This window comes from Paenibacillus sp. VT-400, assembly GCF_001029205.1.
GTDB lineage: Bacteria > Bacillota > Bacilli > Paenibacillales > Paenibacillaceae > Paenibacillus > Paenibacillus amylolyticus.
In genome coordinates this window covers 1-115,343 of sequence record NZ_LELF01000065.1, presented here as the reverse complement: position 1 = coordinate 115,343, position 115,343 = coordinate 1, and the positions used below count along the sequence as shown (strand labels likewise).

The window sequence follows — 115,343 nt, the reverse complement described above, 5'->3', positions numbered from 1 at the left end:
TTTCTATCGGAGACGTTCCGTGGAGCCATTCAGGCTGTGCCTAAAGGACAGACAGAAGCTGCATATGCAACGGGAATGACCCCGGCTCAAGCGATGAGACGCATTATCTTCCCGCAGGCTGTGCGCATTGCGATTCCGCCGATGGGGAACACCTTCATTGGCATGTTGAAGGAAACATCACTTGTGGCGGCGATTGGTGTTACCGAGTTGTTGCGTTCAGCACAACTGCTGGTATCACAATATGCATTGAACATGCCATTTTATCTGGCGATTGGTGTGATCTACTGGATCATGAGTATCGGCTTCTCGGCCATTCTGGAACAAGTGGAGCGCCGGTTGGCCCGGGCTTACTGATGGGAGGAGAGAACCGATGATTACAACAACTGGACTTACCAAACGTTTTCAGAAAAATGAAGTACTTACGAACATCGATCTTCATGTCGATGCCAAAGATATTGTTGTATTGCTCGGCCCAAGTGGTTCAGGCAAAAGTACCTTGCTGCGCTGCCTGAATGGACTCGAAGAGTTGTCCGGAGGACAGATTGAAGTGAACGGCATTGTGGTTAACAGCGCAGATCCGCTGCGAGTCCAGCGTGCGCGGGTACTGGAGATTCGTCGCCAGACCGGCATGGTGTTCCAGCAATTCAATCTGTATCCGCACAAGACAGTGCTGGGTAATGTGATGGAAGGTCTTGTTACGGTGAAAAAAATCAAACGTGACGAAGCGGCTGAACGCGGCCGGATTCTTCTGGATCGAGTCGGCTTGTCGGACAAGCAGGATGCGTATCCATCCCGATTGTCCGGTGGACAACAGCAGCGGGTCGCCATTGCGCGTGCACTCGCGATGGAGCCGGAAGTGATGCTGTTTGATGAGCCGACTTCAGCTCTTGACCCTGAATTGGTCGGAGAGGTACTTTCCGTCATGAAGGAGCTTGCAGAGGAAGGTATGACGATGCTGGTTGTGACGCATGAATTGAAGTTTGCCCGTAATGTGGCGAACAAAATCGTCTTTATGGCGGACGGGTCAATTGTGGAAGAAGCAAGTCCACAGGCGTTCTTTGAACAGCCGAAGCAGGAACGCACCCGCCGTTTCTTGCAACAGATTACTGAATTTTGATGAAGATAACAGCGATCGGAAGATTATTCTGTCATCTGAGTGGCAAGTGCAAACCTTTTCGCTTGAACTTAAACTATTGTAAGAAAGAAGGATAACATCATGAATGTAACAACCGTATGGAAAGGCAAACGTGCGTTTACTTCCGAAGGACCCTCTGGCTACGCGGTTGGCATGGATGCCACTGCTGCTTATGGTGGTGACAGCAAGGGTGCGACCCCGATGGAATTGTTACTGGCGGGTCTCGGCGGCTGTATGGGAATCGATATTACGATGATTCTGGACGCTTTCCTGGACAAAATTGAGTCGATTGAGATTGAAGCGCAAGGCACACGCAGTGAAGAGATGCCCAAAGGCTTCACATCCATTGATCTGATCTTCAAAGTCGATGGCGATATCCCGGATTATCGCATCTGGAAAGCCATCCAGATGGCTGAGGAAAAATATTGTGCAGTTTCCGCTTCGCTGAGCGCCGATATTCATCCTAAACTGATCCTCAATGGGGTAAGTACACCTCGTCCTTAATAACATATGAGTAAATCTCTGATACTGAGAAGGCACTTCCAATCGTGGGAGTGCCTTTTTTGGCTTTTCCAACACTTCAACAGGGATTTCGCCCATCTAGGAGTCACTAAACTTCCGTCAGTAGAAAATAATTCGGTAAGCCCGGTCGCCATGTTAATGGCGGCCTCTTCTACTAGAGGTAGGTTGGCTTACAGCCTGGCAATATAGTACCCATTGCAATGACAATCCGAATTCTGACGGTTATGTGGTATGATTAATTCTGAGGACAGAACATCCTGATCCTGTTGTTTATATGTAAGCGCTTATACAGATGACGGAAGGTGCAGACATGTTTAAAAGGCTGATACGAACCACTAATAATCTCAAATTAAAGCATAAATTGCTCATTTCCTATGTACTGGTTGTCATGATTCCGGTCCTGATTGTTGGTCTTGCTGTGACCAGTTATTTTCGCCAGCAAGCCCTGGACAATGCGATAGGACAGACGATCATCAATGTAGACAAGATCAAGAGCCAGACGGCAACCATGCTGCGTGTACCAACCGATATATCCAATCTATTAATGTTTAATGCGGATCTCAAGGAGATCGTGAATAAGCGGTACAAGAGCGTTGTGGAGCTAACCTCAGCGTATCTTGCATACAAAGACTTTCAGGAGTACAGGCGTTTGTACCGTGAGATAGCCGGTATTCGTTTTTACTCAACTAACCCAACATTGATCAACAACCTCGAATTCATCCCGGTAGACAAGCAGACGGAAGAGAGCTACTGGTATCAACAGGCACTGAAAACAACCAGCATCGGGTGGTTCTACATTCCGGACAAGGAAGATAATCCTGTACACAAGCTCAGCCTGGTGCGCAAAGTACCTTTTGCCGAGTATCGGACCGAGGGCGTATTGATGATTGTGATCAATCAGGATGAGCTGAATGGATTGTTGCGTCAGGAACAGTTCGAGACGATGATTACGGACGAGCAGGGTTATGTGGTTGCAGCCAAGAATACCGAGCTGGTGGGTAAAACGCTGGATGAGCTTGATTTTGGCGTTGATCTGCAGAATCAGGCGAAAGGCACCATAGAGGGTGATTTCCGGGGGGAACCATCTAATATTGTTATTGATGAGCTGGGCCCTGGATCAAGTATGAATAGCCTGAAGGTGATTTCGGTTTTTGCCACCAAAAATATCGTCAAAGACGCCAACACCGTCAGCTTGATCGGCATGATTTTTATTATACTTGTGCTGGTCATTGCCCTACTTTTCGTATATATCATCTCGTTCCTCACTTCGAACCGATTGCTCCGGCTGAGTAAACACCTCAACAAGCTTGCACTAGGAGACCTGAACGTGACGTCAAGGATTGATGGAAACGATGAAATTGGACAACTGTCACGACAGTTCAACTATATGGTGAAAAGTATCAATGAACTCATGACGCAGGTGGTAGAAGCGACCGAACAGAACAATCAATTGGAAATCGCCCAAAAAGAGATTAAACTGAAAATGATGGCGAGCCAGATCAATCCCCATTTCTTGTTTAATGCACTGGAGTCCATTCGGATGAAAGCGCATATTAAGGGAGAAGCAGAGATTGCTAACATCGTCAGGCTGTTAGGCAAGCTGATGCGCAAGAGTCTGGAGATTGGCAGTGGAAAAACAACCTTCCGGGCTGAACTTGAAATGGTACGTTCCTATTTGGAAATTCAGAAATTTCGTTACGGCGACCGCCTTGCATTCCAGATCCATATCGATCCCGAGGTGGAGAAGATGTACATTCCGCCTTTGATTATTCAACCTTTGGTTGAGAATGCGATTGTCCATGGTCTGGAGAACAAAGAGGGTACAGTCCGTGTTCATATAAGTATTCGTTTAGTAGAGAACATTGTGCAGATCCGTGTGGATGACAATGGTGCAGGCATAACGCCAGAACGACTGGCTGAGGTGATGCAGTTTATCTGTGGACCGGAGGAACAGGAGAAGAGTCGGATCGGCATGCGTAATGTACATCAACGCTTAACATTGACGTACGGGGAGCCATATGGATTACAGATTAAGAGTGTATATGGGGAAGGAACCGAGGTTTCTTTCACTTTGCCAGCAGGAGGGGACCAACATGTATAAAGTGTTTTTGGTGGATGACGAACCGAGCATACGTGAGGGACTGACAACCATTATCGAATGGGAAAAATACGGATTCCAGGTCATTGCTACAGCTGCCAGCGGGCGTGAGGCCATCTCCCGGTTTGAGGAATTGGAGCCTGATCTGACGATTATTGATATTCGCATGCCCGGTATGACCGGGCTGGATGTGATTGAAGAAGTGCGCCGGAATCATCCGGATTCGCACTTTTTGATATTGAGTGGTTATGCGGATTTTGATTATGCCAAGAAAGCCATCAGTTTTGGTGTGGATGGTTATCTGCTCAAACCGGTGGATGAAGAAGAGATCATTGGTGAACTTGAGCGGATTGCTACGATCCTGACCCGTGAACGGGAGACAATGGCACGTCAAGCTGGTGAGGATACCGTCTATCGGGAGCATCAGATTGAGGCTTTGCTCTTTGACAGTCTGGAGGGTGCGGGCAGCATGGAAGAAGATAGCCTGGGACTGCACTGGCCTCACTATCAGATTGTACTGTTTGAGATGCATGCGGCCCCCGACCTGCAACGGGGAAGTGTTATGAAACGCAAACTGATTGAAGCATTTGACCAGAAAGAACGAGGCATTGTATTCTCGTTCCATTCAGGTCTGGGACTGTTAAGTAAGGAAACAATCACATCCGAGTCATCTGCAAGAAATCTGTATGATGAGCTGGAAGGACTTCTTGGAGAATGGGAGGTTCACATGTATGGTGCTGCGGGAGAACCTGTACATTCCACTTCTGAAATTGCGCGGTCATACACGCAGGCGAATCGTTTACTCGGGGAACGCTTTTTGTTCACGGAGCAACGCATCATTCTGTGGACTGAAGGTAGCGAAGGCGAAAGCGTTGTTAAACCAGAAGTTGAAGCTGTGGACGGAGCACATGAGCCAGTTGAGGATGAACTCGCGGACAAGCTGTATTATGCGTTAGACATCCGCAGTAGTGAGTCCGTTATGCGGGTGCTGGGTGAGATGGAAGAGCGCCTGGTTCCATATCACCGAACAGAGCAAGCGATCAAGACGGCGTTCTCACAGGTATTTTCCCTGGCGTTCAACAAGCTTGCAGCGACGAATCAACATATGCACTCCATTATGCAGGAACATTCGGTTCTGATTAATGAAGTCTATCATCAATTTACGATGTCTGATCTCAAAGTCATGGCATCAGAACACTTGAATCGACTTATTCAACGTATGGGTGGGGGAAGCAAGGATACTGTATTGAAACAGATGATTGAATTTATCCAGCGTAACCCTGGCGAAAATCTCAAGCTCGAAGTACTGGCAGAAGTGTTTAACTATAACAGCAGTTACTTGGGTAAGTTGTTTAAAAATCATACTGGAGAGTATTTCAATGCATTTCTGGACAAGGTTCGTATGGAAAAGGCCAAGGAATTGCTGGATGAAGGACTGAAGGTCCATCAGGTCGCGGCGAGAGTGGGATATGCAAATGTGGACTACTTCCACGGTAAGTTCAAGAAATATGTAGGGGAATCCCCATCCGCTTACAAACAGGCCAGAACCCATTCATCAATTAAAGGAACGGCTACAGATATAAACGAGGAATAAGTACGGAGTGCTGGGCTTTGCCCCTGCCTATTGTGTAAAACGTTTTCGATATTCCTGAGAAATTTCCAGATTCATCATATTGTCCATGCACTTCCCATGATAAGCAATGGTCACCGAATGCTTCACATTTTAGACTGGATTTACAAGAATCCAGATGAAGGGATGGCTATACGATATGAATTTGTCTGATATAGGCGCTGTACGTCATACATTGAACTTAAATGGAACATGGCAGTTTTGTTTGGATCTGGAGTCCGATACACTCATTGAACAAGAGATATTACCGCCTTCACAGTGTGAAAATACATCATGGGAGACCATTCAGATTCCCGGTTCATGGGAAGAGCAAGGATACGGAGATGAGCCTGCATACGAAAGGCTCGATACCTGGACCAAGGTACGCGAATATGAAGGCTCAGCCTGGTATGCTCAGGATGTTCATGTTCCATCAGATGATTCTGGCTGCCAGTATGTATTCAGGTTGGAAGGGGTCCGCTGGACAACGCATCTCTGGATCAATGGACAATATGCAGGGCAGCAGGATAGTCTGGTGAATCTACAGAAGTGGGATGTTACCTCTCTGGTGAAGCAGGGGGAAGTGAATCGGATAGAGATTCGCGTGGATAATACGATGAAACTTCCGCTGGCGGGTAGCCATATTCATTCATTGCATACGGCCACAGCCTGGGGTGGAATCACGGGTGGTGTTTATCTGGACAGTCTGCCCCCATGCCGATTACAGACGTTACGTATTCAACCAGATGCTGAGAACGGAACCATTCTGGTTGATTGTACTGTAAGCGCTCCCGCAAATGATTCCGCTAGATCGATGCAATTACATGTGGATATCCAGCATCCGGACGGCACATGGCTTGATCGATATAGTTGTCATGTGGATATGAATGTTCCAGCGCATGTGGATATAAGCTCAGCAGAGTTAATTGAAAGTAACGCTTTAATAGAACAGTGGCGATTGGTACTTGGAACAGAGAAGTCTATCGCAAGATGGTCGGATGAATCCCCTGAATTATACAAGGCGGTGATCCGTCTCTATGACGGTGAACAGGAACTGGATCGGCTGGAGCAATCATTTGGTGTACGGTCCTTTGCAACAAACGGGAAGCAGCTTGAACTGAATGGGATACCAGTATACCTGCGTGGGTACGTCGATTGCTGTATCTTCCCACTGACGGGTTATCCCGTCTGGGACAAGGAGCATTATCTTCAGCAATTTCGAATCGCCAGATCGTATGGCTTCAATCATGTCCGACTGCATGGGTGGAGCGCGCCGGAGCCTTTCTGGGATGCTGCTGATGAAGCGGGCATGCTAGTGCAGGCAGAACTTCCCCATTGGTCTCGTTTCTTTGAGCAATCAGATCAGTCTGCGCCAGCTGAAGTATTGTCCTATCTGACACAAGAACTGGACGGGTTGCTTCAGTCGCTGCATAGACATCCTTCATTCGTCATGTTCTCCATGGGGAATGAACTTATTGGTCCGAATGGCCACCCAGAACTCAATGCATTGGTCTCAAGGGCAAGGGATATGGACCCGACCCGGTTATATACGGACAATACAGGTTTTGGACAGCTTCCGGCGCAAGGGCGGGAAGGTGATTATTATATTCAGTCGTTGAACTGGCATCCCCCGTTGGAATCTGCATATTCTGCTGTGCCGGATACCACGCTGGACTATCGTGCGGTTACCCGGCTTGCGGAGCATCCTGTTATAGGACACGAACATGCACAGTACACCATGTATGTGCGGCCCCAAGAGCGAGCCAAATATACTGGCGTATTGCGTCCTAGCTGGTTACGACCGATCGAAGAATCGTTAACAAACAAAGGCATGATCGAGGACCTGGAGCATTTTCAACAGGTCAGTGGTACCCATCTGGTACGTTCCTTAAAAGAAGCCATGGAGCGAATTCGGCGTACACCGGACGCTGCGGGTGTACAACTTCTGGACATTCGTGATTTTCCAGGGCAGGGACATGCTACGACGGGCATTCTGGATGTATTTTGGGATGACAAAGGCATTACAACACCAGAAGAATTCATGCGTTTCAACGCAGATGTGGTGCTGTTGTTAAGCTGTAAGGAGCGTACATTTTACGCCGGAGAACCCATTCATGTCGATGTACGCATCTCTCACTACGGTAAGGAGCCGCTTGAGGACGCCGTTATTCAGTGGAGGTTAATAAGAGATGATGTGATACTTACTGAAGGGGAATGGAAGACCGGAGATATCCAATGTGGGTCTGTCATGTCACTGGGAAGCATCGTCGCTACCGCTCCTCATGAAGGGGCAGCAGCTTTTCGGATCGAGGCGGAGCTGATATCAGGCGATTCGGAAAGAACTGTAGCGAATGTATGGCATGGCTGGTCGTTTCCTTTTTACGAGTCTCATCCGGATTCGAATCGGTTCTGGAATACCGTGGCAGAGTTGAAGCCATTATTGGGTGAAGCGCATGATGATTGCGTAGATCGCATCGATGGATTCCAGTTGTTGAAAAATCGGGAGATTGACTTGGTTATCGTTCAGTCGTTAACACCCAATGTCGTTGATTATGTGGTCAACGGGGGAAGTGTTTGGCTACAGCCAACCGCAGAAGGGTTATATGATTCAGTGGAGACCAAGTATCTGCCTGTATTCTGGAATTACCTGATGTTTGCTACACAGCCTGGTGCAACGATGGGCATGTATTTGAGAAAACAGCTAGCACTACTAGGCTCTTTCCCGCATGATGGGGCTTCGGACTGGCATTGGTATCACTTGGTGAACGGTACACCAGCGATATGTATGGATACGTTGCCCGGGGTGGAGCCGCTGATCGAAGTGGTGGACCATTTCCATCGGGCCAAACGACTCGCTTATGCCTTTGAGGCAAAAGTAGGGAAGGGCAAAATTTTGATATCCTCACTTCCCTTTGCCAATCTGGCTGTAATGAAGCGTCCGGAAGCCGCCTACTTATTTCAGGAGATACTTGCCTATCTGAATGGAGATCAATTCCGTCCAGCAACCTCCATATCCGTAGCGCAATTACTCGGCATCGTTAAACTGCAAACCATTCAATTTACATTGTAATCAGAGGGACCCGAAAGGGTCCTTTTTGTATGCCATGTAATTGAAGTAAACGATTACTATAAAACGTTTTCGATATTTACCACTTTGAATAGTTCTTTACCTTAATATTACTTTTATATCATTTAAAAGTATAATTTATCACTGATTTTAACGAATTAATGTCTGATTATATATGTCTATATCTAATTTTTATATGATTTTCTCTAAAATCCAGATGGTATTTTGAAAACGCTCTATCGAGTATAATTATTTTATAAAACAGAGGAGGGGGAACGGAGATGGAAACGCTAACAAAAAAATCCGCTTCCGCGAACAGAAGCAGTGACCCCAAACCGCCTTTAAAGAATCGGCGGAACGGAATTTGGGACAGAATGAAACAGCAGAAATATCTCTATCTCATGTCATTGCCATTCGTAGCTTGGGTTTTCGTATTTAACTATCTGCCACTATGGGGATGGACGATGGCTTTCCAAAATTATAAACCTGCCAGATCATTTGGTGATCAAGAGTGGGTTGGTTTTAAACACTTTGTAGAGCTGTTCAGTGATGATCGTTTCTATCTGGTACTTCGTAATACGCTTGCAATGAGCTTGATGGGACTAGTTGTCGGTTTTATCGTACCAATTTTCTTCGCTATTCTCCTGAATGAAATGAGAGGCATGTTCTTCAAACGTGCCGTGCAAACGGTATCATATCTGCCTCACTTTGTATCCTGGGTTGTTGTAGCCGGGATCATTACGAAGATGCTCTCCACCGATGGAGGGATTATCAATGATCTATTGGTAGGACTGAACATTATCGATCAGCCAATCCAATTCATGGCCAAGGGAAACTTGTTCTGGTACATTGTAACCGCTTCAGATATGTGGAAGGAAACCGGTTGGAATGCCATCATCTATCTGGCGGCGATTACAGGTATCGACAATGAGCTGTATGAAGCTTCCCGTGTAGATGGAGCCAACCGCTGGAGACAGATGTGGCATATTACGCTGCCTGGCATACGGACCACGATTTCTGTACTTTTCATCATGTCGATTGGACATCTTATCAGTATCGGTTTCGAGAAGCAGTTCTTGCTTGGCAACAGTCTGGTCACAGACTACTCGGAAGTACTTGATCTATACGCGCTCAATTATGGTTTGAATATGGGACGATTCTCATATGGTACAGCCATAGGTATATTCAACTCCGTTGTCAGTATCATCCTTCTGTTTACTGCGAACGGCTTGTTCAAAAAATTCACAAAAGAAAGCATCATGTAGGGAGGGGACGACATTATGGCGAACAAAGCATTCAATGCTACTCGGGGCGATAAACTGTTCGATATATTCAACATCCTCGCGATGACCATGGTGCTGGTTGTAACACTTTATCCATTCCTTAACGTACTAGCCATCTCACTCAATAACTCGACAGATACAGTACGTGGTGGAATTTACTTGTGGCCTCGCGAATTCACATTACAGAACTACAAAACGATTTTCCAATATGATGGATTGTTACAAGGTTTGCAGATTTCCATTCTGCGTACACTTGTAGGTACCGTGCTCGGATTGATCAGTTCATCCATGATCGCCTTTACACTGAGCAGACCTGATTTTGGACTTAGAAAATTTGTTTCCACAACACTCGCGCTCACGATGTATTTCTCCGGTGGTCTGATTCCGGTGTACATTCTGATGCGTGACTTGAACCTGATCGGTACATTCTGGGTATATGTGTTGCCTGGCATGATCAGTGCATTTAACGTGTTTATCATCCGTTCATTCATTGATGGCCTGCCATACTCATTGCAGGAATCCGCGAAGCTGGACGGAGCGAATGACTTTACAATCTATTACAGAATCATCTTGCCACTGTGTAAACCAGTGCTTGCTACCATCGCATTGTTCCTGGCTGTAGGTCAATGGAATGCGTGGTTTGATACGTACCTGTATAATGGTTCAAAGGCACATTTGACCACGCTCCAATATGAGCTGATGAAAGTATTGCAAAGTACACAGCAGGGCTCAGGTGCTGGACGAAATGCCAATGATATGGCGCAGCAAATGACACAGATTTCACCGGAATCGATCAAAATGGCGATTACGATCGTTGTAACGGTTCCAATCCTCATTGTATATCCATTCCTTCAGAAGTACTTTGTTGGTGGTATGACACTGGGCGCAGTAAAAGGTTAAACAATTGGGTACAGGCTGCCACATAGAGCGGCCGTACATCTACAAATGAAGCATCAGGATACCCGAAGCGCAGCCATTTGGTCTGCGCTTCACCGTATAGGGCTGCGGTGTGGTATTCATGAAGCTATAGACAGGGACAAAAAAGTCCCGGATAAGACAGACATATGAAACAGGGAGGATTACCATTATGGCAAGTTCCAAAATGAAGATTGCACTGGCACCAGTGCTTGCAATGTCTTTACTCGCAGGTTGCGGTGGAGGAAGCGGCAGTGATACGTCGTTCAAGGATACAAGCGCAGAGACAACTCCACTTACTTTTGATTTCTTCAGCGTTGACCCCAGTCCGAACTGGAATGGCATGAAGGATGAAGTAGGTAAAGTCCTTACGGAAAAAACAGGGATAACCCTTAACGGTGAATTTGCCGTTAGTGGTGGTCAAGATAAAATATCCTTAATGGCGGCGAGCGGAGACTATCCGGATATTGTCTCCCCCAAAGGAGAACTCAGCAAACTGGTGGATGCCGGAGCAATGCTCGATCTGACAGATCTGATCGACCAATATGCTCCCAATCTGAAGAAGCTGTATGGTAATTACATGGACCGGTTGAAATACAGTAATGAAGATCAGGCTATTTATGTGCTGCCAACGTATTATGCGGTAGACCAGAAGTACTTTGATGCAGGTGGTGGATTTGGGATTCAGCACCGTGTACTGAAAGAACTCGGATACCCGGAAGTGCGTACACTTGAGGATTACGAGAATGTATTGAAGGCGTACAAAGAGAAACACCCAACGATTGATGGTCAGCCAACGATCCCGTTAACACTGGACGCGGATGATTGGAGAATCATGATTACTGTAACGAACCCTGCCTTCCAGGCAACAGGAGCTCCGGATGATGGTGAATACTACATCGATCCAGAGACGTATGAAGCAACTCTGCATTACAAACGTCCAGAGGAAAAAGAGTACTTCCGCTGGTTGAACCATATGTACAACACTGGATTGCTGGATCAGGACAGCTTTATTCAGAAAACAGACCAATACAAATCCAAAATTGCAAGTGGACGTGTTCTGAGTGTCATTGACCAGGATTGGGGTTACTCCGATGCAGAAAATGCACTGAAATCTGCGGGCAAGGATGAAGCAACGTATTCACACTTCCCGGTAACCCTGTCCGAGGATATCAAGGATCATGCCTACCAAGACCCTGGTTTTGTATCCGGTTGGGGTGTAGGGATTACAACATCGAATCCTGACCCGGTTCGTACGATCAAATTCTTCGATTACCTGGCTTCTGAAGAAGGGCAAGTGCTGATGAACTGGGGAATTGAGGGCAAACAGTATGAAGTGAAGGACGGCAAACGTGTCATTCCTGCCGACATTTTGGATCAGAAAACCAATAATGCAGCCGTATTCCAGAAAGAAACGGGTATCGGTCTGTACACCAATATGTCTGGTCACTATGGAGACGGTGTGAAGGATTCAACGGACAACTACTACACTACGAATTTCCCTGAACAGATCGTGGCAGCATATTCCGATGCAGAGAAAGAAACACTCAAAGCTTACGGTGCTACGACGTGGAAAGATCTGTTCCCGAGTGAAGATGAGTTCCCAATCAAACCATGGGGAGCAGCATACAATCTGCCAACACCAGGTGACTCCAACTACAACGTCATCTTCAAGAAAACACAGGATATCATCCGGAAGCGTATCCCGGAAGCCATTCTGAGTACTCCTGAACAGTTCGATGCGATCTATGACGGCATGATTGCAGAAGTGAACCAAGCAGGCGCAGAGGATATGGAGAAACAATACACAGAACTCGTTCAAAACCGTGTTCAATTGTGGAGCGGTGAAGAAGCTAAATAAACGATTAGCAATTCAGATCTAAAACAAAAAAGAACCCAGATATTCTGGGTTCTTTTTTTATCTAAAACGTTTTCTAAAAAACGTTTTCAATTTTATAAATTCACTATTGACAAGGGATATAGGAGCGATTATTATTCAAGTATGAAAGCACTTACATTTGCTTGTACAACAGGTGGCATACACCTGAATCTCAAAGTAAACATTTGCAGAATGAAGAGGAAATAAGGCAAGAAGAACATTTTTTATTTTCAAGAAAACGCTTCTAATGTTATAAAAACAAGAAAATTACATTTTTTTCATCTGGTTACGGTATTTGCAGGTCAGCCTGTTATACAAATATACAGCTTCATTAATATCCATAAGGGGGATTACACATGAAGGGCAAAACACCAAAAACATTCGCAATGCTTCTGTTAGCCAGTGCTCTTGCAATTACAGCAGGATGCAGCGGCAGTGGAGGAGGAACTAACGCTTCAGAGAAACCGGTTGATTCCGGAGATACAACCAGTCCAGTGACCTTTACATTCTTTGGTGCAGACGCGAGTCCGAACTGGAATAACATGAAGGATGCTGTCGGTCAAGAAATTACTAAGGCAACGGGAGTTACAATTGAAGCTGAGTATGATGTGAATAATGGTGGTGACCAAAAGATTCCTTTGATGGCTGCCAGTGGTGATTACCCTGATATTATCTATCCTAAAGGCAACTTGTCTAAGCTTGTGGATGCAGGCGCGATGCTGGACCTGACCGATCTAATTGAGGAGCATGCTCCCAACTTGAAAAAAATCTATGGTGATCAGATGAACCGTCTGAAATACAGTTTGGAAGATCAAGCCATTTACACGATCCCGACGAATATGGGTGTAGATAACGTTGAGTTTGACGCTAGGGGCGGATTCGAAATTCAACAAAGAGTATTGAAAGAGCTTGGCTACCCTGAAGTAAAAACGCTTGAGGACTACGAGAACGTATTGAGAACGTATTATGAAAAACATCCAACGATTGATGGTCAACCGACGATTCCGTTAACATTGAATGCAGATGACTGGAAAATTATGATTACGGTAACGAACCCTGCATTCCAAGCTACGGGTGGACCGGATGACGGTGAGTATTATATCAACCCTGAGACGTATGAAGCCGTTCTACACTACAAACGTCCTGAAGAAAAAGAATATTTCCGTTGGTTGAACAAAATGTACAATGAGGGTCTGCTTGATAAAGATACATTTGTTCAAAAGGATGACCAATACAAATCCAAAATTGCCAGTGGCCGTGTACTTGGTCTAATTGACCAAGAGTGGAACTATGGTGAGGCGGAGAATGCTTTGAAATCATCTAACGGTGGAGACAAAACATATGCCCACTTCTCCGTATCCCTGAACAAGGATATTGTGGATCATACGTTCCAACCGACAGGATTTGACGGTTATGGTATCGGAATCACAACTTCGGCCAAAGATCCGGTACGTATTATCAAATTCATGGATTGGCTTGCTTCCGATGAAGGTCAGGTCCTGAGAAACTGGGGCGTTGAAGGCCAACATTACCAAGTCGAGAATGGGAAACGCATCATTCCGGCTGACGTACAAGATCGCAAAACCAATGATAACTCTGCTTTTACCAAAGAATCAGGCGTAGGCATGTATAACATATTTAGCGCCAGATACGGTGATGGTGTGAAAGATGCCACGGATAACTACTATACAACGAACTTCCCTGAACAGATTCAAGCTGGTTACACTGCCGCTGAGAAGGAAACGTTGAAAGCCTATGGTATTACAACATGGAAAGATTTCTATCCTTCCGACGATGATCTGAAGCTGAAAGATTGGGGTGCAGCATACAACATGCCTGTACCATCTGACACGGATTACAACGTAACGTTCCAGAAAACACAGGATATCGTACGTAAACGTATTCCAGAGGCGATCCTTGCCAAACCTGAGAACTTCGACAGCGTATATGATAGTCTTCTGGCTGAACTCGATAAAGCGGGTGCAGTGGAGATGGAGAAACAATACACGGTTTGGATCAAAGAACGTGTAGCTCTCTGGACTGGAAAAGATGTGAAATAAGCTTGAAAACCAAGCATTAAAGTTAAGGATTTTCATAGCAAAAAAAGCCCTTGAGAAAGGGCTTTTTTTATTGTTGACGTGAGGTGATGGATAGCCTATAATCTATCATGTAAGCACTTTCAGTAAGCGGTTTATTCCATTTACGAAAACGTTTTACGTCCGTTAGAAGAAGAATCTTTCTTTTGGCAGAATCGAAACGTCAGCTTCAGTAAACACGTCGGAATGAACGATATCGAAAGCGTATTCAAAAAAAGTGGTATCCTCAGGCATAAAGCCTGTTATACAGATAAAACCTTCATAAATAATAGGGGGAACTAGACAATGAGAGGCAAAATGAAAGGCAATACACCCAAGACGTTTGCAATGTTGATGCTCGCAAGTGCAATGTTGGTTACAGCAGGTTGCGGGAATTCGGGAACCAAAGAGACTTCGGAATCCAGCGGAACCGAACCGATCACAGTTACATTCTTCGGGGCGGATGCTAGTCCAACCTGGAACAAGATGCAAGATGCTGTTGGTAAAAAGATTACGGAGCAAACTGGCGTTACTCTTGAAGCAGAGTATGATGTAAACGATGGTGGTAACCAGAAGATTGCACTAATGGCTGCCAGTGGTGACTTTCCTGATATGATTTACCCTAAAGGTAACTTATCTAAGCTTGTGGATGCAGGCGCGATGCTGGATCTCACGGATCTGATTGAGGAGCATGCTCCCAATCTGAAAAAAATCTACGGAGAACAGATGAATCGTTTGAAATACAGTTTGGAAGATCAAGCGATCTATACCATTCCAACCAATATGGGTGTTGATAATGTTACGTTTGACGCTACAGGTGGATTTGAAATTCAGCAAAGAGTATTGAAAGAGCTCGGATACCCTGAAGTGAAGACACTTGAGGATTACGAGAATGTACTCAGAGCCTATTATGAAAAACATCCAACCATTGATGGTCAACCAACCATTCCATTAACATTGAATGCAGATGATTGGAAAATCATGATCACGGTAACGAACCCGGCTTTCCAGGCAACAGGTGCACCGGATGATGGTGAATATTACATTGACCCTGAAACGTATGAAGCAAAATTGCACTACAAACGTCCAGAGGAAAGAGAATATTTCCGCTGGTTGAATAAAATGTACAATGAAGGCCTACTGGACAAAGATGCCTTTGTTCAAAAGGATGACCAATACAAGTCCAAAATTGCCAGTGGTCGTGTCCTCGGTCTGATTGACCAAGAGTGGAACTATCAAGAAGCGGAGAACGCGCTTAAATCATCTGGTAAGGATGATGCCACATACGCTCACTTCTCTGTATCACTTAACGATGAGATTGTGGATCACACGTTCCAACCAGCCGGATTTGACGGTTATGGCATCGGGATTACAACTTCGGCCAAAGATCCAGTGCGTATCATCAAATTCATGGATTGGCTTGCTTCCGATGAAGGACAAGTTCTGAGAAACTGGGGTATCGAAGGTGAACATTACAACGTAGAAGATGGTAAACGCGTGATTCCAGATGACGTACAGGACCGCAAAACGAATGACAACTCCAATTTCAGCAAGGAAACAGGAATTGGGATGTATAACGTATTTAGTGCAAGATACGGTGATGGTGTAAAAGATTCTACGGATAACTACTACACAACAAACTTCCCTGAGCAGATTGTAGCTGGTTACACGGCTGCAGAGAAAGAAACGCTGAAAGCTTATGGTATCACGACTTGGAAAGAGTTCTATCCGGCTGAAGAAGATCTGCCAGTTAAGGATTGGGGCGCAGCGTATAACATGTCCGTACCTTCTGGTACAGAGTATGAGGTAACGTTCCAGAAAACGCAGGATATCATCCGTAAACGGATTCCGGAAGCTGTTCTGACTACACCAGCCAACTTTGATGCAACCTATGATGCTTTACTGGCTGATTTGGACAAAGCGGGTGCAGTTGAAATGGAGAAACAATTTACGGTTTGGGTTAAGGAACGTGTCTCTCTGTGGACAGGAAAAGACGTAAAATAATATGGATTGTCTGTGATCCATGGTTACACAAGGAAAGGGCCCTATATGGGGCCTTTTTTTTGTGGAATGATGTGATGATTTGCATTGACGCAAATTTTGAAATCACATATAATTTTATTATTGTAAGCACTTACCGAAAACGTTTTATGACATAAGGAGTATACAGCTGATTCAGGAACAGGAGCTAATCATGTCCCAACACAATAAACAAACTAAAATCAATCGTCTATGGTATCAACAACCGGCAAAACGCTGGGAAGAAGCATTGCCCATCGGAAACGGCCGTCTTGGAGGCATGGTGTACGGTGGCGCAGCAGATGAACGAATTCAGCTCAATGAAGATACATTATGGTCAGGGTTTCCACGGGATACGATTCAATACAGCAGTCAGCGGTATTTGAAACAGACGCGAGAGTTGATCATGTCTGGGCAGTATGGTGAAGCTGAGGATTTGTTGAACCGTGAAATGCTTGGTCGTGATGTAGAGGCCTACCAGCCGATGGGTCATTTTCTATTGCACCATGAGGGTTTGAATGATCTTTCATATGATGCATTTGAACGGGAGCTTGATCTGGAATCGGGTATTGCAACCACAACCTACTCATTGGAAGGAACTCAATACGTACGTGAAGTGTATTCCAGTGCTTCGGATGATCTAATGGTATGCACATTAACTGCTGATCAGAAGGGCGCTGTGAGTGTAAGTGTTACGTTAGACAGTCTCCATCCTTATCGCGTTGAGACTTCGGGAGATGCTCTAACCATGTTCAGTCGGACCCCAAGTCATGTGGAGTCCAATTACTTCGGAGATCACCCGGAATCCGTTCTCTATGAAGAGGATCGGGGGACGGCTTATGCTGTCCGTGTAGCATTTACGGCATCTGGTGATCAGGTGAAGGTCTCCAATCCGGAAGGCAAGTTACATATTCAGGGTGCTGACCAGGTTGTGTTTTATCTGGCAGCGGCTACCTCCTTTGAGAGTTACGATGTGTTACCTGTGAAGGATCATCTTGTATTGGAAGAGGAATGCAAGGAGATGATCTCCAAAGCGACCACACATGGCGCGGAAGCGCTTCGTGACCGACATATTCAGGATCATAGCGCGTTGTTTAACAGAGTCTCTATTGATTTAGGGGTATCGGCTAACGCCGAATTACCTACAGATGAGCGGCTGCAGGCTTATCAGGCAGGGCAACAAGACTCTGGACTGGAGGCACTTTATTTTCAATATGGAAGATATCTGTTAATGGCTAGTTCGCGTCCGGGCAGCCAGCCTGCCAATCTGCAGGGAATCTGGAATCATCAGGTAGAGCCTCCATGGCACAGTGACTACACGATCAACATCAACACAGAGATGAATTACTGGCCAGCGGAAGTCTGTAATCTCAGTGAATGCCATGAGCCGCTGTTTGATATGCTGACCGATCTCAGTGATACAGGACGAAGAACGGCGCGGATTCTGTATGGAGCCCGTGGATGGACTGCCCATCATAACGTGGATATCTGGAGAACCTCTACACCGACAGGTGGAGATGCAAGCTGGGCTTTCTGGCCGATGGGTGGCGTGTGGCTGACCTCGCATCTATGGGAGCATTACCAATTTACCGGGGATCAGCGTTTTCTTGAGGAACGTGCGTATCCCATCATGAAAGAGGCGGCGCTGTTCTGTCTCGATTGGCTGGTGGAAGGGCCTGATGGTTATCTGGTTACGATTCCATCCACTTCACCAGAGAACAAGTTTCTCACAGATGCTGGGGAGGCACGCAGTATATCCATGGCTTCAACGATGGATATGACGTTAATTCGTGAACTGTTCAGCCGCTGTATTGAGGCCTCGAAGCAACTAAATATAGATGAGTCGTTGGCAAGCGAGTGGAGTGAGGCTCTGGAGAAACTCTATCCATTCCGAATTGGAAGCGAAGGACAATTACTGGAGTGGTTTAAGGATTTTGCCGAATCCGAGCCAGGGCATCGTCACGTCTCCCATCTGTATGGACTGTATCCGGGAGAGCAGATCAATCGAGTGTACACACCGGAATTGGTAGAAGCAGCACGGGTATCGCTTGAACGTCGTATCTCACAAGGTGGCGGGCATACAGGATGGAGCTGTGCATGGTTGATCAATCTGTATGCACGACTGCTGGATAGCAGCCAGGCACATCAGTTTGTGCACACGTTGCTGGCCCGATCCACACATCCGAATCTGTTTGATGACCATCCACCATTCCAGATCGATGGTAATTTTGGTGGCACGGCCGGAATCGCGGAGATGTTATTGCAGAGCCACTTGAACGAGTTACATTTACTGCCGGCACTGCCTGAACTCTGGACTCAAGGTCGAGTTGAAGGGCTTCGTGCAAGAGGTGGCTATACGGTAGCAATAACGTGGGCGGACAACAAGCTTGCGTCAGCGGTCATCAAGGCAGACCGAAGTGACTCGCTGACCATTCGCAGTGCTTATCCGCTGCGAGTAGAAGGAAATGAACAAGCCAAGGCAGAGCTTACGCCTCAGGGCGATTATGTAATTATTTTAACCATGACCGCAGGACAGACGATCCGCGTGTCATCATGAGACGGAGGAGTAAACCATGACGATTTTTAAATTTCCGCAAGATTTCCGCTGGGGTACAGCAACAGCTTCTTATCAAATAGAAGGAGCTGCACAGGAAGGTGGACGCGGGGTATCCATCTGGGATACGTTTGCGCGCACACCTGGCAAGGTATATAACGGAGACAATGGGGATGTCGCATGTGACAGTTACCACCGTTACGAGGAAGACATCGAACTGATGAAGAAACTCGGGATTAATACATACCGGTTCTCCATTGCCTGGCCGCGTATTATTCCTGACGGAGATGGTGAGATCAATCGGGAAGGTCTGGACTTCTACCACCGCTTCGTGGATGCATTGATCGAAGCTGGAATTGAACCGTTCCTCACACTTTATCACTGGGATCTTCCGCAAACGCTGGAGGATGACGGAGGCTGGGGCAACCGCAGAACTGTGGATGCTTTTGTGAAATATGCCGAAGTGATCTTCAAAGAATTCTCTGGCAAAATCAACTTTTGGCTGACATTCAATGAACCATGGTGTATCGCGTTCCTGTCAAACCTTCTCGGGATTCATGCGCCAGGAAACAAAGACCTGCAAACTTCTATTAATGTGGCCCATGGATTACTGGTTGCTCATGGTAAAGCCGTTCAATCTTTCCGTCGTTTGGGAACAACCGGTCAGATTGGTATTGCTCCGAACGTGTGCTGGGCTGAGCCGTACAGCAAATCTGCCGAGGACCAAGCTGCGTGTGACCGATCAATTGCGCTTAATACCGATTGGTTCCTTGATCCAATCTACAAAGGTTCATATCCGCAGTTTATGGTAGATTGGTTTGCAGAAGCGGGGGCTACTGTGCCAATTCAGGAAGGCGATATGGAGATTATCTCGCAACCGATCGATCTGCTCGGCATTAACTATTACACGATGGGGATCAATCGCTTCAATCCGGAGGCAGGTGCTCTGCAATCGGAAGAAGTTGATATGGGCCTCACCAAAACCGATATTGGCTGGCCTGTGGAATCACGTGGTTTGTATGAATTTATGCATTACTTGCAAAAGTACGGCAATGTGGATGTATATATCACAGAGAATGGTGCCTGCATCAATGATGACCTGGAGAACGGAAAAATTAACGATGATCGCCGGATTTCATATTATGAGCAGCATTTGGCTCAAATTCACCGCATCATTAATGACGGTATTAACCTGAAAGGGTACATGGCATGGTCACTGATGGATAATTTCGAGTGGGCAGAAGGCTACCGTATGCGTTTTGGTCTTGTTCATATGGACTATCGTTCACTCGTGAGAACACCGAAGGAGAGTTATTACTGGTATCAGAACGTCATCAAGAATAATTGGTTGGAGACACGGAACGAACATAATCCCCAATAGTTTGGATGGCAGGTTTAAAGGGTAAAGCAGCTCCTCATTATATATGGTCCACTTATTAAAGCTGAGAACGGCGGTAACATTGGAGTATTCCAATGTGCCGTCTTTTTTTTGTATTTTTACCGTTGGAAATGAGTAGTTCATAAAGGTTTCATAAGGTCAAGTGCGGTTCCTGTTATGAAGAGACGTTTTTTGGGTTATAAGAAGTAAGAAAGAAATGAATAATGTTTTGTCAACGGATAATTTTGAAATAAAGTGTCCAAATTGCGAAGAAAATTTGAACATTTGTTGACTAAAAATCATACTGATGTGGTATATTGGTATAAGGAAAGCACTTACAAAAAGGGAAAAGGAAGTGTTTACTATGGCATCGAAGACAGCAATGGTCAGCCAATTGGAGCGCAAAGACAAAAATATGCGGCGCGCCGTCTTGACGATGACAGTTCTGGCATGGGTCGCACTCATTACGGGAGTGATCATGTGTCTGATCAATCTGAACGAATTTAATGATCGTAATCTTGGCTTGATGGTTGGTATTGGATTCCTTGTAGGTAGTGTGTTTATTTACGTTATTGCCAAAGCGATTGGCCTTGTTCATACACGCCGGGAAGACGAAGGCGCTGATTGATTATAATCCTGCGTTAATTCGTTCATAATAAGACTGGATGAGTTCCCGGAATCCAGTCAATAAAGCCCTTTGCGGATTCGTTGACACTGTTCAACGGGACTGCAAAGGGTTTTATTTTGTGACTTGATGTGTAAAGATTACGAAGTACAAATATCAAGCATGCAAGCGATTTGTGAGAAAAAATTCACACATTTAAGGTGTAAAATCGACAAATTTGTTAACAAGAACAAAAAAGTTGTTCATTTCTGATATCTTTAGTAGGAAGAGAGTAGTATACTGATTTTTCAGTATGAGCGAATTTAAGGAGAGGGGATCAAAATGAACAAGAAACCTAGGTCGCTAATCCGGATTATCATTCCGGTTGTCCTGACGTTGGTTACAATTGCATTGATTGTCTGGCCAATGCTGGCAGGCGGACAGTACGTTGTTCTGGATCCGAAGGGGCCAATTGGCGCTTCGCAGAGAGATTTGATTGTCATCTCGACAATTTTGTGTGCTGTCATTATTGTGCCAGTACTCATTTTGGCTGCCGTAATCGTATGGCGTTACCGTGAGAAACCGGACAACAAAGCAGCATATGAACCTAACTGGGCTCATAGCACCAAAGCGGAGGTTGTATGGTGGACCATTCCAATTATTATTATTGGAATACTTGCAATTGTAACGATTCGTTACACGTATGTTTTGGAACCTTCGAAGCCGTTGGCTCACGAGAAAGCACCAATTACCATCCAAGTGTCTTCACTGGACTGGAAATGGCTGTTTATGTATCCAGAACAAGGAATTGCAACGGTTAATACGTTGAATATTCCGGCAGACCGGCCCGTGAAATTTGAACTCACTGCGGATTCACCGATGAACTCATTCTGGATTCCGCAACTTGGAGGACAGATTTATACGATGTCGGGTATGGCGATGACCTTGTATCTGCAGGCAGATCATGAAGGCAAGTACTGGGGTTCAGGCGCTAACTTCACAGGTGAGCATTTTGGAGAAATGCGTTTTGATGTGAATGCTACATCGGACGAAGATTTTGACAATTGGGTAGCTGAAGTGAAACAGAGTTCTCAGGCGTTGACTACAGAAGGTTACAAAGCACTGGCTGAGCCAGGCACAAGCAACGTTGCTTATTATTCTGCCTTCCCAGAAGGATTGTTCCAAAATATTGTGACCAAGTATGTAGTAGATGGTCAAAGTGCTCACAGTAAGCATGGAACTTCAAAAGAAGCTTCTGGAGCCATTCAAAATGCATCTGATACGTCCAATCAAGACGAGGACAAGAGTGCTAACTAAAGATTCGAAAGGAGGCCCCCAATGTTAGAGGGACTTAAAGAGTTTGCATCGGAGTTTTTCGTAACCGGTGATCCGCTCATTTATGGTGCGATGGTAGCTATCGGAATTACCATGATTACTATTGTAGCGGTGCTAACTTATTTCAAAAAATGGGGCTGGCTCTGGCGTAACTGGTTAACGACTGTCGATCACAAAAAGATCGGTATCATGTATATCATTGCTTCCATTATCATGTTGTTCCGTGGTGGTGTGGATGCGCTAATGATGCGCCTTCAGCTAGCTATGCCTAACAATGAATTTCTGAATCCTGAGCATTATAATCAGGTCTTTACAACTCACGGTACGATCATGATCTTGTTCATGGCGATGCCATTTATGTTTGGTCTATTTAACGTTATCGTGCCATTACAGATCGGAGCAAGGGACGTTGCGTTCCCGTTCCTGAATGCACTGAGCTTCTGGTTATTCTTCCTGGGAGCAATGCTGTTTAACCTGTCATTCGTTATCGGTGGTTCACCGGATGCAGGATGGCTGAGTTATCCGCCTCTATCGGAGCTGTCACACAGTCCGGGGGTAGGACAGAACTTCTATATATGGGGTATACAGATATCGGGTATCGGTTCCTTGGCTACCGGTATCAACTTCCTGGTTACCATCATTAAAATGCGTGCGCCAGGCATGAGATGGATGAAAATGCCGATGTTCACATGGTCGGTATTCTCCACTTGTATCATTATCTTGTTTGCTTTCCCGATCTTGACCGTGACACTTGCATTGTTATTCCTCGACAGGTTTGCCGGGGCGCATTTCTTCACACTTGATCTGGGCGGTAACCCAATGATGTATATCAACTTGATCTGGATGTGGGGTCACCCTGAGGTATACATTGTCGTCTTGCCGGCATTCGGTGTTTTCTCCGAGATTGTAAGTACCTTCTCTCGGAAAAAACTGTTTGGCTACAAATCGATGGTATTCGCGATGTTGATCATCAGCTTCCTGTCCTTCTTCACATGGGCGCATCACTTCTTCACGATGGGTTCCGGAGCAGACGTGAATGCATTCTTCGCCGTAACTACGATGTTGATTGCTATTCCAACAGGGGTTAAGATATTCAACTGGCTGTTTACCATGTATCGAGGAAGGATTCGCATGGCGACTCCGATGATGTGGACACTTGCCTTTATCCCGTGCTTTATTGTCGGGGGTATGACAGGCGTTCTGTTATCCGTTGCTCCTGCTGACTTCCAGTTCCACAACAGTTACTTCCTGATTGCCCACTTCCACCAAGTATTGATCGGTGGCGTTGTCTTCGGATACTTCGCAGGTCTGTACTACTGGTGGCCTAAAATGTTCGGTTTCCAACTCGAAGAGAAACTGGGCAAATGGGCATTCTGGACTTGGAATATTGGTTTCTATGTCTGCTTCATGCCGCAGTACGCTGTCGGTCTAATGGGTATGACACGTCGTCTGAGCACATACGGCTGGGATACTGGCTGGTGGGAACTGAACTTCGTATCCACAATCGGGGCATTCCTGATGGGTGTCGGATTCCTGTTCCAAGTTGCACAAATCGCAGACGGTATTCGCAAATACAAATCACTCAAAGCTTCCGCCGATCCATGGGATGGCCGTACGCTGGAGTGGTCAATTCCTTCACCAGCTCCTGAATACAACTTCGCCGTTACACCGCGCGGAGATGATATTGATGAGTGGTGGGAAGAGAAAGAACGTCGTGCCAAAGGCATCTATCCGCCAGAGCAACCGCTTGAGCCGATTCATATGCCGAAGAACTCTGGAATTCCGTTCATCATGTCTGTCTTCTGGTTCATCGCCGGTTTCGGCTTTGTCTTCGGATGGTTGTGGATGGCAATTCTCGGACTCGCTGGCGTAGGGATCTGTATGATCGCCCGTTCATTCTCATATGATACGGATTATTACATTCCGGTTGACGAAATTAAACGTACCGAAGCGTCGTTAAGGGGGTCGGTATAGATGGCTCAAGCAGCCGCTAAGCACGGTGAGAATCATGCACATGGTCACGACCATGGACATCATGATCCACAGGAAATGAAAATTCTCGGTTTCTGGTTCTTCCTGATTTCCGACGTTATCCTGTTCTCCGTATTGTTCGCAACCTTCATTGTGTTGCGTGACAATACGGCGGGCGGACCGATTTTGTCTGAATTGATCAAAATGCCTGGTGTTATTGCCGAAACATTTATCTTGCTCACAAGTTCATTCACGAGCGGACTAGCCGTACTGGCGATGAATCAAGGCAAAGTAAAACAATTAATCAGTTGGCTGGCAGTAACAGCCGTTCTGGGTGCAAGCTTTATCGCACTGGAAGTATATGAGTTTATTGAGTTGATTCACGAAGGGTTCAGCTTTACAACGAGTGCTGCTTCTGGCGCATTCTTCACCCTTGTGGGAACTCACGGACTTCACGTATCGCTCGGTCTGATCTGGATGATTGGACTTATGTTACAACTGAAAAAACGTGGTATTACCGATGTTACTCGCGGTAAAATTAACGTCATCAGCTTGTACTGGCACTTCTTGGACGTCGTATGGATTTTCCTCCTGTCGATCGTCTATCTCATGGGGGTGATGTAGATGTCAGAGCACAACTCACATGATTCCCACGGTCATGAGCAACATGGTTCACTGAAGTCTTATGTCATCGGCTTCATTCTGTCCGTCGTTCTGACAATCATTCCACTTGTGGTGGTTCTCAATGATATGATGGAAAGAACAGGAACACTCATTGTTGTTCTTGGCACGGCAGCACTCCAGTTTGTGGTTCAACTCTTCTTCTTCATGCATATTCGTGAAACAGAGAAACCACGCTGGAATGTGATGGCTCTTATCTTCGGTTTGCTGATTATGATGACCATCGTAATTGGTTCGATCTGGATTATGCTTAACAATGCTGTTGCACATTAATTGATATGATGAAAGAGCTTCACGACCTTGGAATTCAAGGTTGTGGGGCTCTTTTTTTTTCTAAGCAGAAGTTATCGCATATTTTAATGAAAAAAAAGTTGTATTATATCATAATAAGTCGTTGATGAAATAATTTACCAGTGATACTATTGTTATACACTCTGGAAATATATTCAATATTTTAGTTAGAGCAATTTTAGCAAAATTATTTTAGGAGATGCACCAATGAAAGCAAGGGTAATCCGTTATTATCGTTTTGGCGAACCAAGTGAAGTGTTATGTATGGAAGAAAAAGATGTGATACCCCCTGGCCCCGGTGAATTAGCAGTGAGGATGTATGCTCGGCCTATTAATCCCTCCGATATTATTCCTGTTCGAGGAGCTTATCCGCATCGTACCCGATTACCAGCTGTTCCCGGTTTTGAGGGTGTAGGGGTGGTAGAAGCAGTAGGAACGGGAGTTTCCAATCAAATGTTGGGGCGCCGTGTCTTGCCGCTAAAAGGTGAGAACACTTGGCAGGACGTGGTGAAGACCTTGGAGGAACATACGATTATTGTGCCAAATGATATCGATGATCAATCAGCCAGTCAGCTCTATATTAATCCGGTTACGGCTTGGTTGATCTGTACAGAGGTGCTTAAGCTTACGTACGGTGATACCCTGATTGTGAATGCAGGGGGATCTGCAATCGGGCGAATCTTTGCACAGATCTCAAAAATCTATGGATTTAAATTGATTGCGCTTACGAGAGATGATCGTCATACTGCTGAATTGTATCGTCTTGGAGCAGTTTCTGTTATCAATACGACGAAAGAGTTGCTACAGGCTAGAATTGCGGAATTAACAGAGGGATACGGTGCTGATGCAGCCGTGGATTGTATTGGAGGGACAGACGGGGAACAGTTGGTGAGTCGCCTTAAACCAAATGGGACGGTCATCAGTGTAGGACTGCTTTCGGGGATCACACCGTTATGGCATGAAGTAACCCGGGGAACACAAGTTCATGTGAAACTTTTCTGGTTAAAACATTGGGTGGAACGCTGTACGCAAGAACGCTGGGAACAGGTATTTCATGAGGTGATGGAGCTGGTCAGAGCAGGGAGGCTTGTCATGACAAACATTGGGGCGACGTATGAACTAACGAATGTACAAAAGGCTATTGCAGCGGCTGAATCGGGTATCGAGGGGAAGGTTCTCTTAATACAGTAGTACATAAAACTTGGAAAAAAGTCCAATCTCATTATCATATAAATTACTTTTTCGAAAATAAAGGTACACAAAAGATACATAATGAACTAAAATGAACTTATATGAACATTATCAAACTCAATCCCAACTAATTTAAATGACGAAAGGAATGGATTAATAATGGAAAATCGTTATGCTGCACATCCCAATGAAGTGAGAACGTATGATACATCTCGCCTGCGTGAGGAATTTTTGATGGAGCAACTGTTTGCAACTGATGAATTGGTAACGGTGTATTCTCATGTGGATCGTTATATTGTGGGAACGGCTGTACCTGAGAGCAAGGACATTACCCTTGAAGTAAACCTGAAAGATATCGGAACGAACTTTTTCCTGGAGCGTCGTGAAATCGGTATCATTAATGTCGGTGGTCACGGAACAGTGACAGCGGACGGACAAGGTTATGAGATTGGAGCGAAGGAATGTCTCTACATCGGTAGAGGTGTGAAGGAAGTTGTGTTCACGAGCAGTGACAAGGCTCAACCTGCCCAATTCTATTTTGTATCCACACCGGCTCATCACACCTATCCAACAGTAAAAGCAACGCAAGAACAAGCTCAGCCGAATCATCTGGGCAGCATCGAAACTTCCAATGAGCGTACGATCTATCGTTACATTCACCAAGGAGAAGGTGGAATTCAGAGTTGTCAGTTGGTGATGGGCATTACCGAACTCAACAAGGGTAACATGTGGAACACGATGCCTGCACATACCCATAACCGCCGTTCCGAAGTATACTTGTACTGGAACTTGCCTGCAGACGGTGTTGTATTCCATATGATGGGTGAGCCAAACGAAACACGCCATCTGGTTGTACGCGACCGTCAGGCGATCATTTCCCCAAGCTGGTCCATTCACAGTGGTGTGGGTACAAGCAATTACACCTTCTGTTGGGCGATGGCTGGTGAGAACCAGACGTTCGAAGATATGGACGGCGTAGCGATGAAAGACCTGAAATAATAAATTACAGATGTCTGAGTTAAATTGACAGGGTAGACACTAGAACGAAGGGTACAGAAAGGACCAGAAGAAGCGAAGCGTGCGCCTTTATCACCAGATTTCTCCCTTTAAATAAGGGATCAAAGGAAATATGGGGATAAGAGTGATCGGAAGGTTTTCTGTACCCGAAGTGTAAGTGCGAAACTACCATTTAACTCAGGTGGTATAGGAAGTTGATTATGATGAATCCATTGAAAAGACATGAAAAAATTATGGAGGCTCTGCTGGAACGCCAGGAAGTAACCGTCAGTGTTCTGAGTGAGTTGTTGCAGGTGACGGGTAAGACTGTGCGAGAGGATCTCGACAAGTTGGAGAGTATGGGACTGCTCGTACGTGTCCATGGTGGTGCTATGCTGGCTCAGAATGACCAGTATGGCATCTTGAATAGCCGCGGAGTTACCGAGAAGCATCATTCGGAGAAGACGGAGATTGCTGAACGTGCCCTTGCTTACATTCGACCTGGAGATATCGTTGCTCTCGATGGTGGCAGCACCACGCTAGAGATGGCCAAACGTCTCGATAATCAACCGCTGACGGTGGTGACCAATGACCTGTTCATTATTGCGGAGTTGACCAAAAAGGAGCAAGTGCGACTGGTTGTGCCTGGCGGGGCTCGTGTACGGAATATGCTGGTTGGGGATGATACGGCTGCGTTTATATCCAGTCTTAACATTCATAAAGCCTTTATATCCACCACAGCCCTTCATCCGGAATTTGGATTATCCATATACACGGGAGATCTGGTTCCTTTGAAAAAAGCAATGATATCTGCCTCGCAGCAAGTATACGGCGTTGTGGATCATTATAAATTCGGACAATTTGCACTGCGAACTTTCGCCCAGTGTTCGGAACTGGACTACATTATCAGCGATAGTCGTTTGGATGAAGAGACGGCTGCCTTATACGAGCAGAGTGGTGTCACAGTGGATTATCAAAGTTAACCTCATTCATTATTCATGGGATTAAAGAACGGACGGATCTAAGGATTGCATATCAAAACCATGCGGAGGAATCATTCATGAACCCATTTGATTTAAGCGGACAAGTTGCACTGGTGACAGGTACCTCGGGAGGACTTGGACAAGGGATGGCCATTGGTTTGGCAGAAGCAGGTGCTGATGTGGTGCTGGTCTCTTATTCCAAGCCTACGGCAACGGCAAGTGCCATTGAAGCACTCGGACGCAAAGCTTATGTGATTGAAGCGGATTTAAGTCGTGAAGATGAGTTGTCGGCTGTGTTCGAACAGGCGCTTGCGTTCCAGGGCAGAATTGACATTCTCGTCAACAATGCCGGAATCATTCGTCGCACACCTGCGGCTGATCATGCAGGGCAGGACTGGCATGATGTAATTGGTCTGAACCTGAACACTGTATTTTTCCTAAGCCAATTGGCAGGCAGACATATGATTGAACGCGGAAGTGGCAAAATCATTAATATTGCATCCATGTTGTCCTATCAAGGTGGGATCAATGTGCCAGGATATACAGCCAGTAAACATGGCGTTGCCGGTTTAACCAAAGCACTCGCCAATGAATGGGCAGGTAAAGGAATCCAGATTAACGGTATTGCACCTGGTTATATGGAAACCGATAATACTACCCAGATCCGTGCGGACGAGAATCGTTACCGGGATATTACAGCCCGTATTCCTGCGGGGCGTTGGGGAACACCTGAAGATCTGAAAGGCCCGGTTGTCTTTCTGGCATCTGCCGCTTCGGATTATCTGAATGGTCATGTGCTGAATGTCGATGGCGGCTGGATGGCACGTTAATCACTTGATAATCGGATTAGCATAAGGAGGCAGTGAGATGAAACTTGGTATTCTGGCACATACATTTGGCAAACAGCCTACAGCACAGCTTGCGCAGACGATTGCGGATAACGGATTTAATTCCGTACAGCTGGCGCTGGCCAAAGCATTATCCGATGTGGACTCATCGAATGGCAAGCTCAGCCCTGGGCTGGCGAATGAGATTGGAGATCAATTTGCACAGCGCGGGGTGAAGATTGCGGTACTGGGCTGTTATATTAATCCGATTGACCCTGATCCGGTAACAAGACGTGCGGACATTGATCGATTCAAGGAGCATCTGCGTTATGCCCGGGATTTTGGTTGCAGCATGGTAGCAACGGAGACCGGGGGCTTGGACACCTATCGGGGTACGCATCCGGATGGATATGAAGAGAAGGCGTGGAGTGTGCTGAAAGAAACGGTTGAGGAGTTGGCTGAGGAAGCGGAGAAATGGGGCGTGCATGCGGCGATTGAGCCTGTGTCCACACATACTCTTCATACCCATGAACATATGACACGTTTGTTTGAAGAGATTCCTTCATCGAATCTGGGGATGCTGTTCGATCCGTGTAATCTGATCAAGCAACCACATGCAGCAGATCAAGGGGCTTTCTTGCGCGAGGTGATGGAATCGCTGTATCAGCGCATGATTGTGATCCATGCCAAAGATGTAGCCTTTGATGCACAGGGAGAGAAGTTTAATCCGGTACCTGGGGCAGGAATACTGGATTACCCGTTATTTTTTGAATTGTTAAAAACGTATAAGCCACATATCGATATTTCACTTGAAGGCGTAACTGCGGAGGAAGCTGTACCTGCGGCCAAACATTTGCGTGAAGTATGGAGTGCAGTTCGGGTCTAACCAAACCCAGGATGAGGTATTGCATACCGAAGCCAAAGTAGCTGAAAAACCTTTGCGAGTGCAAAGGTTTTTTTGGTACAGAAATCGATAATGTACATATTTAATTTTTCTTATCGGAACAATCGGAAATAAGTCTTTTCAAATGCGACATCTTGTGAGAGAATATGGAAAACATACGCCACCATGCGAAGACATCAGGAACTTAAAGAACGTATATATCGAGGGAGGATTCAGATTTATGTCAAACGAACGTGAGCTTTCATTTGAAACATTGGCAATTCATGCAGGCCAGGAGATTGATCCAACCACCAACGCACGAGCTGTTCCCTTGTATCAGACAACATCCTATGGATTCAAGGACACCGAGCATGCAGCTAACTTGTTTGGTTTGAAAGAGTTTGGCAACATCTATACCCGCCTGATGAATCCAACAACCGACGTGTTTGAGCAACGGATTGCGGCGTTGGAAGGCGGAGCTGGAGCGCTGGCTACAGCTTCTGGTCAGGCAGCCATTACGTTTTCACTTCTGAATATTGCTGGTGCAGGCGATGAGATCGTGTCTTCGGCGAGTTTGTATGGAGGTACATACAATCTGTTCTCGACGACTTTGCCAAAATTGGGTATAGACGTGAAATTTGTGGATTCCAGTGATCCTGAGAATTTCCGGGCAGCGATTACGGAGAAAACGAAAGCATTGTATGCCGAAACGATCGGTAATCCAAAGGGGAATGTACTGGATATTGAAGCGGTGGCAGCCATCGCTCATGAACATGGAATTCCTTTGATCGTGGATAATACATTCCCAAGTCCGTACCTGCTTCGTCCAATCGAACATGGCGCAGATATTGTCGTTCACTCTGCAACGAAATTTATTGGGGGTCATGGTACATCCATTGGTGGCGTTATCGTGGATAGCGGAAAATTTGACTGGAAAGCAAGTGGCAAGTTCCCTGGGTTGACGGAGCCGGACTCCAGTTATAATGGTGTTGTATATACGGAAGCGGTTGGACCGATTGCTTATATTATCAAAGCTCGTGTACAACTTCTGCGTGACTTGGGTGCAACGATATCTCCATTCAACTCATGGTTGCTGCTGCAAGGACTGGAGACATTACATCTGCGCGTAGAGCGTCATAGTAGCAATGCCCTTGCGGTTGCGGAATTCCTTGAGAAACATGAGGATGTGTCTTGGGTAAGTTATGCAGGTCTGCCGAGCCATGGTTCTTATGAGCTTGCACAGAAGTATCTGCCAAGAGGGCAAGGCGCGATTCTGACCTTTGGAATTAAAGGTGGTGCGGACGCCGGTCGCAAGTTGATTGAGAGTGTCAAACTGTTCTCTCACCTTGCGAACGTTGGCGATTCCAAGTCACTGATTATTCACCCGGCAAGTACAACTCACGCACAGTTGACTGAAGATGAACAGACCGCAGCAGGGGTTAATCCGGAATTGATTCGTCTGTCTGTGGGTACGGAGAACATTCAAGACATTATCTATGATCTGGAGCAAGCCATCAAAGCAAGTCAGGGAGCAAGTGTAGGCGCATAAATAGCATTTGGTGAATGTGTGAACAATCACTTAAGTGGTATGCCATAAACAGGTCATATTGAATATTAAAATGATGGTTAAAGCCGTTGTCCTCCGGGACAGCGGCTTTTATCTTTTTGAACACGCATGTATGACTATCCATCGAAAAAAGCCCATTTACAAATGTGGATCACAGGCATATACTGATTAAAAGTTGTATTGAGTAAACACAATTGCATAAGTGCAAAAATGATTATCATTCTCATTCGAGATTATTTCAAAATCATTCACAAAACCATGCTGCTGCGGGATTCCCGCAGCAGCATGTGTCATTTTTAGGGCATTAACAATGGCTCTCATTCTCAATACAACTTCATTTTTGGGAGCGGAATTTAGCAGACTCGTCATCCGCAAACCTACCATTCGAAAGGAACGTGATTCATATGCAAGCGATACATCAACCACTACACAGACAGAAACAAGCGGGACAGCGCTTATCCCAAACACCAGGCCCAAACCGGGGACGTAAGCCAGATTTTCGAGCCATGTTGCAGAATAAAGAGATGCAATCTGCATTGGGCAGCGGGCTGTTGATGCTGATTGCCTGGGGAACTGCACCGTATTTCGGGACTTTGTCCATCATGCTCTACATTGTGGCGTATGCCGTAGGCGGTTGGACCAAAGCGAAGGAAGGCATCGAGACACTGGTCAAGGAACGTGATCTGGATGTAAACCTGCTGATGATTGCAGCATCCCTCGGGGCAGCAGCCATTGGTTACTGGAATGAAGGTGCGATGCTGATCTTTATTTTTGCACTCAGTGGTGCGTTGGAAAGTTATGCGACAGAGCGCAGTCATAAGGATATCTCATCTTTACTGGCGCTCAAGCCAGAGACTGCACTGCGTATTGAGGATGGACAGATGAACCTCGTGGCTATTGATGATCTGGAGCCGGGTGATCTGCTGTTGGTCAAACCGGGAGAACTCATCCCAGCAGATGGTGTCGTGTACCGGGGGAGTTCTTTTATCAATCAGTCGTCCATCACCGGAGAATCCCTGCCTGTGGACAAAGTTGCGGGGGATGAAGTCTATGCAGGTACGGTAAATGGGGAGGGCGCATTATACGTAGAGGTCACAAAATCGGCTGAAGGGTCACTGTTTGGCAAGATCATTAAAATGGTGGAAGAAGCGCAGGCGGAAGTACCGGATTCTCAGCGTTTCATGGAGCGGTTTGAAGGAATTTACGCACGTATTGTTGTGGGGGTGACCTTACTTGTCATTGCAGGAACTCCGCTGCTGCTTGGCTGGACATGGAATGAGGCATTTTACAAAGCGATGGTATTTCTGGTGGTTGCTTCGCCTTGTGCATTGGTGTCTTCCATCATGCCTGTTATGCTGTCCGCGATGTCCAGCAGCGCCCGCCGTGGCATTCTCTTTAAGGGTGGTGCCCATATGGAGAATATGGCTCGCACGCGGGTCGTGGCTTTTGACAAAACAGGTACATTGACCATGGGCACCCCGCAAGTCACCGATATTATTACGGCTGAACATGTAGATCGTACCCAGCTGTTAGCTGCGGTAGCGGCAATTGAGAACCTCTCGATGCATCCTTTAGCTCGTGCCATCGTAGATCAGGCGAACAAGGAGAACATTACACTTCAGGATGCGGAGCACGTACATGCTCTAACAGGCTGGGGTATCGAAGGAACGGTGAACGATGTGATCTGGAGCATTGGCAAAACAAATGTACTGGGATCAATGCAGTCAGAGGAGATGAAAGACAGCAACGTTGATGATCCAGATGAACATGGTGCTAACCATGTGAAGGGTTCTTCTGAGTGGGGTGATGTATGCTCCCGTCTTGAGGGGGAGGGGAAAACCGTATCCGCTGTTATGGCTGATGGTGAATTGGTCGGGCTGATCGCGATGCGGGACACGGTACGGCCACAGGCAGCAGCTGCAGTGAAAAAGCTTGAAGCGATGGGTGTAAAAGTTGCGATGTTAACAGGTGATTGAGCCAGATCAGCTTCTGTAATTGCGCGTGAAACTGGAGTAAGCATGGTCTATGCAGACTTGCTGCCTGGAGATAAGGTGAAGCAGGTCCAAGCACTCCGCAAACAGTATGGTCCTGTGCTGATGGTAGGGGATGGTGTAAATGATGCACCGGCACTTGCAGCAGCTACTGTGGGTATGGGGATGGGATTGTCCGGCAGCGGAACTGCACTGGAGGTGGCTGATGCGGTACTCATGAACGATAACATTGAAGAGATTGCTTGGGTGATTGGGCAGGCCCGGCGAGCTCAGCGTACGGTGAAACAGAATATGTGTTTTGCCATCACCGTTATTCTGGCCTTAATTGCGGGTAACTTCCTCCAAGACGTCGCATTGCCTCTGGGTGTGGTAGGTCATGAAGGCAGTACAATTCTGGTTATTCTGAATGGGCTCAGGCTGCTACGGTAATCAGATTTGGAGAGGAAAATGGCTAATTGGTTTCGCTGGTAGTATGCGGCTGATTGAACGGCTCACGTTTGAACCTTGGGTCAGAGGGTAATGATTCGAAGAGAAGATTCGATAATAAGGGAGCTGTGAAATATGGGACGTTATGTACAAGTGGAACCAAATGTAAAAGTATATGTTGAAGATATTGGCGAAGGAACCCCGGTTGTCTTTTTGCACGGCTGGCCTGTTAATTATAAAATGTTTGAATACCAATTGAACGTACTGCCGAACCATGGCATTCGTGCAATCGCGATAGATTTTAGAGGATATGGCTTATCGGATAAGCCTTCCACAGGATATGATTATGATCGCATGGCAGATGATGTTCGTGCCGTTATTGATGATCTGGAGCTGAAAGACGCGGTACTCGCAGGGTTCTCTATGGGTGGAGCGATTGCAGTACATTACATGGCTCGCCATAAGGGACATGGCGTCTCCAAGCTGGCCTTGTTATCTGCGGCAGCACCTGTGTTCACACAGCGTGAAGGTTATCCGTATGGATTGACTCCAGAGCAGCTGAACGAGCAGATCATTGAGCCAATCTTTGCAGATCGTCCGAAGTTGCTGGAGACGTTTGGCGGCATGTTCTTCGCGAAGAAACACAGCCAGCCATTCATGGATTGGTTCCACGCGCTTGGCATGGAGGCTTCATCTTATGGTACCATTCGCAGTGCAATTGCGTTGCGGGATGAGGACTTGCGAGGTGACCTGAGTTCGATTCAGGTGCCAACAGCCATTTTGCACGGGAAAAAGGATGAGATCTGTCCGTTTGAGTTCGCCGAGCAGATGCACAAGGGCATCGCTTCGTCTCAACTGATTGCTTTTGAAGAGAGTGGTCATGGTGCATTCTATGATGAATTGGAAAAATTCAATTCGGAACTGATTCGTTTCATCCAATCCTGATCAGGAGAGGGCATAATACCTCTGACAGACGATCCCAGTAATTTCATGGAATCTTCATTTGTGGCTAAACAAAGAACCCGGTCGACAGTCTTGGACTGTTCGCTCGGGTTCTTTAGTCTTCAATTAAAACAGTTCGGTCAGACCAATCATCGTGATGAGTCCGAGCAAAAAGGACATCGTCGCCACACGTGCATTGCCATCGCCGTGACTCTCGGGAATAAGTTCCTTATAAACAATGAACATCATCGCACCGGCTGCAAAGGCCAGACCATAAGGCACAAGACCAGCTACGAGACTGCTCAAGGTGTAACCAATCATAGCTGTAATAATCTCTACCGCTCCGGTCAGGGTGGCAATACCCAGCGCTTTGAAGCGGCCAATGTTCTGGTTCACAAGAAAGAGGGCCACCAGGAATCCTTCCGGTGCATTCTGCAATCCGATGGAAAAGGCAATGAGATTGCCCAGGTTCTCATCCGAGCTTGCATAGCTAACGCCAACGGATAACCCTTCTGGCAGATTATGCATGGTGATGGCTGCAATAATCATGAAAGCTTTGGTTTCAATTTTAAAAGGCATTTTCTCGGGATTCTCCAGATCGACGTGTGGAATCTTCATCTCCAGCACCAGTAGAACCAGGCTACCAAGCATAATACCAAATGCAAGTACAAAGAGATTTGATTGGCCAAGCGCTTCGGGAATGAGATTATAGACCGAGGCCGAGGTCATAATACCTGCGGCGTATGCCAGCAAGATATCACGCAGACGGTGTGATATTTTGCGCATAAATAGAATCGGTACGGCCCCTAGGCCGGTAGACATGGCTGATATAAAACTGCCAATGAGTGCATCGTTCATGCTTCCATTTTCCCTCCTGATGAAGACTTCTTCATAATCGCTGCCGAGCATTGACACCGTACATAAAAGAGATCATAATGAACAACAGATTAGAATGATTATAAATTAGAATTCCGTTTCTGCATAGGGCCATTGTCATTTCACAGGCAGGTCTTGTGGACATGATGTGGGCTTTTCGTTCTAGTGTATGCAAAAGCCTAAGCTTTTGATGCCGGAGGGTCTAACCTTTTTGCAGAACCCGGGGGAGGAACTATACATGTATAAATCAATTATTATTGGAACAGGCCCTGCAGGGCTGACAGCAGCAATCTATCTGGCACGTGCCAACTTGAACCCACTCGTTATTGAAGGACCACAACCTGGTGGCCAACTGACAACAACGACTGAAGTGGAGAACTTCCCAGGTTTCCCTGATGGTATTATGGGTCCTGAACTGATGGATAACATGCGTAAACAAGCTGAGCGCTTCGGTGCTGAATTCCGCACAGGCTGGGTGAACAACATCGACATGAGCGAGCGTCCATTCAAGATTCAAGTTGAAGGTATGGGTGAACTCGTATCGGAAACATTGATCCTGTCCACAGGTGCAACTGCTAAATACCTGGGTATCCCTGGCGAAGAAACGAATGTAGGCCGCGGTGTCAGCACATGTGCAACATGTGATGGATTCTTCTTCCGTAACAAAGAAATCATCGTTATCGGCGGTGGCGACTCTGCTCTTGAGGAAGCAAGCTTCCTGTCCCGTTTCGGTTCCAAAGTAACGTTGGTACACCGTCGTGAAGAACTGCGTGGCTCCAAAATCATGCAGGATCGTGCACGGAGCAACGAAAAAGTAGAAATGGCTTTGAACCGTACACCACTCGAAGTACTTGCTGGCGACAACGGCGTAACCGGACTGAAAGTGTTAAACAACGAAACAGGTGAAGAAGAAGTGATTCCGGCAAGTGGCGTATTCGTAGCTATCGGTCACACACCAAACACTGGTTTCCTTGGCGGACAGATCACTACGGACGAACATGGATATATCCTGACTACACCAGGTACATCCGAGACAAACATCCCAGGCGTATTTGCATGTGGTGACGTTCAGGATACACGTTACAAACAAGCGATTACAGCTGCAGGCAGCGGATGTATGGCTGCCATGGACACAGAGAAATACATTGAGAGCTTGGAGCACAGCGCAGTTGTTCTGTAATAGAATGAGCTGATTCCAACCAAACTATAGATTAATATAAAACCATATGAGGTGAATTAAACATGGAAAACGTAATTGTATATACATCAACGAACTGCCCGAACTGCAAATCCGTAAAAACGTTCCTGGCTGACAAAGGTATCTCTTATGAAGAGCGCAACATCGAAACTAGCGATGAATTTGCACAACAAGTATGGGACATGGGTGTACGTGCCGTGCCATTGACTGTCATTGGTGAACACCGCATTCTGGGTATGAACAAAACCCAATTTGCCAAAGCATTGGACGCTTAAATCAGGCTGATTATCTGAATCATCATGTGTTGAAAGAAATTTTCGATTCATATGTAATTCCGGTTTTCGCGAGCCGTTAGGATATAGAAAGAACCGTACCCGGAAGGGTACGGTTTTTTGTGCAAACGCAGAATATGATCTAGAAAAAAATACTCATGAAAGTCTGAAATACAACATACACCAGCAATCCTGACAGCATGTACATGAAACCAGCCTTCTTTTTGCTCTGGAACAATCGGAGTATGCCAAGGCTGAACAGGGGCGCAAGCACAATCAGGAACAGGAGGACGGTGACAAACATTTGCGCCGAGATATCTGAAGTATCCACGTAGGTCACGCTTTTTTTCACTCCGTTTCGTTATCGGAATTAACACAGCTTGATTCACACAGCCATGACAAAAATCACATAACCCCATTATACATCTGGATTTCTTTAACAAAAAGGGAGGAAATGGGGCGAAATGATGTCAATTTTCATCTGTTATTAGACAGACACCCTAATTTTACCTAAAAACTGGGATATCGCAGAGTAAGCGGCACCAACACGGGTGGAACGGCTGCCCAGAGCTGCCCATTCAATCTGCAAACTGCGGCGGTGATAAGGTAATGTACGTTCCTCGACAACTTGTTGTAACGCTGTTTCAATCCATGGACCTGCTTCAGAGAGCGGACCGCCAATGATAATACGTTCCGGGTTGAAACTGTTAACGATATTGGTAATGCCAATCCCCAGTTTTCGCCCAATCGTGTTGTATAATTCTTGAACAGCCTGGTGGCCTTGCTCCGCATAATGAATAAGTTCGCGTGTGGTATGAGCAGGTAATTTTAGCTGGTGATCCGGGTGCTCGTAGGCTTTTTCCGATGCGTACAACTCCCAGCAACCACGATTACCACAGGAGCAGGGCAGACCTTCCGCTTCAATGGACATATGGCCTGTTTCTCCTGCGTAGCCCCACGCGCCTTTGTATAATTCACCATCTACCATGATGCCTGAACCAATCCCCATGCCTGCACTGATGTAGATCATGTGACGTACACCGATACCTGCCCCAAAATTCAACTCTCCATGAGCACCAGCATTGGCTTCATTATCGATCGTTACAGGCAGTTGAAATTCTTCTTCAAGCATCGAGCGCAGAGCTACCTTCTCCCATCCCAAGTTGGGTGCAAACAGGACCGTTCCTGCCTCATCCACCATGCCGGGCACCCCGATGCCAATACCAATGACTCCATGAGGGGAAGCAGGAGCTGCTTCAATGAGCTGTTTTGCTGCCAATTTCAATTGCTCCAGTACAGAGGACACGTCATGATGTTCCAAGGTCACTGCGTACTCTGTAATGATGTGTCCTTCCAGATCTGTAAGCACACCTTTCAAGTGGGTCACACTGAGTTCCAGACCGACTGCATAGCCTGATGTCCCTCGGAACAGCAGCATGAGTGGTTTACGTCCGCCGCTGGATTCACCAGGGCCAATCTCCTGCACCAGGTCATCACTGATCAGATCAGCAACCAGGTTGGATACCGTTGCTTTGTTCAGCCCCGTAACCTCGGACACTCGTGCGCGAGAAAGAGGGGCATGGCGCCGGATCGTATCCAGAACGATCGACTTGTTTATTTTTTTGACCAGCATCTGGTCTCCGGTAATTTTCATATGGTTAAGGCACTCCTATTCTTCTGATAAAAGGGTTCTGACCCACATCCGAAACAAGTTATTCGACTATTATAGCGTAAACAACCGTGTAAAAAACATTTTTATTTTTACTTTGTTTAACCAATAGACAAAGTAAATTCGATGTGATAGGATAACGGTGTAAACGATTTCTTAAAACTATTGAGGAGGCATTTTACACATGGCCTATTTTGAATCCGTTAATAAAATTGCATTCGAAGGTAAAGATTCCAAGAATCCTTTTGCTTTTAAACATTATAATCCGGAAGAAGTGGTAGCCGGCAAATCGATGGAAGAACATTTCCGTTTTGGCATGGCTTACTGGCATACATTAACTGCAGGCGGCAGTGACCCGTTTGGTGCGGAGACAGCTGTTCGTTCGTGGGATAAATACTCAGGTCTGGACCTCGCGAAAGTACGCGTGGAAGCGGCATTTGAATTTTTGGAAAAAATGAATCTCCCGTTCTTCTGTTTCCACGATGTGGACATTGCACCAGAAGGCAACAACCTGCGCGAGTTCTACAGCAACATTGATACCATTGTTGATCTGATTGAAGATCATATGAAATCCAGCGGCAAAAAACTGCTCTGGAACACGGCGAACATGTTCTCGAACCCACGCTTCATGTTTGGTGCAGCATCCACTTGCAACGCAGACGTGTATGCTCACGCTGCAGCACAGATCAAAAAAGGTCTGGAAGTGGGTAAACGTCTGGGCGCTGAAAACTATGTATTCTGGGGCGGTCGTGAAGGTTACGACACATTGCTGAACACAGACATGCAACTGGAGCAAGACAACATTGCTCGCATGTTCCACATGGCTGTAGACTACGCGAAGGAAATTGGCTTTGACGCACAATTCCTGATCGAGCCTAAACCAAAAGAGCCAACGAAACACCAATATGATTATGATGCAGCAACTTCCATTGCTTTCTTGCAAAAATACGGTTTGGACAAACACTTCAAACTTAACCTGGAAGCGAATCATGCTACACTGGCTGGTCATACATTCGATCACGAAATCCGCGTTGCTCGTACAAACGGTATGCTCGGTTCCCTCGATGCGAACCAAGGCGACATGTTGATCGGTTGGGATACGGATGAGTTCCCGGTTGATATGTACGATGCTACATTGACAATGTATGAAGTATTGAAAAACGGCGGTATCGGCCGTGGTGGTGTGAACTTTGACGCGAAAGTACGTCGTGGTTCCTTCGAAGCAGACGATCTGTTCCTGGCACACATCGCAGGTATGGACACGTATGCAAAAGGTCTGAAAGTAGCAGCGAAGTTGATTGAAGATCGCGTATTCGATGACTTCATCGAAAAACGTTACAGCAGCTTCAGCGAAGGTATTGGTGCAGATGTGGTTGCAGGTAAAGCAACATTGGCTTCCCTTGCTGAGTATGCGTTGAACAACGAAAGCCCACGCAAGAACCAATCCGGACGTCAGGAATTGCTGAGAGCACAACTTAACCAGTACATTCTGGCTGACTAATAGCGGATTAGGCAGGGTTGGTGTACGTCGACCACGGATGGTTACTCAACTCATATGTGTTGGACATTAGTGTCCAACTAGCCTATTCACAAGATTAGTTTGTACCATGGAACGCCTGAACAAGCATGACATTCGGACCGTCCCCGACTTTCCCTTGGGAAGACGGGGGCGGTTTTTTGATTAAAAAAACAACGCTATTTTTTAGATTTTTGATATAAATGTATCTTTAAGATGGTGCATGCAGAACGAAGTGAGCAGAAAGGACCCGAGGAAGCAAAGCGCTCGCATTTATCCCCGGATTTCTCCCTTGCTAAGGGGTATAAAGGAAATCTGGGGGTAACGGCGATCCAAGGGTTTTCTGATCACGGAGTGACTTTCATGCGTACTTGGATCTTTCGTGGATATAACCTGTGATAAACGAGAGGAGCTAACCTATGAGTTACGTAATTGGTGTCGATCTGGGAACCAGCGCGGTTAAAACCGTGTTGGTCAATCGTGAAGGGAAAGTGGCATTTGAAGCATCCGAGGCATACCCGTTGTACCAGCCCAAAGCCGGATACAGTGAACAAAATCCCGAAGATTGGGTAGAGCAGACGATTGTTTCCTTGCGTAAATTGCTGGAAGTGTCTGGCGTGCAGCCTTCGGAAATCGAAGGATTGAGCTTCTCGGGCCAGATGCATGGACTGGTCTTGGTGGATGCAGAAGGTAAACCGCTGCGTAACGCAATCCTGTGGAACGATACACGCACAACGGCTCAGTGCCGTCGCATCGAAAAAGTGCTGGATGGCAAGCTGTTAAGTATTGCCCGGAACCGTGCACTGGAAGGCTTTACCTTGCCAAAAATTCTGTGGGTTCAGGAGAACGAGCCTGAATTGTTACAGCAAGCATCCTTGTTCCTGTTGCCTAAAGACTATGTGCGTTATCGCCTGACCGGGGATTACGCTATGGATTATTCTGATGCAGCGGGTACCTTGCTACTGGACGTTGCAGGCAAGCAGTGGAGCAACGAGATTGCAGAAGCATTCGAGCTGCCAATCTCTCTTTGTCCACGTCTTGTGGAATCGTTTGAGGAAGTGGGCACGTTGCTGCCTGAGATTGCGGATCAAACGGGTCTAGCGGCTACAACAAAAGTATACGCAGGTGGTGCGGATAATGCGTGTGGTGCCATTGGCGCAGGTATTCTTAGTGAAGGACAGACGATGTGCAGCATCGGAACGTCCGGGGTTGTGCTTTCCTACGAAGAGCGTAAAGATCTCGACTTCGAAGGCAAAGTACACTTTTTTAATCACGGGGAGAAAGATGCTTTCTATATTATGGGTGTAACGCTTGCCGCAGGATATAGCCTGTCCTGGTTCAAGGATACGTTTGCAGCTGATAAATCATTTGATGTGCTCTTGCAGGGCATCGATCAGATTCCGGCGGGCAGCAACGGATTGTTGTTCACACCATATATCGTTGGGGAGCGTACACCTCATCCGGATGCGAATATCCGTGGCAGCTTCATCGGTATGGATGCAGGACACAAGCTGGAGCACTTTGGACGTGCGGTGATGGAGGGCATTACCTTCTCGCTACGCGAGTCCATTGATATTCTGCGTGGTGCAGGCAAAACAGTCAATGAAGTCATCTCCATTGGTGGCGGCGCCAAGAACGAAGCTTGGTTGCAAATGCAGGCTGATGTCTTTAACGCCACGATTGTGAAGCTGGAGAGCGAACAGGGTCCAGCGATGGGTGCAGCGATGCTGGCTGCCTATGGTTGTGGCTGGTTCCCGTCCTTGCAGGAATGTGCAACAGCGTTTATTCGTCCAGCGAAGTCCTATGAGCCGAACCCGGAAACGGTTGCCGTCTATGATGGACTGTTCGCACTGTATCAAGAAGTCTATGGACAGACGCGTAGTCTCAATGATCGTTTGGCTGAATACCGTTAATTCATTTATTTCACTACATTAATATTGTGATTACCTTAAAAGCATCCGCGAAGGCGGGTGCTTTTTTTGTCGTTCATCAAGATTAACCCCATGAAAGGTTTACTTGGCCTGCATATCCGCATTCCAGCTCTGCATAGATTGGAAATAGAGGATTGTGATTCGTCCAGGCATCGTGTGTCGGACATTTTAATAGGTAGAAGCTTGAGCATGGGGGTGAAGCTTTGGATGGACATGAGGAACATGGAAGACCACATATTACCTTGTCGATGATTGTTCGTAATGAAGAGAATCGGTATCTCAGGCAGGCACTGGAGAGACATCGTCCCTGGATTGATCGCGCAGTAATCATTGATGACGGAAGCACGGATGCAACGGTCGCGCTGTGCAGGGAACTTCTGGACGGTATTCCACTCGTATTAGTGGAGAACACAGCTTCACGTTTTGCAGACGAGGTAAGCCTGAGAAAACAACAATGGGAAGAGACGGTGGCGACCGATCCGGAGTGGATTTTGAATCTGGATGCGGATGAGATTTTAACCAGTGACTTTGGGTTGTTACGGGATCTGCTGCTCAGTGGCAATGAAGATGCGATCTATTTCAGATTGTTTGATATGTGGAGTGAGACGCATTACCGGGAAGATGAGTTCTGGCAGGCGCATGCCTACTATCGGCCATTTCTGATTCGTTATCACCCGGGGATGAACTATGAGTGGAAGGAGACACCCCAGCATTGTGGTCGTTTTCCGTTAACGATCCAGCATTGGTCCTATGGATGTCATGCTCCCCGGGTGAAGCACTATGGTTGGGCGCGGGAAGAAGACCGTATCCGCAAATATGAACGTTATCAAGCACTGGACCCTGAAGCAAGATACGGTTGGAAGGAACAGTACGAATCGATATTGGATCAAGAGCCACGACTGTTGGCATGGTTCGAATAAGGAGAGGGGGAGTGAGCACGTTGAAGAAAGAACCGTTACGCAAATCGCAAGAAGAATCCCAACCTCAAATAGAGCTGAATTCACAAGACAAAGAGAATGAGAAAGAACATCAAAAAGAGGAGCAACATGAGAGCCTGAAAGAGAGCCAGAGTAATCATCGACCGTCCAGACGTTCTGATAATTCGCTGGAAACCCGCCAATCGGAAGAGCATGAAGCGTTTGGGCAAGAAAGAATACTGATCGCCAGCCCGATTCGCCAGACAACTCCGGTTCTCCGTGAATTTCTGGATTCTCTGCATGCACTGGAACGAACAACAGTAAAGACGGATTATCTGTTTGTTGACGATAACGTGGAAGAAGCCGCATCGAATATATTGCATGAATTTGTGCTTCAGCATGAGGGGACGGTTATTCAAGCAGATGAACATGGTAGCGGTAGTCCTGACAACAAAGGGGTGTACACCAAGGATGAGGGAGGACACTATTGGCAGGATGATCAGATTTGGCGTGTAGCCGGTTTGAAAAATCGCATATTGCAATATGCACGCGACAATCACTACGATGCGGTGTTCCTGATTGATTCTGACTTGGTGCTGCATCCGCGGACGCTGGAGCAACTCGTATCGAGTGGCAAAGACATTGTTTCTAATATCTTTTGGACCCGCTGGCAGCCAGATGCCAGGGAAATGCCGCAGGTATGGCTGCAAGATGAGTATGCCTTGTATCGCCGCGGTGGCAAAACAGTAGACGGAACCGAGGCGGAGGACGAGGGCACGCAAACGACTGCTTTTCTAAATCAGCTACGGATCCCGGGTTGTTATGAAGTTGGAGGGCTGGGGGCATGTACCCTTATTCGCAAAAATGTTCTGGCAGCAGGAGTCTCATATGACCAGATTCCCAATGTATCCTTCTGGGGCGAAGATCGTCATTTCTGCATCCGTGCTCAGGCACTGGGTTTTCGTTTGTTCGTTGATACTCATTTCCCTGCGTACCACATCTATCGATTGTCCGAACTGCCGGGGGTTTCCGCCTTTAATCGCAGGGCGAGAAGAGGTGAGGAGACGATCAGTATTACCCTGTGTATGATTGTGAAAAATGAAGAAGCTTCCCTCGCCAGATGTCTGGACTCGGTCAACGGTATTGCCGATGAGATTGTAATCGTGGATACCGGATCAACGGATCGTACCCGTCAGATTGCTTCCAGATATACGGATCGTATCGTTGATTTTGAATGGGTGGATGACTTTGCAGCAGCACGCAACTATGCCTTCGATCAGGCGAAGAGTGAATATATTCTGTGGCTGGATGCCGACGATGTGTTCGAACCGGAAGATCGGGCGAAATTGATCGCCTTGAAACGTTCGCTGGACCCGGATGTTGATAGTGTCACGATGGATTACAATCTGTCATTCACAGCAGATGGCAAGGTAGCCTACAGCCTGCGCCGGAATCGTCTGGTGCGTCGGGATCGGCAATTTCGCTGGATTGGCGCGGTGCATGAATATCTGGCTGTAGCGGGCAATCTGCTGCATAGTGATATAGCGGTTACCCACAAGAAAGATAAGGAGTATACCGATCGGAATCTGCGGATCTATCGCAAAAGGGAACAGGCCGGAGAGGAATTCGGGCCGCGTGACTTGTATTATTTCGGTAATGAACTGAAGGACCACGGACAACATGAGGATGCGGTAAAGTACTATGAGAAGTTTCTGGATACCGGACTGGGCTGGGTGGAAGATCAGATCGCTGCTTGCCAGAAAATTGCGGATTGTGAAGCTGCACTTGAACATCCGGAACAGGAAGTCACGGCGTTGTTCCGATCATTTGCCTATGATTTGCCAAGAGCCGAGATTTGCTGTCGATTGGGTGGTTATTTTGCCGACCGTGAAGATTATCGCAAGGCCCTGTTCTGGTACGAACAGGCGACTCGTGCTGTACGTCCTGATGACCCTATGGTAGTGCTGAATGAAGCAGCTTGGACCTGGATGCCGCATCTGCAACTATGTGTGTGTTATGACCGGATGGGTAACCGTGCCAAGGCCCGGGAACATAATGATATCGCACTCGCCTATCATCCAACACATCCAAGCATGTTATATAACGATCGATACTTTAAAGATTTGGAGAAGGATAACGTATTGGAAAATGCTTAGTATTCTCAGTCGAAATGCGGCCTCTTTCGTGGAATTGAATGGGTGAATCAGCCCATGTTCCATGGAGAGGTTTTTTGCATTGTGATAAAAGTACATCCTAGAGTTGGTGACAGATGCATTCACATTGAAATGGATTAATGTATTTCATCCAGGGGAGGATATGCTTTACAATAATGAATAACGGAAAAGCGGTGACCATGATTGCCTGTCTTCGGCTGCCGAATTGATGAATCAAGGGGAACTGGATATGAATCTGACGGAAGTACTATTGGAGTCGAGGCTGGTCGCGATTGTGCGCGGTATAAGCCGCGAAGCGGCAGTAACAGCTGGACAAGGTATGACAGGTGGCGGCATCCGACTAATGGAAGTCACACTGAACACACCTGGAGCACATGATATTATTGCAGACTGGCGTGAGCGGCATGAAGGAAAGGCTTATGTTGGAGCGGGTACGGTACTGAATGTGCAGATGGCGAAGGAAGCAGTCGCTGCAGGAGCACAATTTCTGGTGTCTCCCAATGTCGATCTGTCTGTCATTGAATATGCTGTAGAACATGGTGTCGAGATCTGGCCTGGAGCCATGACACCTACGGAGATTGTCGCTGCCCATGAAGCGGGAGCACGAGTTGTGAAGTTGTTTCCGATGGCGAGTCTGGGCATACCGTATCTGCGGGAGATCAAAGCTCCACTGAATCATATTCCACTGCTGGCAACAGGTGGTGCCACACTAGAGAACATTGCTGACTACTATGCAGCAGGCGCTGCTGCAGTGGGTCTGGGAAGTGCACTTTTACCACGAGAAGCTCTTGTAGCAGGAGATCATGAGCAGATTGCAGCATGTGCACGGAGATTTGTGGAAGCAGCTGAAGCCTAGTATTTCAGCATCAGATGAGGAATATGTATATTTGGGTATATATATGATGGTTCCTTTAAATTAGTTGTTGGATTAATCTTTATCATAAAAACCCATGTCGCTTAACGTGCCGTTCATTCTATTGTTTTATGATGGATGTATGCCGGAATTCGGAGAGGAGAGATGCCCTGTGAAAGCTAAAACAATGATAGGCGGCATGCTCGCCGTGGCCGCAGTAACGGCAGGTGGATTATGGAAGGCAGCGGTAAAGAGCCAAACCCCCAAGAAGATTCCAATCACACTCACACCCCCAATGCCATTTGAGGATGTGACCTTTGACAGTGGGGGAGGTCGATTGCATGGCTGGTTCATCCCGGCCAGAGCCGACATTCCGAAACCATGGCCGCTCGTTATTATTGCACATGGCTGGGGCTCCAATCGCTCCCGTGTTCTTCGTTACGCACGTCCGATCTGGGAAGCTGGATATGCCTTATTTATGTATGATGTGCGTAGTCATGGGGCTAGTGATCCGGTTCGTGCTGCATCTGCCTACTTGTTCCGGGATGATCTGCTCGCGGCGTTGCAGTATACGACTGCACGACCAGAGATTGATGCGGATGCCATCGGAGTGCTTGGTCATTCTTTGGGGGGATTGGGTACGATTCTTGCAGTGACGGAGGGAATTCCTGTATCAGCAGTGATTACGGACTCGATGCCATCGCAATTTGAAGTAATCGTCAGTGCAGAGCTGAGACGCCGGCGTCTGCCCTTGTTTCCACTGGCCCAGTTAATTCCGAGAATCTGGTTCTGGCGACTGGGTGAATCTCTGAAATCTTATCGTCAGCGTGATCCGGTGATGATGCTGAATGAACGGCGCAGGGGGATGCAACTGCCGATGCTTATGGTGCACTCCAAGGGAGATAATTTCATTCCCCCGAGTGAGCTTGAATATTTTATGTCCAAAGCCGATCCGCCTGTTGAACATCTATGGGTCAACAGCGGAGGACACAGTTGTTCTGAGGAAGATCCCGCCTTCTGGGATACCGTTATTCCCTTTTTGAAAACCCATGTCCAAGGTCAGGCGAAGTTGAACGATTCGTCTAAAGCGAGTAGTTGACAAGGTAGATTCAGCCTACATAAGAGTGCAGGCTAACAGAGAAAACGCCAACGAAATTGGCGTTTTTTTTGCTGTTATTAGCAATATGCAGAAATTCACATTTGTAAAATTGCCCCGAAAACGACGATTAAAAAGGAAGCTTATGGTATCATAGAATAGACTGGCAATATTCATGCGAGGTTATTTGTTATGCTTCTTTGTATGAAATTGAAGGGAGAGGTCCAGATTTGAGTTTGAATTGGAAGTTTAATCTACGTTTGAAAATGTTCGCAACCAAAGCAACAACCGCAGCGATGGCAACACTGCTGCTTGCTTCGCAAACACCAGGTTTTGCAGGCAGTGCATCAGCCGCGCAAGCAGAGCAGTTGACCGAAGCGACAACGGGGGAAAATGAACAACTAGACGCAACGAGCAATGACGTGCCTGAGGGAGCGAAAATCTCATCCAGGCAAGCCAGTGAAAATATACTGAAATTATTTCCATTATTAAAAAAAGCAACGATCTCATCTGCACGATTCGATTCACCTAATTCCTATCCACCGCCAGACTACAAGGCGTGGGAGATCGGGTTCCAGATTACACAAGGTAATCATACGTCGGGATTCAGTGGAACTGTACATGCAGGCACAGGGGAAGTGTTAAGTGTACATTTGCCGTCGGATATCCTGGATAAACATGTCTCGGAATCAGATGTGAAGTTAACCAAAGCTCAAGCTGAAGAAAAGGCCGTGGCACTGTTGTACCAAGCGATTCCAGGTCTTAAGGAAAGTGAATATGCTCCGCTTGGAGATCTGTATTCTTCCATCGAACAAGAGTCATTGTTTGGCAGAACAGAGTACCGATACGGGTACCAGTTAAAACATGATGGATTGTTATCTGACGCAGAGACAGTCTACATTAATGTGGATGAAGGTGGTTTGGTGACAGGTTACTCACGAGGTACTATTGAAGCCAAGTATCCCTCATCGAAACCGGCAGCTTCAGAAGAGAAGGCCAGACAGCAGTTTGAAGAACAGTTCGATGTGGAACTGGCTTATATCGCCAAAGATCGTCTATCTTCCAAACAGGGTCAGCAGTATTACCTTGCATATACACCAAAAAATATCAGTATTGTTCCGATTGAAGCCAATACGTTGGAACGGATTAATACATTAACAGGTAAAGCTGTAGATAAAGATTCTTTGCAGCAGGATACGAAGTTAAAAGGTGATGTAACACCTTTTGTCCCGGCCAATGGTACGAGGTTAAATGTGCAGCAGGCCGCCAATCGGGTCGCAACAAACTTTGATATTCCCAAGGGTTATAAGCTGGAACATAGCCAGCTGGGTAAGGGATATTACTCAAGTCCGAACAATCAGGTGTGGAGTCTGAGCTGGAGTGATCGAAGTGCCAATATGTCCTATATGTTCATGCGGGATATCTCAGCACAGGTAGATGCAGTTACCGGGCAGATCTACAGTTATACGATGATGCAACGAATGGGACCGGAGATGGAACAGGAGAAGCCGGCTGAGGAGAAGGCAGGCAAATTGGTAACCCGGAAGCAGGCTGAGAAACTGGCGATGGACACGGTGATTGCGCTAGTTCCAGACGCAACGGAGCAGTTCCGACTGGCTAACGTGATTGAGGTGGATGATGCTCGCACATTTTTGTTCCAGCGTTATCTGAACGGAATTCCGGTTAAGGAAGATACGGCACAAGTACAGGTGTTGAACAACGGGACGATTAACGAGTTCTATACACGTATTGCGGCAACGCCTGAACAACTGCCGGCAGATGTTAAGCCTGCTATCAGTTATGAAGAGGCCAAGGCACTCTATCTGGAGGAGTTCAAGCTGATCCTCGCATATTCCCGTTATGGCGGATATGGTATGAACGGTGGTCAAGTCATCCCAGCGGGGGTGAATCTTGCTTATATGCCTACACGTGATGAGAATTCGATCTATGGCAACTATGAAGCGCTGGATGCGAACACAGGAGAGTGGAAGCTTTTATACGGGGACACAAGCTCTGCAACCAAGGCTGAACCTACGGATATCTTGGGTCATGTGGCCGAAGCAGCTCTGCGCAATATGACACAGCATGGCGTAATGCTTGCTGATGAGCAGGGACGCGTATTCCCGGATCGTGTGATCACCCGGGGAGATTGGTTTAACTATCTGGCAAGAGCGATTAATCCAAATATGGATCTGTACTACAGTGGGGACGGAGATGACAAGTTATACGCTGATGTGACGCCTGACAGCCCGTATTATAAGGCAGTTCGGGCATTAATCGATCAGCGCTGGCTTGCCGGAGCGGACCCTGAACAGAATTTGAATCCGCAGGAAGAGATGACACGTGAAGAGTTGGCAGTGCTGCTTGTACGTATTTTACGCTATGAGAAGCTGGCCGGATTCTATACGTTGCCATCGGATCTTCCCAACATTGCGGATGCCAGTGCCATTACGAGTAAGGGAGCGGTCTCCCTGAGTCTGAAGCTGGGATTGCTTCCTTCGATTGAAGGACGATTCATGCCTGCACGTAAAGTGACGGTAGCTGAAGCGTCACAGGTATTGGAACGGCTGGCGAAGCTTCAAGGTAAAACAGATACGTTTATGAGTGGTAATCGCCTGTATTAGACGAGGAATCACTCATATCGTGACCAAACGAAACATAGGATGAAGATAACGGGTAATCGTGATTTATTGAACTGAAGATCAAAGGGACCTTCCATAGAAGGTCTCTTTTGATTTGCTTTGACAAAACTAGAAGAATGACGACAGAGCCTTTTGTGATACAATAGGGCGTGAGAACTTTGCAAAGAAGGGTGGGTTCCTTTCATGGGTAAGAACGGGAAACGAATTATCACCATACTGCTGGCAGGCTGTCTGATTGCTGTAGCGTTACCACGTACGGTTGATCTGGATCAACTGTATGCTGCATCAGGAACATCAGATATATCCACGGCAACAGATTTGCGCCAGACCTTGCTTACCGCAATGTCACAGCGAACGGAGGAACTTGTTTTTACATACAAAGGCAATGTGAAAGGCCTCAAAAAACAATTACAAACCTCCATCGATGAGGCAATGAAGAGTGACCCCTATATTCAATATACCGTTAAAAGTTATGCATTTAATTATAAAGGCTCCAATGTGTCGGCCGAGGTGCATGTGACTCTCTCCTATCGGGAGACCAAGGAGCAGACCGATTATGTGAATCGTAAAGTCACAAACGTGTTGAAAGAAATCATCAAACCAGGCATGACGGATCATGAGAAGGTCAAGGTCATCCATGACTGGATTGTGCTTAACCTTTCCTATGATACTTCGTTGAAGAAATATACGGCCTATGACGGGCTTGTTACAGGCAGTACCGTCTGTCAGGGATATTCACTGTTGGCATATCGGATGCTGGAGCGAGTAGGTATCGATAACCGGATTGTGGAAGGTACAGCGGGCGGGCAGCTTCATGCCTGGAATATCGTGAACCTGGACGGCAAGTGGTATCACATGGACACCACCTGGGATGATCCTACCCCTGACCGCAAAGGTAAGGTTAGCCACAGCTACTATTTGCTGAGTGATGATGAGATGGCACGTGACCATATCTGGACAGGCAAAAGCAAGTACCCCGCTGCGCCTGCCCCATATCGAGAAGCTTTATTAAAGCTGGTGAAGGCCGGAGATAGCAAAAAAGCCGCTTATCAGAAGCTGTACCATGCTCTGGACTATTCCCTGTATGATGAACAGGATGCTGTTAAAGGCCATGCTGCGCTGAAGACCAAAGTTCAGAGTAAGCTGAAGGAAGGCGGAACCTCGCTGACATTCAGGTACAAGGGTACGGAGGCTGGACTGATTGAAGATTTGCAGGATTTGTACCAACTTGGCATGAAATCGATATCTTATTATGTGTCCAAAATGGAAGGTACTACGGATCTGCGCGTCAAAATTAATTGGACACTATAACAACCGTTTGAACAGGATGCTCCGCTTGAGGAGTATCCTTTTTTGTGTTCAATTATTTGTTCAAAAACGAGGATTTTAGTGTTGTCTATTTTTTGTATATGTCGCTTTGCTATTCTAATCTTCGGCGTATGCCAACACTACGTACGAGGAGGATATGCAAACAATGAGGAAAAAAGTGAGCATAGTGATCATTGCTCTGTTACTGGTCACGCAAATGATGCAGGGTTGGATATTTACACCAACAATGCATGCTCAGGATGAATTAACTAACTTGCCAGCCAGTGCAATCAGCGATACAGCATCAGAAGAAGGTTTGGCAGGTTCGGAAGAGGTCAACAACGTTGACGTTGCTGCCACTCCGGAAGAAGAGGGTGAGGGAAACCTCAACCAGAGCAGTTTAGCAATGGCAGCTGCAGGTCCGGTAATTACAGATCAATTGATTACCAGTGTGCAGATGTACAATCAGGAACCAGAAGACAACGGGAATGGCACGATTGAAGTCAAAGGAGATAAAATCGAGAATATTCGACCACGCATTCAGGATGAGGTGGCTGTAGTCTTTACATGGGGACTTGCAGATGACAACCACAACTACAGCGATGGCTCTACGTTCACCTTTAACTTGCCCGATAAATTCATCATCGGATCGCAGCTTAAGGGTAATCTGGATGGCGGTGTTGGGGAGTATGTGGTGAATCCAGATGGCACAATCATCTTTACCTTTAATGAACTGATCGAGCATGCGAAGCTGGAAGGCAACTTCTACGTGTGGATTAAGTTCGATGAGAGCAAGATGGAAGATGGCTTGAAACAACAGATAGACTTTAGTTCCGTGGGGCAGGGCATCATTGATGTACATTTTGCCAACACAGCCGTAGATAAGTTGAAGAAATCGGGAAGCGCAAACAAAGAGAACTTCAACTCGGATGAAATTAAATGGACTGTAGATTTTAACCAAGGCGAGAAGGCTATGAAAAATGCTGTTCTTGCAGACACGTTCCCAGCAGAGCTGGAGCTCAAGGGCAACATCGAAATTCGCGAATTGGAAGTGCAATTGAATGGATCTGTTAAAGAAGGCCCAGTAGTTCAAACGGAACCACAGTTTCCAATTCAATTGGGAGATACAGATAAGGCCTATCGTGTAACCTATACGACAAGTGTTAAAGCACCAACCACTGCTCCGTTCACTAACGTGGAGTATCAAAACCAGGTTGCGCTTACAACAGATCAGAGCGAGCACAACGAAACAGATATTGGCCGAGTTCGTGTGAGTTTTAATGAGCCTTTGAACAAATCAGGGCAAGATAGTGCGTATGATCCGGTGACACAGACGGTCACATGGAAAGTACAATATAACTACAATCAGCAAGAAATTATGCAAACGAATGCATGGATTGAAGACCGCTTTGATACGGCAAAACAGCAACTGATCAACAATTCCGTCAAAGTGTATCAAGTGGACATTAATGCAAGTGGAGCGGCTTCCAACAGAACACTGATCAATCCAAATGAATACACACTCGAAGCGATGGGTACAGGGTTCGATAATGGCTTCAAATTACATTTTAAGAATGATATTACAAAGGCCTATGAGATCGAATATGATACACAATCCATTCATCGTGTTTATACAAACGACACCATTACGAACACAGTGAACATGTATGATGGCACTTCCAAAACAGGCCGAAGAGACGTTCAGGAAGTCATTTTTGCAAAGAGTGTAAAAAGTGAAAACTTCAACACAAAAGAAATCGAATGGCAGATTGTTGTGAACCGTGATTTGCAGGACATGACGGATATCGTCATCACCGACAATTACGAAGGCAGACATATGAAACTGATTCCGGGTAGTCTTCAAGTGAGTGGTGTTAACAAAGACGACTTTGAACTGACTCCAGACCCGGCTGATCCAACGTATGAAAAAGGATTCTCACTTCGCTTGAAGGACGGCGTAACGCTTAGTACGGAGCATGTTATCACTTATAAGACAAGCTTCGATCCCACAGCAGGTATGCCAACGAATGATGAATATCGCAACTCGGCGAAGATCGATTGGGAAGAGTCTGATGCAAAACAGACTTCGATTACCAAATCTGCTGCGGTCAAACCGCAAGACTACACGATTCAAAATGGTAACAAAAAGGGTGAATATAGCGCCAAAGATAAAAAGATCACCTGGACAATCGATGTAAACTACAATTTGTTTGATATTCAGGATGCAATTCTTAAGGATGCTTACACTGGAGACCAATCTTTTGTAGACGGCTCATTGAAAGTTCATGAGTTAGAGTTGCAGGGAGCCAATAATGTTACTGCTGTGGGTAGCGAGGTTCTGCTCACACCTGGTCAATTCCAGTTGAACCCGGACGGTAAAGGTTTTGCGTTGGATCTGGGTAACATGGGCAAAATGGCTTATCGCATTCAGTACGAAACAAGTCTGGATGGACCATATTCTGTCGCAGGCGCATATGCCAACCAGGCTGTTCTGACGGATGGTGAGGGTGGTGCAATACGATTTAATAGATCAGCCAGTGTTACACCTGCCAACGGTGGTGTATACGTCCGCAAAACAGGGAAGCAAGAAGGTACAACGGATAAAGCATCATGGACGGTAAATATCAATCCAAGTCAATCTTTCATTCCTGCGGGTAACCAATTAACAGATACCTTGTCAGAGAACCAGATTTTATTGGCTGATTCATTGAAATTATATGCAACCAATTTACCTGCCAACAATTCAGGCAATGTATCCACCAAAGCTGGACTTGTTGATCCGGCTGATTATGAATTGGACGTGGAGGGCAATACATTTACCTTCACCTTCAAGAAAGATATCCATACTGCATTCATTTTGGAATATCAGTCTTATATTAATGCCGATCATGGCGCCCGAATTGAGAATAAGGTTGAATTTGCAGGCCAATCTTCCTCGGTAATCGGGGAAGGTAATCAGTCGGGAATCAAAGTTTCCTTGGCTGGAGCAGGTGGAGGAGCCTCTACAGGTCTGGGCAAAATCAGAATTCACAAAGTCAGTGATGCAGGAGTTCCGCTGGAGGGTGCAATATTTGCAATCTATAATGCGTCTGGAACTACGCTTCTGGAAACATTGAACCCAACGGACGAGAATGGTGTGGTTGAAAGCTCCAGAAACTATCGATTAAACAATCTAACCAACGGTGTACCTTATAAGTTAAAAGAATTATCTGCACCGGCAGGATATTTGGTTGATCCTGAATATGGCTCTGCCTCAGGTAAAACGATTGAATTCAAGGATGCGGATATCGCTTTTGAAATTGAAAATAAAAAGATTCGTCAAGGGTTTGAATTAACCAAGGTAGATGCGGTGGACTCCTCCAAGACACTTAAGGGTGCAACTTTCGAATTGTACTCCAAGGACGGCGCAACGCGAGAGAAAATCGATGAGTTAACGACAGGGGAAGATGGAAAGATCGCCAAAGGTGGACTGTCGCCAGGGGATTATGAGCTGGTAGAAGTCGTGGCACCTGAGTTTTATCAATTGGATGCTACACCAATTCCGTTTACGATTGTAGAGAATCAGACGGAGAGTATTACATTGACGAAGTCTAATGCAATGGGTGTAGGTGGTAAACTTGTCGTTACCAAAGTAAATGCCAAGGATAAGTCCGTATTAAGCGGAATTGAATTCGAATTGCGTGATCGTTCCAACATTGTCATCGATACAAAAGTAACCGACCTAAATGGGGTCATTGAATTCGATGGTTTGGATTATGGTTCATATACATTGGTAGAGACCAAGGCAGAAGGCTTTGTTATTGAACAGCCGGAGACCCTTGTATCTATTATCAAACCGGAAACTCAATTAACCATTGAAAATAAAAAAAATGATCGTTCTGTGAAATTGATTAAAACCAATGCGGGTCGAACTCAGTACCTTCAAGGAGCTGTATTTGAATTACGGGCTCAAACTGCATTGATGGATGCAAATGGGAATTGGGAGTTCCACAAGGTAACAGGTCTAGATGAAGCTACATTGACAACCAATCAACAAGGTGAAATTGTACTTGAAGGCTTGGATATCAATAAATATCAGTTGGTTGAAATAAAAGCGCCTAACGGATACATGTTGGAAACAACACCAGTACCATTTGAAATTACGAACATACAAACCGAAGCTGTAGTTGTGGAAAAAACAAATCAGGCTATCCCGGTATCGGGTGGTGGGTCTAGTGGACCTTATAATCCGGGAACACCTACTACGGGTGTAACACCAGATCCAGAGAAACCAGTAACTCCGGAACCAGGAAAACCAATTCCGTCGGTTCCAGGCACGGTTGTAACTGAACCTACAGAGTCTGGGGGAGGAACCGAAAGTCCGACAGATGAAGATTCCGGGGGAGTGACACCGACACCAGGCGATTCGAACGGTGACGACACTGCACCTCCAGTTGGGGATACAGATGCACCTGATGGGGATGGTGCACTCGCACCTCCTGCTGGAACGGATACAGATGGATCACAGGGCAATGGAAATTCTGCATCACAGCCAAACGGAAATTCTGGATCTCAGGGAATGCTGCCACAAACAGGTGAAGAGAGCACAATGGCTTACACTGCTGTGGGCATGATGCTGATGGCGCTAGGTAGCGCGGGATTCATGTACTTCCGCCGCAGACAACAGCTTCATCGCTAGATCGAAACACGCAGTATCTAAAATTCATCGTGTGTAGATAGAAATACCCTCTAGCAATCACTACGAAGACTTAGCGTCGACGTGTGAATATGCTAGAGGGTATTTTTGGGTGATATTTAGGGAGGATCAGGTCCCCGTAACAGTTGGTTTCACTGCAATAGCTCTTACAATTAGGCGATGTGTTGGATTGACGAGTGGATCACAGGTAATCAAGGTAAGGACCTGTCCAAGCCCGGGATCCTCCAGCACAGATAAGTCAGTTGGCTCCACAACGGATATCTGATCTACCTTGTATTGGATAATCGTTCGATCTGCCAGGGTGACTTCCATAGAATCACCAATCTGGAGTTCTCCCAGACGATTGAACAGCCGTCCTTTTTTGTGGGCGCGATGAGCCGCTATGGCAGCATTACCTTTGTTCCCGATACGGGTGGTTTCAACAAGATGGGTTGCAGCTACCTTCATGTTGGCTTCCGTTGCACCCTCCAGAATCGGTAAACGGACATCAATCTTGTCAATCGATAGTACCCCCAACGTATCCGAGGAGGCCTCTTGCACTGTACCTGTATTGTCAGTAGTTGGCTCGGCAGAAACTGCATCCTGTATGCCTTGTTCGAAGGAGTGATTAAGCTTAGACAAGCCGTTTTGCAATTGCTCCAGATCGTTCATGACACGGGTTTGCTGCCAGTCATAATACGTTTCCCGCAGGAAAGGAAAGCTGATGATCAGGATGCCCAATAGAACGAGCAGGATAGAGAATTTTTTCATTATACATCAACTCCCGTTGTCCAAGAAAAATAGTATACCTTTCTCTATTCTACTTACCGACCTATACAAAATATGGACAGGGACGAAAGGATGTACAGAAATGTTCGAAGGGGGAGAGTCGAACCAAAACAAAACCTCCCCGTTTCACTACAGTAGGAAAACTGCAACGCCAAGGGGAGTTTTTTTTAATATGAAGTTAAATCGTATCAGTTGTATAAGCTGAACTAACCATTTACATGAGAACGTAGAGGACAGAAATAACGTGAAGAAGCGAAGCTAAAAGCTTTCTGCAAGAAAGCTACTTCGTAAGCATACGCTTCGCCTTTATCACCAGATTTTCACCTTTGTAAAAGTGAATCAAAAAATCTGGGGATAACAGCGATCGGAAGGTTATTCTGTCATCGAAGTGGCAAGTGTAAATATTGCTTCGTTAGTGCTTACCAGTTGGTGAATCGGTAGGTGTGAAATCACATTCCTGCAGCGGCACCACTTTGGTCTTTTTGATCCATTTGTAACCGAGCCACAATACCAGGAACAGGGGTACGCTCAAGTAGGCAACGATGGCTCCACTCCAGTCGATCTGATCACCTGTGAATGCCTGATAGTTCTGTCCGATGATCACGATGATACACAGGACAAAAGCAAAGATCGGCCCAAACGGGAACCAGCGTGCACGGTAAGGCAGATCGCTCAGATCCCTGCCTTGTGCAACGTATGCACGACGGAAGCGATAATGACTTATGGCGATACCCAGCCAAGTGATAAAACCACACATACCGGATGCATTCAGCAACCACGTGTACACAATCCCATCACCGAACAGCGAGGCAAGGAATGCCAACATACCAACGGCTGTTGTAAGCAAAAGTGCATTCATTGGAATACCCTTTTTGTTCAACTTGCCCAAGAAACGAGGGGCTTTACCATCACGGGCAAGGGCATAGAGAACCCGGCTTGAAGCATACATGCCTGAGTTACCGGCAGAGAGTACAGAAGTCAGAATAACGGCATTCATGACGGAAGCCGCAATGGCGAGGCCAGCTTTCTCAAACACCAGTGTGAACGGGCTGACACCGATATTTTCCAGGTCACCTTTGAGCAGATTCGGATGCGTATACGGGATGATCAGACTGATCACGGTAATCGCCAAAATGTAAAAAATCAGAATGCGCCAAAATACCTGACGAATTGCACGAGGTACATTTTCGCGCGGGTTTTCACTTTCACCGGCAGCTACTCCGATAAGCTCGGTACCTTGAAATGAGAATCCCGCAGCCATGAACACACCAAGCACAGCGAAGAATCCGCCATGGATGGGCGCATCACCGATGGTGAAGTTGCTGAATCCAACGGTTTCTCCGCCCATAATACCAAAGATCATGAGCACACCAACGGCCAGGAAGATGATAACAGTAGCGACTTTGATAATGGCGAACCAGTACTCGGACTCTCCATAGCCTTTAACAGACAACACGTTCAAGGAAAAGATCAGCACGAGGAACAATAAGCTCCATAACATGGATGAACTGTCGGGGAACCAGTATTTAATGAGTACAGTAGCGGCAGCAAGCTCTGCTGCAATGGTTACCGCCCAGTTGTACCAAAAGTTCCAGCCCATGGCGAACCCGAGAGCAGGATCGACAAAACGTGCGGCATACGTATTAAATGAACCGGAGTCCGGCATAAAGGTAGCAAGCTCACCAAGGCTGGTCATTAGGAAATAAACCATGATGCCAACGGCCACATAGGCAATTAATGCTCCACCAGGGCCTGCGGTTGAGATGGCGGTACCACTTGCGAGAAACAGCCCGGTACCAATTGAGCCACCGAGAGCGATCATCGTCATATGGCGTGCGCGTAATCCTTTTTTCAGGGAAGGTCCAGTTGTTGTTGTTGTTGTTGGGTTACTGCGGTCTTGCATGGAAACACTCCTTCATTCGATATACTGATGTTTGCGATACTTGAATTCATAAAAACAAAAAGACCACAGGCATCAGCCTGCGGTCTTTAATATTTCAATGTCCGCACCATGTCCCAGATGATTAAGATAGCTCAACACAGAAGAATTCATACCTTTATATAAAGGAAATGTACTTCCGTGACAGTTCTGCGCCTTTCGACAGCAGCCCCAGCTCACCGGACCGTATAAGGAACGTCCAGCGAGCTTCGGCGGGTACACCTTTCGGCTGATCTCATAAGCGGCTCCTTAGCGCCTCCATCAGCGTACTGATCGCACCCGCGACCTCTACCTCACCATCAATGGATGAGGTGTATCTATTGTCTATGAAATTATGAACAACACAACTTAACACCGTGTGTCCTGTTTAGTAAACAGACAATCAGTATAACGCGCATGGTTTTCCAGTGCAATAACAATTGTTGGATGTGAGGTCTGAGAGACGACTATTCCTCTTTTTTGTTACGGCCAGCCATCTGCTGCCATACCGTTCCAGCAGCCTGTTCGCCCGATTCGATCCGCTCCAGAGCCATCTTGGCCTGCAGGCTGACTTCAAATTCAGGATCATCGGCTGCAACGCGCAACGCTTGCTCTGCTTCTTCAGTTCCGACCTCATAGAGAAAACGTGCTGCACGCCAGCGTACAAGTTTACTTTTATCGGATAACGTAGCTGTCATGGCTGGAGTGGCGGCAGGATCACCGATATCCGACAAGGTATCCCCGGCAGTACGGCGTACCGCAGGAGAACTGTCCTGGAGTGCTTCATACAGCAATTCCATCGCTTCCGGTGTACGAATGTCACCCAGGTATACGACAGCCAAGCGACGTATCTGCATTTTGTTGTCATGCAAGGCATGGGCTACGAGAGGCAGTCTTTCTGCTGTAGGTTCCATACCGTCAAATGCCGCATAGCGAACATTCCAGTCCTCGTTTCGCAGAGCCTCTTCAAGTTCGGCTCCATCCAATTCACGGCGGCGCTCGACGAACTCTTCGGATTTGGTACCATGTTCAATGGCCTGTTTGATGACCTGCTCCAGCCGTTCCGGCGGGTAAGCGGCTTCCAATTCCTGCTCGACTTCACGTGCAATGTCCGGTAATTCACCATATCGAACACCGTAATCACTCAATTTACGTTCTTTGATCATCGTTGCACTGGCGACTTCCGTCACGGCTTTAACAAAACGGTCTGACAACGAGATTCGTTCTTCCTTGACCCCGGCCTTGACCCTAATTTGCATCGGTACGCCACGGAAGAATTGTACAAATACCTGTGCTTCTCCGAAGTGCTCGCCTGAACCATCTTCGGATTCAATCCAGTCCAGATCAATGCCTTGCTGTCCAAGGCGGTTTTGGACTTCGCCCAAGATAACGGACCAGTCGGCATTCCCTTTACGATCAAGTGCCACAAAGTCTGTTGTGTGGAACACACTCTTTACACCGGGAATATGAAGCATCTGGCGAATGAACGCCGGAGCAGATCGTTCGTTGTCCAGTGTATATGTTTTGCGAATTCCGTCCTCCAGACGTTCATCGAGATGTAACATCATCGTATTTGGACTCGGTGTTGGTTCAATGGAAACAATATTCATCAATGTAACCTCCTATAGTACCAGATTCATCTTTAACTTCCCGTAAATTAAATCACACGGGTATTTCTCTATTTTACATCAATGTGTGGAATCTGCGAAATCATCCAGAAGTGAAGTGGACGTTTCTAACACTTAATGTGAAGAAGTACGAAATTTGTTAACACTTCTTTCATGTTCACGCACAAACATTTTTAAACGAAAATTGGCACAATAAAGATAAGAATCAACTGGAGGTTATACCTATGGAACCCATTACCGTGCTCTCGGATGGAAAACGTCGTATTGCATATGAGAATATTATTCAATTGTTCAGGAACTGGATTGAGGACTCAACATCTGGTTCTGCGATAGAAACACATCGGGGAAATTGGGAAAATGCCCGTTATTGTATTGTTGATTATCAGGTTGCCGAAGAAGCGGTGTCAGCAGCAAATGCCATTCGGGCTTTTATGCCACAACTTCCGTTACTGGTCATTACGGATTTCAAATCCCTTATTCGGAAGCGTCACCTGCAAGAGATTACAGGTACAGGTGAGATAAAGATGATTCTCTGGAACGAGCAAGACCCGAATCAACTAATCAAGGATATGGAAAATTGGTTTCATTCTTCGTCTATCCATAAATCAGAAATAGCCATACCACCCATCTTATCCATGAGATAAAAGAGAGATATGGCCAAAGATGTTTAACTTTTTAATTGTTACGATCGTATTAGATCACATATTTATAGCCTGTTCCCCAAACAGTCTTAATATAACGTGGGTTCTTGGGGTCAGGCTCAATTTTTTTACGCAGACTTGAGATATGAACATCAATGGTACGATCCAGATAGGCGCGTTCGGAGCCTTTGATCCGATCCATCAGCTCATTGCGGGTGAACACTTTACCTGGATTGCGGTACAATTCCTTCATAATCTCAAACTCAATATGAGTGACCTCGATTTCAACACCATCCACAAACAGAGTTCTTCTGTACTCATTCACATTCACATGTCCAGTAACCTCTGTCTGCTTGTCTTCTTTTACCGGTTTATCCTTATAGGAAATGATTGATCTTCGCAGCAGTGCTTTAATCCGGGCATCCAACTCTTTCAAACTAAATGGTTTGCACAGAAAGTCATCCGCACCATTATGCAATGCACGAAGTCGATCATTCAGCATGGTGCTTGCCGAGATCATCAGAATGGGCACAGTGGAGTGCTGGCGAAAGGCATCTACGAGATCATTTCCATCCATTTCAGGAAGCATGAGATCCGTTACAACAATATCCGGCTGGAATTGTGGAAACAGTTGAAGTGCCTCGCGGGCATGATGAACCCGTTCAGTGATGTATCCTTCCTCCTCAAGAAAGAAAGCAATCATGTCGGCCAGATTTTTCTCATCTTCTATAAGAAGTACTTTGATAGTCATAGGGTCACACTCCTGGTGAAAATAATATGTTAAGAAAATGCTAAAAAAACAAGGTGAATTGCGAATAAATGCCGCAAATTTTTTAATGTTTCTATCCCAAAATATAGGATGTATATGTAGAGAAAGAATAAGCTTTTTGCATGAACTTCAATATTCTAGCATGAATGCAGTTTGGTTGCCGATCAATCAGAATTTCCCAAAGCTGCACCAAGTATTAATTACAGTATAATGGATCAGAACGAGTTAAGGGGAAAAAAGTAATATTGTATCCGCTTAAGTTTATAGGGGGAACCAACGTTGTTGTTGAAAACAGAAGAAAAAATGATCCATGAGGGCAATTGCTTATGGATCGTATAAAGGCAAGACAAATGCTGGATTGGGTCGTGTTGAAGCTGAGAATACCCTGGATTGGGACCAGCATTCTGATCATTCTGGGCTCACTAAGCACTATTTTTCCGTTTACTTTATTCTATGGTGTACAGTTTATGATTGGTAGCGCGGCAGCACTCATTGCTCTTCGTTTGCATGGGGCCATCTATGGATTTGTCACCCTTACAGTTATCCATCTCCTGAATACCGTCTTTGTCGGCTTTGTGCCGCACAATTTAACTGTCATGCTTGCCCACTTCATGGAATTAATTTGGATGCTCGGTTGGCAGATCCGCTGGAAGAATGGCAGTTTAATCAAGGCTAATGCTGTCTTTTGGGTAGTGATGTTACTTCCTGTTATCTATGGCGGGCATTTTATGTTGGGTCTAAATATAGACGATTTGAAGTATGAGTATATGTATATTGCTGTGATTGGTATGGTGAATGCGCTGATTGCGGGAATTGTAGTTGATTTTTGGATCACCACGGGTGAACATAAATCAAAACGCATGGGAACCATTCCACTAACAAGAATTGCGTTTAAATACGTAGTCGCCTTTGTGGTATTTGTTTCTCTTGTACTGTTATCCGCAGATAGCCGCAGACAATTGGGGCAAATGAATGATGCCATATTACGTGATATGAAATATGCAGCAACTGCGGTTGTTCAGGATCTTGATGAAGAGTACGTTACCTCTGAGAATATGGATCAGAATATGGCGCGTTATCATCATCTACTGGGTGTGAATGTGATTCTGCTGAATCGCAATGATACAGTCGTCGCTTCTGGTTTGAATACACTACAGGTGGGCGAGTATCTGGACATGGACAGATTCCGTCTTCTGAAGTCGAGGGATAACCTCATTCTGTTAAGTTCCGCAAATATCCATTACAGCGATGTATTGAATCATTGGAAACAAGCCTCTTTTATCTATGAAGCAGAAATGACAAGGTTAACACCTTATCGGGTATTCATTGTGACTGACTCGTCCGAGTATTACCCCCGAATCGAATCCATTTATCTGACCACGCTGCAATCCCTGTTCATCATCATCGTGGCTTCCATGATCGTAGCGGCTCCTCTCAGCAGTAAGGTTGTTAGCCCGCTGTTAAGACTGACCAGAATGACAGGCTCTCTTCCGAGACTGCTGTTTCGAAATGGGAAGATGGAGTGGCCAACCAGCCATGTAACCGAAGTACAGATCCTGATTGGCAATTTGCGCAAAATGGCCGATGTGCTGCTGGAACAATTCGAGCAGATTCGTCACGACAAGTTAACGCTGGAGGACAGGGTTATTGAGCGTACCAAGGAACTCAAGAATAGTGAAGAGGTCAAACGTGCCATTATTGAATCCTCTATTGATGCGATTATCGCTGTGGACTCCAATGGGTTGATCGTTGAGTTTAATCCAGAGGCTGAAAGAATGTTTGGTTTGCGTCGGGAAGAAGTGATCCTGCACAAGGAAGCACCATCTCTTTTTCAAGGGGCCAGCTGCAAGGAGATCAAGAATTTGCTAGAGCGATTTGAATATGTTGAAGGTAAAAGATACACCATCGTTGAAGAAATTTCAGGTATTCGACGGGATGGTTCCGTATTTCCGATTGAGTACAAAATTGTTGAGATCCAGTTGGGCAAAAATGAGACATTATATAACCTGTTTATTAAGGATATTACGGAGCGGACTAGAGCAGAAGAAGATCGTGTACGTCATGCCCTTGCGCTGGAGAAGCTGAACTCGGAGTTGTTCAATGAGAAGATTGCCATTCAGGAACAGCGAGATATCAGTGAGCAATTTATTGAATCCGTACGGGAAGGGCTCGTGATGTCTGATCGTTCAGGGACCATAACCATCGTCAACCGAAGGATAGAAGAGATGTTTGGTTTGGGTGATTTTATGGGCAGATCCATTGAAGATTTGGCGCAGGCGATTGATACGATGGTATTAACGGACAACTTCAATCTGATGGAACAGACGAGAGCATTCCTGAATGGAGAAACAGCGTTTATCGAGACTGAATTTATATTTAATAATGTGGATAAAAGTGTATTTTCCTTGTACATGAAGCAGATGGATGTCCCCGGTAAAAACCATGGGTTTCTGCTGGTGTTCCGCGACCGGACAGGAGAAGAACGGTTGGATCGGATGAAAAATGAGCTGATCAGCGTGGTATCTCATGAGCTTCGAACGCCTGTAGCCACCATTATGGGATATGTGGAATTAATGATGATGTATGACCTTCCGGCAACTCAGCAGCGGGAATTCATGCAGACCATCTCTTCGGAGGGCAAGCGGCTGAGCAGTTTGCTCGATGATGTACTCGATATTCAGCGCCTCGACAACGAAGGTATGACTTACCACATGACGTATGTACCGCTGGTTGAGTTGGTAGAAGGGGTTGCCGAACAGTGGAATATGAAGTCTGCCCAACGGATCTACGTGCATACGTTTAATGGAGACTTCTTTGCTTATGCTGACCAGAACAGGATGGTTCAGGTTCTGCATAATCTGGTGGGGAATGCCGTCAAGTATTCTCCGGGAGCCGATCGTATTGATGTAACATTATGGGAAGAAGAGGAATGGTTATGTCTTGATGTGCGCGATTACGGAATAGGGATTGCGGAGCAAGAGAAGGACATGCTGTTCAACAAATTCTATCGGGTCGATAATTCGGATCATCGGCAGATCGGCGGAACAGGAATCGGGTTGTACATTTCTCGTAAAATTGTAGAGGATCACAAGGGTACGCTGACTTTTATATCTGCACCGGACAAAGGAAGTACGTTCAAGGTTCGACTGCCCAAGCAGGACGTATTGGTGTGAATTTAATGAAGAAATGTATTCCACTTTTTTATGAATAATGTTTATGTACGAGACCTACGGATAGGGCCTTTCCCTTTCAGCGCGTGAGCGTGATAAGGGGAAAGGCTTTTTTTGTTTTTCAATTTCCCCGGATAAAAAAACAACTTCTTTTGCAAACTGTCTATAGAGCCATAATTTGCATCCCATGCAAAAGGAGGACGGCAGGTATATGTTCCGTAAACAAGAGAAAACACTCATCATCGTCTGTCTGGTTGCAGCTGTGGTTGTGCTGTATGCCGTTGTGAAGAGCATCATCCGAATCATGAGTTATTGAGATACACGTTCAAGCAGAGTAACTGCTGTCGTACATAACGATTATGTGAAAGAGGAGTGTAACCATGTCATCCCTGGACCCTGTTTTGCTCAGCCGGATACTAACCGGCCTTACCCTGTTTGTACACATTATTTTTGCCTCTATCGGTGTAGGTGTTCCACTTATGATTGCCTTGGCGGAGTGGCGAGGACTCCGAACCAATGATATGCATTACACCTTGCTGGCACGCCGGTGGGCGCGAGGTTTTGTCATCACCGTTGCCGTTGGCGTTGTTACAGGCACCTCAATCGGATTACAGCTCAGTCTGTTGTGGCCGATGTTTATGCGGGTAGCGGGTCAGGCAATCGCCCTGCCGCTGTTCATGGAGACGTTTGCCTTTTTTATAGAGGCGATCTTTCTTGGAATTTACCTCTATACGTGGGATCGTTTCAAAAAGAAATATACGCATATGCTGCTGTTGATTCCGGTCGCTCTCGGCTCATCAGCATCTGCGATTTTTATTACAACGGTGAACTCATTCATGAACCAGCCTCAGGGATTCACCCTGATTAATGGCATCATGAAGGACATCCATCCGATTGCTGCCATGTTGAATCCGGCAACGCCAACCAAAGTGTCCCATGTACTCGCCTCATCCTACACCTTGAGTGCAGGTATTCTGGCGGGGATCGCCGCCTTCAGTTTGCTTCGGGGACGGGATCATGTGTATTACAAAAAAGCACTGAAACTCACGACGGTATCTGCGCTCGTATTTGCCATCAGTACCGTCATGATCGGCGATTCCTCCGGTAAATTCCTCGCGAAATATCAGCCGGAGAAGCTGGCTGCCGCAGAATGGCATTTCAAGACGATGAAAGAGGCACCCCTCGTCTATGGGGGTATTTTGGATGAGAATAATGAAGTGAAATATGCGATTGAGATACCGTATGCCCTTAGCATTTTGGCGGGTAATCGACCAGATACGGAAGTGAAGGGTCTCGAAGAATTTCCGGCGGATCTGAGACCACCGTTGTCTATTCACTATATGTTCGACCTGAAGGTCACAACGGGAGTGATTATACTGATGATTCCTGTGTTATATGTACTGCGGCGGTGGTTGCCAGGGCGCAAGCCCTATCCCAAATGGCTGCTGCTTGGCATCGTCTTGCTGGGGCCTCTGGCCATGATTGCGATCGAGTTGGGGTGGATGTTCGCTGAAGTTGGCAGGCAGCCTTGGATCTTACGCGGATATATGAAGGTGGCGGAAGCAGCCACGACGTCAACTTCGGTAGGATGGATGTTAGTGTTGTTCATCTTGCTGTATCTGATCCTGTGTTTCTCGTGCATTCGGGTACTCAGCAAGCTGTTCCGTAACAAGGAAGCAGAGAAGGAACTAGAGTCTCTGGGGCTTGAAGGAGGGATCGTGCATTGAGTTTCGAAATTGCAGGCATCGCAATATTATGGACGTTTTTGTTCGGTTACCTGATCGTTGCTTCGATTGATTTTGGCGCCGGGTTCTTCAGCTTTTATAGCATTTTGACCGGGCATGAGAACAAAATTCATAACATCATTCAGCGCTACCTGTCTCCCGTGTGGGAAGTGACGAATGTGTTTTTGATCTTTTTTGTGGTCGGACTGGTCGGGTTTTATCCGGATAGCGCCTTTTATTACGGGACTGCTTTGCTGGTTCCGGGTTCCCTGGCCATTGTACTGCTTGCGATCCGGGGCGTGTATTACGCCTACAATACCTATGGCAATCATGGGCAGAACAGCCGGATCTATATGGCATTGTACGGGGCGACGGGATTGCTGATTCCAGCCGTGTTCTCCACCATTTTGGCAATATCCGAAGGCGGGATCATTGAAGAGGTGGGCGATCAGGTATTTTTTCGCTGGCGTGAATTTTTGACGAATCCCTATACATGGTCGGTTGTTTTGCTTGCACTGGTTAGTGTGCTCTACATCTCGGCGATGTTTCTATCCTATTATGCAAAACGGGCGGGGGATGAGCCGGCATATGAGGTGCTTCGAGAGTACGCGCTGCTCTGGAGTTTGCCTACCATTTTTGCAAGCTTTCTGGCTTTTCTGCAGATTAACAAACAGAATCCCGAACACTTTGAGCAGATGGTGAATATTTCGTGGATGTTCATCGCTTCGTTTATTTGTTTTGTTATTGCCGTGTCGCTGGTGTGGAAAAGTAAATATCTAGGTTGGTGTTTTGTTGCTGTCATGCTTCAGTTTGCCTTTGCCTGGTATGGTTACGGGCGATCCCATCTTCCGTACATTCTGTATCCTTACATCAATATTTACGACGGCTTTACGAATCGCACGATGGGGATTGCGCTCATTACAGCGTTTAGTCTGGGTTTACTCGTGCTCATTCCTTCGCTTGTGCTGATTATGAAGCTGTTCCTGTTTGATGCCAATTATGTGCGCGGTAATTCTGGTAAAAAGAAAGGATGAGTCTGTTCATGGTCACTACTGAGGGAGTCACGGGGATACCCGGTATAACCGGATTAAGCTTTTTTGAGACATTCACCATTATGTACGCCCCTCCACTGATCATTGCGGCTGCTATTGTCTTTCTGTTTGTATATCTGGCCGTATATAAGAACCCAAAGGATTGATTGGTTGGTACGTCCATTCCCGTTTGGGGTAATCTCTTGTTAAGAAATGAGGAAGGGAGGAGGGCCCTTTCATGCCGAAAATCCGTTATAACAATATCGATAATGTAAGTACGGACAAAACGCTGAAGGAATTCAAACAATGGAGGGAGCAACGGCGGAGCAAAGTGAAGGATTACTCCTACACCGTGCCCAAACACCCGCCTGAACTGGATTATCTGCATGCCAACCGGGATGACACAAGTATTACCTGGATTGGTCACTCCACGTTTTTCATTCAATATTATGGATTGAACATCGTGACTGACCCGGTGTGGGCCGAAAAAATGGGATTTCAACGAAGGCTCGGTGCCCCCGGCATTCCGATTCAGGATATTCCACCGTTGGATGTGATTCTGATATCCCATTCCCACTATGATCATCTGCATCTGGCTTCCTTGCGTAAGCTGATTACAGCCAAGACGTTGCTGATCGTACCCGATGGTCTGAAGCGTAAGATGATTCGCAAAGGATTTCATCGATGCCAGGAGATGAAATGGTGGGATCATATGACACTGGGCGGAGTCAAAATAACCTTTGTTCCTGCACAGCACTGGACGCGCCGAACGTTGTTTGATACCAATACGTCCCATTGGGGCGGTTATGTATTGGAATCGAATCATTCGGCAACGACTTCAGCAGCGGAAAGTGCTGCAACATCAAGCAATCAGGATGAATCATCCACGGAATCAGGGAAGAACGATACATCCAAAACATCAGGCGGTCCGCCTGTGTTGTATTTTGTAGGTGATACAGGTTACTTCCAGGGTTTCAAAACGATTGGAGAACGCTTTGACATTGGGGTTACCCTGATGCCCATCGGTGCCTACGATCCGGAATGGTTCATGACTTCTCAGCATGTGACACCCGAAGAAGCGCTGCAGGGGTTCGTTGAATCCGGCTCACAGCTCATGGTGCCAATGCATTACGGCACATTCAAGCTGGCGGATGATACGCCCAAGGAAGCGCTGGATCGGCTGGAAGTTGAACGTGAACGTTTAGGCATTGGTAAAGAGCGGATTCGGGTGCTTGGTCATGGCGAAACACTCCGCATTCACCACGAGGAAGGTAAACAGGGCTAACAAAAGTGAGCCAAATATGTTAAAGTAGGAAATGCCTGCATGAACAGTACATTTACCAAATCTTTAATAAGTAAAAAGCGGCCAATTTTCGAATTTGCCGCTTTTTTGTGTTATAATATGGTGCCAGAATAGGCATCGGGATATTGAATCCATGATTTACGCAACTTGCTATTCATGCAGTATGCAGATTAACCAATAAAGGATGGTATGCTTAATGATCAGTACAAGCGGCATCACGCTCCGCTACGGAAAACGTGCACTTTTTGAAGATGTAAATATCAAATTCACACCAGGAAACTGTTACGGCCTCATCGGCGCCAATGGAGCCGGTAAATCAACATTTTTGAAAATTTTGTCCGGTGAAATTGAATCAAACTCGGGAGAGGTGCACATCACCCCGGGCGAACGTATGGCCGTTTTGAAGCAAAACCACTTTGAATATGATGAGTATCCGGTTCTCGAAACGGTAATTATGGGTCATAGTCGTCTCTATGCCATTATGAAAGAAAAAGATACGCTGTATGCCAAAGCGGACTTCACTGAAGAAGACGGCCTGCGTGCGGGTGAACTTGAAGGTGAATTTGCCGAGTTGAATGGCTGGGATGCTGAGCCGGATGCAGCGGCACTCCTGATCGGTTTGGGTATCGACCGTGACATGCACGATAAAAAAATGAATGAACTAAGTGGTAACGAAAAAGTTCGTGTCCTGCTTGCACAAGCATTGTTTGGTCGTCCAAACAACCTGTTGCTCGATGAGCCTACCAACCACTTGGATCTCGAATCCATTCAATGGCTTGAGAACTTCTTGATGGACTATGAAGGTACTGTTATTGTGGTATCCCATGACCGTCACTTCCTGAACAAAGTATGTACGCACATTGCGGATATCGACTTTGGTAAAATCCAGTTGTACGTAGGTAACTATGACTTCTGGTACGAGTCCAGCCAATTGGCACTTGCGTTGCAACGTGATGCTAACAAGAAAAAAGAAGAGAAGATTAAAGAGCTTCAAGCCTTTATTCAACGTTTCTCTGCGAATGCCTCGAAATCAAAACAGGCAACTTCCCGGAAGAAACAACTCGACAAAATCACGCTGGATGACCTTCGTCCATCGAACCGTAAATATCCGTTTATCAATTTCAAACCTGAGCGTGAAGCCGGTAAACAATTGTTGACCGTAGATCGTATCAGCAAATCCATTGATGGTGTAAACATGCTGAATGATATCAGCTTTGTCGTGAACAAAGGGGATAAAATCGCATTTGTTGGACCGAACGGGAATGCCAAGTCACTCTTGTTTGATATTCTTATGGGTGAAACGGAATTGGATAGCGGCGAATATACTTGGGGTGTAACTACAACTCAAGCTTATTTCCCGAAAGACAACTCCCAATATTTTGACGGTGTAGACATGACTCTTGTGGATTGGCTCCGTCAATATTCCAAAGATCAGGATGAAACGTATCTGCGTGGATTCTTGGGACGTATGTTGTTCTCAGGTGAGGAATCCTTGAAAAAGGCAAGTGTACTCTCCGGGGGCGAGAAAGTTCGCTGTATGCTGGCGAAAATGATGCAGACTGGTGCCAACGCATTGATTCTGGATGAGCCTACGAACCACTTGGATCTCGAATCCATTACAGCGCTGAACAATGGTATGATTGATTTTGACGGCACAATGCTGTTTACATCCCATGACCATCAGTTCATTCAAACCATTGCTAACCGGATTATCGAAATTACGCCAAATGGCATCATTGATCGCCAAATGAGCTATGACGAGTATCTGGAAAGTGATGAAATCAAAGAACTGCGCAATAAAATGTATCCGATAGAAGCTTAAACTAAGCATCGTCTACCGCACATTATTATAGGAACACCAAAGAACCGCAAGCCTCTGTGAAGAGGGCTTGCGGTTCTTTTTGTAAATCAATGGGTTTCTCTGCGGTTTTAAGACCTAAGATCCACCAGTACGGCGACGTTGGTTGTTAGGCTTTTTGTTGTTTTGACTCTTCATCGCTTTAGGTCCGCCTTCAAAGTAGGCGCTGGATTGGTTACCGGAATTTGCTTGTTCTTTCTTTTGCGCCAGCTTTTGGCGTATAGCATCCTGCAAACTGACCTTTTTCGGTTCGTTATTTTCGCTCATCGTTATTTCCCTCCCGGTCTTACAGTGAGCCGTCCAGATTGGACGGGATGTACCTATTTTATACGTTTTACAAAAGCCCTACAAGGGCAACCTGATAAAATGCTCAAAACCTTTGGTTTTACCTAGGCCAACATTTTTTCTCAATAACTACAGCCCTGCCGTCTGGCAACTTTGTTTCGGCTTGCCTACAGCAATGCAGCCTGGCAACACTGTTTCTGTAGACCCACACGCTCCACATTTGTTAACATGGAAAAACCGTAATACGAAACGTTAAAAGGGGTGTCGCCCGGTTTGAACGCTTATGAAGAAATTCGAAAAGGGGAGCGAGGGGCTTGGGTTAGTATCGCAGCCTATCTCGTCTTGTCCGCCTTTAAGCTGATCTGTGGATATTTATTTGCTTCCAGCGCGTTGCTGGCCGATGGTTTTAATAACCTTACGGATATTGTGGCATCCATTGCTGTATTGATCGGGCTTCGGATTTCGCAGAAACCACCTGATTCGGATCATGCTTATGGTCATTTCAGAGCGGAGACGGTTGCTGCCTTGGTGGCTTCATTTATTATGGCTATGGTTGGGCTGCAAGTATTGGTTGAAGCCGTTCGCTCCTGGTATGAAGGAGCCTTTGTTGCTCCAAATCTGTGGGCGGCAGCGGTGGCTGTAGTCTGTGCAGTGGTGATGTTAGGCGTATATCGTTACAATAACCGTCTGGCTAAACAAATTAATAGTCAGGCTCTGATGGCTGCGGCGAAAGATAATCGTTCGGATGCCTGGGTCAGCATAGGTGCTGCAATTGGAATTATAGGTGCGCAGTTTGGACTTCCATGGCTGGATAAAGTAGCTGCCATTGCTGTAGGTCTGTTGATCTGCAAAACGGCTTGGGAGATTTTTCGGGATTCTACACATCGTCTTACCGATGGATTTGACCAGAAGGAACTGACGGATCTCAGATCCTCAGTAGCACGCGTTCCTGGTGTTGAGATGATCAAGGATGTGAAGGCACGTGTGCATGGCAGTCATGTACTTGTGGATGTAGTCATTGAAGTGGACGGAGGCCTAAGCTTGATTGAAGGCCATCAGATCTGTGACCGTGTTGAAGAGCGGTTGAAGCGATCGCATAACATCATGCATGTACATGTACATGTGGAACCAAAGACGGAAGAAGTCACAAGGAACCCTTGAACAGGGAGTGAACATCTTGGAAAATCAAAAGAGGACAGCCGCGATTGTGCGTGCTGTCCTCTTTACTTATCGTTAGAACGAATATACGATGTTACTTAATGGCAACGTGGATCCACGCTTTGCCTTTCCAAGTGTACACTTGCACCCACTCGCCGCCGTCGAATCCGTCAACCACTTCACCTGTTGTATCGATGACTTGGGAGCCTAACGCACCGATTGGTTTACCGTTAGGTGCATCATAGAACCAAGTGCGCTCCAGAAGGTTCAGCAACATTGTAGGCATCAGTACTTCATCGCCTGGTTTTACAACTGGTTCGTCAAATAACTTATCTGTTGTAGGAGAAGGGTTATTACCATTAGTGCTGTAGGTAGCACCGGTTACTGTCTCAGTAGTGCCTTCTACTGTTTCTACAGCAGGTTTGTTCACTTCAACAGCCGGAGTTGTTGTCGTTGTTGTAGCTTCTGTTCCTTTTTCCGGAGTCACCGTTCCAGTAACCGCTTCCTCCGCACCCGCAGCGGCAGCCATCGAACCCATCAACGTTAAAGCAGCAGCAAAACTTACGATTTTTTTCATTTTCTTTTCCTCCTCGGTAGGTATGTAAAATGTTGTCCTGATTACAAGTAACCAAGCAAGCACCCTTATGAATCACAAATTATAACAATATTTTCTTGGATCCTCCAGTGTCAACTGACGCATATATGGGTATATAGCAATCCTGTAAATATCATACTTCAGTGGGATAAAACCGGGTTGGCTATCTCAAAAAGGTCCTGTTTTTTTTGGATTCATACGAGAGCGGATTGGAATAAAGCAGAAGGGAGTGCAATACATAATATAGAAAAGTTGACCTATCCCTGAACGCACAAAAGCCAATCGGCTTGGGAGCACGATCGGCTTTTGTATGTATTTCGTTTAGTAAACACTCAGTCATATCAGAGCCTGAGGTTATCGCATTCGGCTGCGTCCCGTAATCAGGGAGATTACGAACAGTACAACAAAGATGAAGAAGAGTACTTTCGCGATTGAAGCAGCTGCTTCAACAATACCGAAGAATCCAAAAATACCTGCTACCAGTGCAATAATTAGAAATAATACAGACCATTTCAACATAAGTATTCATCCTTTCGTATAATTGATTGTGGAGTGAGTTGTGTTCACCTCACCGCCTTGTGTAGTCTAACTTTAACCGAGTGCTAACCGCTTGAAACATTGGTTTTTTTTCCAAGCGAAGGCATATATGAAGGGATATATAATATTGTTTCGTCCGGGAAATCGCCGGGTAACTATAGCAATAACAAACTGATGCACATATGGAAAGAGAGGTTCTTCTATGATCTATCAAATTAGTGTGGCCCTGATTGCAGTGGCATTTGCAGTACTGGTATTCTTTTTAATTCGTACCTTGAAATCCGCTCAGGGTTCTTTGGACAATGTCTCACAGACATTGCAGGAGGTACAGAAAACCATTGATGAACTTAGTTATGAAGTGAAGCAGACGGTAAGACATGCCAATGATATTACGGTGGATGTACAACACAAAATGAAAAAAATTGATCCTGTTATGGAATCTGTTGAGAATCTGGGAGAAGTGTTGAATGAAGTGACGGCAGCAGCCAAACAAGTCTCCACAACGCTGATGGCGAAATTTCAGACCAAACGTAACAACGCTGAACAGACCAAGCATGCTGAAGCGGTTCATGTAACTGCACCGCCTGCTACATCAACGGATCGTACCCTGCAATCCTATGAAGCTACATATAATGGTGAAGCTAAGGGCGGGAAAAACTGGATGAAGTATATTGATGTTGCAGCGAATGTATGGCAACGGATGCGCAAGTAACATGACCGCTTTGTAACCCATGAAGAAGCCTTCAGAGCGGTGATGAACCTGATGAAAGGGTGAGAATCATGATGAAACTACTGCTTGTGATGTTTAGCGTAATTTCTCCCTTTTCCGTTCAACCGGCAGCGGTACCCGCTGCTCACGATATGCAATGGACGGCAATGGAAGAGAAGGCGTCAGAGGTAACTCTGGCTGTTGATCGATCCGAGACTTTCCAGCATTTTCGGACTCTGAATGGCATTTCTCTGGATGACACCATGGATGATTTGTTGGCCAAAAAGGGCCAGCCGGGGCATAAGCAGGAAGATCCTTATCTGGGGTGTCCTGAATATCACTTTCATGATGTGAAGGTTGGCTTGTGTGAAGATACGGATGTCATTCAATATGTGCATATCAATGCATCTGAGAATCACATCATGTTAAACGGAAAAAGAATTGAGATGAATATTGAAGCGATCCATCATGCTCTCGGGAAACCTTATTATGTGGCAGAGGATGGAGAAGTGTTTCTCCGTGGAGACCAGGCTTTGAAGGTATATATGAAGTCAGGTTCTCATCAGATTAAAGGCATTGATCTTTTTGATGACACAGTTTCCTAGGATTGGTTATTACCAAATCGTTTCAAACCCATATAGTATGGTTATATATTAAGTAGCTCGATACAGAAGATTAAATCAGAGGAGAGTGGAAACGATGAATTCAACCAATGAGCAAGCTTATGCAAAAGTGGTAGAAAACGGAGTTCAGGCGGTAGAAGCGGTGAAAGAATTGCAGATTACCGGATACCTTGCTGATCAAATCTTTGTTCTCGCCCATGAGAAGGATCGTACAGATCGAATTGCCGATACAGCAGATGCCAAAGAAATTGGCATAAAGGAAGAAGGCGTATTTGATTCCTTGGCGAATCTGTTCCGCTCACGTGGTGATGAACTCCGGGCCAAAATTGTTTCGATGGGCTTTACCGAAGCCGAAGCGGACTTCTACGAGAGTGAACTCGACAAAGGTAAAGTACTCGTAATTGCTAAAAAGAAAGATTAACCCGATAAGTTGAAGTTTGCTGAACATGGACAAGCTTCTGAATCATTTATGTAAAATGCTTAATCAAAAACATAGATAAGGAATGGGGCTTTCCCCATTCCTTATCTATGTTTTTGCAAGTTTGGAAGCGGGATCAGGACGCTGCAAAAACAGGGTGGGTTGCGGGGAGAATCTCCAGCGATGGTGCCATTTACTGATAGAAGTTTTTTGTTTTTACGATTATAGTTATACTAGGAATTATTATGTCTACTGCCGTTTTGTATGCAAAATTTGTATAATCAACGTTTGTTTTAAACTAATAAGAATCGACAAACCCGGACGCCACAGATAAGGAGATATCAATGAGAATACTTATTGTTGACGACAATCCGACGAATGTCATTATCATTCGAGAAATTCTGAAAAAAGAAAACTATCGTGACATTGTAACGGCGAGTTCCGCCATGGAAATGTTTGAAGTGTTGGGAATTGGGGAAGAAAGCAACGAACTTCGTCCAAGACCGTCGGATATTGACCTGATTTTGCTAGATATGATGATGCCCGAAATGGACGGTATCGAAGCCTGCAGTATTGTGCAGAAATTTGAGAATCTGAAAGATATACCGATTATTATGGTGACTGCCATCGGAGACTCCAAGAAGCTTGCCGAAGCATTGGATGCAGGTGCATCTGATTATGTGACCAAACCGATTAATAAAGTCGAACTGATGGCCAGAATTCGACTCGCACTTCGTTTGAAACAGGAGAAGGATTGGCATAAAGAGCGTGATCAACGTATTCAGGATGAACTCAAGTTGGCAGCGATGGTCCAAAATGCTGTATTAAGTCCGGCAATTAGGGACCCATTGTTCCAAGTGCATGCCATCTATAAACCATCCTTTGAGCTTGCGGGTGATCTGTATTCTTGGTACCCCCTTGGGGAAGGTCGTTACGGAGTACTGCTGCTCGACATGATGGGACACGGGATATCTTCATCCCTGTTTACCATGTTTATCGCTTCTGTGTTAAAAGATACGGTTACCACTTATGTGGATCCAGAGAAGGTCATTCAGGAGTTGAACCGTCGTTTTAACCAGCTCCATCTGGAAAAACAATTGGTGCAGTATTATTTCACGGCCATTTATCTGGTCGTTGATACACGGATGAAACGAATTGATTATGTTAATGCAGGGCATCCACCTGCTTTATTCTTCCGAAACGACGGCAGTGTCACCACATTTGACAGCGTCTGCTGTCCTGTTGGTTTATTTGACAAGATGGATATTGAACCACAAACGATCCATTATGAGGGTGACGGGCATATTGCGCTTTATACGGATGGATTATTGGAAGCTGTTCAGGGCGGGCAGGAAGAACAACATGAATTCCTGATCGAAAAACTGACCGGCTCACATCAGTGGAATGAAGCTGCCATGCAGGCCATGTTTTTTGACGACGAAATTCCCCAGGAGCGGGATGATGATAAATGTCTGGTCTGGATTACTTTGGATAAAGGGGCGGGGGATGAATGAAGATCAGGAATAAACTGCTGATTGGTTTTACCGCTCTGATGGCCATTTTGATCGTGCTCACGTTTGTGAGTTATGAACGGTTAAACAGCAGTAATAAACAGATTGATCAGATGTATCAGGAACGTTATCTCAAAGTAAGGTTCACATCTGCTGTACGTGGAGAGGTCAATGATATTGCCAAAGTGCTGGCTAACTTGTTATTGAATCCGAACAATTCAATTAGTGCTGCTGAAGGTGACCTGAAGGATATGAAGGATCGGGGGGATGGTTACCTCGTAGAAGTGAGAAACCGGGCAGACAGTGCACCTGAACATCAACTGGTGGATCGTGTGAATACTGCGTGGACTGCTTATACTTCCTATGCAACGAGACAGATCAACCTGATGTCCCAAAGCAGGGTAGAAGATGCGAATAACTACCGCAATTCAACAGGACTCGCAGTGCAAAAAGAAGCTGTGGATAGTTTGAATGCTCTTTCGCGTTATCAGGACCAAGAGATTGATGCCGAGATCAAGAACGCTAACGCAGCGTATACGAGAGCAGTACAGATCACGATAGGTATCATGATTGCGGGGTTGTTGCTTGCATTGGGTGTCATTATGTGGGTGCTGCCAAGTATTACACGGGGTCTGAACACTGTATCTATGATGATTAACAGTTTTGGTAAAGGGCGTTACCGAACCATTCGGCGCATACAGGTCAAATCAACCGATGAGATTGGTCAGATTGCCAGTGTGTTCAAGGATGTATCCAGTGATCTGGAAGAAAAACTGGAGATCGAGAGGGCTTATGTGCAGGCTCAGCAGGATCAAAACTGGATGAGTTCGAACATCGCAAGAGTCCCGGAGCTGCTTCGGGGGATTGGCTCCATTCGCCAAATTTCGCAGATGTTTATCAGTGAGTTCACACCTGTGCTTGGTGCTCAGTTGGGTGTCGTCTATCTGATCGATGAGGAGAAACATCCCGACGAACTGAGACGTTACGGTGCATACGCATTTGAAGAGAACGAAGATGTTGGTAAGGAAATGTATCGCATCGGAGAAGGCCTGATTGGTCAAGCCGCGCTGGATATGACACCGATTATTCTGGAAAATACGCCTGATGATTACGTGCATATTGGTTCAGCTTCAGGCTCAACACGTGCTGCGGGTATCATGATCTATCCTGTCGTGTTTGAAGATGAACTGATTGGTGTAGTTGAAGTGGCTTCCTTTGAAGGTTTCAATGAACTGCACAAGCAGTTGTTCACACAACTGATTATGAACCTGGGCGTAATTTTGAATAACGTTCGACGTCGTTTGCGTGTGGAGGAGCTGCTGCGTGAATCCCAGGCACTGACTGAGGAACTGCAGGTTCAATCGGAAGAATTGCAGACACAGCAAGAAGAACTTCGTCGTTCCAATGAGAATCTGGAGGAGCAGACAGAAGCGCTTAAACGTTCCGAGGAATTGCTGCAGCGTCAGCAGGAAGAACTGGAACATTTTAATACGGAACTCATTGCCAAGACGCGGGCGCTTGAAGAGCAGGTGCGTGAAGTTGAAGAGAAAAATGACGAAATTGAGAAAACGAAGACACAGTTGGAACAGCAAGCTACACAGCTGTCGATGACAAGTAAGTACAAGTCCGAATTTTTAGCGAATATGTCACATGAACTCCGTACACCATTGAACAGTCTGCTCATTTTGTCCCAGTTATTGTCGGAGAACAAGGGTGGAAATCTGACTGACAAACAGCAGGAATATGCGCAAACCATCTACATGTCGGGTGCGGATCTGCTGAAAATGATTGATGAGATTCTGGATCTGTCCAAGGTGGACGCAGGTAAGATGGATATCAATTATGAGACAGTTCGAATGGAAGAGCTGACCAGCTTTGTTCAGCAGAACTTTGGACCGATGGCGAATAAAAAGGAACTGAACTTGAATATCGATTTCGACAGCGATCTACCGGAATGGGTGTACACCGACAGTCATCGCGTCAAACAGATTTTACGGAATTTGTTGTCGAACGCATTTAAGTTCACCAATCGAGGTTCGGTTAGTCTGATTGGACGACGGATGAAACCGGAAGAGTTACCGGGTTATATGAACACCAATCAGGAATATCTCGGATTCAGTGTAAAAGACACTGGCATCGGTATTCCATCGGATAAAACGGATCTGATCTTTGAAGCGTTCCAGCAAGTAGACGGGACCACAAGTCGGAAATACGGTGGAACAGGTCTGGGATTGTCCATTAGCAGGGAATTGGCACGTTTACTTGGTGGCGCAATACAGGTGGAATCATCCGAAGGGGAAGGTAGCTGCTTTACTTTATACCTGCCGGATAATCATGAAGAGGAAGCCTTGGTAGAGGAAGGTGCTTCAAGAGAAGCAGCTGTATCCTCAGAGGATCTTTATGAACAGTCCATCGAAGCACGGACCATGCTTTCAAGTCATCAGTCCATTCTCTCTCCTGATCCGGAGCGTAGCGTGGGTACGGATCTGTCTCCTTCCCATGCTCCAGATGTCACGCAGATCGAAGATGATCGGGAGAATATCATGGAAGGTGACAAAATCCTGCTCATCATTGAGGATGACGTGAACTTTGCACATATTTTGATGGATATGGCGAGAGGAAGAGGATTCAAAGCACTTGTTGCCCTTCAAGGTGATAAAGGACTTGAAATGGCACGTCAATATCTGCCGGATGCCATTATCCTGGATATTCAATTGCCGGTGATGGATGGTTGGACCATTCTGGGCGAGCTGAAGAGCAGTTCGGCAACACGTCACATTCCGGTTCATGTGATTTCAGTCATTGATGATATGAAGCAAGGTCTGATGATGGGCGCCATTGCGTATCTGAAAAAACCTTCGAGCAAGGATTCACTGGATAAAGCATTCTCGCATATCAAATCATATACTGAGAATCAATTGAAACGACTGTTGATCGTCGAAGATGACGAAATTCAGCGTAAAGCCATTATTGAATTGATTGGTCATGATGATGTTGCAATCACCGCTGTATCGACAGGTAGTGAGGCATTGAATGAATTACACAGCCAGCGTTATGACTGCATGGTACTGGATCTGATGTTAACGGATATGACCGGGTTTGAGTTGCTCGACCAGATTCGCGATGATGAATATCTGAACGATCTGCCGATTATAATTTATACAGGCAAAGAACTGGATTCCAAGGAAGAAATGAAGCTGCGCAAATATGCGGAATCCATCATTATCAAGGATGTGAAGTCACCGGAACGTCTGCTGGATGAGACCACTTTGTTCCTGCATCGGGTAGAAGCCAATTTGCCGGAAGACAAGCGTCGAATCTTACAGAAACTACACAACAAAGAAACGTTGTTTGAAGGCAAGAAAATATTGCTTGTAGATGACGATATTCGTAACGTATTTGCCCTTTCAAGTGTTCTTGAAGGCTATCGGATGGATGTGATGTTTGCTGAGAACGGCCGAGAGGCTTTGGAGATTTTGGACAAAAATCCGGAATTTGATCTGGTACTGATGGATATGATGATGCCAGAGATGGACGGTTATGAAGCGATGACACGAATCAGACAGATCCCGCAGTTTGAAAAGTTGCCGATTATTGCGCTTACGGCCAAAGCCATGAAAGAGGATCGCGGCAAATGTATTGAGGCCGGAGCATCTGATTATGTGAAAAAACCGATTCAGACAGATCAATTGTTATCCTTAATGCGTGTATGGCTGTATTCGTAAGTTCATTATTCGTATGTTCATTGTTTGGGTAATGAAAGACAATACGACGAATACGCAAGTAACAAATGAAGAAGTGGAGAGAACTTATGACACCGTGGGAACCTACCGAGACGGGGGCAGATTTGGTCCGTATGCCGCAAGATGAAGAACGCGAGCTGATCGAGATTGAGTTGCTGTTGGAAGGCATGCACCGTTTATATGGATATGATTTTAGAAACTATGCACTGCCATCCCTGAAACGAAGAATCTGGCATCATGCACATGCTGAGGGTGTTAAGAGCATATCCGGCTTGCAGGAGCGTGTTCTTCATGACCGTTCCGCGTTTGAACGTTTTGTACAGAACTTATCCATCCCTGTAACGGAAATGTTTCGAGATCCTTCGCTTTTCCGAATGTTTCGGGAACAGATTATTCCTATCCTGAGAACCTACCCGTATATCCGAATATGGCATGCGGGATGCTCTACGGGAGAGGAAGTTTATTCCATGGCCATCATGTTGCATGAGGAAGGACTGTATGACAAGGCAAGAATCTACGCAACGGATATGAATGATCGCTCTTTGCAACAGGCCAAAGAAGGCGTATATGGTATTGAGAAAATGAAACTATTTACTACAAATTATTTGGAGGCAGGGGGTACCAGAGCCTTCTCCGAGTACTATACAGCGAAATACAATTCGGTGATATTTCATCCTTTTCTAAGGAAGAACATCATTTTCGCCGAGCACAACCTGGCAACAGACCGGTCATTTAACGAGTTTAATGTTATCTTTTGCCGTAATGTCATGATTTATTTTAATGATGAACTGCGGAACCATGTGCATGGGCTGTTTCATGAGAGCTTGAGCCACTTTGGTATTCTGGTTCTGGGGTCGAAAGAATCGATACATTTTACAGAGTTCAGTGATACCTATGAGCCGTTAGACCGGACCGAAAAAATATACCGGAAGATCAAATAGGGGGTTAGGGTTAGCCATGGGGCTCAATGAACCAATCCACATATTATTGGTAGATGACCGCCCTGAGAACTTGCTTGCTCTTGAAGCAGTTCTGGAATCGGAACAATATAAACTCGTTAAGGCAACTTCCGGAGAAGAGGCACTCCGCTGTCTGCTAAAAGACGAATTTGCGGTTATCGTTCTCGATGTGCAGATGCCTGGAATGGACGGAATTGAGACAGCGAAGTTAATTAAGGCACGGGACAAGTCCAAGGATGTGCCGATTATATTCATCTCTGCCAATAGCAGAGAAGCGGAGCACTTGTTTGCCGGGTATTCAGCCGGGGCCATTGATTACATGGTTAAGCCATTTATTCCTCAGATTTTGAAATCCAAAATCGAGGGTTTTGTAGAGATGTTTATCACCAATAAACGTTTGAAGACACAGACCATGCTTCTTCACCAGAAGACACAGGAACTGGAGAAGATGAACCAACAACTCATTCAGGCCAAGGAAGAAGCAGAAATTGCAGCTAATGCAAAGACCGAGTTCCTGGCAATGATGAGTCATGAGATTCGTACTCCGATGAACGGAGTCATCGGTATGGTTGATCTGCTGATGGAGACGGAACTGAGGGAAGATCAGAAGGAATATGCAGACATCGTTCGTCGCAGTGCAGATGCACTCGTTACGGTCATTAACGACATTCTTGATTTTACCAAGATGGAATCCGGCAAAATGGAACTTGAAGAGCATCCTTTTGAAATTGTCTCCTGTATTCGGGAAGTGTTGGGATTATTTGCTGCAGAAGCAGGCAAAAAGAACCTAGAACTGGATTATTTCCTGGAAGATTCTGTCCCTGAATTAATCTATGGAGATATGGCAAGGCTCCGTCAGGTTCTCTTGAATCTTATTGCCAATGCGATCAAATTTACCGATCAGGGTGGAGTGTATCTGATTGTGTCAGTTAAGGAAGAAAAGGATGGAGAAATGGCATTGGAGTTTGCCGTTAAAGACACCGGGATAGGTATCGCTTCAGACAAAGTGGATCGCCTGTTCCAGCCATTTTCCCAGCTGGATACATCCATGACACGTAAATACGGTGGAACTGGCTTAGGACTGGCAATATGCAAGACTCTGGTTGAAATGATGGGTGGACAGATCTATCTGGATACAACAGAGCAACGGGGAGCAACGTTTGTATTTACAATTCAGGCGAAACGTTATGTAGAAACTGAACTGGTCCAGGGGAACGGGGAAGAGAAACCAACGGATGTGAAAAATGAGAATAAATATCCTACGGTTTTAATCGTGGATGATCATCCTATCAACCAGAAGTTGATGGCGATTATGCTTGGTAAGCTGGGGTTGCTCTCAGACATTGCTGAAGATGGACAGAGCGCACTCGATATGGTAAACGGCAGCCGTTATCCCTATGACTATGTGTTTATGGATCTGCAGATGCCTGTGATGGACGGTTTGGAATGTACACGGCGGATTCGAGAGAGTCTGTCCCAGTCTAATCAGCCAATCATTATAGCCATGACTGCTAACGTAATGGAAGGTATTCAGCAGCGCTGTATTGCTGCCGGCATGGATGATTATATTAGTAAACCGGTGAAAATGGGCAATGTAAAACAGAAGATAGCCCAGTTTCAGAAACAACGACAAATGTTAGATCCAGGCCCTTCAGCCATGAATCAGGCCAATTGAAACATTTTCCAAACTTCTTTCTGATTCACTCGTGCTGAAGTTGGGTTATTAGGTAAGGAAACCATTGATCAGGAGAGAGATGTCTAATGAATACAAATAAAAATGAAAAATTCAATGCAAGAACCGAAACTCAGGACGGCGTGTGCACGGTGTATCTGACTGGCGAACTGGATTTGTCGGTTGCTCCTGACTTCCGCTTGGTGATGGAGCCGCTCGTGGATAACAAGGAACAGGATCTTGTGATCAACATGAAAGAATTGAAGTATATCGATAGTACAGGGATTGGTATCCTGTTATCTGTTCTGAAGGCAAGACATGGAATGGAAGCTCGCTTTGAAGTACAGGAAGTTCCTGCGCAGATTCAGAAACTTTTTGACATGACGGGCATCGCCAAATTCTTTGTCACACAGAAGAATTCCCAATAGGAAAGGATCGAAAAAGGAATGAATGCAGAAGTTCAAAGAGTCACCCTTAATTTACCTGCGACAGCTGATTACGTTGATATTGTAAGACTCAATCTCTATGGAGTAGCATCCAAAATGGGATTTTCCTACGAAGACATTGAGGATATGAAAGTTGCTGTATCCGAGGCCTGTAACAACTCTGTATTGTATGCCTACTCACACGAAGGCGGCATGGTTGAAGTTGTATTCGAAGTGGATGGCGAAACATTGTCCATTATTGTCAAGGACGAAGGTGCCAGCTTCGAGAACATGAACCCTGCTGTGTCACGTGCCGGTCTACACGACAAAGAACTGACGGAAGCACAGATTGGCGGACTTGGGTTCTACCTGATGCAAGCCTTGATGGACGATGTCAGTGTGGAAAGTGAGACGGGCAAAGGTACGAAAGTAGTACTCGTAAAACGTCTTGCAAGAAGTGAGGAGAAAGTATGAATGAAAAAGTGACTCCCCCAGAGTCCATGTCTGAAGCTATAGGTTTGATCTGGGAATACCAGCAGACCCAAGATAATGAAATTGCAACAGTTCTCATCCGTAAATATGAACCAATGGTCAAGATGGCAGCAGGTAAAATCGCTCGGAATCGCCCCGATCTATACGAAGACTTGTATCAGACCGGGCAGATGGCTTTGATTCGTTTGCTTAAGCAATACGATATCAACCTGGGTATTCCGTTTGAACCTTATGCCATGAAGAGCATGATCGGTCATATGAAGAACTACTTGCGTGATAAATCCTGGTATATTCAGGTGCCCCGGAGGATTAAGGAAAAGGGAGCCCTTGTGCAACATGCCATTGATGAGTTAACCGTTAAGCTGGAGCGCTCACCCGGTGTGAACGAAATTGCTGAATACCTTGATCTGACTGCAGAAGAGACAATTGAAGTTCTGGCTGGTCGGGAATGTTACCACTATGTATCACTGGATTCTCCTTTATCTCAGGATGACAGTGCAGCAACATTGGGAGAACTGATCAGTGCAGATGTGAATGACTATGATTCGGTCGAAAAACGGATGGACTTGCAACAGGCATTGGGACAATTGAAGGAACAAGAACAGCAGGTACTTATTCTAGCATTCCAGGATGGCCAATCTCAGCGGGCAATTGCCCAGAAGCTTGGTGTTTCACAGATGAGTGTATCTCGGATTCAGAAGCGAGCTACAGAGAAACTGAAACAGATCATGTCTAATGCTTCAATGTTATGACAAATGGAACCCTAATGTTGTTGAGTACGGCATAAAGAAGGACACGTCAATGCGCTGAAATGCATACGTGTCCTTTTTGGGATCAAAAAGATGGGCATGCAATGAAGAACATGAGTGCAGGAGTGGATAAAGTGATTATGAACCAAATCAAGTTGGAAGCTCGCCGTGACAAGTTATCTTGCTCGGACCATTGGCAATGGTGGGATTGGGTTGCACCTGACACCGATAGCATGAACGATGCGTTGGAGGAGCTGACAGAGGCGTTTCCGGATATGCGGTATTGGCTTCATAAGATTCCGGAAGTGGAATCGAATTATTTGTCCGTACGTTTCGTGAATGGTAAAGAACCAGTCATATTTGGTTCATTGTTGTATGCTGTCAAGAATGAGAGAGATGACAAACGTCAAGATAATCAGATGTTTTTCTATGTCGATCGCAATAACCTGGTTACCTTGAATATGGATGACAATACACGAGGTATTATGAAGACGGATGAACGTGCCCATATGTTACAGCAATGTAGTGAAGCCAGGGACGGGATGTTTGTACTTTTTCGAGCTATACTGCATTACTACCATGTGGGGATGGATCATTTTGAGATGAACCTGCGTGATCTGGAACGGAAGATGGAATCTCGCAATGCCCGAACTTTAATGGACCAGATTTTGGCCGCCCGATTTGAACTGTTATACTGGAGCAATCTATTTATCCCCTATTCGGAACTGATGGCTGCTTCACATGAGGCTTACCTTGATGAAATAAATGAAAATCGATATTTCCAGCAACTCCAACATCGGGTAGAGCGAATGGAACGTTTGTTTAGTCACTACGAGAAAGAGATCGATACGTTAATCTCCATTGATAATGCGATCTCCGGTGTACGTGGCAATGAGATCATGAAGACGCTGACCATTGTCACTGCTGTGTTCATACCTGCCACGGCAGCTGGCGCGATCTGGGGGATGAACTTTGAGAACCTGCCCTTTATCGACAAATCATGGGGAGTTGTACTGGTCCTTGTTGTCATTATCTTAAGCATGATCAGCATGTATGTATGGCTGATGATGAAAGGCTGGACAGGAGATCTGCTCAAAGTGAAATCTTCACAGCCTTCAGCTGAAGAGACAGAGAAAAAAGGAGCTATGGAAAAACGTAAGGGATAGCCTACTGTTGGTTAGTCCTCTTAGTTTCTTAGTTTTTGTAATCTTCAATATAACCAAGCAAGTCAGCGATATATTGGCCCACAATCGGCATATTCACGAATTGGCTGAGAATGAATGCCAGCAAACCGAGAACAACAAAGGTACCCACAGTCAGACCAAGACCTCGTGCCATGCCCGCTGTAAAATTGGTAATAATCCGCTTTTTGGGACTGCTGTAATTCTCAATAATATCCTTGATCTGTGCTCTCTCCAGGCTGTCCGCAATCTGGTCCAGACGGGTGTTCAATCGCTTTACCTCATGACGCAATTCAAAAGGATGCTCGCTTGTATCATACTGCTGTGCAGGTGTTCCTCCCGTAATTGGAGTATTACCATTGATTGTAACTTTACTCATATTATTTGTCCTCCTCAACTCTCATTGGATAAAAAATAGCCAGCTGGAGTGCAGCTGGCTATTGGTCACTCGATCTGTATCGCCTTACAGGCTAGTCGAGTTAAGTTCTTTACGTGCATCTTCCTTCGCTTCAACGGAAGCGGAAGCCACTTCATCAGATGCACGGGATGCTTCGTTAGCCACATCAGCAGACGCTTTTCTAACAGAGTCCATTACATCATTGCGGCCTTGATTTACCGTTTTTGCAATATCGGAAGTTTTGGAAGAGACCGTTTTAGCCAGTTCAGTGGCTTTGTCACTTACAACAGTTGCCACTTCTTTGGTGCGGTCAGTAACGATGCCCACTTTCTCGGAAAGGTCACCACGCAATTCACGTCCCGGTTTAGGCGCAAAGAGTAGTGCTGCTGCAGCTCCCAGCAAACCCCCGATGAAAATACCTTTTGCGAAAGTTGAACCCGTCTGTACAGGATATTGCTCTTCTGCTTTATTCATGTCTAATCACTCCTTCTTCAATTTAAGAAACAAATACGAAACAACGAACACCTTGTTGCCCGAATCAGGCAGCCTGTCTTAGCAGTCTGGACACAAGCCCCAGCAAGAAAACAAAGAGCGCTGTACCAATGATGGCAGGGATGATGGCAAAGTTACCGATAACTGGTCCCCAGTTACCAAGCAAAAGTGCTCCCAGCCAGGCTCCGGCAAATCCGGCAATCATTGCACCGATTATGCCTCCAGGCATGTTGTGACCGGCAAGTGCATCTCCGATCAAACCGATGATGACAGCCATCACAATGCTGATAATGATGCCCCACATAACAACCGCCTCCTTTAAACTTGATGTAGGATGTTGTCTGTTCGCGTTTGCTTACTTCGTATATAAACCCCGTGCAACCCTGTGAAACAATAAAGATGAGGATGAATGAACTGGAAATTAGAGGAATTCATTCTTTAGCGGCTTTGTTTAATGCCCTTAACCATACAGAAGATCCATGCCAATCCAGCAGTAAATCCAGTAAATACATCCGTAGGATAATGAACGCCCAACATGATCCGGCTGAGGCCAATCAAGAAAATAAAACTAATACCACATAGGACAGGAAGCCACACACCGGAAGAGTTATGTCGCTGCCGTTCAATGGCCCAGATTACAAAGAGCATGCCGTAGAAGCCCATGGAGATCATGGCATGTCCGCTGGGAAAGCTGTACCCGTGAACGACCAGCAGATGATCCAGTTCAGGTCTGCTTCGTCTGAAAAATTCCTTCAATAACGTGTTCAGAATCCACATCATGGCAAAACTTCCCGTGAGTGCATATCCATATACAACAAACCTTGGACTGCGTTGAATGAAGAAAAGAAGAGCAAAACCTCCTGCAGCCACAGCAGAGATTTTGAATGAACCCAGTGCGGTTATGAATGCAGTGTAAGGGAATAGATGAAGACGTGAATCTGAATTCAGATAAAATAATTGCTGAATTTGATCATCCAGACGAATAATAACATCAGCACCCAACCAGGCACCCAGACCTGCCAGGATAAATACGACCGATGCGCTGAGGGCCAGACCAGCCATACCCCAGTTGAGGAGTGGACGTAATAACGTACCGGAATTTGAACTGAATGAGGCTGGTGAATACGTTTTGCGCGGCATAATGAGTTTCTCCTTCAGTTATTGTAGTAGATGAACATAGATGATAAAGCTATACCCGAAATGCCTGTCGAAAAAACTGTAAAAACGTCGCTTTTGTACTATACTATTTAAGATATCCCATGCGGCGTCGTGACGCAAAGCAGAGATGAAATCGGGAGCACAAAGGAGAGAACTCGCATGGAGAGTGCCTTGTTAATTAAAGAATACCGTGCAGGCGTTATGGAATGCGCCCATTACGGACACATAAGTATTACGGATGAGTATGGCCGAATCGTATACTCGGCTGGTGACCCTCATTTTAGAGCGTTCACTCGTTCATCTGCCAAACCTTTTCAAGCCATTCCAGGTATTCGGGCAGGAATTGCCAGTCACTATGGCCTATCAGCACAGGAGATTGCCATTATGTCCTCTTCGCATCGTTCGGAACCGGAACACATTCGGGTGCTGGAGCAGTTATCCGGTAAGATCGGATTGGGAGAAGAATGCCTGATCTGTGCACCAAGTTACCCTCTTAATGAAGAAAGCCGTAATCAATGGTTACGTGGACAAGGAGAGAAACGGCGCATCTTGCACAACTGCTCCGGAAAACATCTGGGAATTCTGGGGTACAGTCAGATGAAACAGGTTGATCTGGGCAGTTACGCTGAACCGGATCATCCGGTGCAACGAGAAATTCTTGAAACGTTTGCCGACCTGGCAGGTATTGAAGAAAAAGAGATTGAGCTTGGGACGGATGGCTGCGGCTTTCCGGTATTTTCTTTGCCGTTGTCGGCATTGTCGAACGCCTATTTGAAGCTCGCTTGTCCGGATCTTATCGCTGATCTTTCCACAAGAACAGCTGTAGAGACCATAACATCAGCTATGAATGAACATCCGTTGATGGTTGGTGGCACGGAGCGTGTAGATTCAGTGCTGCTGGAAGACAATAACATTGTAGCGAAGGGTGGATTCAAAGGGGTATTCGGATTTGGTCTGAAAAAAGAAAGACTGGGAATCACCTTCAAGGTGCTTGATGGTTCCGAGGAAGAGTGGGCTTTCATCACTCAATCCATCCTAAGACAGATTGGTTATTCCAATGAGAGAACCATTGCACGATTGGCTGAAGTGTTCCCTTCGGACATCCGAAATGATGCGGGTACCCTTGTAGGTCATGCAGATAGTGAGTTCATTCTTCACTCACTTGAAGATAGCGTATAACCTTAAGAAGGGGCGTGATTAGAGTTGCCGGACCCCGGGTAAAGATGACATACCAACTGGTATTCATCTATACAATTCATATACACGCATGGACTGCCGCGGTAATGTGGCAGCTCTAAACCCTTGGAGGTGGATGAACATGATTAAAGTGGTGACATCGGAAGAAAGGCACACGTCGGATCGAGGTTGGATACACAGTGAATTCAGCTTTTCCTTTGCGGATTATGATGATCCAAGCAACGCCCATTTTGGCTGTCTGTTGGCTCATAATGAAAACACACTGATGCCGCAAGAAGGCTTTAAGAAACATCCACATCATGATCTTGAACTTGTCAGCTATGTCATATCGGGTACACTCAAACATACGGATAGTATGGGAACAGAACAATTGCTTGAACCGGGTACGGTCCAGGTGATGAGTGCGGGGACAGGAGTGGAACACTCCGAGACCAATCCGTCAGTGGATGAACCGGTACGTTTCCTTCAGATGTGGTTTTTGCCATCGGAGCGTATGCTGAAACCTTCCTATACGAATCGGAGAATAGAGCCGCAGGAGTATTTGAATCGTCTATGTCCGATTGTATCCGGGCAAGGGGGCGAGGGAAGTGAAGGCGCATTGCCTATTTCCCAGGATGTAACCTGTTATCTGTCCCATTTGGAGTCCGGGAAGAAGTTGATGTACCCGCAACATGAAGACCGACGGACACATCTTTTCCTGATCAGTGGACATGTAGAGATTCATTGTTCGGATGGTAACTTCAACCTCAAGCCGGGCGATGCCGCACGAATTCGCAAAAGCTGTGATCTGCAAATCACGAGCACAGACAGTGAACCTGCCGAATTTGTTTTGGTTGACCTGCCTTAAGGATGGGATGTATTCCGTAAAAGATAGTCTTGAAATATAAACATATGAAAAAAGGACCTGTTCCCACGGTGATGTGGAAAACAGGTCCTTCTTTTTGCTAAGATTTACGAAGATTACCCAGTTCCGAAGCGACAGCTTCGACTTCAGAGATACTGAGATGTTCCTTGCTCAAAATCATTTCATACAGGTCAAACAGATCTTCATATTTCTCAAGTGGGAATGAAGAAGCTTGCATGGCGGCACCGCTTGCCATACGAAGTTTGGTTTTGATCGCTTCAATCATATATTCCATATTGGCTGCTGTTGCTTGTGTTAAATCCATCGTTAAGTTCATCCCTTCCGTATCGGAAACTCTTGTTATTGTATCATGATTGGAAGCGCTCAGGCTAATGCTTTTGCGAGGAAACCAAGCATCGGTTACAATGATGGATACAACAACAGGATTTCATGGAAACCTGAGTGTACTGGAGGGAATACAGCTTGGCAGCGTATAAGCGAGAAATGGTTCGCCATCAAGGAAGGGAAGTCCGCAAAGGCGTGCCTGCAGAGAATCTGGTCTTATTTTTCAAAAACATCGTTCAACTTCATTCTCCAGCTGAAATCACGTTTGTCTGCATTGGTACTGACCGTTCCACCGGGGATGCTCTGGGTCCACTGACAGGAAGTTTATTGCAAGAGAGCGGAATGGAGAACGTGATTGGCACGCTGTCTTCCCCTTGTGATGCAGATACGCTGGAAAAGAAATTGGCACTTATTCCTGCACACCATGCCATCATAGCAATTGATGCATGTCTGGGTCCAAAGCAGGCGGTAGGTACATACTATCTCTCGAATAACCCACTCATTCCGGCCCAATCGGTCGGAGGCAAGCTCCCCCCTGTTGGACAATACAGTGTAGCAGCTGTGGTTAATGCGAATGGACCAAGGCCCTATTCCATTTTGCAGATGACCTCGCTTCACTTGGTCATGGGGATGTCCCGGACGATTGCAGACGCTGCAATTGAAGCATGGAAATGGAGACAAACGTTTCATTCATGATATGTAGGCTTAATAATATACAACCTGAATTATATCATTCGCGCAGAGAGAGGGATTCATATGGAAAAAGTGATGTGTGATGGAACGACGATTTGTTATGCCGAACAAGGTAAGGGAGAAGCACTCATTTTGCTCCACGGATACTGTGGCAGTTCATCGTATTGGGATGAGGTCGTACCTGAACTGGCACGCAGCTATCGCTGTATCGTACCTGATCTGCGTGGACACGGAAAAACAGATGCACCTGTAGGAAGTTATACCATCGAACAGATGGGCAACGATGTATTACAGTTGATGGATGAGTTGAATGTGGAAAAAGCGGTCCTTCTGGGACACTCGATGGGGGGATACATTGCGCTTTCGATTGCACAACGTCATCCGGAGCGTTTGAATGCATTTGGTCTGATTCATTCGACAGCCTATCCGGACAGTGAAGAAGCCAAGGAAAAACGCCTTCGTGCTGTATCCACCATTCAGACCGAAGGTATCGTAAATTTTGTAGATGGACTGGTTCCCGGACTGTTTGCACCGGAACATGTGGAATCGTTATCTAAGCATGTAACACGTGTGAAGGAAATTGGATACCAGACTGCTCCTCAAGGTGCTGTTGGTGCTGCACTTGCTATGCGAGAACGCCCGGATCGCCGCGATGTGTTATCGGCTACACCTTTACCTGTATTGCTGGTTGCGGGAGAGAAGGATGCTGTTATCCCGCCAGAACGTACATTTACAAGTGACAAGCCACATATCGTGCAAGCCGTGATTGCGGGTGCAGGTCATATGAGCATGTATGAAGCTCCTGAAGAGTTAATTCAGGTCATTAAACAATTTATGGCTGGATTATCGAAGTAATTGATGAAGTGATTTATGTTGATTTTATTAAAATATAGTTTGGTTTCTGGATGATTCAACCTCTTGTGGAGGAGGAGTACCCAGTTCCATTTCAACCGAGCCCCTGCCACGTCCCTTTGGGATAGGCGGGGGCTTGGTGTGTTCATGGCCAGAGCAAAGACACGTGTGTCTTGTTTTTGGCTTTTTGTGATGGCATGAATTAAAATAAATATAAAGGAACGATATGAGGGCGATTGAATGTATAGGGTCGAATGATGAGGGGGCATACAGCATGTTCAGAAAAGATTATCTGCTCCGCATGATGGAGGAAATGACTGAAGCAATAGGCAAAGTGTTCACGCTCAAACAGCAGCGTAAGCACACCGAGGCATTGTCTGAACTGGATGAGTTGATGCGCAGGCAGTTTGGGTTGAACTTATCTCTACTGAACTCATTGCCAGCAGAGGATGTTATTGAAATGTTCCGTTTTCGCGGAATGATTGAGGTAGACAATCTGCAGCAAGCCGCGAGGCTGATTGAAGAAGAGGCTTACATCTATCAAGAGAAGGCCAAAGTGGAAGGCATCGATGATCAGGAGAGAATGGACGCAGAGGATGAGGCTGTCATTCGATTGATGAGATCACTTCATTTTTACCTGTATGCATTGAATCATGGCGCTAATCCTAAGTTATTGGACGCACCTGAACGGGTGGAGGGTGTATTAGGGCTTACGAAAGAATATGAACTTCCTGCTCGAACCGAAAGACAGCTTGCCCTGTATCGTGAACAACAAGGACATTACGACCAGGCAGAGAACAGTTGGTACAGGCTGTTACAGCTTGGTGCTGAATTCCCGGTGAGCTACCGAGATGATGTACAGGCATTCTATGAAAGGTTGAGCCCACTCACGGATGAACAACTGGAGCAGGGCGGTCTGCCACGGAACGAAGTTGAAGAGGGACTAGCTGAACTAAGTCGTCAAGAGATGAACTCATAAAATATAGATTGGATCAAGGCTTGTTACATGCCTTTACTTGGAGAGGGAACGGAATTGTGGTATGGTAACGGTTGACCAAACCAAACCGAAAGTGAGATGTACCCCGTGGATTCATTGCGAAAGCTTATACAAGACATCTTTGAACAGAATTCGCTGATTACAGCGACCTGGAGCCAGCTGCGCAGACGGGACAATGTCTCGTATACCAAAGTGCAAGTCAAGCCGGTGACACTGAAGAATCAGCTGCATTATCAATTTGCATTTCATTATAACAACAAAGTGCTGCACGAGAATTTGACTCCGGCTGAAGCGGCTGAGCGCATGACTTTGTTATGCGAAGAGACGTTTCGTCAAGGCCTGCTCTGTACGACCGAGGCAGACTATCAAATTTTGATCAGCAAAAAATATAAAGTTTCCATTCTGACCAAATCTGCTTCCAAAACTGCGGTGGACCTGTCGCATAATCGCAAGAAGCAATATGTATTGGAAGAAGGCGTACCTGTATCGTTCCTCGTTGAACTTGGTATTATGAACGAAGAAGGTCGTGTGCTGGCTCGTAAGTATGACAAGTTCAGACAGATCAACCGTTTCCTCGAAATGGTGCAGGATGTTATTCCGCATCTGCCGGAGGGGCGTCCACTGACCATCGTTGATTTTGGTTGTGGCAAGTCTTATCTGACATTTGCGTTATATCATTATCTGTCTGTACAACAACGGCGTTCACTCAAGATTATTGGGCTGGACTTGAAGGCAGATGTAATTGAACACTGTAATGATCTGGCTAATCGATTGCATTATGGCGATCTGAAGTTTCTGGTTGGAGACATCGCGGACTACGATGAATTAAATGAAGTGGATATGGTTGTCACGCTGCATGCCTGTGATACAGCTACCGATGCTGCTTTGGAGAAGGCAGTTCGTTGGGGGGCTTCTGTTATTCTGTCTGTTCCTTGCTGTCAGCATGAACTGTTTGACCAAGTAGAGGCTTCCGTGATGAATCCGTTGTTGTCCCATGGCATCCTCAAGGAACGTTTTTCCGCACTGGCTACGGATGGGATTCGTGCCAAGTTGCTTGATCTGATGGGATACAAGACACAATTGCTTGAATTCATCGATATGGAGAATACGCCTAAAAACATATTGATTCGTGCTGTTCGCGGTCAGGCTGGAGAAGTGACGGAGATGTGGAATGAATATACGGCTTTCCGTGATTTCATTCATGCTGATCCATATTTGGAGCGGGCTTGTGCCGATTTGCTTCCTGGCGATGGCAAGCAGGCCGATGGGAAATCAAATTCGAGCAAAGAAACCGTTCAAGATTCCGCAAATTGCGACCTTTGCTGAGTGTGCCAACGCCAATCCAGGGACATACTGCAATTAGGGTCCCTGAATGTAAAATGATATTCAATGCACATACTGCGTAGCAAGCAACATCATAACTGTCAGATGTATATCAGGCAGAAGGACCCGTTATCGGGATCTTCTGTCTTTTTGTTATGCATATGGAGCGGTGGAAGGAGGGTAGAGATGAAGAATAGGACAATGGATAAGGGAGTTGTGAGGGATAGACGAGGGTATGCGGCGAACGAGGTAATAGTGAAACAGGCGTTTGAACGGTCTCACCACGCAAATGGTACAGAATCTGTAGATAACAAGGACTTATGTAATGGGGACATTAGGGATAGTGGAGACAGTACATATAATAGGGAACATACATACAACAAACGTGATACGTATAAAAAAGATGATAAAAATAATCCAAATGGAGCTATTCAGACCGATGCGTCAGGGAGTTTTTCTTGGACCTTGAGGAGTGAACGTATTTTAGGTTCGGGATGTACTGTTGGGTTGGCCATAGTCATAATTGTTTTGCTACTCGCAGGGTGTCTGAGTCGTGGGCTGTACTATTCGGCTGATCTGTATCCAGTCATTCTGATCGCAGCAGGAAGCATATTGATCATGATTGTGCTATTTCTTGTCGGTATTCGTCTAGAGAAAGAGCAAGAGCAGGAGCAGGAGCAAGGAAGAAAACAAGTACCTCTGTCACCGGTACATTGGCTAGGGAACAATGAACGAATGGGTTGGCGAATGATTCGAATCCAAGGAATATTGCGGGTGTTGTGGCCGCTGGGGATGATGACATGTTTTGGGGTACATGCGTGGGCAGGCTCGGTGAGTAAACAGGGCAGCATGGATGAAATGCTGCGGTGGAGCCTGCTTGGGATGTTTACGCTGCTCACCGCAATACTGGCTGCGCGCACGAATGGTGCGCGTTGGTTAGCCTGCGGTTGGCAGATGGCAGGCGGCTTGCTTGTGCTAAGCGGCATCCTTGCCGTATGCGGGATATTGCCGCTGCCCTTCGGGGTGATGCGAACTGCTGACCCCGAGATCAGCTCCGCTGGAGCAAGGCTCGGCGGACTATTGCAGTACCCGAATGCGTACGGTGCCGTTGTTGGCATGTATGCATTGGAGCGGCTGACAGCCGCCGCGCGAGTCATAGCCCGGCCTGTGCCGGCCGGGCGACTCATCGCGGCAGTGCTGCCGCTCATGCCCGCGCAAGCCGCGCTCCTGCTGAGCGAGTCGCGCGGCGCTTGGCTGGCGACCGGCTGTGCCGCGGTCGCCGCCTTTGCTTTGCAGCGGCGCGGTGCCCGCCTGCCGCTGCTGCTGGCCACGGCCGTGCCACTGGCGTGCGCGGCCTGGCTGTACCGCCAGCTGGCTGCTGCCCAGCTGGCGCCTGCACCCGTGCCCGGCCTGCTGGCCATGGCCGGGGCATGGGCAGCTGCGCTGCTCGGCACGCTGCTGCTGTGCCGTCTATGGCACAGCGGCGCCGCCAAGGCTCCACGCGCCGCTGTCCTGACGGCCATTGTGCTGGCGGGAGCCGCCGCCGCACTAATGGCCGTGGTGGCCTCCACCGCCGGTCGCCTCGCGGCGGGTGTCGGCACTGGGGTGTCCCGCCTACAGATGTGGCGGGACGCCCTCCAGCTGTGGACCGAGGCCACATGGCTCGGCCACGGGGGAGATACATGGCGCAACATGTTCCGCGCCATTCAATCCTCGCCTTATGTTGGAGGCGAGGTTCACAACGGCCTGCTCGATCTCGCCCTGGACACGGGCATGATCGGCATCCTGCTTGTCGCAGGGTGGTTTCTCCTCACCCTGCGAAGCATCTTTCATTTTGCACCGCAGCTCATGCCTTCTGTGCTTATTTTTGGCCTGCATGGGGCGATGGACTTTGACTGGAGCTTCACATTATTTTGGATGCTCTTCATCTGGCTCGGTGCTTGGGCAACTGCATTGAAGACGGAAACAGAGGGGGTCCAGCGATACGGCGTAACTGTGAAATACACTCCTATCAGATCCAAATCGGGATCTAAATTGAGATCTAAATCCAGATCTCTTTTCTTGCGATATTTATCAACCCAATCCCACCCATCAGCTGTCCCGATGCGTTCCTTCTTTCATATTTTTCAGCGAGTAACTGCTCGGCTAATAAGGGTATCCACAGTGATGATCATCCTTTTCTGGATTGGGGGAACAGTCTGGCTGACCTCTCGATATGCCGTAGCAGAAGTGCAGTACCGTCAGGCGATGTCTGAACCGGATGGCACTCCAGCACAGAAGGTGCATCTTATGGCTGCCCTTCAGTCTAACCCGAATCGACCGGATATCGTGATATCTCTTGCGCGAACGCTCCCGGGACGAGAAGCAGAATCACTTCTTTTGAACAGCCTGTCCCATTCCCCAATGCACCCTCAGATTTACATCGAACTGGGACGATTGGCAGCCCAATTCGGCGAAGGACAGCAAGCTGGAGAATATTTTGAACAAGCGATCGCATTGAATCGGTATGATGGCATTGGCCAATCCACGGCTTTGTATTGGATGGAGCAGGCAGCGCGGCGGGAATGGAAGGCAGGATTCACGGATCGAGCTCGACAGACCGCCGCCGCTGGTGTACAGATGTATGAACAGTATCAACTGCTGGTTGAGGAAGTGGAAGCAGGAAACGTTCGCAATGATCGTCGCTTTGTACTGGAAGAACATGCTCCAGGCTATGGAGAGAACCTGCGCAGGCTTGCTTCAGCTTTTTCTCCTCCATTTACTTCAGAGTTGACCAAGCGGAGTCCTTGAATCGCTGCTGGATCTTGACGCTAACCCAAGCGAAATGATGATGGATGTCAGCGTCTAAAAATTCTGGGAGTCCAAGCTGGCTGCTCCTGGCTGATAGGTATGCGATTTTCTAAGGAACACAGGACGTCTTATTTGACATTTAGCTCCTCATTTTAAATTGTAAGGAACATCAGACACGTTATTTCCTTAACAAAAACCCAATAAGTGTCCAAAAATTCCGATATAACGTGTCTCAGATTCCTTAGATTTCTAAGAGTGCTTCAAATCCTTGAATAAGACGTCTCAGTTCGTTACCGCTCATGGGCTTGAGTATGAGCATGAGCATGAAAATATACTCTGAGCTTATGTTCATGCTCCCCATGGTGGTCGGCTCCATGCTCTGCACGATCCGCAAGCCAGAGGACGACCCTGAATTCCGCCCAGAGCGAAGCGTTACATCATAAGGGAGAAATTCGCATTTATGTTGTCTCTATCGCTTGCTCGTACGTGAAGGGAGGCACTAACATCACACGTTTAAGGACACAGTGCCCTTACCTATTCCTAACATCAGATTAGCTTCAACCATTGCTCCGTCTTTCAGTAGGTTTGAAGACACAGCTATCTGCCTCATTCCTCCATAATCTACAGACGATAACCGCCAAATGCGTGCTGAAACGCATCTTTTAATGGTTCGACGTCTACTTCCCACATCGCGGCGATCTCTGCACTGACATCCTTGTTCCACCACTCACATAATTTCTTGCGGTTGTCGCGATTCTCCCCAATCCAGAGCAGATTTGTGATCACTTTACCGTAATAATATTCTTCCGCCTGTTTCATCCGTTCGGGAGAGACATATACTTTTAGCCTTTTGGCTGTCCGGTACAATTCCTTGCTGCATGCTCTGCGAATTCCTCTGGCGGAAGGAAGGTTTTGACCAGATTGCGTATGTTTGACCGGCGGAGTACCGGGTATTGACTTGTGTGACATCTTCTCACGCTCCTCTCCCCATACCATATGCGGACTGCTGCGAACGGGACACTATCCTAACCTCGTGATGTAGCAACGTCCACAGCCCTGTGATAAAATAGGGACGAACATCCATGGTGCGGAGGGGCACCGCCAATCAGGATGGAGAAAGAGGGTTGAGATGGACTTTATTCATAACCTTGTTGGCCAATTGTTCGATTGGATTCAAAGTCTTGGGTACTTTGGAATCATGCTTGGATTAATGTTGGAAGTTATCCCAAGCGAAATTGTGCTGGCGTATGGAGGTTTTCTCGTTTCACAAGGTAATATCAACTTCTTCGGTGCTATGATTTTTGGTACGGTGGGCGGTGTGATTGCCCAGTTATTTATTTACTGGATTGGCCGTTATGGCGGCAGACCTGTACTTGAACGCTACGGTAAATACATACTCATCCAGAAAAAACACATCGACCATTCCGAGGAGTGGTTTCGCAAGTATGGTACAGGTGTCATTTTCACGGCTCGTTTTGTTCCGGTGGTAAGACATGCAATCTCCATCCCGGCTGGCATCACGAAAATGCACACAGGCAAATTCATCTTGCTTACTACACTCGCTGTTATACCTTGGACTGCATTGTTTATATATTTAGGGATGATTCTTGGAGATCAATGGAAGCATATTGATGAGAAAGCGGCACCGTATGTTATGCCTATTTTGCTTGTCGCTCTCGCCCTTATGATCGTTTATGTACTTATTAAATGGATGAATGTTCGTAAAAAGAAAGGAAGTGTCTAGTTATGGGTAAACCCAACTTGTCTCACAAATTCGGTAAAGGTCTTCCACCGAAAGATTTTATCGAGAGTATGACCAAGAACCAAAGTGAATTCCAGGCCAACTATGATAGCTTTACTTGGTCGAACGAAGAGGATCGTGAGTTCTTTGAGAGCCTGAACCATCGCGATGATCTGCGTGTGTTAATTCTGGCTGCTGACTGGTGCGGGGATGTTGTCCGTAATATTCCGGTTGTGTTCCAGGCGCTTGAAATCTCAGGAATTCCAACAGAAGTTCTGATTATGGAGAACCATCCGGAAGTGATGGATGAATTCCTGACGATGGGTGGCCGTTCCGTGCCAGTCGTTATTTTTGCAGATACAGGTGGTCATGTGTTAGGTCAGTGGGGACCTCGTCCGCAGCATGTACAGGAAGTCATGATTGAATTCAAACGCCTTAATCCGGATCGTGAAGCAGCAGATTATCAAGAAAATTTGGCTGTAGCGCGTCAAGAGATTGGTAAACGTTATGGGGAAGGAACGGAGTCACATGCGGCCATTATCCGTGAGCTGCGTGAACTGATTTCGGGTTACTAAGCCGATATGCTTAACATTCGTACGTTTACACTAGGCCCGCTTCAGACCAACGCGTATCTTCTACAAGGAGATGATCCGGGCAAAGCCGTCATTATCGATCCAGGCATGAATCCAGGGCCGCTGCTTAAGGCGATCCAAGACTTGGAGATTGAAGCCATTCTCCTCACTCATGCTCACTTTGATCATATGGGCGGGGTAGATGAGATCCGTAAATTGAAGGGATGTCCCGTTTATCTTCATGACTTGGAGAGTGACTGGCTCACCACCCCGAAATTAAATGGATCTTTGAATTGGCCACAGGCGACACCACCGCTTTCGACAGATCCTGCTGAATATGCCATGGACGAAGGGCAGAAGCTGAATCTGATTGGTCATACGTTTAAAGTGTTCCATACACCTGGACATTCACCAGGCAGTGTAAGTTTGCTTTGTGATAACGACCTGTTTGCCGGTGATGTGCTGTTCCGCATGGGTGTGGGCAGAACGGACCTGACAGGAGGGCGTGAACGGGATCTGATTGATTCAATCCAGAACAAGCTTTACACCTTTGCTGATGAAGTGAAAGTATATCCAGGTCATGGTCCCAAAACGACCATTGGTTATGAGAAACAGAACAATCCTTACGTGTCCGCAAGATAATCCGACATGATATGTGAAGAAAGTCTGGACAAGTGACAACTTTTTCATTAGAATAGCAATTAGTTGTTACAAGCGTTAAGGCATCATCTAACTGAAGCATTACCAAGAAACACCCAACCTCGCGAAGCACGCAGACTGTGGTCTATACCCGGTTTGCGTTCTTTTTTTGTTTTCAGCCCCTTTTTATCGCAAAATCAGCCTTTATTACGCTACATAGAGATGCAAGATGCGCTTCATCACAAGACAGTTTGAGACCAATAGCAAGTTAGCAGCAAGTACAGATTGATTTAGAAAAAAAGAATTTAAGAAAATATTATATAAGTTGAACTAATCATTAACACAATAACGGAGAGGACAGAAAAAACCTGTAAAAGCGAAGCTAAAAGCTTTCTGCAAGAAAGCAACTTCGAAAGCATACACTTCGCCTAAAAGCTTTCTGAAAGAAAGCTGCATTGGAAGCATACGCTATCCCCGGATTTTCCCTTTAAGAAAAGGGAATCAAAAAATCTGGGGATAACAGCGATTGGAAGGTTATTCTATCATCGTAGTGTCAGTGTAAATAATCTTTGGTTCAACTTATATAGATCATGAGAGTGGGGAATATCAAAGTGGAGAAAACAAGAGTTATTCCGTTGAATCAGCGTGTCGAGTATCCGATCATTGAAGAAAACCGTCGCATATTGGAAAGTGGGAAAAGAGAAACAGGTACTGAGCGAGCTTTAATACATAACCCCAGCGTGACCAATGAAGTGATGAAGTCTCAGCAGAATATATGGACAAGCCGTGTTTTAAGAAACGGAGCCCGCCACCAACCGTGGTTCGACAAGCTGCGAGATTACCGGAATCAAGTCTGATTGCCCGGGAAATTGTCGGGTTTAATTTTTTTTGATTTCATTGAACGTTTTTGCAGAGCCTGTCGTATTAACTCCTCCAGATTGAACGGGAAGCAGGTGATTTCATGATAAAGGCAGCTGAGCTGGAAGAGGTACGCAGAGCAGTATCGGGAGACGATAGCGCACTCGCAGCGTTGTTGCAACGTCACTACACGTTTGTGTATAAGTATCTTGTCAAAGTGACGATGGACGCTAACCTCGCAGAAGAGACGGTGCAGGATACGATGATTCGTTGTATGGAAAATATCCATCGATATGATGGCACGTCTGCCTTTTCATCATGGATGATCACCATTGCGACTCGCATCTATATCGATAAGACAAGACGTAAGAAGAGAGAACAGAACTGGCTTTCTCTCATTCGGGATCAGGCTGTACGTCGATTCCGCTGGCAGCTTGAGACTCGGAATGAAGAATGGACAGATGTCATGGATGCGATGACAAGACTGACACCCGAACATCGTGTAGCAGTGCTACTGAAGCATTATTATGGATACGGATATGACGAGATCGGGGAAATGCTGGGTATTCCTGCGGGAACGGTGAAGTCACGCACAGCTTATGGTCTCCGTCAGTTAAGAAAGGAGCTGGAATAAGGATGAGCAGATCAGATGATGCACAAGAACAAGAAGTTGTAGAACGATTGCAGCAACACATGAAAGTGCTGGATGATGCATTTGAGCCGACAAGTATTCCTTCTTTGGGTGCACTTGAAGCCCAAGTCAGGGAACGGAGACAGATTAGACGTCGAGCCAATTGGATCGAGATGATATGTTTCTGGTTGGTTGGATTGCTTGCCATTACCTTTGGGGCATTATTTTTCGTATCTGCTCCAGCTCTATATCTGGGAATTCAGGCTCTTGGTACAGCTGTTGCGGTGATTTTGGTTGTAATCTGGGCCGGACGGCGCCGGAAGGAGGTTCATCATGAATAAAATGCATTATTCATTGGATGAGATTTCTCCACTGTGGCTTACATTGCTTGGCATTTTTCTTCTGGTTCAGGGCACATGGATTTTTCAGGACGCACGCAGACGTGGACGTTTCCCTTGGTTATGGGGATTATGGGGCATCACAGGATTTCCCACGCCGCTCATCATATATTGGTTTGTCGTGATTCGATCACAGCGCAAGCCAGGTGTACGGAATCAGAAATAACATCATTTTAAAAATGGAAAAAAGATTTTGCACAAATATGTTGTTTAATTCTAGTATTCCTAGACATCGTTATTCTTTTCTAGTAGACTATACAAATAAATATTAATGATAGACTACCAGGAGGTTAGACGATGCTGCGATTAGGAGAGAAGGTTGTCATCGTCGCGGATGCGTTTGAGCAGAATCTTCCTGTGGGGGAATATGGTTTCATCATCGCTTATGACCGGAATCCGGACAATGCGTTCGATTACGTGCTTCGAGTGCCGCAGGTAAACCGGAACTTTTTTGTTCCATCCGGCGACGTCGATCTGGAAGAGGTTCTGCTGAAGCAGGAAGCTGAGCGGGTCGAGCGAGAAGCGTTGATAGATTACGCCCTTGCGACACACAATGAGAAGCTGTTTCATCATCTGATGAACGGAGATTTTCAAGCTGTGGAAGAGGAAGAGGAAACCGCGAACGATGTTATGTCACAGGCGGATTTTATAAAGCAGGTTAATCTGCGTGCATGGATTTAGAATTTTAAGAGTCGGCTGATGCCGGCTCTTTTTTATTTTATAAGTTTGATTTTAGCTTCCCGGAAGCCTGTCAGGTCATTTGCATTGAATTGTCGAACTATCTCACCTATAATGAAAAAAGTTATCTTGAGACTTTAGCCCGTTAAACGAGCGATTCGTTTCAGGTCGTTTCGGGAATCAGAACGAATGAAGGAGGCATCCGCTAATGAGTATTTCGAATAATGACGTTCAGCATGTGGCCAAGCTGGCCCGGCTCAACTTGACTGCTGAAGAAGAACAGACCCTGACAGGTCAGCTGAACGCGATTTTAAAATATGCAGAAAAGCTGAATGAGCTGGATACAGAAGACATCGAGCCCACCACCCACGTTCTGCACGTAAGCAATGTTATGCGTGAAGATGAGACCAAAGAAAGCCTGTCGATTGAACAGGTGATGAGCAATGCACCGGAAGAAGAAGACGGGCAGTTTAAAGTGCCTGCAGTAATGGAATAACAGATAACCGGAAGGAGGACAAAAACTGTGAGTTTATTTGAACAATCGTTGCCTGAGTTACATAACAAGCTGCATGCCAAAGAGCTGTCGGTCAGCGATTTGGTGGATCAGGCGTATCAGAACATTGGCGCGCATGACGATAAAGTTAAGGCATATTTGGCACTGGATGAAGAACAAGCACGCGCTCGTGCACGTCAACTGGATGACCGTCTGGTTAGCGGCGAGGAGAAAGGTTTGCTTTTTGGTCTGCCTGTAGGTATTAAGGATAACATCGTTACGAACGGACTGCGCACGACGTGTGGTAGCCAATTCCTTCGTAATTTCGACCCGGTGTATGACGCGACAGTTGTCGAGAAATTGAAAACTGCGGACACCGTAACTATTGGTAAACTCAACATGGACGAATTCGCCATGGGCGGCTCCAATGAGAATTCAAGTTTCTCCCCTGTACGTAATCCATGGGCACTTGATCGTGTTCCAGGAGGTTCCAGCGGTGGTTCGGCAGCAGCTGTGGCTGCGGGAGAAGCGTACTTCACGCTTGGATCAGATACAGGTGGCTCCATCAGACAGCCTGCTTCGTATTGCGGTGTTGTTGGATTGAAGCCGACGTACGGACTTGTTTCCCGCTTTGGATTGGTTGCATTTGCATCATCCCTGGATCAGATTGGTCCTTTGACGAAAAATGTTGAAGATTCTGCTTATGTATTGCAGGCCATTGCTGGTTATGACGCCAAAGATTCGACATCTGCAAAAGTAGAGATCCCGGATTATTTGAGTGGACTGACAGGTGATGTTAAAGGGCTTCGCATTGCCGTTCCGAAAGAATACATTGGTGAAGGCGTAGATCCACAAGTGAAAGAGACAGTTTTGTCTGCATTGAAAGTTCTTGAAGGGCTCGGGGCAACATGGGAAGAAGTATCCCTTCCGCATACCGAATATGCGGTGGCTACGTATTACCTGCTGGCATCTTCAGAGGCTTCTTCCAACTTGGCTCGATTTGATGGTGTACGTTATGGCGTGCGTGCAGACAATCCAGACAACTTGCTGGATCTGTATCATCAGTCCCGCAGTCAAGGCTTTGGTCCAGAAGTGAAACGACGTATCATGCTCGGAACGTATGCACTCAGCTCGGGGTACTATGATGCCTATTATCTGAAAGCACAGAAGGTACGTACTTTGATCAAACAGGATTTCGACAATGTATTTGCCAAATATGATGTGATTATCGGACCAACTGCGCCAACTACGGCGTTCAAACTGGGTTCACAGGTGGATGATCCACTTACGATGTATCTGAACGATATTTTGACTATTCCGGTTAACCTTGCTGGTGTACCTGCTGTTAGCATTCCATGTGGATTCTCGGATGGATTGCCTGTTGGCCTGCAGATTATCGGTAAAGCCTTTGATGAAACAACCGTATTGCGTGTAGCGCATGCGTTTGAACAAAATACAGAATTCCACAAGCAGCGTCCGCAGCTGTAGACTGCCCGGAACGGAGGAATATAGAAATGTCCGCATCTAAATATGAAACGGTCGTTGGACTTGAAGTCCACGTGGAGTTGCATACCAACTCCAAAATTTTCTGTGGCTGCTCCACAGCTTTTGGAGCTCCGCCGAATACGCATACCTGCCCGGTCTGTCTCGGACATCCGGGTGTACTGCCTGTATTGAATCGTCAGGCGGTAGACTACGCCATGAAGGCCGCGATGGCCCTGAATTGTACGATTGCTGATGTCAGCAAGTTTGACCGTAAAAACTACTTTTACCCCGACTCACCAAAAGCCTATCAGATCTCGCAATTTGATCAACCTATCGGTGAGAACGGCTGGATTGATATCGAAGTGAATGGTGAGACGAAACGAATCGGCATCACGCGTCTTCACTTGGAAGAAGATGCAGGGAAGCTTACACATATTGATGGCGGATACGCTTCTTTGGTGGACTTTAACCGTGTCGGTACTCCACTCGTTGAGATTGTATCCGAACCTGAGATTTCTTCTCCGGAAGAGGCGCGTGCGTATCTTGAAAAAATGCGTGCGATCATGCAGTACTGTGATGTGTCGGACGTGAAGATGGAGGAAGGATCACTTCGTTGTGACGCCAACATCAGTTTGCGTCCACATGGACAGGAGAAGCTGGGAACGAGAGCCGAGCTGAAAAACATGAACTCCTTCCGTGGTGTTCAGCGTGGTCTGGAATATGAACAATATCGTCAGGCTGAGATTCTGGATGATGGCGGTGAAGTGGTTCAGGAGACGCGTCGCTGGGACGAAGCTCAAGGGAAAACACTGTCGATGCGTGGCAAGGAACAAGCGCATGACTACCGTTATTTCCCAGACCCTGATCTCGTGAAGCTGCATATCGACGAAGCCTGGAAAGAGCGGATCAGAGCTACCATACCTGAGCTTCCAGACGAGCGCAAGGCGCGTTACACGGCTGATTATGGATTGCCTAGTTATGATGCAGAGGTTATTACCTCCTCCAAAGCTGTGGCAGATCTTTTTGAAGATAGTCTGAAATACACTCAGGATGCGAAGTCCGTATCCAACTGGATCATGGGCGACTTGCTGGGTTACCTGAATACGAGCAATCTTGAGGTGACTCAGGTTCCACTGACAGGTCAAGGTTTGGGTGAGATGATCGGACTGCTGGAGAAGGGCACCATTAACAGCAAAATCGCCAAAACGGTATTCAAGGAAATGCTGGAGAGCGGCAAGCTTCCACAGCAGATCGTTGAAGAGAAGGGTCTTGTGCAGATTAGTGATGAAGGCGCCATTCTTGCCATCGTTGAGCAGGTTGTAGCCAATAACCCTCAATCCGTGGAAGACTATAAAGCTGGTAAACAAAAAGCCATTGGCTTCCTTGTTGGTCAGGTTATGAAAGAAAGTAAAGGCAAGGCGAATCCCGCTCTAGCCAACCAACTGCTTGCAGATGTACTGAACCGCTAATCCTTCCGGTGAGGCCGGACAGAAAGAGGCTCGTCCCTGTGACAGCCTCTTTTTGGTATTGATAGATACAAATGTATTTCGGACGGGGGAACGGATATGAACATTCAACCATTGTCACTGAGTGATCTGGAGACGTTGGGACAGTTATGGAGACTACAACATGTAGCTTATCGATTGGAAGCTGAAATCATCGGATTTCAGGAGATTCCTCCTTTGATGGATACGATGGAGACACTTCGGGATTGTGGAGAGAGTTTTTATGGTTGTATCCATGATGACGGAGAGCTTATCGGGGCTGTCGCTGTAGCGGAGGAAGAGGAGAATACACTGACCATTACACGAATGATGGTGCACCCGGATCACTTTCGCAAGGGAATTGCGGCATCTTTGATGACGTATGTGTTGGAACATCATGCGGATCTTCCGCGTTATATCGTCTCCACAGGAACGCTGAATCAACCCGCAGTGAATCTGTACACCAAATTTGGTTTTACGCCTGTGGAAGTCACACAGATTGCACCTGGAGTGGAATTAACGACTTTTCACAAGAATAAACTTTAATAATATTAACAACTTGAGGAGGAATACCGACTTTGGGCGATCCCTGGTTCATTGATGAGTGGCACATTTTATTACGATTATTGCTGGCTATGCTGCTTGGAGGGCTCGTAGGCCTGGAGCGGGAACGGTCCAATCATGCTGCCGGTTTGCGTACCCATATCTTGGTATGTCTTGGCTCTGCACTGATTATGATGTTGTCTGTTTATGGCTTTAAAGATTTTGCTAATGAATTAAATGTAAGGATCGATCCAGCGCGTCTGGCTACTGCTGTAATTACTGGTGTCGGATTCCTGGGAGCAGGGACAATTCTCTTCACGGGAAAATCCATTACCGGACTGACTACAGCTGCTTCAATCTGGGTTGTTGCAGCCATTGGGCTCGCAGCAGGTGCGGGATTCTTTTTTGCCTCTATCGTATCCACCGTTCTGGTATTGCTTAATCTCTGGGTATTTAACAAATTAGAGCTAAGGTATCTACGAGGGAACAAACTGCATGTTGTTACACTTCATACCTTGTCAGAACCCGGTTTTCTCGAACAACTGTCTTCATGTATGGAGCAGGAGAAGATCAAAATTCGTAAAATTACCGTGAATGAACAAGACTTGGCTTATGCAGAGATGGTGTCGGTTGAACGTAAAATTGAGATTGTGTTACATGTTCAGGTACCGCATGATTTCCAAACGGTAGGCTTGGTATCCAAGTTAAGACAATGGGAACACGTTACCAAGGTGTCGATCGAATAATGAATTACAACCCTCCCCAGGCCAGTAGTGCCGGAGGGTTTTTGGTCATATCCATATTTCTTCCAGTTACTCTCCTTGCTCTTTAGGGTACTATCTAACCAAATGCATGAAGAGCGGAAGGTCAGATCAGAAGAAAGGAGTATGTTATGAAACGGAGACGTCAATTGAACCAAAATACTCGTACAGTTCAGACCAAACCGGTCAGAAATCGGACTCACAAGTTTATTGCGGGATTACTGAGTGCCATTATTCCTGGTCTGGGTCATATTTATCTGAGATTGTACATGAGGGGTTTGACCTTTATGCTGCTTGTTTTGCTTGATCTGTCAGCAGTGTTGTACTTCTCATCTATTGGTATACAGATTAATGTGCCATTGCTCATCTTACTGGCTTTGTGTATTCCGGTTATTTACTTTTACAATGTATATGATGTGTTGCAATCTGCAGATTGGGTCATGATGCGCAGACGTAGAGCAGTAACCCAGGCAACTTCGGACAAGCCGATAACCAATGAACGTTCTACACGAGATGCAATGATGGTCTGGGAGAGAGGCATATCGTTTGGATTACTTCTGATTGTGGGAGGATCTTTAATGGTACTTTTTTTCCGCAAACCACGTTGGTTTCAAGAGCTTCTCGCCATGTACGGCGGATATTCATTTGCGGTTCTCATGATCGTAGGCGGTTTGCTTCTGTTTGGTCGTGAGTTCTGGGTGATGTTGAACAAGAAAAAAATGTAGTGGAAACGACACAAGGAGGGAACGTGATGAACCGTAAAGTCCGGGTTGGCCGCTATACGGCTGCCGCCTTAATCATAGCGGTCGGTGTGCTGTTGATTTTGGATAAACGGTGGGGAACGGACTACGTATATGAAATGGTGGACTGGTGGCCATTTTTGCTCGTTGTTTTAGGCGTTGAATATATTGTGCTGTTCCTGTGGACACGCAGAAGAAACAAGGTGCAATCGGATAACCCGAGCAATCCTGATGAGCAAATCAAAGTACGTTTCAGACCCGATGCCAAAGGCATTCTAACCTCACTGATTTTGGCAGCTTCCGTATTTATCGTCACCGAGCAGGATCACTACATGCATTTGTGGAATAGAGTGAGTCTAAATCTTGGAGCTGCATCCATGGACTACAGTCAAGCGGCAGGATATATGGAGGATAAGGGCACGATTCGTGTACCTGTTCGCATGGATACGTCAGATCTTGTGGTCGAAGGTGTCAACGGAGATATCTCGGTACAACGCGGAGATACGGATGAGATTGAAGTACGAACGGTGATCTGGGTAGATCAGACGACGGAAGTACAGGCAAAGGCCGTTGCAGCAGCCTCTTTTGTAGAGGCCGATGGTACAAAAGTGATTTATATCAAAGCTACAGGCAAGACGTATGGAGACAATGAAAAAACGCAGCCACGGATGAATCTTACCATTACGATCCCGGATGATCGTCGTTTTAATCTGGATATTCGAACTTCCAATGGAGCCATATTATTAAACCGTCCGGAAGCCATTAGTACCATACTGGCTGAAACGGGTAACGGACGTATCCGGATTACCAATGCTGTTGGAGATATCTCCGGGAAAACGTTGAACGGAGATGTCATTGTAGCCAACGCCATTGGTAATGTCGATCTGGACAGTAACCGTGGAGATATGAAGGCTCGCGGTATTTCCGGCGATGTAGATCTTGCTACACAAGTGGGAAGTATCAGTATTGCGGACTCCGTTGGTGAATTCATCGCAGAGACACGCAACGGCAATATTACGCTGGATGGAGCCAATCTGGGAATCAAAGCCCAATCACTTAATGGCAGTATTAACATCGTATCTACCAAAGTTGGAGGGGACTGGGATGTGTACAGTGCGGTGGGAGCCATTAACGTATTACTTCCTGATCGTGGAGACTACAGTCTTGCGGGTTCCAGCAGTTATGGAGATCTAAGTACGGATCTGCCGTTCAAAGTACAGAATAAAACCATAGAAGGCCAGCTCGGTGAGGGCGAGTACAGGGTGAAAATTGAAGGCAACAGTGATCTCACCATTCAGAGCAACCCGGCTGTGTCTACGCCTGAAACAGTTACACCTGATTCTGAAGATACGGCGGCTGAGAATCTGGAACAGACTACCGAGGACGGACCAAATTCCCAGTAGGATTCTACAGAGGTTCCTTGACTGCCGCGTTGACAATAAACTTGTAATCGCCGTACAATAAATGTACACTGGCAAGATTACACGGCATGAAAGATGGATTGTCGTTCTTAATGGCCGGGAATCAACTCTGAGCGAGGAGACAGTAACTTACTCTTCACCAGAGAATGAAAGGTAAGGCGGTGGGTTTTATGGCAACACGTGTCCAACATGCGTTGGAGCATCTGAAAACGACCGGTGTCCGTATTACACCCCAGCGTCATGCCATATTGAACTATCTGATGGAATCCATGGGGCATCCGACAGCCGATGAAATTTACCGAGCCCTTGAACCCCAATTTCCCAGTATGAGCGTGGCAACGGTATATAATAATTTGAAGATGTTTCTGGAAGCTGGCATGGTCCGGGAATTGACATACGGAGATAATTCAAGTCGCTTCGATGCCAATGTGACGGATCATTATCATGTTATCTGTGATCAATGCGGCAAGATTGAAGACTTCAGCTATCCTTCACTCAAAAGTGTAGAGCTTCAGGCGGAGTCTAGTACAGGATTCGAAGTACACGGTCACCGATTGGAAGTATATGGTGTTTGCAAAAGTTGCAGGGATTAAGAGAGTTGAATTACAATATTAACGTGCAGAATTCAGTATGGATTCTACACGTTTTTTTTTAGCATTTATGCAAAATGCTCATTTTTATAACAACTTATGCGCACATCCTTATGATCAGCATAATTAACGGAGGTAGACGTTTGGGTAGAAAAAGCAGATATACACGTCAGAAGCGACGTTCATTTTGGCCTGGTTTTCTCGGGGCTTGTCTGATCGCCGGGGGGGCTTACTGGCTTATAACAAATGTATGGTTGAACCAGACCCATGAAGACCCCGACTGGGTAGGAAGAAGCCAGCCTATTTTTGTAGATGGCCAACTGATGGATGGAGACGCTCTGGGTACAGGAGATCAACTCAAGTTGCCTGTAGATGTGCTGCAAGAAGCGATTGATGCAGGCATACGTTATGAATCAGAATCGGGAGATATCATTATTGCGTCTCCTCAGCGAGTCCTTCATATGAAAGATGGAAGCACACAAGCAGAACTTAATCACAAAGATTATCCTATGACAGTTAAGCCTGAGGTTAAGGACGGAGAAGCCTATATTCCGCTCAAACCTTTGAAAGAAGTATATGGCATAACCGTACAGGAAGATTCAGTAACAGGTGCTGTGCTGCTGATGCGTGGAGGAGACATGATTCAGTATGCAGAGATTGATACATTATCATCCAAAGCGGACAAGACGGTGCCGTTATATAAACGTGGGGGAGAATCCTCACCAATCATTGCCGACATGGAAAAGGATGCACGGGTACGTGTATGGCAGACGGGTGATAAACAGAGTTTTGTTCAACTCGATAATGGATATGCCGGATATGTAGATAATGATTATATTGTCCTCACTGAGAAAAAGAAGGTGGACTTGCCCAAGTATACGCTGACTGCAGCAGAGAAGAAGTGGCAGAATAAACCGGTAAATCTGGTTTGGGAAGCCGTGTACAATCGTCAGCCTGATGTGGGTTCTATCGGTAAAATGCCCGGTGTGAATGTGGTCAGCCCCACATGGTTTCATATTACGGATGGACAGGGCACTGTGAAAAGCAAGGGAAACCAAGCTTATGTGAACTGGGCTCACCGTTCGGGTATGGAAGTATGGGGACTCATGGATAACAGTTTTGACCCGGACGTTACAAAAGAAGCTGTAGCTTCTTACGAGACACGCACGCATATTATCGAGCAGATGTTGGAGTATGCACAGACGTATCAACTGGATGGTATCAACATCGACTTTGAGAACGTGTATACCGATGACGGGCCGAATATTACGCAGTTTGTGCGCGAGATCAAGGCGATGGCTCGTATACATGGATTGATGTTATCAATCGATGTAACACCGAAATCAAACAGTGAGATGTGGTCTGCCTTTCTGGATCGCCGTGCATTAGGTTCTTTTGCAGACTATGTTATTGTGATGGCTTATGATGAACATTGGGCAGCCAGTCCTAAGGCAGGTTCGGTAGCATCTCTGCCTTGGACCGAGGCTTCCATGAGACGCATACTTGAGGAGGATGAAGTCCCTTCTAACAAGTTGATCATGGCGGTTCCGCTCTATACCCGGATATGGACGGAAGAGACGAATGATCAGGGTGAGGTTAAAGTGTCTTCCAAAGCGGTGGGCATGAATGCCATTGTGGAGCTGATCCAAGAGAAGAAACTCAAACCTGAACTGGATCAGGCAAGTGGACAAAACTATGTGGAATATAAGGAAGACGGAGCTACCAAGAAAATATGGATCGAAGATGCCGTGTCCCTTCAGGCGCGTGTGGATTTGATTGCTTCGCTGAAGCTGGGCGGAGTAGCTGCGTGGAATCGGAGTTTTGCTAATGCTTCTGCATGGGAGGTATTAAAGCAGGCTGGTTACCAGAAATAAGTTACTCGAACTCAGAGTGTCTGATTGCTTTAATTTATTTTCGCTAAGCTCAAAGTTTCTCCTTGAGTACCATCATACGTGCAGTCTACCGTTTTATTGGTCGTAGAACTTATAACTTAACTTCATATTTTAGCTATTGATAACAGCAATAAGGGCTCACTTATAAGCCAAGTCCAAAAAGGTCCGGTAAACATACCGGGCCTTTTTTTTGTTCTTCAATGAAACTAAGGTAAAAGACATTTAACGGTTGGAGACCATTTTGTGCTAACCATCGGTGGGGGGAGCATGTGTAGAAGGCGCTTTCAGTTGTTGACTGGTCATGTTGGCTTTATTAGGGTCCAGGGTGAGGATGGTATGACAGAACATACAACGATCCGTTTTGCCAAGCATTTTGGTTAACTTCCCGCATTCCGGACAGTCGACTTGTACTGCACTGGTGGAGAGCATACCCGCCCAGAAATAAATGGCTAGACTGGCCATCATGGCAATCAGTCCGATGACGAGTCCTACAGCTGCGATTACCTTGCCTGCATGTCCCCAGAAAACAATCCCGGCTGTTCCCAGTATCATTAGGCCCATACCTAGCATGGTCAGTAGTAATCCCCAAGTGCGAAAAGCATTAATTTTTGCTGATTTAAAAATCATGAAAAATGCTCCTATCGTATGAGTAGTATTGGACCTGGAAAAGAAGGAAACTTCAGTCTGGATGTAGAATTACATTATAACTGACTTGGCGCTTATCTGCCATGAAATGTATGGAGGGAATCGTGGAATTAAAGAACCTTGCTTTTTTGTCCGAACAGTCGGAAGAGACAGGGGCAGTTGGGGCTATCGCTTTTTCCCACCCGGGAGAGCGATTCCACGGCTCCCTAATTCAAGATTTCGAATTATTAGTACTTGTTGTTCATAATGATGATCAATTGAAGTCGACGGTGGGACATTACAGATATGGTGATCTTCGTTATCAGATGATCTATGCGAGCCGTCATGAATTAAAGAGTAGTGTAGTAACCGGGAATCATAATAATCTCACCCAGTGTCTGATTGAAGGTGAAATTATCTGGGAAGCGGACAGCGCCTTAAGTGATTTGCGAGAAGAACTGTCTGCCTTTGGGGCAGAATTGCGTGAGCAGAAGCTGCTTCATGAATTCACCAGTTTCTTGAGAATGTATGTGGAGGCCAAACGTCATATTCAGGAAGGTCATGTTGTAGACGCCTACTACAATGTATTAGAGGCTCTGGGGAACTGGGCAAGAATTGTATTGATTGAACAGGGGATATACCCGGATCATGCCGTCTGGACACATGTACAGAATCTGGATCGCGCTTTATGGAAACTATATCAAGAGCTTACCGTAAGCTCGGAGACGCTGGAGCAGCGAGTAGAGCTTGTCCTGCTTGCCTGTGAGTTTTCCGTAATGTCCAAAATGAGTGAGTGCTCAGAACTGCTGCTGCGTGTGTTAAGAAGTCGCAAGGAGCCGTGGAGCATGAATGAACTTGTTCATCATCCGCAGTTAAGATTTGTTCGAGAAGATCTGCCTTTGGTAATACGTAAGCTGGTCTTTCGTTCTATTGTAAAAGAATCGGCAGGATGGCCATCAATCGGAGGAGAGGGCCGGGAAATTCGGTATTGGATTGAGGCATAACCTTCTCCAGAGGCCTGACATTATATTGATCACATAAGGGAGGGGAAACCTTCCTTTTTTGTTTGTTTAATAATTTATAAAAAGATGTTGACTCTCATTCACGATATATGATACATTATATTTCGTTCCTCAAACGAGATTATCGTCAACAAACGATAAATTCTTCAGAGGAAAAGTGAAGAACTAAAGCTTCAAAAAAGAACTTAAAAAAAGTTCTTGACGAAAACAAACGAAATGTGTTACATTATTTAAGTCGCCGCCGAAACTTGGTTGAGACGAAAAAAAGTAAAACAAATCGTGTTTGATCTTTGAAAACTGAACAACGAGTGAGTAAACATTCTGCTTGCAGAATGAACGCGAAAGTTTGAGACAAGCCTTGGCTTGAATCGGCTGGAGCACAAATGAGATTTTTAATCTCGTCAGATTCAAAATGAGCTTATCGCTCTTTTCAATACTTTATTGGAGAGTTTGATCCTGGCTCAGGACGAACGCTGGCGGCATGCCTAATACATGCAAGTCGAGCGGAGTTGATAGGAAGCTTGCTTTCTTGATACTTAGCGGCGGACGGGTGAGTAACACGTAGGCAACCTGCCCTCAAGTTTGGGACAACTACCGGAAACGGTAGCTAATACCGAATAATTGTTTTCTTCGCCTGAAGAGGACTGGAAAGACGGAGCAATCTGTCACTTGGGGATGGGCCTGCGGCGCATTAGCTAGTTGGTGAGGTAACGGCTCACCAAGGCGACGATGCGTAGCCGACCTGAGAGGGTGATCGGCCACACTGGGACTGAGACACGGCCCAGACTCCTACGGGAGGCAGCAGTAGGGAATCTTCCGCAATGGGCGAAAGCCTGACGGAGCAATGCCGCGTGAGTGATGAAGGTTTTCGGATCGTAAAGCTCTGTTGCCAGGGAAGAACGCTTGGGAGAGTAACTGCTCTCAAGGTGACGGTACCTGAGAAGAAAGCCCCGGCTAACTACGTGCCAGCAGCCGCGGTAATACGTAGGGGGCAAGCGTTGTCCGGAATTATTGGGCGTAAAGCGCGCGCAGGCGGTCATTTAAGTCTGGTGTTTAATCCCGGGGCTCAACCCCGGATCGCACTGGAAACTGGGTGACTTGAGTGCAGAAGAGGAGAGTGGAATTCCACGTGTAGCGGTGAAATGCGTAGATATGTGGAGGAACACCAGTGGCGAAGGCGACTCTCTGGGCTGTAACTGACGCTGAGGCGCGAAAGCGTGGGGAGCAAACAGGATTAGATACCCTGGTAGTCCACGCCGTAAACGATGAGTGCTAGGTGTTAGGGGTTTCGATACCCTTGGTGCCGAAGTTAACACATTAAGCACTCCGCCTGGGGAGTACGGTCGCAAGACTGAAACTCAAAGGAATTGACGGGGACCCGCACAAGCAGTGGAGTATGTGGTTTAATTCGAAGCAACGCGAAGAACCTTACCAGGTCTTGACATC

97 protein-coding genes, 1 rRNA gene, 1 pseudogene and 1 riboswitch (1 of these 100 running past the window's edge) are annotated in these 115,343 nt (G+C 46.2%); of the genes and pseudogenes, 82 read left to right on the top strand and 17 right to left on the bottom strand.

Going from position 1 to position 115,343, the window contains the following annotated elements:
* The 26 genes and pseudogenes from EL84_RS10205 to EL84_RS10075 all read left to right on the top strand — a co-directional run.
* A protein-coding gene (locus EL84_RS10205; RefSeq protein WP_047841602.1) for an amino acid ABC transporter permease crosses the window boundary here: on the top strand, positions 1–354 show its 3' portion. 291 nt of this gene lie to the left of the window's left edge; 354 of the gene's 645 nt are visible here — the last part of the coding sequence; its start codon lies beyond the left edge, outside the window; the stop codon is at positions 352–354.
* 16 nt (positions 355–370) lie between these two features.
* Positions 371–1,117, top strand: a complete 747-nt coding sequence (locus EL84_RS10200) for an amino acid ABC transporter ATP-binding protein (RefSeq protein ID WP_047841601.1) — start codon at positions 371–373, stop codon at positions 1,115–1,117.
* A gap of 99 nt (positions 1,118–1,216) precedes the next feature.
* Entirely contained in the window at positions 1,217–1,639 is a 423-nt protein-coding gene (locus tag EL84_RS10195; protein WP_036606882.1) for an OsmC family protein, read from the top strand.
* A gap of 328 nt (positions 1,640–1,967) precedes the next feature.
* Complete coding sequence (locus tag EL84_RS10190; RefSeq protein ID WP_047841600.1) at positions 1,968–3,758, top strand: sensor histidine kinase; 1,791 nt, start codon at positions 1,968–1,970, stop codon at positions 3,756–3,758.
* Positions 3,751–5,349: a response regulator transcription factor gene (locus tag EL84_RS10185; protein ID WP_047841599.1), complete on the top strand. Its 1,599-nt coding sequence runs from the start codon at positions 3,751–3,753 to the stop codon at positions 5,347–5,349. Before EL84_RS10190 ends, EL84_RS10185 begins: the two co-directional genes overlap by 8 nt.
* Before the next feature lie 175 nt (positions 5,350–5,524).
* Positions 5,525–8,434: a glycoside hydrolase family 2 protein gene (locus EL84_RS10180; RefSeq protein WP_047841598.1), complete on the top strand. Its 2,910-nt coding sequence runs from the start codon at positions 5,525–5,527 to the stop codon at positions 8,432–8,434.
* Between the two features lie 278 nt (positions 8,435–8,712).
* The gene (locus tag EL84_RS10175; protein WP_036606891.1) at positions 8,713–9,696 is read left to right on the top strand and encodes an ABC transporter permease; all 984 of its coding nucleotides are present in this window, start codon (positions 8,713–8,715) and stop codon (positions 9,694–9,696) included.
* 15 nt (positions 9,697–9,711) lie between these two features.
* Complete coding sequence (locus tag EL84_RS10170) at positions 9,712–10,614, top strand: carbohydrate ABC transporter permease (RefSeq protein WP_036606894.1); 903 nt, start codon at positions 9,712–9,714, stop codon at positions 10,612–10,614.
* A 187-nt stretch (positions 10,615–10,801) separates the two neighbouring features.
* The gene (locus EL84_RS10165; protein WP_047841597.1) at positions 10,802–12,490 is read left to right on the top strand and encodes an ABC transporter substrate-binding protein; all 1,689 of its coding nucleotides are present in this window, start codon (positions 10,802–10,804) and stop codon (positions 12,488–12,490) included.
* 374 nt (positions 12,491–12,864) lie between these two features.
* A complete protein-coding gene (locus tag EL84_RS10160; RefSeq protein ID WP_036606898.1) occupies positions 12,865–14,568 on the top strand; it encodes an ABC transporter substrate-binding protein in 1,704 nt (567 codons plus the stop codon).
* A 321-nt stretch (positions 14,569–14,889) separates the two neighbouring features.
* Positions 14,890–16,587: an ABC transporter substrate-binding protein gene (locus EL84_RS10155; protein WP_414855712.1), complete on the top strand. Its 1,698-nt coding sequence runs from the start codon at positions 14,890–14,892 to the stop codon at positions 16,585–16,587.
* Between the two features lie 190 nt (positions 16,588–16,777).
* Positions 16,778–19,159: a glycosyl hydrolase family 95 catalytic domain-containing protein gene (locus EL84_RS10150; protein ID WP_047841596.1), complete on the top strand. Its 2,382-nt coding sequence runs from the start codon at positions 16,778–16,780 to the stop codon at positions 19,157–19,159.
* A 16-nt stretch (positions 19,160–19,175) separates the two neighbouring features.
* On the top strand, positions 19,176–20,537 hold the full coding sequence (locus tag EL84_RS10145) for a GH1 family beta-glucosidase (protein WP_047841595.1): 1,362 nt from the start codon (positions 19,176–19,178) through the stop codon (positions 20,535–20,537).
* A 361-nt stretch (positions 20,538–20,898) separates the two neighbouring features.
* Positions 20,899–21,162 carry a hypothetical protein gene (locus tag EL84_RS10140; protein WP_036606904.1) on the top strand — a complete coding sequence of 88 codons (264 nt, stop codon included), beginning with the start codon at positions 20,899–20,901 and terminating at the stop codon, positions 21,160–21,162.
* Between the two features lie 318 nt (positions 21,163–21,480).
* The gene (cyoA, locus tag EL84_RS10135; RefSeq protein ID WP_047841594.1) at positions 21,481–22,455 is read left to right on the top strand and encodes a ubiquinol oxidase subunit II; all 975 of its coding nucleotides are present in this window, start codon (positions 21,481–21,483) and stop codon (positions 22,453–22,455) included.
* A 21-nt stretch (positions 22,456–22,476) separates the two neighbouring features.
* On the top strand, positions 22,477–24,447 hold the full coding sequence (locus EL84_RS10130; RefSeq protein ID WP_036606909.1) for a cbb3-type cytochrome c oxidase subunit I: 1,971 nt from the start codon (positions 22,477–22,479) through the stop codon (positions 24,445–24,447).
* Complete coding sequence (gene cyoC, locus EL84_RS10125; RefSeq protein WP_036606911.1) at positions 24,448–25,068, top strand: cytochrome o ubiquinol oxidase subunit III; 621 nt, start codon at positions 24,448–24,450, stop codon at positions 25,066–25,068.
* Entirely contained in the window at positions 25,069–25,398 is a 330-nt protein-coding gene (gene cyoD / locus EL84_RS10120) for a cytochrome o ubiquinol oxidase subunit IV (RefSeq protein ID WP_036606914.1), read from the top strand. It abuts the gene before it with no gap.
* A 225-nt stretch (positions 25,399–25,623) separates the two neighbouring features.
* Positions 25,624–26,607, top strand: coding sequence for a zinc-dependent alcohol dehydrogenase family protein (locus tag EL84_RS10115; RefSeq protein ID WP_047841593.1), 984 nt, complete (start codon positions 25,624–25,626; stop codon positions 26,605–26,607).
* A gap of 159 nt (positions 26,608–26,766) precedes the next feature.
* Positions 26,767–27,606, top strand: a complete 840-nt coding sequence (gene kduI / locus EL84_RS10110) for a 5-dehydro-4-deoxy-D-glucuronate isomerase (RefSeq protein ID WP_047841592.1) — start codon at positions 26,767–26,769, stop codon at positions 27,604–27,606.
* 221 nt (positions 27,607–27,827) lie between these two features.
* A complete protein-coding gene (locus EL84_RS10105) occupies positions 27,828–28,586 on the top strand; it encodes a DeoR/GlpR family DNA-binding transcription regulator (RefSeq protein ID WP_047841676.1) in 759 nt (252 codons plus the stop codon).
* Positions 28,587–28,663: 77 nt separating this feature from the next.
* Positions 28,664–29,416 carry a 2-dehydro-3-deoxy-D-gluconate 5-dehydrogenase KduD gene (gene kduD, locus EL84_RS10100; RefSeq protein WP_047841591.1) on the top strand — a complete coding sequence of 251 codons (753 nt, stop codon included), beginning with the start codon at positions 28,664–28,666 and terminating at the stop codon, positions 29,414–29,416.
* Positions 29,417–29,453: 37 nt separating this feature from the next.
* Positions 29,454–30,299, top strand: a complete 846-nt coding sequence (locus EL84_RS10095) for a sugar phosphate isomerase/epimerase family protein (RefSeq protein ID WP_047841590.1) — start codon at positions 29,454–29,456, stop codon at positions 30,297–30,299.
* 238 nt (positions 30,300–30,537) lie between these two features.
* Complete coding sequence (locus tag EL84_RS10090) at positions 30,538–31,845, top strand: homocysteine synthase (protein WP_036668035.1); 1,308 nt, start codon at positions 30,538–30,540, stop codon at positions 31,843–31,845.
* Between the two features lie 422 nt (positions 31,846–32,267).
* Positions 32,268–34,283, top strand: a pseudogene (locus EL84_RS10080) (heavy metal translocating P-type ATPase).
* A gap of 132 nt (positions 34,284–34,415) precedes the next feature.
* Complete coding sequence (locus EL84_RS10075) at positions 34,416–35,225, top strand: alpha/beta fold hydrolase (RefSeq protein ID WP_017692232.1); 810 nt, start codon at positions 34,416–34,418, stop codon at positions 35,223–35,225.
* A 123-nt stretch (positions 35,226–35,348) separates the two neighbouring features.
* On the opposite strand, the gene EL84_RS10070 is transcribed toward EL84_RS10075, so the two are convergent.
* Positions 35,349–36,080, bottom strand: coding sequence for a ZIP family metal transporter (locus EL84_RS10070; protein ID WP_036606933.1), 732 nt, complete (start codon positions 36,078–36,080; stop codon positions 35,349–35,351).
* A 256-nt stretch (positions 36,081–36,336) separates the two neighbouring features.
* Between EL84_RS10070 and trxB the strand changes: the two genes are divergently transcribed.
* Both trxB and EL84_RS10060 read left to right on the top strand, forming a co-directional pair.
* The gene (gene trxB, locus EL84_RS10065) at positions 36,337–37,278 is read left to right on the top strand and encodes a thioredoxin-disulfide reductase (protein WP_047841589.1); all 942 of its coding nucleotides are present in this window, start codon (positions 36,337–36,339) and stop codon (positions 37,276–37,278) included.
* 62 nt (positions 37,279–37,340) lie between these two features.
* On the top strand, positions 37,341–37,571 hold the full coding sequence (locus EL84_RS10060; RefSeq protein WP_036668031.1) for a glutaredoxin family protein: 231 nt from the start codon (positions 37,341–37,343) through the stop codon (positions 37,569–37,571).
* A gap of 139 nt (positions 37,572–37,710) precedes the next feature.
* On the opposite strand, the gene EL84_RS10055 is transcribed toward EL84_RS10060, so the two are convergent.
* Complete coding sequence (locus tag EL84_RS10055) at positions 37,711–37,908, bottom strand: hypothetical protein (RefSeq protein ID WP_017692236.1); 198 nt, start codon at positions 37,906–37,908, stop codon at positions 37,711–37,713.
* A 147-nt stretch (positions 37,909–38,055) separates the two neighbouring features.
* Positions 38,056–39,222: an ROK family transcriptional regulator gene (locus EL84_RS10050; RefSeq protein WP_047841588.1), complete on the bottom strand. Its 1,167-nt coding sequence runs from the start codon at positions 39,220–39,222 to the stop codon at positions 38,056–38,058.
* Positions 39,223–39,421: 199 nt separating this feature from the next.
* Between EL84_RS10050 and xylA the strand changes: the two genes are divergently transcribed.
* The 9 genes from xylA (at position 39,422) to EL84_RS10005 (ending at position 56,352) form a co-directional block, all read left to right on the top strand.
* Positions 39,422–40,738 carry a xylose isomerase gene (gene xylA, locus EL84_RS10045; protein WP_036606941.1) on the top strand — a complete coding sequence of 439 codons (1,317 nt, stop codon included), beginning with the start codon at positions 39,422–39,424 and terminating at the stop codon, positions 40,736–40,738.
* A 434-nt stretch (positions 40,739–41,172) separates the two neighbouring features.
* Positions 41,173–42,666, top strand: coding sequence for a xylulokinase (gene xylB / locus EL84_RS10040; protein ID WP_047841587.1), 1,494 nt, complete (start codon positions 41,173–41,175; stop codon positions 42,664–42,666).
* A 221-nt stretch (positions 42,667–42,887) separates the two neighbouring features.
* Complete coding sequence (locus tag EL84_RS10035) at positions 42,888–43,604, top strand: glycosyltransferase family 2 protein (protein ID WP_235431516.1); 717 nt, start codon at positions 42,888–42,890, stop codon at positions 43,602–43,604.
* A gap of 1,082 nt (positions 43,605–44,686) precedes the next feature.
* Positions 44,687–45,757, top strand: a complete 1,071-nt coding sequence (locus tag EL84_RS33090) for a glycosyltransferase (RefSeq protein ID WP_200869389.1) — start codon at positions 44,687–44,689, stop codon at positions 45,755–45,757.
* A gap of 247 nt (positions 45,758–46,004) precedes the next feature.
* The gene (locus EL84_RS10025; RefSeq protein ID WP_047841586.1) at positions 46,005–46,631 is read left to right on the top strand and encodes a bifunctional 4-hydroxy-2-oxoglutarate aldolase/2-dehydro-3-deoxy-phosphogluconate aldolase; all 627 of its coding nucleotides are present in this window, start codon (positions 46,005–46,007) and stop codon (positions 46,629–46,631) included.
* 169 nt (positions 46,632–46,800) lie between these two features.
* The gene (locus EL84_RS10020) at positions 46,801–47,727 is read left to right on the top strand and encodes an alpha/beta hydrolase (protein WP_235431515.1); all 927 of its coding nucleotides are present in this window, start codon (positions 46,801–46,803) and stop codon (positions 47,725–47,727) included.
* A 227-nt stretch (positions 47,728–47,954) separates the two neighbouring features.
* The gene (locus tag EL84_RS10015; RefSeq protein WP_047841585.1) at positions 47,955–50,348 is read left to right on the top strand and encodes an S-layer homology domain-containing protein; all 2,394 of its coding nucleotides are present in this window, start codon (positions 47,955–47,957) and stop codon (positions 50,346–50,348) included.
* Between the two features lie 201 nt (positions 50,349–50,549).
* Positions 50,550–51,677, top strand: a complete 1,128-nt coding sequence (locus EL84_RS10010; RefSeq protein ID WP_036606951.1) for a transglutaminase domain-containing protein — start codon at positions 50,550–50,552, stop codon at positions 51,675–51,677.
* 163 nt (positions 51,678–51,840) lie between these two features.
* On the top strand, positions 51,841–56,352 hold the full coding sequence (locus EL84_RS10005; protein ID WP_053061444.1) for a collagen binding domain-containing protein: 4,512 nt from the start codon (positions 51,841–51,843) through the stop codon (positions 56,350–56,352).
* A 126-nt stretch (positions 56,353–56,478) separates the two neighbouring features.
* Here the strand turns inward: EL84_RS10005 and EL84_RS10000 are convergent, their stop codons facing one another.
* The 3 genes from EL84_RS10000 to EL84_RS09990 all read right to left on the bottom strand — a co-directional run bounded on the left by EL84_RS10000 (position 56,479) and on the right by EL84_RS09990 (position 60,666).
* Positions 56,479–57,120: a class D sortase gene (locus EL84_RS10000; RefSeq protein ID WP_047841584.1), complete on the bottom strand. Its 642-nt coding sequence runs from the start codon at positions 57,118–57,120 to the stop codon at positions 56,479–56,481.
* 430 nt (positions 57,121–57,550) lie between these two features.
* A complete protein-coding gene (locus EL84_RS09995) occupies positions 57,551–59,041 on the bottom strand; it encodes an amino acid permease (protein ID WP_047841583.1) in 1,491 nt (496 codons plus the stop codon).
* A 119-nt stretch (positions 59,042–59,160) separates the two neighbouring features.
* Positions 59,161–59,376: riboswitch (Lysine riboswitch) on the bottom strand.
* Between the two features lie 147 nt (positions 59,377–59,523).
* Positions 59,524–60,666: a virulence factor gene (locus EL84_RS09990; RefSeq protein WP_047841582.1), complete on the bottom strand. Its 1,143-nt coding sequence runs from the start codon at positions 60,664–60,666 to the stop codon at positions 59,524–59,526.
* A gap of 242 nt (positions 60,667–60,908) precedes the next feature.
* Between EL84_RS09990 and EL84_RS09985 the strand changes: the two genes are divergently transcribed.
* Complete coding sequence (locus EL84_RS09985) at positions 60,909–61,328, top strand: hypothetical protein (protein WP_047841581.1); 420 nt, start codon at positions 60,909–60,911, stop codon at positions 61,326–61,328.
* A 49-nt stretch (positions 61,329–61,377) separates the two neighbouring features.
* Here EL84_RS09985 and EL84_RS09980 read toward each other — a convergent pair whose 3' ends face one another.
* Positions 61,378–62,076, bottom strand: a complete 699-nt coding sequence (locus EL84_RS09980) for a response regulator transcription factor (RefSeq protein WP_047841580.1) — start codon at positions 62,074–62,076, stop codon at positions 61,378–61,380.
* Between the two features lie 344 nt (positions 62,077–62,420).
* Here EL84_RS09980 and EL84_RS30785 point away from each other — a divergent pair, with 344 nt between their 5' ends.
* From EL84_RS30785 to EL84_RS09955, 6 genes are all read left to right on the top strand, one after another.
* Positions 62,421–65,267 (top strand): ATP-binding protein, encoded by a 2,847-nt coding sequence (locus EL84_RS30785; RefSeq protein ID WP_053061443.1) that lies wholly within the window; start codon positions 62,421–62,423, stop codon positions 65,265–65,267.
* A gap of 377 nt (positions 65,268–65,644) precedes the next feature.
* Positions 65,645–66,991 (top strand): cytochrome ubiquinol oxidase subunit I, encoded by a 1,347-nt coding sequence (locus EL84_RS09970; protein ID WP_036606964.1) that lies wholly within the window; start codon positions 65,645–65,647, stop codon positions 66,989–66,991.
* Positions 66,988–68,022, top strand: a complete 1,035-nt coding sequence (locus EL84_RS09965; RefSeq protein WP_036668011.1) for a cytochrome d ubiquinol oxidase subunit II — start codon at positions 66,988–66,990, stop codon at positions 68,020–68,022. Before EL84_RS09970 ends, EL84_RS09965 begins: the two co-directional genes overlap by 4 nt.
* A gap of 8 nt (positions 68,023–68,030) precedes the next feature.
* Positions 68,031–68,186, top strand: a complete 156-nt coding sequence (cydS, locus tag EL84_RS32235) for a cytochrome bd oxidase small subunit CydS (protein WP_155985027.1) — start codon at positions 68,031–68,033, stop codon at positions 68,184–68,186.
* Between the two features lie 71 nt (positions 68,187–68,257).
* Positions 68,258–69,304, top strand: a complete 1,047-nt coding sequence (locus tag EL84_RS09960) for an MBL fold metallo-hydrolase (RefSeq protein ID WP_047841579.1) — start codon at positions 68,258–68,260, stop codon at positions 69,302–69,304.
* Between the two features lie 214 nt (positions 69,305–69,518).
* Positions 69,519–71,144: an ABC-F family ATP-binding cassette domain-containing protein gene (locus EL84_RS09955; protein ID WP_047841578.1), complete on the top strand. Its 1,626-nt coding sequence runs from the start codon at positions 69,519–69,521 to the stop codon at positions 71,142–71,144.
* 114 nt (positions 71,145–71,258) lie between these two features.
* On the opposite strand, the gene EL84_RS09950 is transcribed toward EL84_RS09955, so the two are convergent.
* Complete coding sequence (locus tag EL84_RS09950) at positions 71,259–71,447, bottom strand: hypothetical protein (RefSeq protein WP_017692261.1); 189 nt, start codon at positions 71,445–71,447, stop codon at positions 71,259–71,261.
* Between the two features lie 291 nt (positions 71,448–71,738).
* Here EL84_RS09950 and EL84_RS09945 point away from each other — a divergent pair, with 291 nt between their 5' ends.
* Positions 71,739–72,626, top strand: coding sequence for a cation diffusion facilitator family transporter (locus tag EL84_RS09945; protein WP_047841577.1), 888 nt, complete (start codon positions 71,739–71,741; stop codon positions 72,624–72,626).
* Between the two features lie 91 nt (positions 72,627–72,717).
* Here the strand turns inward: EL84_RS09945 and EL84_RS09940 are convergent, their stop codons facing one another.
* Both EL84_RS09940 and EL84_RS31270 read right to left on the bottom strand, forming a co-directional pair.
* Entirely contained in the window at positions 72,718–73,200 is a 483-nt protein-coding gene (locus EL84_RS09940) for a hypothetical protein (RefSeq protein WP_047841576.1), read from the bottom strand.
* Positions 73,201–73,572: 372 nt separating this feature from the next.
* Complete coding sequence (locus EL84_RS31270; protein WP_017692264.1) at positions 73,573–73,737, bottom strand: DUF1328 domain-containing protein; 165 nt, start codon at positions 73,735–73,737, stop codon at positions 73,573–73,575.
* Positions 73,738–73,957: 220 nt separating this feature from the next.
* Between EL84_RS31270 and EL84_RS09930 the strand changes: the two genes are divergently transcribed.
* From EL84_RS09930 to EL84_RS09880, 11 genes are all read left to right on the top strand, one after another.
* Complete coding sequence (locus EL84_RS09930) at positions 73,958–74,467, top strand: DUF948 domain-containing protein (protein ID WP_036668007.1); 510 nt, start codon at positions 73,958–73,960, stop codon at positions 74,465–74,467.
* A gap of 68 nt (positions 74,468–74,535) precedes the next feature.
* Positions 74,536–75,069: a hypothetical protein gene (locus EL84_RS09925; protein WP_047841575.1), complete on the top strand. Its 534-nt coding sequence runs from the start codon at positions 74,536–74,538 to the stop codon at positions 75,067–75,069.
* Positions 75,070–75,163: 94 nt separating this feature from the next.
* Positions 75,164–75,508: a general stress protein gene (locus EL84_RS09920; RefSeq protein ID WP_017692267.1), complete on the top strand. Its 345-nt coding sequence runs from the start codon at positions 75,164–75,166 to the stop codon at positions 75,506–75,508.
* Positions 75,509–75,849: 341 nt separating this feature from the next.
* Entirely contained in the window at positions 75,850–77,019 is a 1,170-nt protein-coding gene (locus EL84_RS09915) for a PP2C family protein-serine/threonine phosphatase (protein ID WP_047841574.1), read from the top strand.
* Positions 77,016–80,741, top strand: coding sequence for a response regulator (locus tag EL84_RS09910; RefSeq protein ID WP_047841573.1), 3,726 nt, complete (start codon positions 77,016–77,018; stop codon positions 80,739–80,741). Before EL84_RS09915 ends, EL84_RS09910 begins: the two co-directional genes overlap by 4 nt.
* A gap of 86 nt (positions 80,742–80,827) precedes the next feature.
* A complete protein-coding gene (locus EL84_RS09905) occupies positions 80,828–81,700 on the top strand; it encodes a CheR family methyltransferase (RefSeq protein ID WP_036606984.1) in 873 nt (290 codons plus the stop codon).
* Between the two features lie 16 nt (positions 81,701–81,716).
* Complete coding sequence (locus tag EL84_RS09900; protein WP_047841572.1) at positions 81,717–83,393, top strand: response regulator; 1,677 nt, start codon at positions 81,717–81,719, stop codon at positions 83,391–83,393.
* Positions 83,394–83,479: 86 nt separating this feature from the next.
* Complete coding sequence (locus EL84_RS09895; protein ID WP_036606989.1) at positions 83,480–83,818, top strand: STAS domain-containing protein; 339 nt, start codon at positions 83,480–83,482, stop codon at positions 83,816–83,818.
* An 18-nt stretch (positions 83,819–83,836) separates the two neighbouring features.
* Complete coding sequence (gene rsbW, locus EL84_RS09890) at positions 83,837–84,289, top strand: anti-sigma B factor RsbW (protein WP_036606993.1); 453 nt, start codon at positions 83,837–83,839, stop codon at positions 84,287–84,289.
* Positions 84,286–85,059, top strand: a complete 774-nt coding sequence (locus tag EL84_RS09885) for a sigma-70 family RNA polymerase sigma factor (RefSeq protein WP_047841571.1) — start codon at positions 84,286–84,288, stop codon at positions 85,057–85,059. The genes rsbW and EL84_RS09885 overlap by 4 nt, the downstream gene beginning before the upstream one ends.
* Before the next feature lie 137 nt (positions 85,060–85,196).
* Positions 85,197–86,222, top strand: coding sequence for a magnesium transporter CorA family protein (locus EL84_RS09880; protein WP_047841670.1), 1,026 nt, complete (start codon positions 85,197–85,199; stop codon positions 86,220–86,222).
* 28 nt (positions 86,223–86,250) lie between these two features.
* Here the strand turns inward: EL84_RS09880 and EL84_RS09875 are convergent, their stop codons facing one another.
* The 4 genes from EL84_RS09875 to EL84_RS09860 all read right to left on the bottom strand — a co-directional run bounded on the left by EL84_RS09875 (position 86,251) and on the right by EL84_RS09860 (position 88,266).
* On the bottom strand, positions 86,251–86,616 hold the full coding sequence (locus tag EL84_RS09875) for a DUF5665 domain-containing protein (protein ID WP_017692276.1): 366 nt from the start codon (positions 86,614–86,616) through the stop codon (positions 86,251–86,253).
* Positions 86,617–86,700: 84 nt separating this feature from the next.
* Positions 86,701–87,108 (bottom strand): YtxH domain-containing protein, encoded by a 408-nt coding sequence (locus EL84_RS09870; RefSeq protein WP_047841570.1) that lies wholly within the window; start codon positions 87,106–87,108, stop codon positions 86,701–86,703.
* Positions 87,109–87,172: 64 nt separating this feature from the next.
* Positions 87,173–87,430, bottom strand: coding sequence for a GlsB/YeaQ/YmgE family stress response membrane protein (locus EL84_RS09865; RefSeq protein ID WP_017692278.1), 258 nt, complete (start codon positions 87,428–87,430; stop codon positions 87,173–87,175).
* Positions 87,431–87,564: 134 nt separating this feature from the next.
* Positions 87,565–88,266, bottom strand: coding sequence for a phosphatase PAP2 family protein (locus tag EL84_RS09860; RefSeq protein ID WP_053061442.1), 702 nt, complete (start codon positions 88,264–88,266; stop codon positions 87,565–87,567).
* A gap of 177 nt (positions 88,267–88,443) precedes the next feature.
* Between EL84_RS09860 and EL84_RS09855 the strand changes: the two genes are divergently transcribed.
* Complete coding sequence (locus tag EL84_RS09855; RefSeq protein ID WP_047841569.1) at positions 88,444–89,463, top strand: asparaginase; 1,020 nt, start codon at positions 88,444–88,446, stop codon at positions 89,461–89,463.
* A 139-nt stretch (positions 89,464–89,602) separates the two neighbouring features.
* Positions 89,603–90,328 (top strand): pirin family protein, encoded by a 726-nt coding sequence (locus EL84_RS09850; RefSeq protein ID WP_047841568.1) that lies wholly within the window; start codon positions 89,603–89,605, stop codon positions 90,326–90,328.
* Between the two features lie 97 nt (positions 90,329–90,425).
* Here EL84_RS09850 and EL84_RS09845 read toward each other — a convergent pair whose 3' ends face one another.
* Positions 90,426–90,650 carry a DUF1128 domain-containing protein gene (locus EL84_RS09845; protein WP_017692283.1) on the bottom strand — a complete coding sequence of 75 codons (225 nt, stop codon included), beginning with the start codon at positions 90,648–90,650 and terminating at the stop codon, positions 90,426–90,428.
* 158 nt (positions 90,651–90,808) lie between these two features.
* Here EL84_RS09845 and yyaC point away from each other — a divergent pair, with 158 nt between their 5' ends.
* The 5 genes from yyaC (at position 90,809) to EL84_RS09820 (ending at position 97,325) form a co-directional block, all read left to right on the top strand.
* Positions 90,809–91,366 carry a spore protease YyaC gene (gene yyaC / locus EL84_RS09840; RefSeq protein WP_082218945.1) on the top strand — a complete coding sequence of 186 codons (558 nt, stop codon included), beginning with the start codon at positions 90,809–90,811 and terminating at the stop codon, positions 91,364–91,366.
* A gap of 60 nt (positions 91,367–91,426) precedes the next feature.
* Positions 91,427–92,218 carry an alpha/beta fold hydrolase gene (locus EL84_RS09835; RefSeq protein WP_036607004.1) on the top strand — a complete coding sequence of 264 codons (792 nt, stop codon included), beginning with the start codon at positions 91,427–91,429 and terminating at the stop codon, positions 92,216–92,218.
* Positions 92,219–92,489: 271 nt separating this feature from the next.
* A complete protein-coding gene (locus tag EL84_RS09830; RefSeq protein ID WP_047841567.1) occupies positions 92,490–93,194 on the top strand; it encodes a DUF6483 family protein in 705 nt (234 codons plus the stop codon).
* A 96-nt stretch (positions 93,195–93,290) separates the two neighbouring features.
* Positions 93,291–94,538, top strand: a complete 1,248-nt coding sequence (locus EL84_RS09825; protein ID WP_047841566.1) for a class I SAM-dependent methyltransferase — start codon at positions 93,291–93,293, stop codon at positions 94,536–94,538.
* 183 nt (positions 94,539–94,721) lie between these two features.
* The gene (locus tag EL84_RS09820) at positions 94,722–97,325 is read left to right on the top strand and encodes an O-antigen ligase family protein (RefSeq protein ID WP_047841565.1); all 2,604 of its coding nucleotides are present in this window, start codon (positions 94,722–94,724) and stop codon (positions 97,323–97,325) included.
* Between the two features lie 621 nt (positions 97,326–97,946).
* Here EL84_RS09820 and EL84_RS09815 read toward each other — a convergent pair.
* Positions 97,947–98,294 carry a hypothetical protein gene (locus EL84_RS09815; RefSeq protein WP_047841564.1) on the bottom strand — a complete coding sequence of 116 codons (348 nt, stop codon included), beginning with the start codon at positions 98,292–98,294 and terminating at the stop codon, positions 97,947–97,949.
* Positions 98,295–98,454: 160 nt separating this feature from the next.
* Between EL84_RS09815 and EL84_RS09810 the strand changes: the two genes are divergently transcribed.
* The 17 genes from EL84_RS09810 to EL84_RS09730 all read left to right on the top strand — a co-directional run bounded on the left by EL84_RS09810 (position 98,455) and on the right by EL84_RS09730 (position 112,233).
* Positions 98,455–99,069, top strand: a complete 615-nt coding sequence (locus EL84_RS09810; protein ID WP_036607012.1) for a DedA family protein — start codon at positions 98,455–98,457, stop codon at positions 99,067–99,069.
* A 2-nt stretch (positions 99,070–99,071) separates the two neighbouring features.
* Complete coding sequence (locus EL84_RS09805; RefSeq protein WP_017692292.1) at positions 99,072–99,641, top strand: thioredoxin family protein; 570 nt, start codon at positions 99,072–99,074, stop codon at positions 99,639–99,641.
* 6 nt (positions 99,642–99,647) lie between these two features.
* Positions 99,648–100,280: an MBL fold metallo-hydrolase gene (locus EL84_RS09800; protein WP_036607016.1), complete on the top strand. Its 633-nt coding sequence runs from the start codon at positions 99,648–99,650 to the stop codon at positions 100,278–100,280.
* A gap of 608 nt (positions 100,281–100,888) precedes the next feature.
* A complete protein-coding gene (locus EL84_RS09795) occupies positions 100,889–101,134 on the top strand; it encodes a hypothetical protein (RefSeq protein WP_047841563.1) in 246 nt (81 codons plus the stop codon).
* Positions 101,135–101,238: 104 nt separating this feature from the next.
* Positions 101,239–101,769 carry an RNA polymerase sigma factor SigY gene (gene sigY, locus EL84_RS09790; protein WP_047841562.1) on the top strand — a complete coding sequence of 177 codons (531 nt, stop codon included), beginning with the start codon at positions 101,239–101,241 and terminating at the stop codon, positions 101,767–101,769.
* A gap of 2 nt (positions 101,770–101,771) precedes the next feature.
* The gene (locus EL84_RS09785) at positions 101,772–102,107 is read left to right on the top strand and encodes a YxlC family protein (RefSeq protein ID WP_047841561.1); all 336 of its coding nucleotides are present in this window, start codon (positions 101,772–101,774) and stop codon (positions 102,105–102,107) included.
* The gene (locus tag EL84_RS09780) at positions 102,100–102,330 is read left to right on the top strand and encodes a hypothetical protein (protein ID WP_179088694.1); all 231 of its coding nucleotides are present in this window, start codon (positions 102,100–102,102) and stop codon (positions 102,328–102,330) included. The genes EL84_RS09785 and EL84_RS09780 overlap by 8 nt, the downstream gene beginning before the upstream one ends.
* Before the next feature lie 131 nt (positions 102,331–102,461).
* A complete protein-coding gene (locus tag EL84_RS09775; protein WP_024631336.1) occupies positions 102,462–102,845 on the top strand; it encodes a hypothetical protein in 384 nt (127 codons plus the stop codon).
* 205 nt (positions 102,846–103,050) lie between these two features.
* Positions 103,051–103,338: an Asp-tRNA(Asn)/Glu-tRNA(Gln) amidotransferase subunit GatC gene (gene gatC, locus EL84_RS09770; protein ID WP_047841560.1), complete on the top strand. Its 288-nt coding sequence runs from the start codon at positions 103,051–103,053 to the stop codon at positions 103,336–103,338.
* A 27-nt stretch (positions 103,339–103,365) separates the two neighbouring features.
* Positions 103,366–104,823, top strand: a complete 1,458-nt coding sequence (gatA, locus tag EL84_RS09765) for an Asp-tRNA(Asn)/Glu-tRNA(Gln) amidotransferase subunit GatA (protein WP_047841559.1) — start codon at positions 103,366–103,368, stop codon at positions 104,821–104,823.
* A gap of 26 nt (positions 104,824–104,849) precedes the next feature.
* Positions 104,850–106,289 (top strand): Asp-tRNA(Asn)/Glu-tRNA(Gln) amidotransferase subunit GatB, encoded by a 1,440-nt coding sequence (gatB, locus tag EL84_RS09760; protein WP_047841558.1) that lies wholly within the window; start codon positions 104,850–104,852, stop codon positions 106,287–106,289.
* Between the two features lie 96 nt (positions 106,290–106,385).
* Positions 106,386–106,850: a GNAT family N-acetyltransferase gene (locus tag EL84_RS09755; RefSeq protein ID WP_047841557.1), complete on the top strand. Its 465-nt coding sequence runs from the start codon at positions 106,386–106,388 to the stop codon at positions 106,848–106,850.
* A gap of 32 nt (positions 106,851–106,882) precedes the next feature.
* Complete coding sequence (locus tag EL84_RS09750) at positions 106,883–107,593, top strand: MgtC/SapB family protein (protein ID WP_017692302.1); 711 nt, start codon at positions 106,883–106,885, stop codon at positions 107,591–107,593.
* 146 nt (positions 107,594–107,739) lie between these two features.
* Positions 107,740–108,333, top strand: coding sequence for a hypothetical protein (locus EL84_RS09745; RefSeq protein WP_053061441.1), 594 nt, complete (start codon positions 107,740–107,742; stop codon positions 108,331–108,333).
* A 26-nt stretch (positions 108,334–108,359) separates the two neighbouring features.
* A complete protein-coding gene (locus EL84_RS09740; RefSeq protein ID WP_047841556.1) occupies positions 108,360–109,751 on the top strand; it encodes a DUF4097 family beta strand repeat-containing protein in 1,392 nt (463 codons plus the stop codon).
* A gap of 188 nt (positions 109,752–109,939) precedes the next feature.
* Positions 109,940–110,362, top strand: coding sequence for a peroxide-responsive transcriptional repressor PerR (gene perR, locus EL84_RS09735; RefSeq protein ID WP_026081471.1), 423 nt, complete (start codon positions 109,940–109,942; stop codon positions 110,360–110,362).
* A gap of 140 nt (positions 110,363–110,502) precedes the next feature.
* On the top strand, positions 110,503–112,233 hold the full coding sequence (locus tag EL84_RS09730; RefSeq protein WP_036667993.1) for a glycosyl hydrolase family 18 protein: 1,731 nt from the start codon (positions 110,503–110,505) through the stop codon (positions 112,231–112,233).
* 264 nt (positions 112,234–112,497) lie between these two features.
* On the opposite strand, the gene EL84_RS09725 is transcribed toward EL84_RS09730, so the two are convergent.
* The gene (locus EL84_RS09725; RefSeq protein WP_047841554.1) at positions 112,498–112,878 is read right to left on the bottom strand and encodes a DUF2614 family zinc ribbon-containing protein; all 381 of its coding nucleotides are present in this window, start codon (positions 112,876–112,878) and stop codon (positions 112,498–112,500) included.
* A 122-nt stretch (positions 112,879–113,000) separates the two neighbouring features.
* On the opposite strand from EL84_RS09725, the gene EL84_RS09720 reads away from it, so the two are divergent.
* A complete protein-coding gene (locus EL84_RS09720) occupies positions 113,001–113,879 on the top strand; it encodes a nucleotidyltransferase-like protein (RefSeq protein ID WP_047841553.1) in 879 nt (292 codons plus the stop codon).
* Positions 113,880–114,335: 456 nt separating this feature from the next.
* Positions 114,336–115,343 (top strand): 16S ribosomal RNA (locus EL84_RS09715); the annotation flags it as partial.

Coding starts and splice junctions, on each gene's coding strand:
- EL84_RS30785 (WP_053061443.1), top strand. CDS start 62,421: ATGGATCGTATAAAGGCAAGACAAATGCTGGATTGGGTCGTGTTGAAG.
- kduI (WP_047841592.1), top strand. CDS start 26,767: ATGGAAAATCGTTATGCTGCACATCCCAATGAAGTGAGAACGTATGAT.
- EL84_RS10000 (WP_047841584.1), bottom strand. CDS start 57,120: ATGAAAAAATTCTCTATCCTGCTCGTTCTATTGGGCATCCTGATCATC.
- EL84_RS10025 (WP_047841586.1), top strand. CDS start 46,005: ATGAATCTGACGGAAGTACTATTGGAGTCGAGGCTGGTCGCGATTGTG.
- cyoA (WP_047841594.1), top strand. CDS start 21,481: ATGAACAAGAAACCTAGGTCGCTAATCCGGATTATCATTCCGGTTGTC.
- EL84_RS09910 (WP_047841573.1), top strand. CDS start 77,016: ATGAAGATCAGGAATAAACTGCTGATTGGTTTTACCGCTCTGATGGCC.
- EL84_RS10075 (WP_017692232.1), top strand. CDS start 34,416: ATGGGACGTTATGTACAAGTGGAACCAAATGTAAAAGTATATGTTGAA.
- EL84_RS09850 (WP_047841568.1), top strand. CDS start 89,603: ATGATTAAAGTGGTGACATCGGAAGAAAGGCACACGTCGGATCGAGGT.
- EL84_RS09970 (WP_036606964.1), top strand. CDS start 65,645: ATGTCATCCCTGGACCCTGTTTTGCTCAGCCGGATACTAACCGGCCTT.
- EL84_RS10105 (WP_047841676.1), top strand. CDS start 27,828: ATGAATCCATTGAAAAGACATGAAAAAATTATGGAGGCTCTGCTGGAA.
- EL84_RS09920 (WP_017692267.1), top strand. CDS start 75,164: ATGAATTCAACCAATGAGCAAGCTTATGCAAAAGTGGTAGAAAACGGA.
- EL84_RS09895 (WP_036606989.1), top strand. CDS start 83,480: ATGAATACAAATAAAAATGAAAAATTCAATGCAAGAACCGAAACTCAG.
- EL84_RS10050 (WP_047841588.1), bottom strand. CDS start 39,222: ATGAAAATTACCGGAGACCAGATGCTGGTCAAAAAAATAAACAAGTCG.
- EL84_RS09865 (WP_017692278.1), bottom strand. CDS start 87,430: ATGTGGGGCATCATTATCAGCATTGTGATGGCTGTCATCATCGGTTTG.
- EL84_RS09780 (WP_179088694.1), top strand. CDS start 102,100: ATGAATAAAATGCATTATTCATTGGATGAGATTTCTCCACTGTGGCTT.
- kduD (WP_047841591.1), top strand. CDS start 28,664: ATGAACCCATTTGATTTAAGCGGACAAGTTGCACTGGTGACAGGTACC.
- gatB (WP_047841558.1), top strand. CDS start 104,850: ATGTCCGCATCTAAATATGAAACGGTCGTTGGACTTGAAGTCCACGTG.
- EL84_RS10010 (WP_036606951.1), top strand. CDS start 50,550: ATGGGTAAGAACGGGAAACGAATTATCACCATACTGCTGGCAGGCTGT.
- EL84_RS10115 (WP_047841593.1), top strand. CDS start 25,624: ATGAAAGCAAGGGTAATCCGTTATTATCGTTTTGGCGAACCAAGTGAA.
- EL84_RS10160 (WP_036606898.1), top strand. CDS start 12,865: ATGAAGGGCAAAACACCAAAAACATTCGCAATGCTTCTGTTAGCCAGT.
- xylB (WP_047841587.1), top strand. CDS start 41,173: ATGAGTTACGTAATTGGTGTCGATCTGGGAACCAGCGCGGTTAAAACC.
- EL84_RS10180 (WP_047841598.1), top strand. CDS start 5,525: ATGAATTTGTCTGATATAGGCGCTGTACGTCATACATTGAACTTAAAT.
- EL84_RS10060 (WP_036668031.1), top strand. CDS start 37,341: ATGGAAAACGTAATTGTATATACATCAACGAACTGCCCGAACTGCAAA.
- EL84_RS10150 (WP_047841596.1), top strand. CDS start 16,778: ATGTCCCAACACAATAAACAAACTAAAATCAATCGTCTATGGTATCAA.
- EL84_RS09955 (WP_047841578.1), top strand. CDS start 69,519: ATGATCAGTACAAGCGGCATCACGCTCCGCTACGGAAAACGTGCACTT.
- EL84_RS09995 (WP_047841583.1), bottom strand. CDS start 59,041: ATGCAAGACCGCAGTAACCCAACAACAACAACAACAACTGGACCTTCC.
- sigY (WP_047841562.1), top strand. CDS start 101,239: ATGATAAAGGCAGCTGAGCTGGAAGAGGTACGCAGAGCAGTATCGGGA.
- EL84_RS10095 (WP_047841590.1), top strand. CDS start 29,454: ATGAAACTTGGTATTCTGGCACATACATTTGGCAAACAGCCTACAGCA.
- EL84_RS09985 (WP_047841581.1), top strand. CDS start 60,909: ATGGAACCCATTACCGTGCTCTCGGATGGAAAACGTCGTATTGCATAT.
- EL84_RS09855 (WP_047841569.1), top strand. CDS start 88,444: ATGGAGAGTGCCTTGTTAATTAAAGAATACCGTGCAGGCGTTATGGAA.
- EL84_RS09740 (WP_047841556.1), top strand. CDS start 108,360: ATGAACCGTAAAGTCCGGGTTGGCCGCTATACGGCTGCCGCCTTAATC.
- EL84_RS09800 (WP_036607016.1), top strand. CDS start 99,648: ATGCTTAACATTCGTACGTTTACACTAGGCCCGCTTCAGACCAACGCG.
- EL84_RS09870 (WP_047841570.1), bottom strand. CDS start 87,108: ATGAATAAAGCAGAAGAGCAATATCCTGTACAGACGGGTTCAACTTTC.
- EL84_RS09960 (WP_047841579.1), top strand. CDS start 68,258: ATGCCGAAAATCCGTTATAACAATATCGATAATGTAAGTACGGACAAA.
- EL84_RS09820 (WP_047841565.1), top strand. CDS start 94,722: ATGAAGAATAGGACAATGGATAAGGGAGTTGTGAGGGATAGACGAGGG.
- EL84_RS09950 (WP_017692261.1), bottom strand. CDS start 71,447: ATGAGCGAAAATAACGAACCGAAAAAGGTCAGTTTGCAGGATGCTATA.
- EL84_RS09725 (WP_047841554.1), bottom strand. CDS start 112,878: ATGATTTTTAAATCAGCAAAAATTAATGCTTTTCGCACTTGGGGATTA.
- EL84_RS09900 (WP_047841572.1), top strand. CDS start 81,717: ATGGGGCTCAATGAACCAATCCACATATTATTGGTAGATGACCGCCCT.
- EL84_RS10200 (WP_047841601.1), top strand. CDS start 371: ATGATTACAACAACTGGACTTACCAAACGTTTTCAGAAAAATGAAGTA.
- EL84_RS10175 (WP_036606891.1), top strand. CDS start 8,713: ATGGAAACGCTAACAAAAAAATCCGCTTCCGCGAACAGAAGCAGTGAC.
- EL84_RS09815 (WP_047841564.1), bottom strand. CDS start 98,294: ATGTCACACAAGTCAATACCCGGTACTCCGCCGGTCAAACATACGCAA.
- EL84_RS09905 (WP_036606984.1), top strand. CDS start 80,828: ATGACACCGTGGGAACCTACCGAGACGGGGGCAGATTTGGTCCGTATG.
- EL84_RS10185 (WP_047841599.1), top strand. CDS start 3,751: ATGTATAAAGTGTTTTTGGTGGATGACGAACCGAGCATACGTGAGGGA.
- EL84_RS10140 (WP_036606904.1), top strand. CDS start 20,899: ATGGCATCGAAGACAGCAATGGTCAGCCAATTGGAGCGCAAAGACAAA.
- EL84_RS09940 (WP_047841576.1), bottom strand. CDS start 73,200: ATGAAAAAAATCGTAAGTTTTGCTGCTGCTTTAACGTTGATGGGTTCG.
- EL84_RS10155 (WP_414855712.1), top strand. CDS start 14,890: ATGAGAGGCAAAATGAAAGGCAATACACCCAAGACGTTTGCAATGTTG.
- EL84_RS09880 (WP_047841670.1), top strand. CDS start 85,197: ATGAACCAAATCAAGTTGGAAGCTCGCCGTGACAAGTTATCTTGCTCG.
- EL84_RS09745 (WP_053061441.1), top strand. CDS start 107,740: ATGAAACGGAGACGTCAATTGAACCAAAATACTCGTACAGTTCAGACC.
- EL84_RS09805 (WP_017692292.1), top strand. CDS start 99,072: ATGGGTAAACCCAACTTGTCTCACAAATTCGGTAAAGGTCTTCCACCG.
- EL84_RS31270 (WP_017692264.1), bottom strand. CDS start 73,737: ATGTTGAAATGGTCTGTATTATTTCTAATTATTGCACTGGTAGCAGGT.
- cyoD (WP_036606914.1), top strand. CDS start 25,069: ATGTCAGAGCACAACTCACATGATTCCCACGGTCATGAGCAACATGGT.
- EL84_RS09915 (WP_047841574.1), top strand. CDS start 75,850: ATGAGAATACTTATTGTTGACGACAATCCGACGAATGTCATTATCATT.
- rsbW (WP_036606993.1), top strand. CDS start 83,837: ATGAATGCAGAAGTTCAAAGAGTCACCCTTAATTTACCTGCGACAGCT.
- EL84_RS10165 (WP_047841597.1), top strand. CDS start 10,802: ATGGCAAGTTCCAAAATGAAGATTGCACTGGCACCAGTGCTTGCAATG.
- EL84_RS09755 (WP_047841557.1), top strand. CDS start 106,386: ATGAACATTCAACCATTGTCACTGAGTGATCTGGAGACGTTGGGACAG.
- EL84_RS09835 (WP_036607004.1), top strand. CDS start 91,427: ATGGAAAAAGTGATGTGTGATGGAACGACGATTTGTTATGCCGAACAA.
- gatC (WP_047841560.1), top strand. CDS start 103,051: ATGAGTATTTCGAATAATGACGTTCAGCATGTGGCCAAGCTGGCCCGG.
- EL84_RS09980 (WP_047841580.1), bottom strand. CDS start 62,076: ATGACTATCAAAGTACTTCTTATAGAAGATGAGAAAAATCTGGCCGAC.
- EL84_RS09845 (WP_017692283.1), bottom strand. CDS start 90,650: ATGGATTTAACACAAGCAACAGCAGCCAATATGGAATATATGATTGAA.
- EL84_RS09860 (WP_053061442.1), bottom strand. CDS start 88,266: ATGCCGCGCAAAACGTATTCACCAGCCTCATTCAGTTCAAATTCCGGT.
- EL84_RS10145 (WP_047841595.1), top strand. CDS start 19,176: ATGACGATTTTTAAATTTCCGCAAGATTTCCGCTGGGGTACAGCAACA.
- EL84_RS09775 (WP_024631336.1), top strand. CDS start 102,462: ATGCTGCGATTAGGAGAGAAGGTTGTCATCGTCGCGGATGCGTTTGAG.
- perR (WP_026081471.1), top strand. CDS start 109,940: ATGGCAACACGTGTCCAACATGCGTTGGAGCATCTGAAAACGACCGGT.
- xylA (WP_036606941.1), top strand. CDS start 39,422: ATGGCCTATTTTGAATCCGTTAATAAAATTGCATTCGAAGGTAAAGAT.
- EL84_RS09830 (WP_047841567.1), top strand. CDS start 92,490: ATGTTCAGAAAAGATTATCTGCTCCGCATGATGGAGGAAATGACTGAA.
- cydS (WP_155985027.1), top strand. CDS start 68,031: ATGGTCACTACTGAGGGAGTCACGGGGATACCCGGTATAACCGGATTA.
- EL84_RS09885 (WP_047841571.1), top strand. CDS start 84,286: ATGAATGAAAAAGTGACTCCCCCAGAGTCCATGTCTGAAGCTATAGGT.
- EL84_RS09990 (WP_047841582.1), bottom strand. CDS start 60,666: ATGAATATTGTTTCCATTGAACCAACACCGAGTCCAAATACGATGATG.
- EL84_RS09785 (WP_047841561.1), top strand. CDS start 101,772: ATGAGCAGATCAGATGATGCACAAGAACAAGAAGTTGTAGAACGATTG.
- EL84_RS10195 (WP_036606882.1), top strand. CDS start 1,217: ATGAATGTAACAACCGTATGGAAAGGCAAACGTGCGTTTACTTCCGAA.
- trxB (WP_047841589.1), top strand. CDS start 36,337: ATGTATAAATCAATTATTATTGGAACAGGCCCTGCAGGGCTGACAGCA.
- EL84_RS33090 (WP_200869389.1), top strand. CDS start 44,687: ATGATTGTGAAAAATGAAGAAGCTTCCCTCGCCAGATGTCTGGACTCG.
- EL84_RS10005 (WP_053061444.1), top strand. CDS start 51,841: ATGAGGAAAAAAGTGAGCATAGTGATCATTGCTCTGTTACTGGTCACG.
- EL84_RS10090 (WP_036668035.1), top strand. CDS start 30,538: ATGTCAAACGAACGTGAGCTTTCATTTGAAACATTGGCAATTCATGCA.
- EL84_RS09930 (WP_036668007.1), top strand. CDS start 73,958: ATGATCTATCAAATTAGTGTGGCCCTGATTGCAGTGGCATTTGCAGTA.
- EL84_RS10170 (WP_036606894.1), top strand. CDS start 9,712: ATGGCGAACAAAGCATTCAATGCTACTCGGGGCGATAAACTGTTCGAT.
- EL84_RS10190 (WP_047841600.1), top strand. CDS start 1,968: ATGTTTAAAAGGCTGATACGAACCACTAATAATCTCAAATTAAAGCAT.
- EL84_RS10070 (WP_036606933.1), bottom strand. CDS start 36,080: ATGAACGATGCACTCATTGGCAGTTTTATATCAGCCATGTCTACCGGC.
- EL84_RS09875 (WP_017692276.1), bottom strand. CDS start 86,616: ATGAGTAAAGTTACAATCAATGGTAATACTCCAATTACGGGAGGAACA.
- EL84_RS09810 (WP_036607012.1), top strand. CDS start 98,455: ATGGACTTTATTCATAACCTTGTTGGCCAATTGTTCGATTGGATTCAA.
- cyoC (WP_036606911.1), top strand. CDS start 24,448: ATGGCTCAAGCAGCCGCTAAGCACGGTGAGAATCATGCACATGGTCAC.
- EL84_RS09925 (WP_047841575.1), top strand. CDS start 74,536: ATGATGAAACTACTGCTTGTGATGTTTAGCGTAATTTCTCCCTTTTCC.
- EL84_RS09825 (WP_047841566.1), top strand. CDS start 93,291: ATGTACCCCGTGGATTCATTGCGAAAGCTTATACAAGACATCTTTGAA.
- EL84_RS10130 (WP_036606909.1), top strand. CDS start 22,477: ATGTTAGAGGGACTTAAAGAGTTTGCATCGGAGTTTTTCGTAACCGGT.